94 protein-coding genes (2 of these 94 cut by a window edge) are annotated in these 115,343 nt (G+C 74.0%); 61 read left to right on the forward strand and 33 right to left on the reverse strand.

Annotated features, from left to right (window positions below; all coding sequences use genetic code 11):
* The 23 genes from ACFU9A_RS20985 to ACFU9A_RS21095 form a co-directional block, all read left to right on the forward strand.
* Nucleotides 1-320 carry the final stretch of a homoserine dehydrogenase gene (locus ACFU9A_RS20985; RefSeq protein ID WP_430577241.1) on the forward strand. The gene continues 1,036 nt to the left of window position 1, outside the view, so the window shows 320 of its 1,356 coding nt (coding positions 1,037-1,356); its start codon lies beyond the left edge, outside the window; the stop codon is at nt 318-320.
* Nucleotides 321-322: 2 nt separating this feature from the next.
* Nucleotides 323-1,417: a threonine synthase gene (thrC, locus tag ACFU9A_RS20990; protein WP_430577242.1), complete on the forward strand. Its 1,095-nt coding sequence runs from the start codon at nt 323-325 to the stop codon at nt 1,415-1,417.
* Nucleotides 1,418-1,464: 47 nt separating this feature from the next.
* The gene (gene thrB / locus ACFU9A_RS20995; RefSeq protein ID WP_430577243.1) at nt 1,465-2,466 is read left to right on the forward strand and encodes a homoserine kinase; all 1,002 of its coding nucleotides are present in this window, start codon (nt 1,465-1,467) and stop codon (nt 2,464-2,466) included.
* 263 nt (nt 2,467-2,729) lie between these two features.
* A complete protein-coding gene (rho, locus tag ACFU9A_RS21000; protein ID WP_430577244.1) occupies nt 2,730-4,754 on the forward strand; it encodes a transcription termination factor Rho in 2,025 nt (674 codons plus the stop codon).
* A 165-nt stretch (nt 4,755-4,919) separates the two neighbouring features.
* Nucleotides 4,920-5,129: a 50S ribosomal protein L31 gene (gene rpmE, locus ACFU9A_RS21005; RefSeq protein ID WP_430577245.1), complete on the forward strand. Its 210-nt coding sequence runs from the start codon at nt 4,920-4,922 to the stop codon at nt 5,127-5,129.
* A 176-nt stretch (nt 5,130-5,305) separates the two neighbouring features.
* Nucleotides 5,306-6,397, forward strand: coding sequence for a peptide chain release factor 1 (prfA, locus tag ACFU9A_RS21010; protein WP_430577246.1), 1,092 nt, complete (start codon nt 5,306-5,308; stop codon nt 6,395-6,397).
* Complete coding sequence (prmC, locus tag ACFU9A_RS21015) at nt 6,390-7,424, forward strand: peptide chain release factor N(5)-glutamine methyltransferase (RefSeq protein WP_430577247.1); 1,035 nt, start codon at nt 6,390-6,392, stop codon at nt 7,422-7,424. Before prfA ends, prmC begins: the two co-directional genes overlap by 8 nt.
* A gap of 5 nt (nt 7,425-7,429) precedes the next feature.
* Nucleotides 7,430-8,251 carry an L-threonylcarbamoyladenylate synthase gene (locus ACFU9A_RS21020; protein ID WP_430577248.1) on the forward strand — a complete coding sequence of 274 codons (822 nt, stop codon included), beginning with the start codon at nt 7,430-7,432 and terminating at the stop codon, nt 8,249-8,251.
* On the forward strand, nt 8,248-9,501 hold the full coding sequence (locus tag ACFU9A_RS21025; protein ID WP_430577249.1) for a glycosyltransferase family 4 protein: 1,254 nt from the start codon (nt 8,248-8,250) through the stop codon (nt 9,499-9,501). Before ACFU9A_RS21020 ends, ACFU9A_RS21025 begins: the two co-directional genes overlap by 4 nt.
* The gene (locus tag ACFU9A_RS21030) at nt 9,498-9,983 is read left to right on the forward strand and encodes a hypothetical protein (RefSeq protein WP_430577250.1); all 486 of its coding nucleotides are present in this window, start codon (nt 9,498-9,500) and stop codon (nt 9,981-9,983) included. The genes ACFU9A_RS21025 and ACFU9A_RS21030 overlap by 4 nt, the downstream gene beginning before the upstream one ends.
* 169 nt (nt 9,984-10,152) lie before the next feature.
* Nucleotides 10,153-11,022 (forward strand): F0F1 ATP synthase subunit A, encoded by an 870-nt coding sequence (atpB, locus tag ACFU9A_RS21035; RefSeq protein WP_430577251.1) that lies wholly within the window; start codon nt 10,153-10,155, stop codon nt 11,020-11,022.
* Nucleotides 11,023-11,125: 103 nt separating this feature from the next.
* Nucleotides 11,126-11,356 carry an ATP synthase F0 subunit C gene (locus tag ACFU9A_RS21040; RefSeq protein ID WP_079569652.1) on the forward strand — a complete coding sequence of 77 codons (231 nt, stop codon included), beginning with the start codon at nt 11,126-11,128 and terminating at the stop codon, nt 11,354-11,356.
* Nucleotides 11,357-11,358: 2 nt separating this feature from the next.
* On the forward strand, nt 11,359-11,940 hold the full coding sequence (locus ACFU9A_RS21045) for a F0F1 ATP synthase subunit B (RefSeq protein ID WP_430577252.1): 582 nt from the start codon (nt 11,359-11,361) through the stop codon (nt 11,938-11,940).
* Nucleotides 11,940-12,755, forward strand: coding sequence for a F0F1 ATP synthase subunit delta (locus ACFU9A_RS21050; RefSeq protein ID WP_430577253.1), 816 nt, complete (start codon nt 11,940-11,942; stop codon nt 12,753-12,755). The genes ACFU9A_RS21045 and ACFU9A_RS21050 overlap by 1 nt, the downstream gene beginning before the upstream one ends.
* 83 nt (nt 12,756-12,838) lie before the next feature.
* Entirely contained in the window at nt 12,839-14,467 is a 1,629-nt protein-coding gene (gene atpA / locus ACFU9A_RS21055; RefSeq protein WP_430577254.1) for a F0F1 ATP synthase subunit alpha, read from the forward strand.
* A gap of 2 nt (nt 14,468-14,469) precedes the next feature.
* Nucleotides 14,470-15,369 (forward strand): F0F1 ATP synthase subunit gamma, encoded by a 900-nt coding sequence (locus ACFU9A_RS21060; RefSeq protein WP_430577255.1) that lies wholly within the window; start codon nt 14,470-14,472, stop codon nt 15,367-15,369.
* Nucleotides 15,370-15,448: 79 nt separating this feature from the next.
* The gene (atpD, locus tag ACFU9A_RS21065; protein WP_430577256.1) at nt 15,449-16,930 is read left to right on the forward strand and encodes a F0F1 ATP synthase subunit beta; all 1,482 of its coding nucleotides are present in this window, start codon (nt 15,449-15,451) and stop codon (nt 16,928-16,930) included.
* Between the two features lie 100 nt (nt 16,931-17,030).
* Nucleotides 17,031-17,315, forward strand: coding sequence for a F0F1 ATP synthase subunit epsilon (locus ACFU9A_RS21070; RefSeq protein WP_429735122.1), 285 nt, complete (start codon nt 17,031-17,033; stop codon nt 17,313-17,315).
* A gap of 11 nt (nt 17,316-17,326) precedes the next feature.
* Nucleotides 17,327-17,746: a DUF2550 domain-containing protein gene (locus ACFU9A_RS21075; protein ID WP_430577257.1), complete on the forward strand. Its 420-nt coding sequence runs from the start codon at nt 17,327-17,329 to the stop codon at nt 17,744-17,746.
* 40 nt (nt 17,747-17,786) lie between these two features.
* Nucleotides 17,787-18,482 carry an endonuclease NucS gene (gene nucS, locus ACFU9A_RS21080; protein WP_430577258.1) on the forward strand — a complete coding sequence of 232 codons (696 nt, stop codon included), beginning with the start codon at nt 17,787-17,789 and terminating at the stop codon, nt 18,480-18,482.
* A 55-nt stretch (nt 18,483-18,537) separates the two neighbouring features.
* Entirely contained in the window at nt 18,538-19,821 is a 1,284-nt protein-coding gene (locus ACFU9A_RS21085) for an N-acetylglucosamine-6-phosphate deacetylase (protein ID WP_430577259.1), read from the forward strand.
* A 197-nt stretch (nt 19,822-20,018) separates the two neighbouring features.
* Nucleotides 20,019-22,541, forward strand: a complete 2,523-nt coding sequence (locus tag ACFU9A_RS21090) for a beta-glucosidase (protein ID WP_430577260.1) — start codon at nt 20,019-20,021, stop codon at nt 22,539-22,541.
* Complete coding sequence (locus tag ACFU9A_RS21095) at nt 22,538-23,185, forward strand: YesL family protein (RefSeq protein WP_430577261.1); 648 nt, start codon at nt 22,538-22,540, stop codon at nt 23,183-23,185. Before ACFU9A_RS21090 ends, ACFU9A_RS21095 begins: the two co-directional genes overlap by 4 nt.
* 106 nt (nt 23,186-23,291) lie before the next feature.
* Here the strand turns inward: ACFU9A_RS21095 and ACFU9A_RS21100 are convergent, their stop codons facing one another.
* From ACFU9A_RS21100 to ACFU9A_RS21120, 5 genes are all read right to left on the reverse strand, one after another.
* Complete coding sequence (locus tag ACFU9A_RS21100) at nt 23,292-25,049, reverse strand: ABC transporter substrate-binding protein (RefSeq protein ID WP_430577262.1); 1,758 nt, start codon at nt 25,047-25,049, stop codon at nt 23,292-23,294.
* 29 nt (nt 25,050-25,078) lie between these two features.
* Nucleotides 25,079-25,996, reverse strand: coding sequence for a carbohydrate ABC transporter permease (locus ACFU9A_RS21105; protein ID WP_430577263.1), 918 nt, complete (start codon nt 25,994-25,996; stop codon nt 25,079-25,081).
* A gap of 16 nt (nt 25,997-26,012) precedes the next feature.
* The gene (locus ACFU9A_RS21110; protein WP_430577264.1) at nt 26,013-27,035 is read right to left on the reverse strand and encodes an ABC transporter permease; all 1,023 of its coding nucleotides are present in this window, start codon (nt 27,033-27,035) and stop codon (nt 26,013-26,015) included.
* 174 nt (nt 27,036-27,209) lie between these two features.
* A complete protein-coding gene (locus ACFU9A_RS21115) occupies nt 27,210-28,208 on the reverse strand; it encodes a LacI family DNA-binding transcriptional regulator (protein ID WP_430577265.1) in 999 nt (332 codons plus the stop codon).
* Between the two features lie 2 nt (nt 28,209-28,210).
* Entirely contained in the window at nt 28,211-30,715 is a 2,505-nt protein-coding gene (locus ACFU9A_RS21120) for a glycoside hydrolase N-terminal domain-containing protein (protein ID WP_430577266.1), read from the reverse strand.
* Nucleotides 30,716-30,855: 140 nt separating this feature from the next.
* Between ACFU9A_RS21120 and ACFU9A_RS21125 the strand changes: the two genes are divergently transcribed.
* The 10 genes from ACFU9A_RS21125 (at nt 30,856) to nrdF (ending at nt 44,006) form a co-directional block, all read left to right on the forward strand.
* A complete protein-coding gene (locus ACFU9A_RS21125; protein ID WP_430577267.1) occupies nt 30,856-32,265 on the forward strand; it encodes an ABC transporter substrate-binding protein in 1,410 nt (469 codons plus the stop codon).
* Nucleotides 32,266-32,269: 4 nt separating this feature from the next.
* Nucleotides 32,270-33,229 carry a carbohydrate ABC transporter permease gene (locus tag ACFU9A_RS21130; RefSeq protein ID WP_430577268.1) on the forward strand — a complete coding sequence of 320 codons (960 nt, stop codon included), beginning with the start codon at nt 32,270-32,272 and terminating at the stop codon, nt 33,227-33,229.
* Nucleotides 33,229-34,128 carry a carbohydrate ABC transporter permease gene (locus ACFU9A_RS21135; protein WP_430577269.1) on the forward strand — a complete coding sequence of 300 codons (900 nt, stop codon included), beginning with the start codon at nt 33,229-33,231 and terminating at the stop codon, nt 34,126-34,128. The genes ACFU9A_RS21130 and ACFU9A_RS21135 overlap by 1 nt, the downstream gene beginning before the upstream one ends.
* A gap of 79 nt (nt 34,129-34,207) precedes the next feature.
* Nucleotides 34,208-36,511, forward strand: a complete 2,304-nt coding sequence (gene yicI / locus ACFU9A_RS21140) for an alpha-xylosidase (RefSeq protein WP_430577270.1) — start codon at nt 34,208-34,210, stop codon at nt 36,509-36,511.
* Nucleotides 36,508-37,938, forward strand: a complete 1,431-nt coding sequence (locus tag ACFU9A_RS21145) for a GH1 family beta-glucosidase (protein ID WP_430577271.1) — start codon at nt 36,508-36,510, stop codon at nt 37,936-37,938. Before yicI ends, ACFU9A_RS21145 begins: the two co-directional genes overlap by 4 nt.
* A gap of 32 nt (nt 37,939-37,970) precedes the next feature.
* On the forward strand, nt 37,971-39,416 hold the full coding sequence (locus ACFU9A_RS21150; protein WP_430577272.1) for a serine hydrolase domain-containing protein: 1,446 nt from the start codon (nt 37,971-37,973) through the stop codon (nt 39,414-39,416).
* 577 nt (nt 39,417-39,993) lie between these two features.
* On the forward strand, nt 39,994-40,236 hold the full coding sequence (gene nrdH, locus ACFU9A_RS21155) for a glutaredoxin-like protein NrdH (protein WP_380322479.1): 243 nt from the start codon (nt 39,994-39,996) through the stop codon (nt 40,234-40,236).
* A gap of 151 nt (nt 40,237-40,387) precedes the next feature.
* Nucleotides 40,388-40,819 (forward strand): class Ib ribonucleoside-diphosphate reductase assembly flavoprotein NrdI, encoded by a 432-nt coding sequence (gene nrdI, locus ACFU9A_RS21160; RefSeq protein ID WP_430577273.1) that lies wholly within the window; start codon nt 40,388-40,390, stop codon nt 40,817-40,819.
* A complete protein-coding gene (gene nrdE, locus ACFU9A_RS21165) occupies nt 40,789-42,984 on the forward strand; it encodes a class 1b ribonucleoside-diphosphate reductase subunit alpha (protein WP_430577274.1) in 2,196 nt (731 codons plus the stop codon). Before nrdI ends, nrdE begins: the two co-directional genes overlap by 31 nt.
* A 41-nt stretch (nt 42,985-43,025) precedes the next feature.
* Entirely contained in the window at nt 43,026-44,006 is a 981-nt protein-coding gene (gene nrdF, locus ACFU9A_RS21170) for a class 1b ribonucleoside-diphosphate reductase subunit beta (RefSeq protein WP_430577275.1), read from the forward strand.
* Nucleotides 44,007-44,084: 78 nt separating this feature from the next.
* On the opposite strand, the gene ACFU9A_RS21175 is transcribed toward nrdF, so the two are convergent.
* Nucleotides 44,085-44,663 (reverse strand): TetR/AcrR family transcriptional regulator, encoded by a 579-nt coding sequence (locus ACFU9A_RS21175; protein ID WP_430577276.1) that lies wholly within the window; start codon nt 44,661-44,663, stop codon nt 44,085-44,087.
* Nucleotides 44,664-44,730: 67 nt separating this feature from the next.
* Here ACFU9A_RS21175 and ACFU9A_RS21180 point away from each other — a divergent pair, with 67 nt between their 5' ends.
* Nucleotides 44,731-45,672: an alpha/beta fold hydrolase gene (locus tag ACFU9A_RS21180; RefSeq protein WP_430577277.1), complete on the forward strand. Its 942-nt coding sequence runs from the start codon at nt 44,731-44,733 to the stop codon at nt 45,670-45,672.
* 6 nt (nt 45,673-45,678) lie between these two features.
* Here ACFU9A_RS21180 and ACFU9A_RS21185 read toward each other — a convergent pair whose 3' ends face one another.
* Nucleotides 45,679-46,209 (reverse strand): phosphoribosyltransferase, encoded by a 531-nt coding sequence (locus ACFU9A_RS21185; protein WP_430577278.1) that lies wholly within the window; start codon nt 46,207-46,209, stop codon nt 45,679-45,681.
* Nucleotides 46,210-46,327: 118 nt separating this feature from the next.
* Complete coding sequence (locus tag ACFU9A_RS21190; protein ID WP_430577279.1) at nt 46,328-47,296, reverse strand: FKBP-type peptidyl-prolyl cis-trans isomerase; 969 nt, start codon at nt 47,294-47,296, stop codon at nt 46,328-46,330.
* Nucleotides 47,297-47,417: 121 nt separating this feature from the next.
* Here ACFU9A_RS21190 and ACFU9A_RS21195 point away from each other — a divergent pair, with 121 nt between their 5' ends.
* The 3 genes from ACFU9A_RS21195 to ACFU9A_RS21205 all read left to right on the forward strand — a co-directional run bounded on the left by ACFU9A_RS21195 (nt 47,418) and on the right by ACFU9A_RS21205 (nt 49,451).
* Nucleotides 47,418-47,717, forward strand: a complete 300-nt coding sequence (locus ACFU9A_RS21195; RefSeq protein ID WP_380315724.1) for a hypothetical protein — start codon at nt 47,418-47,420, stop codon at nt 47,715-47,717.
* A 63-nt stretch (nt 47,718-47,780) separates the two neighbouring features.
* Nucleotides 47,781-48,554 (forward strand): alpha/beta hydrolase, encoded by a 774-nt coding sequence (locus ACFU9A_RS21200; protein ID WP_430577280.1) that lies wholly within the window; start codon nt 47,781-47,783, stop codon nt 48,552-48,554.
* 51 nt (nt 48,555-48,605) lie between these two features.
* The gene (locus tag ACFU9A_RS21205) at nt 48,606-49,451 is read left to right on the forward strand and encodes an alpha/beta fold hydrolase (RefSeq protein ID WP_430577281.1); all 846 of its coding nucleotides are present in this window, start codon (nt 48,606-48,608) and stop codon (nt 49,449-49,451) included.
* Between the two features lie 85 nt (nt 49,452-49,536).
* Here the strand turns inward: ACFU9A_RS21205 and ACFU9A_RS21210 are convergent, their stop codons facing one another.
* A complete protein-coding gene (locus tag ACFU9A_RS21210; protein ID WP_430577282.1) occupies nt 49,537-51,039 on the reverse strand; it encodes a hypothetical protein in 1,503 nt (500 codons plus the stop codon).
* Between the two features lie 307 nt (nt 51,040-51,346).
* On the opposite strand from ACFU9A_RS21210, the gene ACFU9A_RS21215 reads away from it, so the two are divergent.
* The 3 genes from ACFU9A_RS21215 to ACFU9A_RS21225 are packed head-to-tail and all read left to right on the forward strand — an operon-like array spanning nt 51,347 to nt 54,711.
* Entirely contained in the window at nt 51,347-52,723 is a 1,377-nt protein-coding gene (locus ACFU9A_RS21215; protein WP_430577283.1) for a hypothetical protein, read from the forward strand.
* A complete protein-coding gene (locus tag ACFU9A_RS21220; RefSeq protein WP_430577284.1) occupies nt 52,720-53,736 on the forward strand; it encodes a hypothetical protein in 1,017 nt (338 codons plus the stop codon). Before ACFU9A_RS21215 ends, ACFU9A_RS21220 begins: the two co-directional genes overlap by 4 nt.
* A gap of 24 nt (nt 53,737-53,760) precedes the next feature.
* Entirely contained in the window at nt 53,761-54,711 is a 951-nt protein-coding gene (locus tag ACFU9A_RS21225) for a co-chaperone YbbN (protein ID WP_430577285.1), read from the forward strand.
* Between the two features lie 87 nt (nt 54,712-54,798).
* Here ACFU9A_RS21225 and glgB read toward each other — a convergent pair whose 3' ends face one another.
* Nucleotides 54,799-57,021 (reverse strand): 1,4-alpha-glucan branching protein GlgB, encoded by a 2,223-nt coding sequence (gene glgB, locus ACFU9A_RS21230; RefSeq protein WP_430577286.1) that lies wholly within the window; start codon nt 57,019-57,021, stop codon nt 54,799-54,801.
* 110 nt (nt 57,022-57,131) lie between these two features.
* On the opposite strand from glgB, the gene ACFU9A_RS21235 reads away from it, so the two are divergent.
* Entirely contained in the window at nt 57,132-58,154 is a 1,023-nt protein-coding gene (locus ACFU9A_RS21235) for a LacI family DNA-binding transcriptional regulator (protein ID WP_430577287.1), read from the forward strand.
* On the opposite strand, the gene ACFU9A_RS21240 is transcribed toward ACFU9A_RS21235, so the two are convergent.
* Both ACFU9A_RS21240 and ACFU9A_RS21245 read right to left on the reverse strand, forming a co-directional pair.
* Nucleotides 58,141-60,273, reverse strand: coding sequence for an alpha-galactosidase (locus ACFU9A_RS21240; RefSeq protein ID WP_430577288.1), 2,133 nt, complete (start codon nt 60,271-60,273; stop codon nt 58,141-58,143). The two genes, ACFU9A_RS21235 and ACFU9A_RS21240, sit on opposite strands and share 14 nt — an antisense overlap.
* A complete protein-coding gene (locus tag ACFU9A_RS21245; protein ID WP_430577289.1) occupies nt 60,270-61,538 on the reverse strand; it encodes an ROK family protein in 1,269 nt (422 codons plus the stop codon). The genes ACFU9A_RS21240 and ACFU9A_RS21245 overlap by 4 nt, the downstream gene beginning before the upstream one ends.
* Nucleotides 61,539-61,666: 128 nt before the next feature.
* On the opposite strand from ACFU9A_RS21245, the gene ACFU9A_RS21250 reads away from it, so the two are divergent.
* The 6 genes from ACFU9A_RS21250 to ACFU9A_RS21275 all read left to right on the forward strand — a co-directional run bounded on the left by ACFU9A_RS21250 (nt 61,667) and on the right by ACFU9A_RS21275 (nt 70,067).
* Complete coding sequence (locus tag ACFU9A_RS21250; RefSeq protein WP_430577290.1) at nt 61,667-63,361, forward strand: ABC transporter substrate-binding protein; 1,695 nt, start codon at nt 61,667-61,669, stop codon at nt 63,359-63,361.
* Nucleotides 63,362-63,400: 39 nt separating this feature from the next.
* Nucleotides 63,401-64,390: an ABC transporter permease gene (locus ACFU9A_RS21255; RefSeq protein ID WP_430577291.1), complete on the forward strand. Its 990-nt coding sequence runs from the start codon at nt 63,401-63,403 to the stop codon at nt 64,388-64,390.
* 13 nt (nt 64,391-64,403) lie between these two features.
* Nucleotides 64,404-65,471, forward strand: a complete 1,068-nt coding sequence (locus ACFU9A_RS21260; RefSeq protein WP_430577292.1) for an ABC transporter permease — start codon at nt 64,404-64,406, stop codon at nt 65,469-65,471.
* Nucleotides 65,468-66,400, forward strand: coding sequence for an ABC transporter ATP-binding protein (locus tag ACFU9A_RS21265; protein ID WP_430577293.1), 933 nt, complete (start codon nt 65,468-65,470; stop codon nt 66,398-66,400). The genes ACFU9A_RS21260 and ACFU9A_RS21265 overlap by 4 nt, the downstream gene beginning before the upstream one ends.
* The gene (locus ACFU9A_RS21270; protein WP_430577294.1) at nt 66,397-67,317 is read left to right on the forward strand and encodes an ABC transporter ATP-binding protein; all 921 of its coding nucleotides are present in this window, start codon (nt 66,397-66,399) and stop codon (nt 67,315-67,317) included. Before ACFU9A_RS21265 ends, ACFU9A_RS21270 begins: the two co-directional genes overlap by 4 nt.
* 200 nt (nt 67,318-67,517) lie before the next feature.
* Nucleotides 67,518-70,067: a glycoside hydrolase family 2 protein gene (locus ACFU9A_RS21275; RefSeq protein WP_430577295.1), complete on the forward strand. Its 2,550-nt coding sequence runs from the start codon at nt 67,518-67,520 to the stop codon at nt 70,065-70,067.
* 31 nt (nt 70,068-70,098) lie between these two features.
* Here ACFU9A_RS21275 and ACFU9A_RS21280 read toward each other — a convergent pair whose 3' ends face one another.
* Genes ACFU9A_RS21280 through ACFU9A_RS21290 form a run of 3 tightly spaced genes read right to left on the reverse strand, consistent with a single transcriptional unit; the run spans nt 70,099 to nt 75,393 of the window.
* On the reverse strand, nt 70,099-71,508 hold the full coding sequence (locus ACFU9A_RS21280; RefSeq protein WP_430577296.1) for an aminoglycoside phosphotransferase: 1,410 nt from the start codon (nt 71,506-71,508) through the stop codon (nt 70,099-70,101).
* Entirely contained in the window at nt 71,505-73,307 is a 1,803-nt protein-coding gene (gene treS, locus ACFU9A_RS21285) for a maltose alpha-D-glucosyltransferase (RefSeq protein WP_430577297.1), read from the reverse strand. Before treS ends, ACFU9A_RS21280 begins: the two co-directional genes overlap by 4 nt.
* A 10-nt stretch (nt 73,308-73,317) precedes the next feature.
* Entirely contained in the window at nt 73,318-75,393 is a 2,076-nt protein-coding gene (locus tag ACFU9A_RS21290) for an alpha-1,4-glucan--maltose-1-phosphate maltosyltransferase (RefSeq protein ID WP_430577298.1), read from the reverse strand.
* Between the two features lie 191 nt (nt 75,394-75,584).
* On the opposite strand from ACFU9A_RS21290, the gene ACFU9A_RS21295 reads away from it, so the two are divergent.
* On the forward strand, nt 75,585-76,592 hold the full coding sequence (locus ACFU9A_RS21295) for a hypothetical protein (RefSeq protein WP_430577299.1): 1,008 nt from the start codon (nt 75,585-75,587) through the stop codon (nt 76,590-76,592).
* Between the two features lie 88 nt (nt 76,593-76,680).
* Here ACFU9A_RS21295 and ACFU9A_RS21300 read toward each other — a convergent pair whose 3' ends face one another.
* The 4 genes from ACFU9A_RS21300 to ACFU9A_RS21315 are packed head-to-tail and all read right to left on the reverse strand — an operon-like array spanning nt 76,681 to nt 82,508.
* Nucleotides 76,681-78,396, reverse strand: a complete 1,716-nt coding sequence (locus ACFU9A_RS21300) for an FAD-binding dehydrogenase (protein ID WP_430577300.1) — start codon at nt 78,394-78,396, stop codon at nt 76,681-76,683.
* Between the two features lie 53 nt (nt 78,397-78,449).
* Nucleotides 78,450-80,768: a glycogen debranching protein GlgX gene (glgX, locus tag ACFU9A_RS21305; RefSeq protein ID WP_430577301.1), complete on the reverse strand. Its 2,319-nt coding sequence runs from the start codon at nt 80,766-80,768 to the stop codon at nt 78,450-78,452.
* A gap of 43 nt (nt 80,769-80,811) precedes the next feature.
* Nucleotides 80,812-81,558, reverse strand: coding sequence for a sugar isomerase domain-containing protein (locus ACFU9A_RS21310; protein ID WP_430577302.1), 747 nt, complete (start codon nt 81,556-81,558; stop codon nt 80,812-80,814).
* Nucleotides 81,555-82,508 carry a MurR/RpiR family transcriptional regulator gene (locus ACFU9A_RS21315; RefSeq protein ID WP_430577303.1) on the reverse strand — a complete coding sequence of 318 codons (954 nt, stop codon included), beginning with the start codon at nt 82,506-82,508 and terminating at the stop codon, nt 81,555-81,557. Before ACFU9A_RS21315 ends, ACFU9A_RS21310 begins: the two co-directional genes overlap by 4 nt.
* Nucleotides 82,509-82,603: 95 nt before the next feature.
* Here ACFU9A_RS21315 and ACFU9A_RS21320 point away from each other — a divergent pair, with 95 nt between their 5' ends.
* The 4 genes from ACFU9A_RS21320 (at nt 82,604) to ACFU9A_RS21335 (ending at nt 89,279) form a co-directional block, all read left to right on the forward strand.
* Complete coding sequence (locus ACFU9A_RS21320) at nt 82,604-83,590, forward strand: N-acetylglucosamine kinase (protein ID WP_430577304.1); 987 nt, start codon at nt 82,604-82,606, stop codon at nt 83,588-83,590.
* 151 nt (nt 83,591-83,741) lie between these two features.
* Nucleotides 83,742-87,320 carry a discoidin domain-containing protein gene (locus ACFU9A_RS21325; RefSeq protein WP_430577305.1) on the forward strand — a complete coding sequence of 1,193 codons (3,579 nt, stop codon included), beginning with the start codon at nt 83,742-83,744 and terminating at the stop codon, nt 87,318-87,320.
* Nucleotides 87,321-87,441: 121 nt separating this feature from the next.
* On the forward strand, nt 87,442-88,248 hold the full coding sequence (locus ACFU9A_RS21330) for an electron transfer flavoprotein subunit beta/FixA family protein (RefSeq protein WP_430577306.1): 807 nt from the start codon (nt 87,442-87,444) through the stop codon (nt 88,246-88,248).
* Between the two features lie 11 nt (nt 88,249-88,259).
* The gene (locus ACFU9A_RS21335; protein ID WP_430577307.1) at nt 88,260-89,279 is read left to right on the forward strand and encodes an electron transfer flavoprotein subunit alpha/FixB family protein; all 1,020 of its coding nucleotides are present in this window, start codon (nt 88,260-88,262) and stop codon (nt 89,277-89,279) included.
* Nucleotides 89,280-89,360: 81 nt separating this feature from the next.
* On the opposite strand, the gene ACFU9A_RS21340 is transcribed toward ACFU9A_RS21335, so the two are convergent.
* The 13 genes from ACFU9A_RS21340 to ACFU9A_RS21400 all read right to left on the reverse strand — a co-directional run bounded on the left by ACFU9A_RS21340 (nt 89,361) and on the right by ACFU9A_RS21400 (nt 103,078).
* Nucleotides 89,361-89,672, reverse strand: coding sequence for a MoaD/ThiS family protein (locus ACFU9A_RS21340; RefSeq protein ID WP_430577308.1), 312 nt, complete (start codon nt 89,670-89,672; stop codon nt 89,361-89,363).
* Between the two features lie 2 nt (nt 89,673-89,674).
* Nucleotides 89,675-90,796 carry a GTP 3',8-cyclase MoaA gene (gene moaA, locus ACFU9A_RS21345; RefSeq protein WP_430577309.1) on the reverse strand — a complete coding sequence of 374 codons (1,122 nt, stop codon included), beginning with the start codon at nt 90,794-90,796 and terminating at the stop codon, nt 89,675-89,677.
* 4 nt (nt 90,797-90,800) lie between these two features.
* A complete protein-coding gene (locus tag ACFU9A_RS21350) occupies nt 90,801-91,118 on the reverse strand; it encodes a DUF6457 domain-containing protein (protein WP_430577310.1) in 318 nt (105 codons plus the stop codon).
* Complete coding sequence (locus tag ACFU9A_RS21355) at nt 91,115-91,831, reverse strand: molybdenum cofactor guanylyltransferase (RefSeq protein ID WP_430577311.1); 717 nt, start codon at nt 91,829-91,831, stop codon at nt 91,115-91,117. The genes ACFU9A_RS21350 and ACFU9A_RS21355 overlap by 4 nt, the downstream gene beginning before the upstream one ends.
* Nucleotides 91,832-91,845: 14 nt before the next feature.
* Nucleotides 91,846-93,159, reverse strand: a complete 1,314-nt coding sequence (glp, locus tag ACFU9A_RS21360; protein ID WP_430577312.1) for a gephyrin-like molybdotransferase Glp — start codon at nt 93,157-93,159, stop codon at nt 91,846-91,848.
* A gap of 91 nt (nt 93,160-93,250) precedes the next feature.
* Nucleotides 93,251-94,480, reverse strand: a complete 1,230-nt coding sequence (locus tag ACFU9A_RS21365) for a nitrate/nitrite transporter (protein WP_430577313.1) — start codon at nt 94,478-94,480, stop codon at nt 93,251-93,253.
* Nucleotides 94,481-94,523: 43 nt separating this feature from the next.
* Nucleotides 94,524-95,285, reverse strand: coding sequence for a respiratory nitrate reductase subunit gamma (gene narI / locus ACFU9A_RS21370; RefSeq protein ID WP_430577314.1), 762 nt, complete (start codon nt 95,283-95,285; stop codon nt 94,524-94,526).
* Nucleotides 95,276-95,992 carry a nitrate reductase molybdenum cofactor assembly chaperone gene (gene narJ, locus ACFU9A_RS21375; protein ID WP_430577315.1) on the reverse strand — a complete coding sequence of 239 codons (717 nt, stop codon included), beginning with the start codon at nt 95,990-95,992 and terminating at the stop codon, nt 95,276-95,278. The genes narI and narJ overlap by 10 nt, the downstream gene beginning before the upstream one ends.
* The gene (narH, locus tag ACFU9A_RS21380; protein ID WP_430577316.1) at nt 95,989-97,680 is read right to left on the reverse strand and encodes a nitrate reductase subunit beta; all 1,692 of its coding nucleotides are present in this window, start codon (nt 97,678-97,680) and stop codon (nt 95,989-95,991) included. The genes narJ and narH overlap by 4 nt, the downstream gene beginning before the upstream one ends.
* The gene (locus ACFU9A_RS21385) at nt 97,677-101,537 is read right to left on the reverse strand and encodes a nitrate reductase subunit alpha (protein WP_430577317.1); all 3,861 of its coding nucleotides are present in this window, start codon (nt 101,535-101,537) and stop codon (nt 97,677-97,679) included. The genes narH and ACFU9A_RS21385 overlap by 4 nt, the downstream gene beginning before the upstream one ends.
* Nucleotides 101,538-101,637: 100 nt before the next feature.
* A complete protein-coding gene (locus ACFU9A_RS21390; RefSeq protein WP_430577318.1) occupies nt 101,638-102,093 on the reverse strand; it encodes a hypothetical protein in 456 nt (151 codons plus the stop codon).
* A gap of 9 nt (nt 102,094-102,102) precedes the next feature.
* Nucleotides 102,103-102,588, reverse strand: coding sequence for a hypothetical protein (locus ACFU9A_RS21395; protein WP_430577319.1), 486 nt, complete (start codon nt 102,586-102,588; stop codon nt 102,103-102,105).
* A 13-nt stretch (nt 102,589-102,601) separates the two neighbouring features.
* Nucleotides 102,602-103,078: a hypothetical protein gene (locus ACFU9A_RS21400; RefSeq protein ID WP_430577320.1), complete on the reverse strand. Its 477-nt coding sequence runs from the start codon at nt 103,076-103,078 to the stop codon at nt 102,602-102,604.
* Nucleotides 103,079-103,271: 193 nt separating this feature from the next.
* Between ACFU9A_RS21400 and ACFU9A_RS21405 the strand changes: the two genes are divergently transcribed.
* From ACFU9A_RS21405 to ACFU9A_RS21420, 4 genes are all read left to right on the forward strand, one after another.
* Complete coding sequence (locus ACFU9A_RS21405; protein WP_430577321.1) at nt 103,272-104,045, forward strand: BTAD domain-containing putative transcriptional regulator; 774 nt, start codon at nt 103,272-103,274, stop codon at nt 104,043-104,045.
* 203 nt (nt 104,046-104,248) lie between these two features.
* The gene (locus ACFU9A_RS21410) at nt 104,249-105,613 is read left to right on the forward strand and encodes an MFS transporter (RefSeq protein ID WP_430577322.1); all 1,365 of its coding nucleotides are present in this window, start codon (nt 104,249-104,251) and stop codon (nt 105,611-105,613) included.
* Nucleotides 105,610-107,784 carry a molybdopterin oxidoreductase family protein gene (locus tag ACFU9A_RS21415; protein ID WP_430577323.1) on the forward strand — a complete coding sequence of 725 codons (2,175 nt, stop codon included), beginning with the start codon at nt 105,610-105,612 and terminating at the stop codon, nt 107,782-107,784. The genes ACFU9A_RS21410 and ACFU9A_RS21415 overlap by 4 nt, the downstream gene beginning before the upstream one ends.
* The gene (locus ACFU9A_RS21420) at nt 107,781-109,439 is read left to right on the forward strand and encodes an FAD-dependent oxidoreductase (RefSeq protein WP_430577324.1); all 1,659 of its coding nucleotides are present in this window, start codon (nt 107,781-107,783) and stop codon (nt 109,437-109,439) included. The genes ACFU9A_RS21415 and ACFU9A_RS21420 overlap by 4 nt, the downstream gene beginning before the upstream one ends.
* Here the strand turns inward: ACFU9A_RS21420 and ACFU9A_RS21425 are convergent.
* Nucleotides 109,406-110,110, reverse strand: coding sequence for a class I SAM-dependent methyltransferase (locus tag ACFU9A_RS21425; RefSeq protein WP_430577325.1), 705 nt, complete (start codon nt 110,108-110,110; stop codon nt 109,406-109,408). The two genes, ACFU9A_RS21420 and ACFU9A_RS21425, sit on opposite strands and share 34 nt — an antisense overlap.
* Nucleotides 110,111-110,135: 25 nt before the next feature.
* Between ACFU9A_RS21425 and ACFU9A_RS21430 the strand changes: the two genes are divergently transcribed.
* The 5 genes from ACFU9A_RS21430 to ACFU9A_RS21450 all read left to right on the forward strand — a co-directional run.
* Entirely contained in the window at nt 110,136-110,621 is a 486-nt protein-coding gene (locus ACFU9A_RS21430) for an AAA family ATPase (RefSeq protein WP_430577326.1), read from the forward strand.
* A gap of 111 nt (nt 110,622-110,732) precedes the next feature.
* Nucleotides 110,733-113,417: a nitrite reductase large subunit NirB gene (gene nirB, locus ACFU9A_RS21435; protein ID WP_430577327.1), complete on the forward strand. Its 2,685-nt coding sequence runs from the start codon at nt 110,733-110,735 to the stop codon at nt 113,415-113,417.
* Nucleotides 113,414-113,836 (forward strand): nitrite reductase (NAD(P)H) small subunit, encoded by a 423-nt coding sequence (locus tag ACFU9A_RS21440; protein WP_430577328.1) that lies wholly within the window; start codon nt 113,414-113,416, stop codon nt 113,834-113,836. The genes nirB and ACFU9A_RS21440 overlap by 4 nt, the downstream gene beginning before the upstream one ends.
* Nucleotides 113,833-114,639, forward strand: coding sequence for a uroporphyrinogen-III C-methyltransferase (cobA, locus tag ACFU9A_RS21445; protein ID WP_430577329.1), 807 nt, complete (start codon nt 113,833-113,835; stop codon nt 114,637-114,639). Before ACFU9A_RS21440 ends, cobA begins: the two co-directional genes overlap by 4 nt.
* A 43-nt stretch (nt 114,640-114,682) precedes the next feature.
* A protein-coding gene (locus ACFU9A_RS21450; protein ID WP_430577388.1) for a uroporphyrinogen-III synthase crosses the window boundary here: on the forward strand, nt 114,683-115,343 show its 5' portion. Its footprint extends 440 nt past the window's final position; the window shows 661 of its 1,101 coding nt (coding positions 1-661); it begins with the start codon at nt 114,683-114,685; its stop codon lies off the right edge, out of view.

Consider the following 115,343-nt stretch of genomic DNA (forward strand, 5'->3'; position numbering starts at 1 on the left):
GCGAGTCCGCCTACGCCTCGCTCCCGGTGCTGCCCCACGACGCCGCGGTGACCCGCTACCAGGTGCGCCTCGTCGTGGCGGACCGCCCCGGCGTGCTCGCACAGGTGGCGCAGGTGCTGGCCGACCACGGGGTGTCGATCGACACCGTGCGCCAGGCCCCGGACGAGCCGTACGCCGTCGGCGTCGCCGAGGGCACCGCGGCGCTGCTGCTCACCACGCACGCCGCCCGCGAGGCGTCGCTGGCCGCCACCGTCGCGGCCGTGCGCGGCCTCGACGCGGTGCACGAGATCACGTCCGTCCTGCGAGTCGAGGGAGCCTGACCATGCCTGCCCACCAGTGGCGCGGTGTCATCACCGAGTACGCCGACCGGATGCCGGCCCACCTGCTCGAGCGCGTCGTGACGCTCGGGGAGGGCGGTACCCCGCTGGTGCCCGCCCCCGCGCTGTCGCAGCGCACCGGCGCGGACGTGTACGTCAAGGTCGAGGGCATGAACCCGACCGGGTCCTTCAAGGACCGGGGCATGACGGCGGCGATCTCGGCCGCGGCCGGCCGCGGCGCCAGGGCCGTGGTGTGCGCCTCGACGGGCAACACGTCCGCCTCGGCGGCCGCGTACGCCACCCGCGCCGGCATGACCTGCGCCGTCCTGGTGCCGGACGGCAAGATCGCGATGGGCAAGCTCAGCCAGGCGGTCGCGCACGGCGCGCGCCTGCTGCAGGTGGACGGCAACTTCGACGACTGCCTCGTGGCCGCGCGCAAGCTCGCCGAGGTGTACCCGGTCGAGCTCGTGAACTCCGTCAACCCGGACCGCATCGAGGGGCAGAAGACCGCCGCGTTCGAGATCGTCGACGCGCTCGGCGACGCCCCCGACATCCACTGCCTGCCGGTGGGCAACGCGGGCAACATCACCGCGTACTGGAAGGGCTTCCGCGAGTACGCGGGCCTCGACGCCGGGGCCGGGCTCGGCGCGGTCGCCACGCGCACCCCGCAGATGTGGGGCTTCCAGGCGGCCGGCGCCGCGCCGATCGTCAAGGGCCACCCCGTGGACGAGCCGGAGACGATCGCCACCGCCATCCGGATCGGCAACCCGGCGTCGTGGGAGCAGGCCGAGGCCGCCCGCGACACGTCGGGCGGCGTGATCGAGGCCGTCACCGACGAGGAGATCCTCGCCGCGCACCGCGTGCTGTCGGCCGAGGTGGGCGTCTTCGTCGAGCCGGCCTCCGCGTCGGGCGTGGCGGGCCTGCTCGCCCGCGCCGACCGCGGCCTGGTCCCGGCCGGCGCGCGCGTCGTCGTGACGGTCACGGGCCACGGCCTCAAGGACCCGCAGTGGGCGCTGCGCACGCCCGACGGCGGCGAGGTCGTGCCCACCCGCGTGAGTGCCGACGTCGTGTCCGTCGCCGGCGCGCTCGGCCTGGACTAGCCAGCTCTGCCTGACACCGCTTCGACCGGACCCCGGGGAGGGGAACGATGCAGCTCGGCGCCGACCATGTCCTCGTGCGTGTCCCGGCCACCAGCGCGAACCTCGGCCCGGGGTTCGACGCCATGGGACTCGCCCTCGCCCTGCACGACGACCTGGAGGTCGAGCTCCTCGCGAGCGACGACGTCTTGATCGAGGTCGAGGGGGAGGGCGCGGGGGAGGTGCCCGACGGCGAGGACCACCTCGTCGTGCGCGCGCTGCGGCACACGCTCGACCTGGCGGGGGCACCCCGCACCGGGCTCCGGCTGCGCTGCGTCAACCGGATCCCGCACGCTCGGGGGCTGGGATCGTCGTCGGCGGCCGTGGTCTCCGGCATCGTCGCGGCCCGGGCGCTGCTGGCCGACCCGCACGTCCTCGACGCGGACGCGGTGCTGCGGATCGCGACCGAGTTCGAGGGGCACCCGGACAACGCCGCGCCCGCGATCCGCGGCGGGGCGACCCTCGCCTGGCGGTCGGCGGACGGGCCCCGCGCCGTCGACCTCGACGTCGACGAGCGCATCGAGGCCACGGTGCTGGTGCCCGACCACCGCCTGGCCACCAGCCGCGCGCGCGGCGTGCTCCCGGCGGAGGTGCCGCACGGCGACGCCGCGTTCACGGCCGGCCGCGCGGGCCTGCTCGTCGAGGCGCTGGCGCGGCGCCCGGAGCTGCTGCTCGACGCCACCGAGGACCGTCTGCACCAGGACTACCGCGCCGCGGTGATGGCCGGGTCCGCCGAGCTGTTGCGCGCGCTGCGGGCGGAGGGGCTCGCGGCCACGATCTCGGGCGCGGGGCCCACCGTCCTCGTGCTCACGTCGGGGGAGGGCACGGCGCGGCTCGACGGCGTCCTGGCCGAGCTGATCGACGACGTGGCGGGCTGGCGGGTGCTGCGCCCGGGCGTCGACGCGGGCGGCGCGGTCGCGCGGCGGGTGACCGGGGGAGGGGGCGCCGGGCCGCGCCTCGCGGGGGGCGGCGTGTCGGCCTCCCGCCGGGCGCGAGGTGATATGATGCGGTGAGCCTTCGGGATCGACCGCGAGGGCACTCCCTCCCACCGCACGGCACGCTCGCGTGCCCGGTCGGAGCCTGGTGCCTCGGTGGTTGTGATGCGGTGCACGACCCGCCGCGGCAGTCCCGCGAGAAGGCGAAACACAACCCCGCCAGCCGACGTCGTCGTACCACTGATGCGAGGTTCCACGCGTCCCGACGCTCCCCGCGCCAGGACGGCAGCCACCCCGGCCCGTGACATCTGAGGGCCGCATACGAGGGGGAAGGGTCCTTCGTGACGAACACCACCGACAGCCGGAACGGCTCCGCCGTATCCGGGAACCTGAGCTCGATGCGTCTCGCCGAGCTCCAGGCGCTGGCCTCCGGCATGGGCGTGAAGGGTACGTCCCGGATGCGCAAGAGCGACCTGCAGGACGCGATCCGGTCCGCGCGCGGCCAGGGCGCGCGCACCGCGGGTGCCCCGGTCGCCGCGGCGACCGCCGTGGCCCCCACGGTCCGCAGCGACGCCCCGGCCCAGGCGCCGGCCGAGCAGCCCGCGTCGTCCGACGCCCGCGCGCCCCGTGCCGAGGGCTCCGAGGCTCCGCGCCGGTCGCGCCGCGCCACCCGTTCGGCGGGCACCGCCGAGGGTGACGCCGCGCCGCAGCAGCGCGCGGTGGCCGACACGGCCCCCGCCGCCCAGCCCGCGCGCGGCACCGAGCAGCGCGGCGAGCAGCGTTCCGACTCCGACCGCGAGGCGCGCCTGGCGCAGCTCGCCGACGCCGTGGCCGCTCCGCGCGAGCGGGGCGGGCGCCGCAACGGCGGCCAGAACAACGGCGGCCAGGGCGGCCAGACCGGCCGCGACCAGGGCGACGGCGACGGCCAGCGCTCCGGCCAGGGGCGCTCGAACGAGGGCGGCTCGGGCCAGCAGAACCAGCAGAACCAGCAGGGCCAGCAGAACCAGCAGGGCCAGCAGGGCGGCCAGCGCGACGACCGTCAGCGCCGCGCCGACCTCGAGGACGAGCGCGGCTCGCGCCGCCGTCGCGGCCGCGACCGTGGTCGTGACCGCAAGCGCAGCCGCAGCGGCCGGGGCAACGGCCCCGACGTCGCGGGCCTCGAGGACGTCGAGGTGCGCGAGGACGACGTGCTGCTGCCCGTCGCCGGCGTGCTCGACATCCTCGACAACTACGCGTTCGTGCGCACCAGCGGCTACCTGCCCGGCGAGGGCGACGTGTACGTCTCGCTCAACCAGGTCAAGAAGGCCGGCCTGCGCCGCGGCGACGCGATCGTCGGCGCCATCCGCCAGCCCCGTGAGGGCGAGGAGCCGCCGGCGGGCAAGAACGTCCGCAGCAAGTTCAACGCCCTGGTGCGGCTCGACTCGGTCAACGGCATGACGATCGACGAGGCCCGCCAGCGCCCGGAGTTCACCAAGCTGACGCCGCTGTACCCGCAGGACCGGCTCCGCCTGGAGAACCCGGAGGCCACGCGCCTCACGCCCCGCGTGATCGACATCGTCGCCCCGATCGGCAAGGGCCAGCGCGGCCTCATCGTCGCGCCGCCCAAGGCCGGCAAGACGATCATCATGCAGCAGATCGCCAACGCGATCACCGCGAACAACCCCGAGGTCCACCTCATGGTGGTGCTCGTGGACGAGCGGCCCGAAGAGGTCACCGACATGGAGCGGACGGTCAAGGGCGAGGTCATCGCCTCGACGTTCGACCGCCCCGCGTCGGACCACACGATCGTCGCCGAGCTCGCGATCGAGCGGGCCAAGCGCCTGGTCGAGCTGGGCCAGGACGTCGTCGTGCTGCTCGACTCGCTCACCCGCCTGTCGCGCGCCTACAACCTGGCGGCGCCGGCGTCGGGCCGCATCCTCTCCGGTGGTGTGGACGCCGCGGCGCTCTACCCGCCGAAGAAGTTCTTCGGGGCGGCCCGCAACATCGAGAACGGCGGCTCGCTGACCATCCTCGCCTCGGCGCTCGTGGAGACGGGCTCCAAGATGGACGAGGTGATCTTCGAGGAGTTCAAGGGCACGGGCAACATGGAGCTGCGCCTGTCCCGCAACCTCGCCGACAAGCGGATCTTCCCGGCCGTGGACGTCAACGCGTCCGGCACGCGCCGCGAGGAGATCCTCATGTCGAAGGACGAGCTCGGCATCACCTACAAGCTGCGCCGCGTGCTCGGTGCGCTCGACCAGCAGCAGGCGATCGAGCTGCTGCTCGGCCAGCTCAAGAAGACCAAGACCAACGTCGAGTTCCTGCTGCACGTGCAGAAGACGACGCCGGCCGGGCTCTCGGACGAGAACCCGGGCGAGACGATCTGACCCACCTCGGCCGACCGGGCCCGCCGGGACCCGCACCGGGTCGCGGCGGGCTCGACCCGAGATTTCTCCAGACGCTCAGCGTTCTGGCACAATAGTTCGTCGGCCTTCCGGTTCACGGCCCGCGGTCCTGCGGGGCGACCCGGCGGCATCTCACCAAGGAGCATCATGAAGTCCGGTATCCACCCCGAGTACGTCGTCACCCAGGTGTCCTGCACCTGCGGCAACACGTTCACGACCCACAGCACCGCGACCTCCGGCAAGATCAGCGTCGAGGTCTGCAGCGCCTGCCACCCGTTCTACACGGGCAAGCAGAAGATCCTCGACACCGGTGGCCGCGTCGCCCGCTTCCAGGCGCGCTACGGCAAGAAGGACTAGCTGCCTGACAGCGCCGGTGGTCCGCCCGACAACCTCTCCAGGGGCAGTCGGACGACGGACCACCGGCGCTTCTGCTTTGCCGAGGTAGTTCGCCACCCGTCGAGGTAGTCCGTGTCCCGGTGAGGTCGTCCAGAGCCCGGGTCGGCTCTCGCCTCGCGCCCGGACCGGGAGTACCGATGACCGACTCGTTCGCGGCCGCGCGGCCGCTGCTCGAGGAGCACACCGAGATCGAGCGCGAGCTCGCCGACCCGGCCGTGCACGCCGACGCCGGCCGTGCCCGGTCGCTCGGGCGGCGCTACGCCGAGCTGAACCAGGTCGCCGCCGCGTACCGCGCCTGGGAGCAGGCCCGCGACGACGCGGAGGCCGCCGCCGAGCTGGCCACGGAGGACGCGGCGTTCGCCGCTGAGCTGCCGGGCCTGCGTGCCGCTGCCGAGGAGGCCGCCGAGCGCCTGCGCCGCGTCCTCGTGCCCCGCGACCCCGACGACGCCCGCGACGTCATCCTCGAGATCAAGGCGGGGGAGGGCGGCGACGAGTCCGCGCTCTTCGCCGGCGACCTCCTGCGCATGTACCTGCGGTACGCCGAGCGGCGCGGGTGGGCCACGCAGGTCCTCGACGCGACGGAGACCGAGCTCGGCGGCTACAAGGACGTGCAGGTCGCCGTCAAGGCGCGCAGCCTGTCCGACCCGGCCGAGGGCGTGTGGGCCAGCCTCAAGTACGAGGGCGGCGTGCACCGCGTGCAGCGCGTCCCCGTCACCGAGTCGCAGGGCCGCATCCACACGTCGGCGGCCGGCGTCCTGGTGCTGCCCGAGGTCGACGACCCGGGCGAGGTCGAGATCGACCCGAACGACCTGCGCATCGACGTCTACCGGTCGTCGGGGCCGGGCGGTCAGTCGGTGAACACGACGGACTCCGCCGTCCGCATCACCCACGTGCCGACCGGGATCGTCGTCTCGATGCAGAACGAGAAGTCGCAGCTGCAGAACAAGGAGCAGGCGATGCGCGTGCTCCGTGCGCGGCTGCTCGCCGCGCAGCAGGAGGCCGCCGCCGCCGCTGCCGCGGACGTGCGCCGCTCGCAGGTGCGCACCGTCGACCGCAGCGAGCGCATCCGCACCTACAACTTCCCGGAGAACCGCATCGCGGACCACCGCACCGGGTACAAGGCGTACAACCTCGACCACGTGCTCGCGGGCGACCTCGACCCCGTGGTGCGCTCCGCCGTGGAGGCCGACGAGGCGGCGCGTCTGGCGGCGGCGGGCTCCGGTGACTGACCCGGCGCCTGCCGCGCCGGCGACGGCGGGCGCGGCCGTCCGCGAGGCGGCGGCGCGCCTGGCCGCGGCCGGCGTCCCGAGCCCGCGGGTGGACGCCGAGGTGCTGCTCGCGCACGGCCTCGGCGTCGACCGGGCCGAGGTGCGCCGCCTGGCGGTGCTCGACCGGGACCTGCCGGCGGACGTCGCGGCGCGGTTCGCCGCGGACGTCGACCGGCGGGCGGCCCGCGAGCCGTTGCAGCACCTCACGGGCGTCGCGCCGTTCCGCCACCTCGAGCTTGCGGTCGGGCCGGGCGTCTTCGTGCCGCGGCCGGAGACCGAGCAGGTGGCGCAGGTCGCGATCGACGAGGCGGCGCGGGTCGTGGCGCGCGACGGCGCGGCCGTCGTCGTCGACCTGTGCACCGGGTCGGGGGCCATCGCCCTGGCCGTCGCGACGGAGGTGCCCGGCGCCCGCGTGCACGCGGTGGAGCTCGACGGCGCGGCTCACGGCTGGGCGGCGCGCAACGTCGCGTCGGCGTCGCGCGCGGCCGCCCACGACGCCGCCCACGACGCCGCCCACGACGCCGCCCACGACGCCGCCCACGACGCCGCCCACGACGCCGCCCACGACGTCGTGCACCTGGTGCGCGGCGACGCCCGCACGGCGCTGCGCGACCTCGACGGCTCCGTGGACGTGGTCGTCTCCAACCCGCCCTACGTGCCGCCCGGCGCCGTCCCGCGCGACCCCGAGGTGGCCGAGCACGACCCGGCCGTGGCCCTGTACGGGCTCGGGGAGGACGGGCTCGAGGTCCCGCGCGGCGTGACGGCTGCCGCGGCCCGGCTGCTGCGGCCCGGCGGGCTCTACGTCATGGAGCACGCCGAGGTCCAGGCGGCCGACGCCCGCGCCATGGTGGCGGCCGCCGGCGGCTTCGGCCCCGCGGAGACCCTCGACGACCTCACCGGCCGCCCGCGGATGGTCGTGGCCCGGCGTTCCGGCGCCGGGACCGCGCCGGACGCGCGGCGGGCGGCCGGTCGAACCGTGACAGACTGATCCCCGTGAGCAGCGTGCACGACGTCACCGACCCGAACACCTGGGGCCCTGCGATCGACGAGGCGGTGAACACGGTCTCGCGAGGCGGCCTGCTGGTGCTTCCGACCGACACCGTCTACGGCATCGGCGCCGACGCCTTCGACGCGGAGGCCGTCGCGGCCCTCCTCGCGGCCAAGGGTCGCGGCAGGCAGATGCCGCCCCCGGTGCTCGTGCCCGACGTGCGCACCCTCGACGGCCTGGCCACCGAGGTCCCCGGCGACGCGCGCAAGCTGGTCGAGGCCTTCTGGCCCGGCGGCTTCACGATCATCCTGCAGGCGCAGCCGTCGCTGCAGTGGGACCTGGGGGAGACGCACGGCACCGTCGCGCTGCGCATGCCCGACCACCCCGCCGCGCTCGCCCTCCTGCGCCGCACCGGCCCGCTCGCGGTGTCCAGCGCCAACGCCTCCGGCAGCCCGGCCGCGCTCGACGTCGCCGACGCGCGCGCCCAGCTCGGCGACGCCGTGAGCACCTACCTCGACGGTGGCGACGCGCCCGGCGGCGTCGCGTCGACCATCGTGGACGCGACCGGCGCGCGGCTGCGCGTCGTGCGGCAGGGCGCCATCACGCTCGAGGCGCTCAACGAGGTCGCCCCCGTGCGGGGCGTCGACGAGGTCGACGAGCCCGAGGACGACGCGACGGACGGGACGGCGGACGACGCGGCGGAGGAGGCGGCCCCCGAGCCCGCCGTGGACGCCGTCGACGCGAGCGCCCCGGACGCCTCCGACGAGGCCGCCGCCCCGACCACCGACGAGCCCGCCGGCTCGCCCGCGGAGGAGCCGGCCGGGTGAGGGCCTATCTGCTCCTGATGCTCGTCTCGGCGGCGGTGACGTACCTCGCCACCCCGGGCGCACGGTGGGTCGCGCGCCGGACCGGCGCGATCTCCGCGGTCCGCGACCGCGACGTGCACCTGAGGCCCACGCCCCGCCTGGGCGGCCTGGCGATGCTGCTCGGCATCGTCGTCGCGGTCGTCCTGGCCTCGCAGATGCCGTTCCTCGCGGGGGTGTTCGCCACCGGGCCGCAGGCGTGGGGCATCGTGGGCGGCGCGACGATCGTGTGCCTGCTGGGCTGGGCCGACGACGTGTGGGACCTGGACTGGATGACCAAGCTCGCGGGGCAGGCCCTCGCGGCGGGCTTCATGGCGTGGCAGCAGGTGCAGCTCACGTCGCTGCCGACGCCGGACGGGCTGTTCATCACGTCGTCCCGGCTGTCGCTGTTCGCCACGATCCTCGTGGTCGTGGTGGCGATGAACGCCGTGAACTTCGTCGACGGGCTGGACGGCCTGGCCGCGGGGGTGATGGCCATCGGCGGCGCCGCCTTCCTGCTCTACACGTACGGGCTCACGCAGCAGGCCACCCCGGAGAACTACGCGAACCTCGCGACCCTGATGCTGGCCGTCCTGGTGGGCGCGTGCCTGGGCTTCCTGCCGCACAACTTCTTCCCGTCGCACATCTTCATGGGCGACTCCGGCTCGATGGTGCTGGGCCTCGTGTTCGCCGGCGCCGCGATCACGATCACCGGCAACGTCGACGCGGTCTCGACCGGCGACGCGCTCTCCGGCGCGCAGCGCGTGCCGCTGTTCATCCCCCTGCTGCTGCCGGTGGCGGTCGTGCTGCTGCCGCTGCTGGACATGGGGATGGCGGTGGTGCGCCGCCTCGCCGCGGGCAAGTCGCCGTTCCACCCGGACCGCATGCACCTGCACCACCGCATGCTGGCGCTGGGGCACTCCCACCGCCGCGCGGTGCTGATCCTGTACGTGTGGGCCGCCGTGTTCTCGTTCGGCGCGGCCGCGCTGGTGATGTGGGACTGGCGGGCCGTGCTCGTCGGGCTCGGCGTCGCCGTGGTCGTCGCGCTGCTGCTCACCCTCGGCCCGCTGCGCACGCGCGGCCGCTTCCTCGACGACGACGTGGCCACCGGCAGCCACCCGGCCGTCGCGCCGCCGGCCGCGCACCCCGCGGCCGCCCCGGCCACGGCCTCCTCGCCGACCCCCGCGACCCCGGTCGCGCCCACCCTGACGACGCACGAAGGACGCCCGCGATGACGACGCCCGACACCTCCGGCCCGACGCCCGACCCCGCCCAGGACGCCGCAGGAGCGGACGCCGCCGCGGGGGAGCACGCGACCACCGCGGAGCGCGCCGTGCTGCGGGTGGCGCTGCGGGACACGCTGCTGCTCGTCGGCGCCCTGGTGGTGCTGGGCGGTGGCATCGGCCTCCTGGTCGCGGGGCTGCCCGGGCTGTGGGGCGCGCTCGTCGGCGCGGGGATCGCCGCGTTCTTCTGCGCGACGACGATCTGGTCGATGATGCGCACCGTCGGCTCGAGCCCGGCGCGCATGGCGGCGTTCGTCATGGGGGCCTGGGTGGCCAAGATCGTGGTCCTCATCGTGCTGCTCGCGCTGCTCAAGGGTGCGACGTTCTACGACCCGTGGGTGCTCATCGCGGTGCTCGCCGTGGGAGCGATCGGCTCCGCGCTGCTGGACTATCGGGCCGTGAACGCCGGGCGGGTGCCCTACGTGCAGCCGTGACCGCGCTGCTCTGACCAGGGTGCTTGCGCCGGGCGACGATCCGTCGCCGAGGGCAACATCGTGCGCTTCTTCACAAGCCGCGTGATCTTGCCAGAAAATCTGCTCTGCGGTGTCGGAGCACCTGTGAACATCCGGTAGGCTGTTCGCGAATCCATGACGGCCAGGTCCGATGGCGTGCCCGCCCAGCGGTGGAGCGTCCGGACCGTACGACCTCCGGGAGAACCCCCTGTCTACGCCAGCGATCCCCCTGCTGCTCGCCGCCGAAGGTGACGGTGAGTTCCACGCGCCGACGATCGCGGACTTCTTCCCGCCGGCGATCTTCTTCGAGGGCACCCCCTTCGAGTTCAACCGGATCATGCTGGTCCGCGTCATCATGGCCACCGTCCTGCTGCTGGTCTTCTGCATCGCGGCGCGGCGCGCCCGCCTGGTGCCCGGCCGGTTCCAGAACGGCGTCGAGATGGTCCTCGACTTCGTGCGGAACTCGATCGCGATCGAGGTCCTCGGCCAGGAGAACGGTCGCAAGTACTTCAAGCTGCTCGCGACGATCTTCTGCACCGTCCTGGTCATGAACATCGCCGCCGTGATCCCGTTCCTCAACATCGCGGGAACCTCGGTCATCGGTCTGCCGATCGTGCTGGCGGCGTGGACGTACGTCATGTACCTGGGCGCGGGCGTCAAGGCCCACGGCGTGGGCGGGTTCCTCAAGAACTCGCTGCTGCCGCCGGGCGTGCCGAAGCCGCTCTACGTGCTGCTCGTGCCGATCGAGGCGCTCCAGGTCTTCGTCCTGCGCCCCGCGACGCTCGTCATCCGACTCCTGGCCAACATGGTCGCCGGGCACCTCATGCTCGCGATCTGCTTCGCCGCGACGTCGTTCTTCCTCTTCGACTCCGCCGGCGCGATGAAGCTGTTCGGCGCGGGCACGTTCGTGGCGGGCGCGGCGTTCTTCTTCTTCGAGGTCTTCGTGGCGGCCCTGCAGGCCTACGTCTTCGCGATCCTCACCGCCGTCTACCTCAACATGTCCGTCGAGGCGGAGCACTGACCGTCACGCGGTACCCGGCCTGAGCCGGACACCAGCTCACCACCTGCACCCACAAAGAGACGCCGGGCCACCCGAGGCCCGGCGCCCAACGGAAGGAAACCCAGTGGACGTCACCACCCTCGCCGAGGTCACCGGAAACATCGGCACCGTCGGTTACGGCCTCGCGGCGGTCGGCCCGGGCATCGGCCTCGGCATCCTCATCGGCAAGACGATCGAGGGCATGGCTCGCCAGCCCGAGGTCTCGGGCCAGCTCCGTACCACGATGTTCATCGGTATCGCCTTCGTCGAGGTGCTCGCGCTCCTCGGCCTGGTGGCCGGCTTCATCGTTCCGTGATGATGACCTCTTCCCTGAACACCCCCGCGCCGGCGGTTCTCGCCGCCGAGGGGACCGAGCAGAACATCCTGCTGCCGCACACGTACGACATCGTGTGGTCGCTGATCATCGTGATCATCGTCGGGATCGTGTTCTACCGGTACGTCCTGCCCAAGTTCCAGGCCGTGCTGGACGAGCGCACCGCGAAGATCGAGGGTGGCATCGCCAAGGCGGAGCAGGCTCAGGAAGAGGCCGCGGCCGCGCTGGCGGAGTACCACCAGCAGCTGGCCGACGCTCGTGCGGACGCCGCGAAGACCCGTGAGGAGGCGCGTGCCGAGGGCACCGCCATCGTCGCGGAGCTGCGCACCAAGGCGCACGACGAGGCCGCGCGCATCGTCGAGACGGCGCACCGCCAGATCGAGGCCGAGCGCCAGACGGCGGCGGTCTCGCTGCGCACCGAGGTCGGCGAGCTGGCCACGGAGCTGGCGTCGAAGATCGTCGGTGAGTCGCTGCAGGACTCCGCGCGCCAGTCGCGCGTCGTCGACCGCTTCCTCGACGAGCTCGAGGCTGCGGGCGAGCCGGCGCCGGTCGGCAAGGAGGGCTGATGCGGGGCACCAGCGGAGCATCCCTCGGCGCGGCACAGGAGCGGTTCGAGCCGGTCCTGCGGTCCGCGGGGGCCGACGCGCAGACGCTCGGCGAGCAGCTGTTCGTCGTCGTCGACGCCCTGGACTCCTCCGGGCCGCTGCGCCGGTCGCTCGCCGACCCGTCGCGCGACGCCGAGGACCGTGCGGCTCTCGCCGGCCGCGTGCTGGCCGGCGGCTTCGACGAGCGGGTCGTGGACCTCGTCACCGGTCTGGCGCGGTCGCGCTGGGCCGGCGACAAGGACCTCGTGGACGCCGTGGAGCGCCTCGGGCTCGACGCCCTGCTGGCGTCCGCCGAGGCGCGGGACGCGCTCGAGACCGTCGAGGACGAGCTGTTCCGGCTGACGCGGGCCCTGGTCGGCCAGCGCGAGGCGCGGCAGGTGCTCTCGGACAGCTCGACCGACCCCGGGCGTCGCGCGGCTCTCGTCGACACCCTGCTCACGGGCAAGGTGGACGTCGTGACGCTGGCGCTCGCCCGCCGGGCCACCACGACCCTCCGCGGCCGTCGCTTCGTGGCGACGCTGCTGTGGTACGGCGAGATCGCGGCCGAGCGCCGCCGTCGCCTCGTGGCCACGGTCACCAGCGGCAGCGTGCTCAGCCAGTCCCAGCAGGACCGGCTCGCCGGTCTGCTCGAGCGGGCCTACGGGCGTGCCGTGCAGCTCAACGTCACGGTCGACGCGACCGTGATCGGTGGCCTGCGCATCCAGGTCGGCGCGGACGTCGTCGACTCCACCGTGCTGTCCCGCCTGGCCGACGCCCGTCGCCGGCTGGCCGGCTAACCCTTCCAAGGCCCAGCGCCGGCCCCCGGTCGGCTACGCAGAACGTGAGGCCGCGCGAGTCGCGGCCACGACAGGAGAGAGCAATGGCTGAGCTGACGATCCGGCCGGAGGAGATCCGCGCCGCTCTGGACAGCTTCGTGAAGTCGTACGAGCCCGAGGGCGCGGTCAGCGAGGAGGTCGGCCGCGTCACCGTCGCCGCCGACGGCATCGCCTACGTCGAGGGCCTCCCCGGCGCGATGGCGAACGAGCTGCTGCGCTTCGAGGACGGCACGCTCGGCCTCGCCCTGAACCTGGACGTCCGGGAGATCGGCGTCGTCGTCCTCGGCGAGTTCACGGGCATCGAGGAGGGGCAGGAGGTCCGCCGTACCGGCGAGGTCCTGTCCGTCCCCGTGGGCGAGGGCTACCTCGGCCGCGTCGTGGACCCGCTGGGCAACCCGATCGACGGTCTGGGCGAGATCGAGAGCGAGGGCCGCCGCGCCCTCGAGCTCCAGGCTCCCGGCGTCATGCAGCGCAAGTCGGTGCACGAGCCGCTGCAGACCGGCATGAAGGCGATCGACTCGATGATCCCGATCGGCCGCGGTCAGCGCCAGCTGATCATCGGCGACCGGCAGACCGGCAAGACCGCGATCGCGATCGACACGATCATCAACCAGAAGGCCAACTGGGAGTCGGGCGACCCGGAGAAGCAGGTCCGCTGCATCTACGTCGCCGTCGGCCAGAAGGGCTCGACGATCGCCTCCGTGCGCGGCGCCCTCGAGGAGGCCGGCGCGCTCGAGTACACGACGATCGTCGCGGCTCCGGCGTCCGACCCCGCGGGCTTCAAGTACATCGCCCCGTACACCGGCTCGGCCATCGGCCAGCACTGGATGTACCAGGGCAAGCACGTGCTGGTCATCTTCGACGACCTGTCGAAGCAGGCCGAGGCCTACCGTGCCGTGTCGCTGCTGCTGCGCCGCCCGCCGGGCCGCGAGGCGTACCCCGGTGACGTCTTCTACCTGCACTCCCGCCTGCTCGAGCGTTGCGCGAAGCTCTCGGACGAGCTGGGCGCGGGCTCGATGACCGGTCTGCCGATCATCGAGACGAAGGCGAACGACGTGTCGGCGTACATCCCGACCAACGTCATCTCCATCACCGACGGCCAGATCTTCCTGCAGTCGGACCTCTTCAACGCCGACCAGCGCCCGGCGGTCGACGTCGGCATCTCCGTCTCCCGAGTCGGTGGTGACGCGCAGATCAAGGCGATGAAGAAGGTCTCCGGCACGCTGAAGCTCGAGCTGGCGCAGTACCGCTCGCTCGAGGCGTTCGCGATGTTCGCGTCCGACCTCGACGCGGCCTCCCGCGGTCAGCTCGCCCGTGGCGCGGTGCTCATGGAGCTGCTCAAGCAGCCCCAGTACACGCCGTACCCGGTCGAGGACCAGGTCGCGTCCGTCTGGGCCGGCACCAAGGGCAAGCTGGACGACGTCCCCGTCGAGGACGTCAAGCGGTTCGAGTCCGAGATGCTCGACCACCTGCGTCGGCACACCTCGGTGCTCTCCACGATCGCCGAGACCGGCAAGCTCGAGCAGGACACGGAGGACGCGCTGGCCGCGGCCGTCGAGGACGTCCGCAACGGCTTCCTCAAGGCCGACGGCACCCCGCTCGTCGGCGGCGACGCCGGCGACGAGTCCACCGACGTCGAGCAGGAGCAGCTCGTCGTGCAGAAGAAGGCCTGAGCATGGCCGGTGGATCCCAGCGCATCTACAAGCAGCGGATCAAGTCGACGCAGTCGCTGAAGAAGATGTTCCGCGCGCAGGAGCTGATCGCGGCCTCCCGCATCGGCAAGGCGCGCGCGCGGACCGCTGCGGCGGCACCGTACGAGCGGGCGATCACCCGCGCGGTGTCGGCCGTGGCGACGCACACGTCGACCAAGCACCCGCTCACCAGCGAGCGGCACGACACGAACCGCGTCGCGGTCCTCGTGATCGCGTCCGACCGCGGCATGGCCGGCGCCTACTCGGCGTCGATCATCCGCGAGGCGGAGCGGCTCGTGACGCAGCTGCAGGAGGACGGGAAGGTCGTCGACCTGTACGCGGCCGGCCGTCGCGCCGTGTCGTACTACCGCTACCGCGGGCGCGAGCTCGCGGGGCAGTGGTCGTACGGGTCGGACAGCCCGGACTCGGACGTCGCCGGCGAGATCGCCGACGGGCTGCTCGGGGCGTTCCTCGCCCCGGCGGCCGAGGGTGGCGTCGGCGAGCTGCACGTGGTGTACACGCAGTTCGTCAACATGGTCACGCAGCGGCCGCGCGTGGTGCGCATGCTCCCGCTCGAGGTCGTCGAGGGCGTGGCCGTGCCCGGTGAGCACGACGCGTTCCCGCTGTACGACTTCGAGCCGTCGCCGGAGAGCGTCCTCGACGCGCTCCTGCCGCGCTACGTCCGCAGCCGCATCTTCAGCTTCATGCTCGACGCCGCGGCGTCCGAGCTGGCCGCGCGCCAGCGGGCGATGCACACGGCGACGGACAACGCCGAGGACCTGATCCGCACCTACACGCGCCTGGCGAACCAGGCCCGCCAGGCGGACATCACCCAGGAGATCAGCGAGATCGTCTCGGGTGCCGACGCCCTCGCGGCGTCATGACGCCGGCCACGGCTTCAGCCGAGCCGGCTCTGACGACCGTACTGACATCCGCAACGTTCCTTTCGAAGCGAGGCAAGCAATGACCGCCACCACCGTGGAAGCCCCGGTCGAGCACCAGAGCGGACCCGGCGTGGGCCGTGTCGCGCGCGTGATCGGCCCCGTCGTCGACATCGAGTTCCCCGAGGACGCGATCCCCGACATCTACAACGCCCTGACGGTCGACATCGACCTGTCGAGCCAGGGCGAGGGCGAGAAGTCCTTCGCCCTCATGCTCGAGGTCGCCCAGCACCTCGGCGACGGCCTGGTCCGCGCCATCGCGCTCAAGCCGACGGACGGCCTCGTGCGCGGCGCCGTCGTCACCGACACCGGTTCGCCCATCAGCGTGCCGGTCGGCGACATCACCAAGGGCAAGGTCTTCAACGTGACCGGCGACGTCCTCAACCTCGCCGAGGGTGAGAAGCTCGAGGTCACCGAGCGCTGGCCGATCCACCGCAAGCCCCCGGCCTTCGACCAGCTCGAGTCGAAGACCGAGATGTTCGAGACCGGCATCAAGTCGATCGACCTCCTCACCCCGTACGTCCAGGGCGGGAAGATCGGTCTCTTCGGTGGTGCGGGCGTCGGCAAGACGGTCCTCATCCAGGAGATGATCCAGCGCGTCGCGCAGGACCACGGCGGTGTCTCCGTGTTCGCCGGCGTCGGCGAGCGCACCCGTGAGGGCAACGACCTCATCGCCGAGATGGAGGAGGCCGGCGTCTTCGACAAGACGGCCCTGGTCTTCGGCCAGATGGACGAGCCGCCGGGCACGCGTCTGCGCGTCGCCCTGTCGGCGCTCACGATGGCGGAGTACTTCCGCGACGTGCGCAAGCAGGACGTGCTGCTCTTCATCGACAACATCTTCCGGTTCACGCAGGCCGGCTCCGAGGTGTCGACGCTGCTGGGCCGCATGCCGTCCGCGGTGGGCTACCAGCCGAACCTCGCCGACGAGATGGGCCTCCTCCAGGAGCGCATCACCTCGACGCGCGGTCACTCGATCACCTCGCTGCAGGCGATCTACGTGCCGGCGGACGACTACACCGACCCGGCGCCGGCGACCACGTTCGCCCACCTGGACGCGACGACCGAGCTCTCCCGCGAGATCGCGTCGAAGGGTCTGTACCCGGCGATCGACCCGCTGACCTCGACGTCGCGCATCCTCGACCCGCGCTACGTGGGCCAGGAGCACTACGACGTGGCGACGCAGGTGAAGTCGATCCTGCAGCGCAACAAGGAGCTCCAGGACATCATCGCGATCCTCGGTGTGGACGAGCTCTCGGAGGAGGACAAGACGGTCGTCGCGCGTGCGCGCCGCATCCAGCAGTTCCTCTCCCAGAACACCTACATGGCGAAGAAGTTCACCGGCGTGGAAGGTTCCACCGTGCCGCTGAGCGAGACCATCGAGGCGTTCAAGAAGATCGCCGAGGGCGAGTTCGACCACATCGCCGAGCAGGCGTTCTACAACATCGGTGGCCTCGAGATGCTCGAGGAGAACTGGGCCCGGATCCAGAAGGAGTACGGGGCCTGACGGTCTCGTCCCGCCGCGTCGTCCCGCCGGGGGGCCCGCCCTCCCGGCGGGACGACGCGACTCATGACGAACCCCGCACGATCGGAAAGAGGACATGGAGATGGCAGAGCTGAACGTGGACCTCGTCGCGGCCGACCGCAAGGTCTGGTCCGGCGCGGCGCGCGAGGTCAGCGCCCCGTCCGTCGACGGCCAGGTCGGCATCCTCGCCGGCCACGCCCCGCTCCTCGCGGTGCTGCGGCCTGGCACGGTCAAGGTGTCGACGGCCCACGGGACGGCGGTCGAGGCGCACGTGACCGGCGGCTTCGTCTCCGTCGACGGAAACCTCGTCACGATCGTCGTGGACGAGGTCTCGGAGCTGTCCGGCCGCGAGCCGGCGCTCCGCTGAGGCAGGTGCCGGTGGCGTACGTCGTCTGGGTCGCGATCGGGATCGTCGTCGCGCTCGGACTGGTGCTCGCCGCCGGTGCCTCCCGCCTGCGGACCCTCTCCCGGAGGGTCGGCTCCTTCCCCTGCCACGCCCGGCCCGCGGACGACCCGCAGGCCGCGTGGATGGTGGGGATCGCCCACTACGCCGTGGGCCGTATCGACTGGTGGCGCGGCTGGTCCCTGGCCCCGCGCCCCGCGCGGGTCTGGCACCGTGACCGCCTGTCGATCACCGGCCGGGCCCCGCTCGACCAGGCCGGCCAGCCCGACCAGGTGCTGGTGCGCTGCCGTTACGACGGCACCGACTTCGAGCTGCTGATGTCGTCCGGCGCGTACGCCGGCCTGGCCTCCTGGCTCGAGTCCGCGCCTCCCGGGCGCCGCGACCTGGTCCTGTAGAGCACCGCCACAGCACCTGCCACGAACGAAGAGGGGGACCGTGCGTCTCGTCGTCGCCCGCTGCTCGGCCCGGTACACCGGCCGGCTCACCGCCCACCTGCCGCTCGCCACGCGGCTGCTCGTCGTCAAGGCGGACGGCAGCGTGCTGCTGCACTCCGACGGCGGCTCGTACAAGCCGCTGAACTGGATGAGCCCGCCGTGCGCGACCTCGGTCGCCGACCCGGACGACGAGGCGCGCGAGCGCGGCGTCACCCAGGTCTGGACGGTGCAGCACCAGAAGTCGGACGACCGCCTCGAGATCGAGCTGCACGAGGTGGAGCACGACTCCGCCCACGACCTCGGCATCGACCCCGGCCTGGTGAAGGACGGCGTCGAGGCGCACCTGCAGGAGCTCCTCGCCGCGCAGATCGACCGCCTGGGCACCGGGCACACCCTGGTGCGCCGCGAGTACATGACCGCGATCGGCCCGGTCGACATCCTCGCCCGCGACGGCGGCGGGGGAGCGGTGGCGGTCGAGATCAAGCGCCGCGGCGACATCGACGGCGTCGAGCAGCTGACCCGGTACCTCGAGCTGATGAACCGCGACCCCCTGCTGGCCCCGGTGCGCGGCGTGTTCGCCGCCCAGGAGATCAAGCCGCAGGCCCGCGTGCTCGCCACGGACCGTGGGATCGAGTGCCTGATCCTCGACTACGACGCGATGCGCGGCGTCGACGACGTCGACTCCCGCCTCTTCTGACCGGGTTTGTCAGGAAGGTTTCGCAACTCGGGAGGGGTGCGGCAGGATGTGGCGCATGAGTGATGCGACCTCCCCGGCCCCTGTCCCCGTGCCCGGCGAGCTGGTCGTGCTGCGCGGTCGGGTCGTGACCCCGCACGACGTCGTCGACGACGGTGCGGTCGTCGTGGCCGACGGCGTCGTCCGATGGGTCGGCCCCGCGGCGGCGGCCGAGCACGCCGACCCCGCGGTGGCCGCGGCCGTCGCGGCGGCGCCCGCCCCGGACCCGGAGACGGTGCTGCTGCCCGGGCTCGTGGACCTGCACGACCACGGCGGCGGAGGCGTCGGCTTCCCCGACGCGGCCAGCGCGCAGGAGGCGATGGTCGCGGTGCTGGAGCACCGGCGGCACGGCACCACCACGATGCTCGCCTCGCTGGTCACGGCCGGCCGGGACGCGCTCCTGGCGCAGGCGGCGATGCTCGCCGGGCTCGCCGAGGCGGGGGAGATCGCGGGCATCCACGCCGAGGGTCCGTTCCTGTCCCACGAGCGCCGCGGCGCCCAGAGCCCCGACGACCTCGTGCCCGGAGACACCGGGCTGGTCCGCGACCTCGTCGAGGCCGCGCGCGGGCACCTGCGGACGATGACGGTCGCCCCGGAGGTCGACGGGGTGACCGGCCCCGGAGGGGTGGCCGAGGCGCTGGTCGAGGCCGGCGTCGTGCCGTCGCTGGGCCACACGGACGCCACCACCGAGCAGGCCGAGGCGCTCGTCGCGCAGGTCGCCGCGGGCCTCGCCGCGCTGGCCGCCGCCGACGAGGCGCCCGAGCGGGAGATGACGGCGACCCACCTCTTCAACGGCATGCGCCCGCTGCACCACCGCGCGCCGGGCCCGATCGCCGCGTGCCTGGCGGCGGCCGCCCGCGGCGACCTGGTCGTCGAGCTCGTCGCGGACGGCGTGCACCTGGCGCCGGCCACCGTGCGCAGCGTGGTCGAGACGGTCGGCGCCGACCAGGTCGTGCTGGTCACCGACGCGATGGCGGCGGCCGGCATGGCGGACGGCTCGTACGAGCTGGGGCCGATGGCGGTCACCGTGAAGGACGGCGTCGCCCGGCTCGCCGACCCGGACTCGCCCGAGGGCGGCTCGATCGCGGGCGGCACCGCGCACCTGGTCGACGTCGTGCGCTCCACCGTCGCCGCGGGCGTCCCGCTGGTCGACGCCGTCCGCTCGGCGTCGTGGGTGCCCGCGCGCGTGCTCGGCCTCACGGACGTCGGCGGCCTCGTGGTCGGCCGCCGCGCCGACGTCGTCGAGACGGACGGCGACCTGCGCGTGCGCCGCGTGCTTCGCGGCGGCGCGCCGGTCGCCTGACGAGCGGCCCCCGCAGAACCCTTCGAGCACGCGATCCGTCGCGCCATCCACCGGGATGGCGCGACGGATCGCATGCTCGAAGGGTTCTTTGCTCTGCGGGGCCGGTGTCGCTAGCGTGGGTCGAAGCGCTTCGACATCCAGTCGACACCGAACGCGCCCGCCCGTGCCGCACCGCCGCGGCACCCCGAGGAGGACCCGTGGACGTGCCTGCCTTCCGTGACCACCGCCTGCCCGCGCCCGAGCGCGCCCGCGACCTGCTGTCCCGGCTCGAGCCGGACGAGCGGGTCGCGATGCTCCACCAGCACGCCCCCGCCGTGGAGCGGCTCGGCCTGGCCCCGTTCCACACCGGCTGCGAGGCGCTGCACGGGGTGGCGTGGCTCGGCCGCGCGACCGTCTTCCCGCAGCCCGTGGGCCTCGCGGCCACCTGGGACACCGGCCTGTTGCGTCGCGTCGGCGAGGCGGTGGCGGCCGAGGTGCGCGCGAAGCACCGGGCCGACCCGTCGGTGAGCCTCAACGTGTGGGCGCCGGTGGTGAACACGCTGCGGCACCCGGGCTGGGGTCGCAACGAGGAGGGGTTCTCGGAGGACCCGCACCTCACCGCGCACCTCGCGACGGCGTACGCCCAGGGCCTGCGCGGGGACCATCCCCGCGTCTGGGCGACCGTCCCGACCCTCAAGCACTTCCTCGCGTACAACAACGAGACGGACCGGTCGTCCACCAGCTCGAACCTCACCCCGCGCACCCTGCACGAGGAGGAGCTGCCCGCCTTCCGCGGCCCGGTCGAGGCGGGGGTCGCGGGCGCCGTGATGCCGTCGTACAACCAGGTCAACGGGGTGCCCGCGCACCTGCAGGCGGAGCTGTTCGACGAGCTGCGGTCGTGGGCGGCCGGGTCGGTCGCCCTCGTCTCGGACGCGGCGGCGCCCGCGTTCCTCGTGACGCTGCAGCAGGCGGCGGCGGACCGGGCGGCCGGCGACGCGGCGATGGTGCGGGCCGGCGTCGACTCGTTCACGGACGACGACGCCGACCGCGGCCCCACGGTGCGTCGCATCGAGGAGGCGCTCGCCCGCGGGCTGCTCACCATGGAGGACGTCGACCGGGCCGTGCTGCGCATGCTCGAGCTCCGGGTGCGCACCGGCGAGCTGGACGGGGAGCACGACCCGTACGCCGACCACGGCGAGATCGACCCGCCCGAGCACCGCCGGCTGGCCCGGGAGGCGGCGGGCCGCGCCGTCGTCGTGCTCCGCAACGACGCCGGCGTGCTGCCGCTGGCCGCGCCGGGCTCGGTCGCCGTCGTCGGGCCGCTCGCCGACGACGTCCTGACGGACTGGTACTCGGGCACGCCGCCGTACGCCGTCACCCCGGCCGGCGGCCTGCGCGACGCGCTCGGCGCGGACCGGGTGGAGGTGGCGACCGGGGCCGACGTGGTCGCGCTGCGCGTGGCGGGCACCGGTACCTACGTCGCGGTGTCCGAGGACGGGGCGAGGGTCGCGGCGTCCGCCGCGGAGGCGGGGAAGGGCACGCGCCTCGAGGTGACCGACTGGGGCGACGGCGTGCTGACGCTCCGCTCGGGGGCGTCGGGGCGGCTGCTCACCGGGGCCGCCTGGCCGCTGCGCGCGGACGCCGACCGGGTGGGCGGCTGGGAGGTGCAGGAGAGCTTCCGCCGGCTGGTGCACGCGGACGGCTCCTGGTCGCTGCTGCACCTGGGGTCCGGGCGCTGGGTGCGGGTGCAGCGCGGCACCGGCGTGCTGTGCGCCGAGGGCCGGACGCCCGAGGACGCGGCCCGCTTCGTGCCGCGGATGCTGGAGTCGGGGCTCGCGCGCGTCGCCGAGGTCGCGGCGCGCTGCGACGCCGTCGTCGTGGCGGTCGGCAACGACCCGCACCTGGGCGGCCGGGAGACGCAGGACCGCCCGCACCTGCTGCTCCCGGAGGCCGCGGTCGAGGTGTGGCGCGCGGCCTCCGGCGCCAACCCGCGCGCCGTCCTCGCGGTCGTGTCGAGCTACCCGTACGTGCTCGGGCCCGGGGCCGAGGACGCCGCCACGGTCGTGTGGAGCAGCCACGGCGGTCAGGAGCTCGGGCACGGGCTGGCCGACGTGCTGACCGGTGCGGTCGAACCGGCCGGCCGCCTCGCCCAGACCTGGCCCGCCCGGCCGGAGCAGGCGGGCGGCCTCTTCGACTACGACACCCGCCGCCAGCAGGTCACCTATCGCCACCTCCCGGCGGGCCGCGCCGGCACGCCCGCCTTCGCGTTCGGCCACGGCCTGACGTACGCGGAGGTCGAGTACGCCGGCCTGGACCTGTCGAGCACCGTGGTGCCCGCGCCGGCGCCGACCCGCGACCACGCGCCGCTCCAGCCGGCCGGCGCGGACGCGGGCGCGATCACCGCGCGCGTCACGGTGCGCAACGTGGGCGCGCGGCCGGCCGAGGAGCTGGTGCAGGTCTACTCGCTCGGCGGCCCGGCGGTGGAGGGGGAGGCGCCGGTCCGGCTGCTCCTCGGGTACCGGCGTGTGCGGCTCGCCCCCGGCGAGGAGGCGACGGTCGACGTCCCGTTCGACGTCGCGCGCCTGGCCCTGTGGACCCAGGGCGGGACCGAGGGGATGCTCGACGGGGACCTCCGGGTCCGGGCCGGGGAGTACCTCGTCGCGGCCGGTCCGTCGAGCGTCGACCTGCCGGCCCGGGCCCGCCTCGTCGTCGGGGCGACGGCCGGGGGGTCCGCGCGGTGAGGATCGACCCGGACGGCCGCGGGGTGCAGGGGCTGACCACGTTCATCCTGTTCGTGGTGCTCAACGTCCTGTACCTCGCGGCGTGCCTGCCGGTGGTGACCGTCGGGGCGGCCACGTCCGCGCTGCTCGAGGTGACGCTGCGGTACGCCGACGACGAGCGCGGCCACCTGGTGCGCGGGTTCGTCGTCGCCCTGCGCCGCAACGCCTGGCGTGGCACGGCGGTGCTGGTGGCGCTGGGGGTCCCGGCGGCGATGCTGGTGTTCAGCGGCGTCTTCTGGCTCTCGATGAGCAGCGTGCTCAGCGCGGTGGCCGGGTCGCTCGCCCTGCTCGGCGCCGGGTACCTGCTCGCGGCGCTGCTGTACGGCCTCGCGCTCGTGGCCTGGTTCGACGCGCCGCTGCGGGGCACGCTGCGCAACGCGCTGCTGCTGCCCCTGGCCGAGCCGGCGCGCACGCTGGGCCTGGTGCTGATCCCGGTGGGGGCGGCCTGCGTCGCGTACGTCCTGCCCCAGACGCTGTTCCTCGCCGGCACGATCGGCTTCTCGTTCGGGGCGTACGTCTGCGCCCTCGTGCTGCACGGCGTGTTCCGCCGCCGGCAGGCCCACCCGTCCGAGCTCGAGCCGGTGAGCCCGCACTCCGGGCAGTGACGACCCGCGCGGCGGGGACGACGAAGGGCTCGGGCGCTGCGCCCGAGCCCTTCGCCGTGCGGTGGGGGACCGTCACGGGTCACCCTCACCCGTCACCGGGTGGGCGTCACCCGAACTCCTTCGCGACGCCGACGCGGGCGTCGTTCTGCGCCTTCGCGTTCGCCATGTCGAACTCGAGGACCTTGGCGTAGCCGAGCCCGTCGACCGTCTTCTGCATCCCCGCCAGGAGGGAGTCGAACTCCGCCTGGTCCTTGGCGAAGACCATCTTCCAGGAGCCCTCGATGATGGCGGCCTTGGCCTGGCTGCGGATCGCCTCGATCTCCGAGCCGTCCGCGGGGGCGGTGAAGCTCGACCCCGGCGCCACGACGACCTGGTCGTTCTTCTGCAGGTACTCCATGGTCGACGTCGCGTCGCCCATCCGGGACGACCAGTCGTCGGTGAGCTTGTTGCTGGTCGTCTTCTGGTAGCTCGGCCAGTACTTGTAGCTGTACGGGAAGCCGGTGTCGGGGTTCTCGTCGATCGGCAGCACGGTGGAGACGTTGAGCGTCGAGACGCCGTCCTTGTACGCGCCGCCGCCCCACTCGGCGGGCACGTCGGCGCCGCCCTCGAGGATCGCCTTCGTGCCGAAGTCGGTGAGCACGGGGGCGCCGTCGTCGTCCTTCTCCCAGGTGAGGCCCTCGGGGCCGGCGGCGCCCTGCGTCTCCGACGCGCTGGCGAGGACGCCCTCGGGCGAGTACAGCCAGTCGACGAACGCGGCCAGGCGGGCCGGGTCCTCCGCCTTCGACCCGATGCCGATGATCTGCTTGCCGCCGTAGACCTCGGCGCCGTAGGAGAAGATCCGCTGGTCGGCCATCGGGACCAGCTCGAAGCCCTTGCCGTCCGCCATGTTCTGCTCGGTGTTGTAGGCGGACTGGCCCAGCCACGGCCACCACGAGAGGAGCACCTGGCCGTTCTGGTACTTCGAGAACATCGTGTCGTAGTTCTGCGTGGTCGACTCCGGGTCCACCAGGCCGAGCTGGTTGGCGTCGAAGTAGAACTTCAGGGCCCGGACGTACTGCGAGTCCGAGTCGACGATGCTCTGGTAGTCGGAGCCGTCCGCCTTCGCCAGGACGAAGCCCATCTCGTCGTACCCGTAGAGGGTCGCCGGCTGCTTCGCCGTGACCATCATGTTGCCGTCCCAGTCCTTGAAGAGCGAGATGGCGTGGACGGGCTTGCCGTCCTCGGTCTTGGGGTACGCGTCCTGCATCGTCTTCAGCACCGGCAGGAGGTCCTCGAGGGTGCCGATCTCCGGGTAGCCCGCGTCGCCGTACAGGTCCCAGCGCAGGTACGGGCCGAACGTCGGGTCGATGCCCTCGGACGACTCGGTCGGCTTGAGGGACGAGACCGACGTCGGGAAGCCGTAGACGCCGTCCTTCCCGTCGTTGAGGTGCTGGACCGCGGGGTCGTAGGTCGCGACGTTCTTCATCGACCCGTAGTAGTCGGAGGCGTCCAGCAGCAGGCCGCCCTCGACGAGCTCGTCCAGCTGCTTGCCCTTGTCGACGACGACGAGGTCGCCCAGCTCGCCGCCCGAGACGCGGGTGTTGTAGAGGGTGTCACCGCCGCCCGCGACGTTGGGGGCGATGATGTTGAGCTCCATGTTGAACTTGTCCTTGACGATCTTGCCGAACCAGCCGCCCTGGATCCCCATGTAGTTGGCCAGGCCGTCGTAGACGTCGACGGTGATCGGGTCCGCCTTCGACCAGTCCTGGTCGATGCTGACCGGGCCGGACGTGTCGTCGTCGGAGCCGGCGGCCGTGCAGGCCGCCAGCGACAGCGCCCCGAGGATCGGGACCACCACCATGGCGACGGATCTCCTGAGTTTCATGACACCCCTTCGTGCGCGATGAGACACGGTCAGCCCTTGACCGCGCCGAGCATGATTCCCTTGACGAAATACCGCTGGAACAGCGGGTAGATGAAGATGATCGGCAGCACCACGAGCACCGCGACCGTCATGCGGATCGACGTCGGCGTCTGCGTGGTGGCGGCCGACGCGATGGCCCCGAGGTTTCCTTGGGCGTTCTGCGCCGCCTGCGCCAGGCTGTTCGCCTGGTTCGTGTACGTGTAGAGCAGGTACTGCAGCGAGTAGAGCTTCTGGTCCGTGATGTACAGGAGCGTGTCCTGGAACGAGTTCCACTGCGCCACCGCCGTGAAGATCGCCACCGTGGCGAGGATCGGCGTCATGTTCGGCAGGATGATGCGGAAGAAGACCCGGATCGTGCCGGCGCCGTCGATCTCGGCCGCCTCCTGCAGCGAGCGGGGCATCGACTCCACGTACGTCTTGACGAGGATGATGTTGAACGGCTGCACGACGACCGGGAGGATGTAGACCCAGAACGAGTTGGTGAGCCCCAGCGTCTTCATCGTGATGTACATCGGGATGAGTCCCGCGCTGAAGTACATGGTGAAGATGACGAGGCGGTACCAGAGGGAGCGCTTCCACATCCGTTCCTGAGTGAACATGAAGCCGAGGAACGCCGAGGCCAGCACCGTGCACGCCGTGCCGATCACGGTCCGCGCGACCGACACGATCGTGGCCGCGGTGAGGCCGTTCAGCTGCAGGATCTGGGTGTAGTTCGACAGGTGCAGCCCCTCGGGCCACAGCCGGACGTCGCCGAGGGCGCTGACGTCGTTGGCGCTGATCGAGTTGATGATGAGGAAGTAGAACGGGTAGGCGCACAGGAGCGCGAAGAGCAGGAACCCGGCGTAGTTCACGACGGCGAAGGGGACGTCCCCCCGCGTGCGCCGCAGGGCGGGGCTGGTGATCGACATGTCCGGTCCTCCCCGGTCAGATGATCGACGTGCCGCGGGCACGCTTGGCGATCGCGTTGGCCGTGACGAGCAGCAGGACGGAGATGACGCTCTTCAGCATGCCGAGCGCCGTGGCCATCGACAGGCTGTTGCCGGTGATGCCGATGTTGTAGACGTACAGGTCCAGCACCTGGATGTGCTCCTTGTTGAAGGCGTTCTGGAACACGTAGTACTGCTCCATCCCGTTGTTGAGCATGTTCGCGATGGACAGCACGAGCAGGACCACATAGGTGGGCATCAGCTGCGGGAAGGTGATGTACCGCATGAGCTGGAACCGGCCGGCGCCGTCGATGCGGGCCGACTCGTACAGCGCCGGGTCGATCGACGTGATGGCGGCGAGATACATGATCGCGCCCCACCCGAGGCCCTTCCACAGGCTCCAGAGCAGCATCGTGAGCCAGACGTGCTCGCCCGTGTCGAGGAACTTGATCGGGGTGGTGATGAGGCCCCAGTCGTTCAGCACCGAGTTCACGAGGCCCGAGGTGGAGAACAGGGAGAACGCGATCATGTAGACGAGCACCCACGAGATGAAGTTCGGGAGCGTCGTGAGGGTCTGCACCGCGTTCTTGAACCAGGGGGCCCGGATCTCGTTGAGGAGCATCGCGAAGAAGACCGGCAGCAGCGAGGTCGCGATCCCGAGGAAGCTCATGGCGAGCGTGTTCGCCATGACCTGCCCGATCTGCTGGAGCTGCGTGGGGGAGGAGACGAGCATCCGGAACCACTGCAGGCCGACGAACTCGCTGCCCGACAGGCCGAGCGCGGGCCGGTAGTCGAAGAACGCCGTGGCCCAGCCGGCCAGCGGCAGGTACGAGAACACCAGCACGAGCAGCAGGAACGGCAGGATGACGAGGAACATCCTCCGCGACGGCTTCTTGCCCGCCCGGCGGGGGGCGCTCGGGCGCCGCGGCCCCTCCTCGTCGTCGGCCGCCCGGGGCCGATCGCGTGCCGGTGCTGCGCTGGCGGCGCCGTCGAGCAGCGGCGCTCCCTGGGTGAGGCTCACCTGTCACTCCCTCGTGATGGGTCTCGCGCTCGGCGGCCGCCAGGTGGCTACCGCGTCGAAGCGCTTCGAATTGATACCACCCTCACGAGGGGTGACGCAATGGTGTCCGGCGATCCGGACGGGTCGGACAGGACTTCCGCCGGCCGGGGAGCGGCGGGGTCGCGACGCCTCCGGCTAGCGGCGGGCGGTGCTCCCGCGGGTGGTCAGCACGGGGGACAGCAGGCGCGTCTCGGCGCCCAGGCCGTCGTCGAGCCGGGCCATGACGATGTCCACGGCGAGGCTGCCGATCGTCGACGCCGGCAGGTCGATGGCGGTCATCGGCACCCGCTGCGCGAGCGCGACGTCCTCGGGGCACAGCGCGATCACCGAGACGTCGTCGGGGACGGACCGGCCGGCGTCGCCCAGGCGGCTGAGGACGTGCGGCAGCGCCCGCTCGTTGTGCACGAACAGGCCCGTCGTGCCGGGCGCCTCGGCGAGGAGCTCGTCGACGACCCGCGCGACCTCGGCCGGGGCGCCGGGGCAGGCGACGACCTTCGCGTCCAGGCCGCGTTCGGGCGCCGCCTCGGCGAACCCGCGCATCACGCGGTCGACGTACGACGTGTGCCGGTCCACGACCTCCGGCGGTGCGCCGAGCATCGCCACCTGGCGGTGCCCGAGCTCGGCGAGGTGCTGCGCGGCGAGGCGGCCGGCGGCCTCGAAGTCGAGGTCCACGCACGACAGCCCCGACGCGTCCCGCGGCAGCCCCACCAGCACGGACGGCTGCCGGGAGCGGGTGAGGATGGGGATGCGCGCGTCGTCGGCCTCGACGTCCATCACCACGAGGGCGTCGACCATGGAGCCGTTCGTCGCGCGCTCCAGGCCCTCGAGGTCGTCCTGCGTCAGCAGCAGCACGTCGTGGGCGTGCTCGCGGGCCCGGGTCACGACGCCCCCCGCGAACTGCATGATCACCGGCACGTCGATGCCCGTGCGCAACGGGATCATGAGCCCGATGACCTCCGTCCGCGCGGAGGCGAGCGCGCGCGCCCCGGCGTGCGGGCGGTAGCCCAGCGTGGCGATCGCCTGCTCGACCCGCCGGCGCGTGGGGGCGGAGATGGACCGCTTGCCCGAGAGGACGTACGAGACGGTCGACGCCGAGACTCCCGCCGCCTTGGCGACGTCCTCGATGGTGGCCACGGCTAGCTCCTGGGTGCGTGCGAGACGGAAGGACCCGCGACCGGCAGGTCGCGGGTCAGGTCGAGGATCACGGTAGCGCCCGCGGCGAGCGCGACGACGGCGGCGGGGGTGTCGTCGGCCACCGTGTCGCCGGCCGCGGGCGCCCCCTGGCGCACGACCACCTCCACGGCGCGGTCCGCGGGCGCCCGGAGCACGACGGCCGAGGCCGCGCCGTCGCGCCAGGCGACGTCGACCTCCGCGCCGCCGCGGGCGCGCAGGCCGGTCACCTCGCCGTCGGGCCAGGCCGCCGGCAGCGCGGGCAGCAGGTCCAGGCGGACGCGCCCGTCGGCGCGCCGGTGCGACTGCAGCAGCATCTCGGCGACGCCCGCCGTGAGGCCCAGGTTCCCGTCGATCTGGAACGGTGGGTGGGCGCTGAACAGGTTGGGGTACAGGCCGCCGCGGTGCCGGCCGTCGGAGTCGTCGGCCGGGCGCAGGGACAGGAGCACCTGGTCGTGGGCGCGGTCGCCCGCCCCCAGCCGGGCCCAGAGCGCGATGCGCCAGGCGAGCGACCAGCCGGTCGACTCGCGGCCGCGCAGCTCCAGGCTGCGGGCCGCGGCGCGCGCCAGGTCGGGGGTGGTGGTCGGGTCGAGGGAGTCCAGGGGGTACAGGCCGACGAGGTGGGAGAGGTGCCGGTGCTCGGGCTCCGCCTCCGCCAGCTCCCGGCCCCACTCGAGGAGCTCGCCGCGGGACCCGACGGCGGGGTCGGGGAGGGCCGCGACGACCTGCTCGAGGCGCGCGAGCCACGGCTCGTCGGCGTCGTCGGCGCCGAGGGCGACGGCCGCCTCCCGGCACCCGTCGGCCAGGGCGCGCAGGAGCGCCACGTCCATCGCCGCGTTGGTCGTCACGGCCGCCGGGTCGCCGTCGGGCGCGACGTACCGGTTCTCCGGTGAGGTCGACGGGCTGGTCCAGGCGCGCGCGAGGTCGCCGTCGCCGGCCGTCTGCACCCAGTCGAGCGCGAACTCGCCCGCCCCGCGCAGCGCCGGCCACGCGGCGCGCAGGGCGGCGTCGTCGCCGGTGAACCGGTGGTGCTCCACGACGTGCTGCGCGAGCCACGTGCCGCCGAGCGCCCACGCGGACCACTGCGCGTCGCCCCGCCCGTGGCCCACCGACGCGGCGTGCCCCCAGGCGTCGGAGTTGTGGTGCGCCACCCACCCCGCGGCGCCGTAGAGCTCCCGCGCCACGTCGGCCCCCGGCCCCGCGGCCAGGCGGCGCACGAAGTCGAGCAGCGGCTCGTGGCACTCCGCCAGGCCGGTGGTGCCGGCGGCCCAGTACGCCATCTGCAGGTTGATGTTGAGGGTGTAGGCGCTGCTCCACGGGCCGGGCAGCCACGGGTTCCAGATGCCCTGGAGGGTGGCCGGGAGGCCGCCCGGGCGCGACGACGACAGCAGCAGGTAGCGCCCGTGGTGGAACGCGAGCGCGGCGAGCCCCGGGTCCGGGCGGTCCGCGGCGGCGCGGATCCGGCGGGCGGTCGGCAGGTCGGCCGCCCCGGCGGGAGTCGGCAGGTCCAGGTGCACCCGCCCGTAGACGCGCGCGTGCTCGGCGACGTGCGCGGCGCGCAGGCGCTCGCGGAGGGCGTCGGCGTCGTCCTGCGCGGGCGGAGCCGCGGCGAGCTGTGCCGCGAGCCGCTCGGCGGCCGGCGCGGCCCCGGGCTCGCCGGGCGGGTCCGTGGTCGCCGTCGCGACGAGGAGCACGTGGGTGCGCGCGGCGCCGGTGCGCAGCGCGCCGTCGGCGACGGCGGCGCCCGGGTCCGCGGGGGCGACGACGGCGACCAGGCCGGTGCGGCCGCGGTCGGCGTCGTAGCGGAGCTCGCCCTCGGGGTGGTGGGACGGCGGGACGTCGACCGGCAGGTCGACGGCGCGGACCAGGGCGGCGGGCCCCGCGGGCTCGGGGGCGTGGTCCGGCGCCGCGGCGCGGAGCAGGCTCTCGACGCGGACGGTGAGGCGCACGGGTCGCTCGGCGCGCACGGCGTGCACCAGCGCGCCGCCGCCGGCGTCGGCCCAGCTCTCGTGGACGACGACGCCGGCGACCGGGTGCCGCCACGTGTGGGTGGCCACGCCGGTGCGCAGGTCCAGCTCGCGCCGTGCGACGCCACGGACGCGCGGGGGCGTGGTCCCGGCGTCGTCGGCCGGCGCGACCTCGACGTCGATCTCGGCGAGGGGCAGGTACGCCTGCGCCCAGGGCGTCTGGGTCTCGGCGAGCAGCGCCTCCGCGGCGCGGACGTCCCCGGCGGCGACCGCCGCGCGGACGCGGTCGAGGTGCGCGGGGCCGCGCGCGCGGGCCCCGGCGAGCGGGTCCGTCGGGGGCGGTCCCGACCAGGCCGTCCCGTCGTTGACCCACAGGTGCTCGACCCCCGCCCGGCCGGCGCACACGGCGCCGCGGTGGCCGTTGCCCACGGGGTACGCCTCGACCCACCGGGTGGCGCTGCGGTCGTCGTGCAGGACGTGCGTCGTCGCGGGGAGGTCGCCCATGGGGGAGAGCGTAGTGCGCGCGGGACGAATCGCTTCGACGGCGTCCTGCCCCGCGAGGGGCGCCCGCGGCCGCCGGTCCCGTCCCGGCCGCCTTGACGCCTGTCGGACCCGGGGGCAATACTCGCCGTCGAAGCGCTTCGATGATCCATCGACGGATCGTCGGCGCCTCCCGCGGCGGGGACGACCACGGCCGCCGCGGCGCTGGACTCGACGAGGAGGACCCCATGCTGGACCGCGCGCGCACCGCCCGGGCGATCGCCCTGATCGCCGCGTCGACCTTGACGCTGACCGCCTGCGTCGGCGGCGGCGGAGGCGGGGGCGGGGCCTCCGGCGGTGGCGACACCGACGACACGACCCTGACCATCTGGCACTACGAGAACGACGACTCGGCCATGGGCCAGGCCTGGGCCAAGGCCATCGAGATCTTCGAGGACGAGCACCCCGACGTCACGGTGGACGTCGAGAAGCAGACGTTCGAGCAGATCCAGAAGAACGCCAAGATCGTGCTCACCGGCGACGACGTGCCCGACGTCATGGAGTACAACAAGGGCAACGCGACCGCGGGGCAGCTCGCCGCCCAGGGGCTGATCGCGCCGCTCACCGACGCCGCGGAGAAGAACGGCTGGGCCGACAAGCTGTCCGGCTCGCTGCAGACCACCGCGCGCTACGACGAGAACGGGCTCATGGGGTCCGGCGACTGGTACGGGGTGCCCAACTACGGCGAGTTCGTGGGCGTCTACTACAACAAGCAGATGTTCGAGAAGGCCGGCCTCGAGGTGCCGACCACCCTCGACGAGCTCGAGCAGGTCATGAAGGCGTTCAAGGACGACGGCGTCACGCCGCTCGCCGAGGCCGGGGCCGAGTACCCGATGGGCCAGCTCTGGTACGAGCTCGTGCTCGCGAACGCGGACCGCGACCTCGTCGACCGGTACCAGCTCTTCGACGGCGACGTGGACTTCCACGGCCCGGAGCTGACGGCCGCCACCGAGAAGCTCGACCGGTGGATCAAGGACGGCTACGTCGCCTCCGACTCCGCGGGCCTCACGGCCGAGGACATGGGCGTCGCCTTCATGAAGGGCGACTACCCGATGATGGTCTCCGGCTCCTGGTGGTTCGGCCGCGTCACGGCCGAGATGAAGGACGACTGGGGCCAGTTCAACTTCCCCGGCAACACGCTGCAGGTCGGCTCGTCCGGCAACCTGTGGGTGGTGCCGACCAACGCGGACTCGCCGTCGCTCGCCGAGGAGTTCATCGACACCACGCTGCGGCCGGAGGTGCAGGACGTGCTGGCGCAGACCGGCGGCCTGCCGGTCGCGGGCGACGCGTCGACCATCACGGACGAGAAGACGCGCGAGCTCACCCAGAACTTCCAGGACATCCTCGACGACGACGGCCTGGCGTTCTACCCCGACTGGCCGGTGCCGGGCTACTACGACACCATCGTCAGCCAGCTGCAGTCGCTGGTGAACCAGTCCAAGACGCCGGACCAGGTGCTGGACGGGCTCGGCTCGGCCTACACGGACGGCAAGGCCGACCTGCTGGGCGAGTGACGACATGACCGCCACCACCACGGCCGCCGCCGCGGCGCCCGGCCGCACGCGGGCGCGCGGCCGCCGCCGCGGCTCCCTGCCCTACCTGGTCTACCTGCTGCCGGGCGCGGTGCTCTTCGTGCTCGTCATCGGGTACCCCCTGGTGACCAACGTCTACATCAGCCTGTTCTCCTGGCGCGGCGGGCTCGCCCCGCTCACCTGGGTCGGGTTCGACAACTACGCCGAGCTCTGGCACGACGCCGCCTTCTGGACGTCGTTCGAGAACTCGATCGCGATGATCGTCGCGATGGTGCTGGTGCCCACGGCGCTCGGGCTGGTCCTCGCGGCGGTGCTGTTCGACTACCTCGGCCGCCGCTTCGGCGGCCTGGTCGCCGCCGTCCTGCGGGCGACGTACTACCTGCCGCAGATCCTGCCGGTCGCGGTCGCGGGCGTGCTGTGGAACTGGATCCTCAACGCCCAGACGGGCGCGCTGAACGAGATCCTGCGCGCGTGGGGCGTCGCGAGCCCGCCCAACTGGCTGGGCGACCCGAGCACGGCCCTGCCCAGCGTCATGCTCGTCCTCGTCTGGGTGCAGATCGGCTACCCCGTGGTGATCTTCATGGCGGCGCTGCAGCGGGTGGACCCCGAGCTGTACGAGGCGGCCGAGCTGGACGGCGCCGGCTGGTGGCGGCGGTTCCGCGCGATCACGATCCCGCAGATCCGCCCGGAGACGTTCGTCGTCACGCTCACCTGCACGGTGGCGGCGCTCAAGGTGTTCGGCCCGATCTACGTCCTCACGCGGGGCGGCCCGGAGAGCTCCACGCTCGTGCCGAGCTACTACTCGTACCTCAACTTCTTCGACAAGTCGCGGGTGGGCTACGGCGCCGCCGTCGCGACCGTGCTCACGGTGGTGATCGTGGTGGTGGCCGTCGTCATCCTCGCGCTGCAGGCGCGGGCCGAGCGGGCCGAGGAGGTGGGGCGCTGATGGCCGCCACCGTCGAGACCCCGCGGGCCGCCCGTCCGCGGACCGACGCGCCGCGCCGGCCGGAGGGCGGGCGCCACCGGCGTGGCGCGGCGCGCTGGTTCGTGCTGGCGGGGGCGGTCGTCGTCGCGCTGCTCGTGCTCGCGCCGCTGCTCGTCATGCTGCTCAACGCGTTCAAGTCGCCCGAGGACTACACGCAGCACGGCCCGCTCAGCCTCCCGAGCGGCCTCTACCTCGACGGCCTCGTGAACTTCTGGCAGCGCACGGAGTTCCCCGTGAAGCTGTGGAACTCGTTCTTCATCTCCGCCGTGGTGGCGGTGGCCGGGTGCGTGCTCTCGCTGCTCAACGCGTACGCGATCGGCGTCGGCCGCATCCGGGGCCGGATGGGGATCGTGCTGCTCTTCCTGCTCGCGAACATGCTGCCGCAGGAGGCGCTGATCTACCCCCTGTTCGACATGGCGCGGCAGGTGGGGCTGTCCAACTCGCAGTGGTCGGTGATCATCATCTTCACGGTGATCCAGTCGGCCTTCGGCACCTACCTGCTCGCCTCGGTGCTCGGCACCTTCCCGCCCGCGCTGCTCGAGGCCGCCGCGCTCGACGGCGCCGGGCGCTGGCGCATCCTGTGGCAGGTGGTGTTCCCGATCGTGCGGCCCACCCTCATGGTGCTGATGATCTTCTTCTTCATCTGGACCTGGAACGAGTTCTTCATTCCCCTGGTCATGCTCACGACGCACGACACCCAGACGATCCCGATCGCGCTGGCGTCGCTGCAGGGCGACCGGATGATGGACGCCCCCACGACCAACGCCGGGGCCCTCGTGTCCCTGGTCCCGGCGCTCGTCTTCTTCCTGCTCTTCCAGCGCACCCTCACCCGCGGCGTCACCGCCGGGGCGGTGAAGTGAGCGCACCGCCCCTCGCGCGGCGAGCCTGCGGGCCGTCCGCCATCATCGAATCCGACAGCACGGAGTAGGTGCACCCCTGATGAAGTTCACCGACGGCTACTGGAAGACCCGCCGCGGCATCGAGCCGCTGTACGCGGTCGAGGTCGACGACGTCCGCGTCGACGAGGCCACCGGCAGCATGACCGTCTACGCGCCCACCGCGCACGTCGCCCGGCGGGGGGACACCCTCAACCGGCCGATGCTGACCGTCACCTACACCTCGCCCGCGCCCGGCGTCGTCAAGGTCCGCGTGGAGCACTTCGCCGGGGCCGCGCACCGCGGGCCGGAGTTCGCGGTCACGCCCGAGCCGGGGTTCCGGCCCGTGGTGAAGGTCGACGAGACGACCGGCGTGCTCGAGACCGGCGGGCTGTCGGTCCGCGTGCACCGCGGCGACGGCTGGCACGTCGACTTCGAGCACGACGGCCGGGTGCTCACGTCGAGCCTGCCCAAGTCGGTGGGCGCGATGACCGCGACGGCGGGGCCCGAGGCCGGCGCCTGGGTGCACGAGCAGCTCACCCTCGACCCGGGCGAGCACGTCTACGGGCTGGGGGAGCGGTTCGGTCCATTCGTCAAGAACGGTCAGTCGGTCGACGTCTGGAACGAGGACGGCGGCACCTCCAGCGAGCAGGCGTACAAGAACGTGCCGCTCTACGTGACCAGCAAGGGGTACGGCGTCTTCGTCGCCCACCCCGAGCGGGTGTCGCTCGAGGTCGCGTCGGAGGTGAACACCCGCGTCCAGCTCTCCGTGGAGGGCCAGGCGCTGGAGTACTACGTCATCGCCGGCCCGACGCCCAAGGACGTGCTGCGCCGGTACACCGGGCTCACCGGCCGGCCCGCGCGCGTGCCGGCCTGGTCGTTCGGCACCTGGCTGTCGACGTCGTTCACCACCGACTACGACGAGGCCACGGTCACGAGCTTCGTCGACGGGATGGCCGAGCGGGGCCTGCCGCTGAGCGTCTTCCACTTCGACTGCTTCTGGATGCGCGAGTACCAGTGGTGCGACTTCGAGTGGGACCCGCGCGTCTTCCCCGACCCGGAGGGCATGCTCGCGCGCCTGCACGAGCGCGGCCTCAGGGTGAGCGTCTGGATCAACCCGTACATCGGCCAGCGGTCGCCGCTGTTCGAGGAGGGGCGCGCCCGCGGCTACCTGCTGCGCACCGCGGACGGCGGCGTCTGGCAGTGGGACCTGTGGCAGGCCGGCATGGCGCTGGTCGACTTCACCAACCCCGAGGCGACGGCCTGGTACCTGGGCCACCTGGAGCGGCTCCTCGACCAGGGCGTGGACTGCTTCAAGACCGACTTCGGCGAGCGCATCCCGACTGACGGCGTGGTCTGGCACGACGGCTCGGACCCGCGCAAGATGCACAACTACTACGCGGAGCTCTACAACGAGGCGGTCTTCCGCCTGCTCGAGCGGCGCCGCGGGCGCGGCGACGCCGTCGTCTTCGCGCGCTCCGCCACCGCGGGCGGCCAGCAGTTCCCCGTGCACTGGGGCGGGGACTGCGACTCCACCTACGCGTCCATGGCCGAGTCCCTGCGCGGCGGGCTCTCCCTCGCGCTGTCGGGCTTCGGGTACTGGAGCCACGACATCGGCGGCTTCGAGGGCACGCCCGACGCCTCGGTGTTCAAGCGGTGGCTCGCCTTCGGCCTGCTGTCCAGCCACTCGCGGTTCCACGGCTCGTCGTCGTACCGCGTGCCGTGGGCCTTCGACGAGGAGGCCGTGGACGTCGCGCGCCGGTTCACGCACCTCAAGATGTCGCTCATGCCGTACCTCGCCCGCGCGGGGGAGCAGGCGCACGCCGCCGGCACGCCGATCATGCGGCCGATGGTGCTGGAGTTCCCGGCCGACCGCGGCACCTACGGCGTGGACATGCAGTACATGCTGGGCGACGCGCTGCTCGTGGCCCCCGTGTTCACCGCGGACGGCACCGTGGAGTACTACGTGCCCGAGGGCACGTGGACCCGGCTGGTCGACGGCGCGGACGGCGGGCACGCCGAGACGGTGACCGGGCCGCGCTGGGTCACCGAGACCCACGGCCTCGACTCGCTGCCCGTCCTGGTGCGGCCCGGCACCGTGCTGCCGGTCGGCGCGCGCACCGACCGGCCCGACTACGCGTGGGCGGAGGGCGTCGAGCTGCGGCTCGTCGCGCTGCCCGACGGCTACGACGCCGTGACCCCCGTCCCGACCGGCGGGCCCGACGGCGAGGCGGCGCGGTTCCGCGTCCGGCGCGCCGGCGACGAGGTCGTCGTGACCACCGACGACGCCCCCGGCGACTGGAGCGTCCGGGCCGACGGGCGCGTCGCCACCACCACCGGACCCGGAGAGCTGAGGATCACCCTGTGACCACGCGTTCCTTCCCCGCCGACTTCCTGTGGGGCACCGCCACCGCGGCCTACCAGATCGAGGGCGCTGCCGCCGAGGGCGGCCGCGGCCCGTCGATCTGGGACACCTACTCCCACACCCCGGGCCGCACCCTGGGCGGCGACACCGGCGACGTCGCGTGCGACCACTACCACCGCTGGGCCGAGGACGTGGACCACCTCGACCGGCTCGGCGTCGGCGCCTACCGCCTGTCGATCTCCTGGCCCCGCGTGCAGCCGGGCGGCACCGGCCCCCTCAACCCCGAGGGCGTCGCCTTCTACCGCCGTCTCCTGGAGGCCCTGCGCGAGCGGGGGATCCGCCCCTTCGTCACCCTCTACCACTGGGACCTGCCGCAGGAGCTCGAGGACGCGGGCGGCTGGGCGAACCGGGAGACGTCGGCGGCGTTCGCCGCGTACGCCCGGCACATGGCGACCGAGCTCGGCGACCTCGTCGAGGCCTGGACCACGCTCAACGAGCCGTGGTGCTCGGCCTACCTCGGCTACGGCTCGGGCGTGCACGCCCCCGGCCGCACCGAGCCGGAGGCGGCGCTCGCGGCCGTCCACCACCTCAACCTCGCCCACGGCCTGGCGGCCCGCGCGATCCGCGAGGTGCTGCCCGGCGCGCAGGTCTCGATCACGCTGAACCTGCACGCGATCCGCCCGGCCGACCCGGCCTCGGCCGCCGACGCCGGCGCGGTCCGCACGATCGACGCGCTCGCCAACCGCGCGTTCCTCGGCCCCCTGCTCGACGGCGCGTACCCGGCCGACCTCCTCGCCGACACCGCCGACGTGTCCGACTGGTCGTTCGTGCTCGACGGCGACCTCGAGCAGATCCGGCAGCCCCTCGACGTGCTGGGCGTCAACTACTACTCCACCGTCACCGTGCGGCGCTTCGCCGGCGACGGCGAGCGCGTGGAGAACGACGGGCACGGCGCGTCGTCGCACAGCCCGTGGATCGGCGTCACGGACGTCGAGTTCGTCCAGCAGCCCGGCCCGTACACGGCGATGGGCTGGAACATCGAGCCGTCGGGGCTGACCGACCTGCTGGTCGGGCTGCACCGCACCTATCCCGACGTGCCGCTCGCGGTCACCGAGAACGGCGCGGCCTTCGACGACGAGCTCGTGGACGACGGCGGGGCGCGGCGCGTGCACGACGACCGCCGCGTGGCCTACCTCCACGACCACGTCGAGGCCCTCGGCGCCGCGCGCGACGCGGGCGCTGACGTGCGCGGGTACTTCGCCTGGTCGCTCATGGACAACTTCGAGTGGGGCTACGGCTACTCCCGGCGCTTCGGCATCCTGCACGTGGACTACCCGACCGGGGAGCGCACGTGGAAGGACTCGGCGCACTGGTACCGCCGGCTGGCCACCACCGGCGAGCTGCCCCCGGTCGACGCCGTCGCCCCCTGACGCACGCCCGGCGGGGGCACTAGCGTGCGGGCATGACCGCTGCCGTGCCGCTCCCGCCCGACCTTCCCGCCCGGTTCGACGACGCGCTGCGCTCCAGGTGCCGCGAGCGGCGGGTGCCGGCGCTGTCCGCCGCGGTGGGCCGCGGCGGGGAGGTCGTGTGGACCGGCACCGCGGGGTGGGCGGCCGCCGACGCGGGCACGGCGTTCCGCATCGGGTCGATCAGCAAGCCGATGACGGCGGTGGCGGTGCTGCGCCTGGTCGCGGAGGGTCGGCTGGGCCTCCACGACACGGTGGGCCGGCACCTGCCGGACGCCCCGGCCCCCGACGCCACCGTCGCCCACCTGCTCACGCACACCGCGGGCCTGCCGGCGGAGCCGCCCGGGCCGTGGTGGGAGCGGCACGGCGCCGGCACGTGGGACGAGCTGGTCGCCTCCGGGGTCGAGCCGCAGCGCGACCCGGGCGAGCGGTTCCACTACTCCAACGTGGGCTACGCCGTGCTCGGGCGGCTGCTCGAGCAGGCCCACGGAAGGCCGTGGGACGACGTGCTCCGCGACGAGGTCTGGGCGCCCCTCGGCCTGACCGGCACCGGTCGGACGCCGGTCGGCGCGGCGGCGGTCGGCTACGCGGTGCACCCGCACGCCGACGCCGTCCTGCGCGAGCCCGTGGCCTCCTACGGCGTGCTCGGCCCGGCCGGCGAGGTGTGGTCCACGCCGTCGGACCTGGTGCGGTTCGGGTCGTGGCTGGTGGGTGCGGGGACGGACGACGCGGCGGCCGCCGGGGTCCTGTCGCGCGAGTGGCGGCGCCGGATGACGACGCCGCGCGCGGTGGTCGACGACGACGGGCAGCCGTTCACCGCCGCCTGGGGGCTCGGCGTCTCGGTGCACCACGCGGGTGCGGGGGCGGGCCGCCGGACCGTCGGCCACGGCGGCTCGGTGCCGGGGTTCACGGCCACGCTGCGGGCCGACCCCACCACGGGGGAGGCCTGGGCCGTGTGCGGCAGCTCGACCGCGGGGTTCGGCGACGCGTCCTTCCTCGAGGAGCTGCTGGCCGACGCGCCGCCGCTCCCGCCCGCGAAGGGCGTGGGGGACGCCGCGGACCGGGGCGTGCTCGCGCTGACCGGCACCTGGTACTGGGGCCCGATGGCGTACACGCTCGCCGCGCGCGGTGACGGTCGCCTGGAGCTGAGCTCCGACGGCGGCCGCAGCACGGTGTTCGGCCGCACGGACGACGGCGGCTGGGTGGGCGTCGAGGGCGGCTACTGGCTGGGGGAGCGGGTGCGTGCCGTGGCGCCCGGCGCGTCCGCCGAGGCGCTCGACGTCGGCACGTTCCACCTCACCCGCGCGCCCTACGACCCCGCCACCGCGGTGCCGGGCGGCCTCGACCCGCGCGGCTGGCAGCCGGTCGTCGACGCGACCAGCGACGCGACCGGCGACGTGACCGGCGACGCGACCGGAGGCGAGGCCCCCGGGCTCGGGTGACCCCTCCCGTCGCCTGTGCGACACACCACCGGGCACGACACGCCGATGATCTCGACGAGTTTTCCTCGCGTTCGGGGGCGTCGAATGTCCGTTCTGTCCGGAGGGTGGCCGGCGGTCGACCGGGCGGGCGGGGTGCCCGGGCCCGGGCGCGGGGTCGATCCCGGTCGCGCACATGCTGTGGACACCCGTCGCCCACCGCCTGTGGACATCCGGACGCGAACCGCACGGTCCTGCGGGCGGACGCCTCCGGGTGGTGGGGACGGAGCCCCGGGGAGCCTGTGGACGGACCGTGTCAGAGGCCCGTGGGAGGCTGTTGTCAGGGTCGGCAGGCGAAGGGCGTTCGATGAATGACACGGATGTCAACCACTAGATGTCGGTCCCGCGCGCGCCCCGACCACTAGGTGTAGTGTTTGAAGCACGCGGGGCCCACGGCTCTTCGAACAAAGCACACCGGCGTAGTTCCACGGGCGTCATCCCTGGTCCGGCCCCTCTCGGGCCCACCTGGGACCGGCTCGCAGGGCCACCGCGCGGGTCGGACCAAGCCCCCCGGGAGGGGAGCGCAGAGAGGGAGAGACACATGAGCATCACGGTCTACAGCAAGCCGGCCTGCGTGCAGTGCGACGCGACCTACCGCGCCCTCGACCGCAAGGGCGTCGAGTACTCGGTGGTCGACATCACCCAGGACGCCGAGGCGCTCGAGATGGTGCGCGGGCTCGGCTACCTGCAGGCCCCGGTCGTCGTCGCCGGCGACACCCACTGGTCGGGCTTCCGCCCCGACCAGATCGCCGCGGTCGCGGCGCAGCAGGCCGTCACGGCCTGACGCCGAGATCGGCACGGGCGGGTCGCGCGGGTCGCGACCGCCCACCCCACACACGGCCGGCGCCCCGGGCTTCGAACCCGACCCGGGGCGCCGTGCGTCTTCGGTGACGCAGCGCGTCGGTCTGGTAGCAGCATCCGGGGGGAGGCTGAGCATGAGTTCTCTCGTCTATTTCTCCAGCGTGTCGGAGAACACCCACCGGTTCGTCCAGCGCCTCGCGCTCGAGGAGCTCGGCATGTCCGTGCACCGGATCCCGGTGCGCAAGCAGGACGGCTTTCTCACGGTGACCGAGCCGTACGTGCTCATGGTCCCGACCTACGGCGGGGGCAACGAGGGCGGCGCCGTGCCACGGCGCGTGCGCGAGTTCCTCAACGACCCGCACAACCGGTCGCTCGTCCGCGGCGTCATCGCCGCGGGGAACACCAACTTCGGCGCTGCCTACTGCATCGCCGGCGACATCATCTCCGCGAAGTGCCAGGTGCCCTACCTGTACGCCTTCGAACTCCTGGGGACGGCTGAGGACGCCGCGCGCGTCCGTGACGGATTGGGACGATTTTGGCAACGACAGTCACTGATCTCGGCGTGAGCTCGACGACGACCCCCGAGGTCGCGGGGGCCACCCCGGTGCCGCTGCAGGGCGTGCAGCTGGACTACCACGCGCTCAACGCGATGCTGAACCTGTACGGCGCGGACGGCCAGATCCAGTTCGAGAAGGACCGCGAGGCCACCACCGCCTACTTCGAGCAGCACGTGCTGCCGAACACGATCCAGTTCGAGACGCTCGACGCGAAGCTCGACTACCTGATCGAGAACAAGTACTACGACCCGGCGGTCCTCGAGAAGTACTCGCGCACCTTCGTCAAGGAGCTGTTCCGGCTCGCGTACTCGAAGGACTTCCAGTTCGAGTCGTTCCTCGGCGCGTTCAAGTACTACACGTCGTACACGCTGAAGACGTTCGACGGGAAGAAGTACCTCGAGCGCTTCGAGGACCGCGTCTCGATGGTCGCCCTCGGGCTGGCCGACGGCGACGAGCAGGTCGCGCGCGACGTCGTCGAGGAGGTCGTGTCGGGCCGCTTCCAGCCCGCGACGCCGACGTTCCTCAACGTGGGCAAGGCGCAGCGCGGCGAGCCCGTGTCCTGCTTCCTGCTGCGCATCGAGGACAACATGGAGTCCATCGCGCGCGGCATCAACTCCGCCCTGCAGCTGTCCAAGCGCGGCGGCGGCGTGGCCCTGCTGCTGAGCAACATCCGCGAGCACGGCGCGCCGATCAAGCACATCCAGAACCAGTCGTCCGGCGTCATCCCCGTGATGAAGCTGCTCGAGGACTCGTTCTCGTACGCCAACCAGCTGGGCGCGCGCCAGGGCGCCGGCGCCGTGTACCTGCACGCGCACCACCCGGACATCATGCGGTTCCTCGACACCAAGCGGGAGAACGCGGACGAGAAGATCCGCATCAAGACCCTCTCGCTGGGCGTCGTCATCCCGGACATCACGTTCGAGCTGGCGAAGACGAACGCGGACATGCACCTGTTCAGCCCGTACGACGTCGAGCGCGTCTACGGCAAGCCCTTCGCGGACGTCTCCATCTCGGAGAAGTACGACGAGCTCGTCGCCGACGACCGCATCACGAAGACCACGATCAAGGCCCGCGACTTCTTCCAGACGATCGCGGAGCTGCAGTTCGAGTCCGGGTACCCGTACGTGATGTTCGAGGACACGGTGAACAAGGCGAACCCGATCAAGGGCCGCATCACCCACTCGAACCTCTGCTCGGAGATCCTGCAGGTCTCGACGCCGTCGACGTTCCACGAGGACCTGTCCTACGACCACGTCGGCCGCGACATCTCCTGCAACCTCGGCTCGCTGAACATCGCGAAGACGATGGACTCGCCGGACTTCGCCAAGACGATCGACACCGCGATCCGCGCGCTGACCGCCGTCTCCGACCAGACGAGCATCGACTCGGTCCCGTCGATCCGCCGCGCGAACGACCTCGGGCACGCCATCGGCCTCGGCCAGATGAACCTGCACGGCTACCTCGCCCGCGAGCGGATCTACTACGGCTCCGACGAGGGCGTCGACTTCACGAACCTGTACTTCTACACGGTCGCCTACCACGCGATCGCGGCGTCCAACCGCCTCGCGATCGAGCGCGGCAAGGCGTTCGGCGGGTTCGAGGACTCCAAGTACGCCACCGGCGAGTACTTCGACAAGTACACCGACGGCGAGTGGAAGCCCGCGACCGAGCGCGTCGCGCAGCTCTTCGCGGAGGCCGGCGTCGCGATCCCGACGCAGGACGACTGGCGCGCGCTCAAGGCCTCGGTCATGGCGCACGGCATCTACAACCAGAACCTGCAGGCCGTGCCGCCCACCGGGTCGATCAGCTACATCAACAACTCGACGTCGTCGATCCACCCCGTGCCCGCCAAGATCGAGATCCGCAAGGAGGGCAAGCTCGGTCGCGTGTACTACCCGGCGCCGTACATGACGAACGACAACCTGGACTACTACCAGGACGCGTACGAGATCGGCTACGAGAAGATCATCGACACCTACGCCGCGGCCACGCAGCACGTGGACCAGGGCCTGTCGCTGACGCTGTTCTTCCCCGACACGGTGACCACGCGCGACGTCAACCGGGCGCAGATCTACGCCTGGCGCAAGGGGATCAAGACGCTGTACTACATCCGTCTCCGTCAGATGGCCCTCGAGGGCACGGAGATCGAGGGCTGCGTCAGCTGCATGCTGTGACCGCGTCGAGCAACTATCGGGAATTCGGGGAAGAGACAAAGATGGCGCCCACGGGGAAGCTCAAGCTCATCGATCGCGTGACCGCGATCAACTGGAACCGGCTGCAGGACGAGAAGGACCTCGAGGTCTGGGACCGCCTGGTCGGCAACTTCTGGCTGCCGGAGAAGGTGCCGGTGTCCAACGACATCCAGTCGTGGCACACGCTCACCGACGCGGAGCGGCTCATGACGACCCGCGTGTTCACCGGCCTCACGCTGCTGGACACGATCCAGGGCACCGTCGGCGCCGTGTCGCTGATCCCGGACGCGCTGACCCCGCACGAGGAGGCGGTGTACACCAACATCGCGTTCATGGAGTCGGTGCACGCCAAGAGCTACTCGTCGATCTTCTCGACGCTGATCTCCACGCGGGAGATCGACGACGCCTTCGCCTGGTCGGAGGAGAACGCGAACCTCCAGCGCAAGGCGGAGATCGTCCTCGACTACTACCGCGGAGACGACCCGCTGAAGCGCAAGGTCGCCTCGACGATGCTCGAGTCGTTCCTGTTCTACTCCGGCTTCTACGCGCCGATGTACTGGTCCAGCCGCGCCAAGCTGACGAACACGGCCGACCTCATCCGCCTCATCATCCGCGACGAGGCCGTGCACGGGTACTACATCGGCTACAAGTACCAGAAGGGCCTGGCGCAGGTCAGCCAGACCCGGCAGGACGAGCTCAAGGCGTACACGTTCGAGCTGCTCTTCGAGCTGTACGAGAACGAGGTCGAGTACACCGACGCCCTGTACGGCGAGCTCGGCCTCACCGAGGACGTCAAGGCGTTCCTGCGCTACAACGCCAACAAGGCCCTCATGAACCTGGGCTACGAGGCGCTGTTCCCCAAGGAGGACACGGCCGTGAACCCGGCCATCCTCGCCGCGCTGTCCCCGAACGCGGACGAGAACCACGACTTCTTCTCCGGGTCGGGCTCGTCGTACGTCATCGGCAAGGCCGTGGCCACCGAGGACGACGACTGGGACTTCTGACCGGTCCTGACGTCGTCGGAGCACAGCCGAGGTAGACCGAAGGGGCGGGCCGCAGCCATCGCGGCCCGCCCCTTCGCGCTACCTCGGAGAGGCCCGGACCGCCTCGGGCCCCAGCGTCGCGTCGACGACGAGCGCGAGCGCCGGGCGCGGGTCCGTCGGGTCGTGGCGGGCGATCGCGTGCAGCAGCAGCCCTTCGTAGGTGCCGGCGACGGCGATCATCGCCGCACGAGCGTCGGTCGCGCCGAGCCGGGCGGCCGTCCGCTCGCCCCAGTCGATGAGCGCCTCCCGCCCCCGGTCGACGCGCCCGCGCAGGTCGGGGTCGTGGCTCGCCTCGAGGAAGAGGACGAGGCGGGCGGTCGTGGCTGCGCGGTCCGGACCGGTCGCCTGCGCGAAGCCGGCGCACAGCATGTCGACGAAGGCGGCCGCCGACCGGGGCTCCGGCGCGCCGGACAGGCCGGCCAGGTCGCGGGCGGCGAGGTCGTCGGAGACTCCGGCCAGCAGGGCTGCGCGGGTGCGGAAGTAGTTCGACGTCGAGCCACGGGGGAGGCCGGCGCGCTCGTCGACCCGCCCGTGAGTCAGGGCGCGCAGCCCCTCGGTGCCGAGCAGGTCCACGGCCGCGTCGAGCGCGCGACGTCGGGGCGGGAGGGCGGTGGTCACGACGGCACCCTACTCCCATCACTACGGATGTAGTGACACCGCACTACGAACGTAGTAGCGTCGAGGGATGGACGAGAACGTGGTGGGCGAAGGGCGGGCCGCCTCGACGCGGGCCGCGACGTCGGCCGGGGTGCCGATGCCCGAGCTCGCCGGCGTCACCCATCGGTGGGTGGACGTCGACGGGCTCGTGATGCACGTCGTCGAGCAGGGCGCCGGTGACCCGGTGCTGCTGCTCCACGGCTTCCCGGAGCACTGGTGGGAGTGGCGCGGCGTCGTCGGACCGCTCGCCGTCGACCATCGGGTCGTGTGCCCCGACCTGCGGGGGTTCGGCTGGACCGACGCGCCCCCGGACGGCTACACCGGCGACCGGCTCCTGGCCGACGTCGTCGGCCTGCTCGACGCGCTGGGCATCGAGCGGGCGCACGTCGTGGCGCACGACTGGGGCGCGCTGGTGGGCTTCCGTCTCTGCCTCGAGCACCCCGACCGGGCCGCGACGCTGCTGAGCATGGGCGTGCCCCACCTGTGGCTGCGGTTCGACCCGCGGCTGCTGCTCATGCTGCGGCACACCTGGTTCCAGGTGGTCATCGCCTCGCGGCTGACCGGGCCGCGCGCCCTGGCGCGGGGCCGCCAGCGGCTGCCGCGGCACCTGCTCCAGGAGTACGGCAGCGACTCGCCCGTGATGACGGACGCCGACGTCGAGGCCTACCTCGCGCCGCTGCGGCAGCCCGCACGCGCGCGGGCCGGGTCAGCGCTCTGCCGTGACTTCGTCCGGCGCGAGCTGTGGGCCGTGCTGCGCGGCGCCTATCGCGACCGGCACCTGACCACGCCGACCGACGCCCTGCTCGGCGAGAACGACATCCTCGGCGACCCGGCGCTGCTGGGCGGGCACGAGGAGCACGCCGACGACCTGGTCGTCGACGTGCTCCCCGGGGTGTCGCACTTCATGGTCGACGAGCGACCGGACCTCGTGGTCGACCGGGCGCGGGCGCTGTTCGCGCGCGCGGCGTGAGGTGGCTCAGACGTCGGCCGAGTGCGCGCCGGTGACGGGCGGGTCGGCGGACCACGGGAACGTGATCCACAGGTCGGTGTCGCGCCACGAGTAGTCCGGCTGGATGATCGTGCGCGGCTTGGTGTACAGCACCACGGACCGGGCCTCGGCGCCCTGCTTCGCGAGCATGTCCATGACCAGCGCGAGGGTGCGGCCGGAGTCGGCGACGTCGTCCACGACGAGCACCTTGGAGCCGGGCAGCTCGGAGGTGTCCATGAGGGGCGGCAGCACGCGCGGGTCGTCGAGGGTCTTGCCGATGTCGGTGTAGAACTCGACGTTCAGCGTGCCCACCCCCTTGGTGCCCAGCGCGTACGCCATCGCGCCGCCGGGCACGAGGCCGCCGCGCGCGACCGCGACGACGACGTCGGGCCGGAACCCGCTCGCGACGACACGCTCGGCCAGCTCGCGGATGGCGACGGGCAGCAGGGTCCAGGTGAGCACCTCGCGCTCGGGCGCCGGCGCGGCGCCGGCGGGCGGCTCGGGGGACGGTGAGGTCATGGCAACCGAGGGTACGCGCGACGGCGGGCCCCCGTGACCGGGGACCCGCCGTCCTGGTGCTGCTGACCTGCGCCGACGTGGTCGCGACGTGCGAGACGTCACGCTCCGCGCTCGGGCGTCACTGCGCCGCGAGGATGTCCACGACGAAGACCAGCGGCGAGTCGGCCTTGATGTTGCTGCCCTGCGGCGGGTTGGCGCCGTAGGCCTGCTCGGCGGGGATCACCAGCAGCACCTGGCTGCCGACGGTCTGCCCGGCGAGGCCGTCGGTCCAGCCCTTGATGACCTGCTGCAGCGAGAACGAGGTGGGGGCGCCGCGGTCCCACGACGAGTCGAACTGCTCGCCGTCCAGCGTCCAGCCCGTGTAGTGCGCCGTGACGGTCTGGGTCTTCTTGACCTTCGCGCCGTCGCCCTTGATGAGGGTCTGCGCCACGAGGTCCTTCGGGGCCTTGTAGCCGTCGGGGATCTTCACGGACGGCTTGCCGGAGTCGTCGAGCGTCACGGTCGGCAGGCCGGCGGCCGGCTTCACGGCCTCGCCCTCGGCGCGGGTCGGGATCTTCTTCGCGTCGGTGATCTCGACGAGGTTGACGGCGGTGACGGCGTTGCCCTGCTGGTCCTGCGTCGGGAACGCGACGAGGACGCGCGCGCCGACCTTCTGGCCGGTGAGCGGCTCGGTGAGCACGCCGTAGCTCTGGTCGCCGAGGATGAAGGTGGCCGGCTGCTTCTGCTGCCAGGTCGAGCCCTGGCTCGTGCCGTCGGAGCCGAGGTAGCCCACGAAGTCGATCGTGACCTGCGTGCCCTCGGTCACCTCGGCGCCCTTGCCCTCGTCGATGACGCGGGTGGTCGGCACGGAGACCTCGAGCGGGGACTTGAAGGTGACCTTCGGCTCCTTGCCGGCGTCGCCCTCGACCTTCACGGCCTCGAGGGCGGCGACGTCCTCCTTGGTGGGCGTCGGCGCCTCGGTCGCAGGCGACGACGACGCGGACGCGGACGGCGAGGCGGAGTCGCCGGAGTCGTCGGCGCAGGCGGTCAGCGTCAGGGCCGTGGCCAGCGCCAGCGCGGCTGCGGCGGCGGACGTGCGGAGCTTCACGGAGTGTCCTTCGGTCGGCGGGGACGAACCGGGCCACTGTAACGGCCTCACCTGACCGCCCCGTCCAGGCTCCCGCGGGGCACCGCCCGGCCGGCGCGCCGCCCGGGCGACAATGGGTGGCATGCCGTCCAGCCGCCCGTCCCGCAAGCGCCCGTGGGGCGCCACGCCCCCGCCGCTCGACCTCGACCGTGCGCTCGGCGGCGTGCGGCGGGAGAGCGCGGCGGACGGCGAGTGGACCGTGCGGCGGCTGCGCGGGGGCGACAAGGCGTACCGCTGCCCCGCGTGCCGGCAGGAGATCCCGGCGGGCACGCCGCACGTGGTGGCGTGGCAGCGTGACGTCGTCGGCGGCGAGAGCGCCGGCCTGGAGGACCGCCGGCACTGGCACTCGTCGTGCTGGGAGCGTCGCGCGCGGCTGCGCTGAGCGCGGGGCCCGCGTCCCCCGCGGACCGGCCGGGAACGCCCGGCGGAACTACGCTGGGCCGTGATGAACGACATGCCCGCCGGCCCGCCCACCGGCCACCAGATCCGCTCGCTGACGATGCTCCCGGCACGGCGCGAGGACGTCGACCTGCACACCGCGGACGGGCTGACGCTCGTCGGCGAGCTGGCCCTCCCGGCCGACCGTGACCCGGTCGCGAGCCTGCTGACCTTCCACCCCCTGCCCACGCACGGCGGGTACATGGACTCGCACGTCTACCGCAAGGCGGCCTGGCGCCTCCCGGCCCTCGCCGACCTCGCGGTGCTGCGGTTCAACACGCGCGGGACGTCGTCGCCCCGCGGCACGTCCGAGGGCGCGTTCGACGGCGGTGACGCGGAGCGGTTCGACGTCGCCGCGGCGATCGAGCTCGCCGAGTTCCGCGAGCTGCCGCGGCCCTGGCTCGTCGGCTGGTCGTTCGGCACCGAGCTGGTGCTCAGGCACGGCACGGACCCGAGCGTCGAGGGCGCGATCCTCCTGTCCCCGCCGCTGCACCGGGCCACGGACGACGACCTGGACCGCTGGGCCGCCTTCGGGCGCCCGCTGGTGGTCCTCGTCCCGGAGCACGACGACTACCTGCAGCCGGAGGAGGCGCGGCGCCGGTTCGCGCGCGTGCCGCAGGCCGAGGTGATCGGCGTCGACGGCGCGAAGCACCTGTGGGTCGGGGAGCCGGCGGTGCGCCGGGTGCTCGACGAGATCGTCGGGCAGGTGCTGCCCGGCCATGCGCCGCTGCCCACGCACTACGACGGCGAGGTGCGGCAGGCGGAGACGGTGCCGCGCTGACGGCACCCGCACGAGGTTCCCGGATGACATGGCGATGACGAGGAGTCGACGATGACCACCACCTCCGCGCTCCTGGCGACGTACGCGCTCCGCGACGGGGCAGGCACGCCGCTCCTGCTGCTGCACGGCTTCCCGCTCGACCACCGGATGTGGGCGGCGACGGCCGAGGCCCTGCCCGAAGGGGTGCGCGCCATCGGCGTGGACCTACCCGGCCAGGGGCACTCCGACCTCGGGGGCATCCCCCCGCGGCTCGAGGAGGTCGCCGACGCCGTGCACCGCACGATGCGGGAGCAGGGCGAGGGGAACGCGGTCGTCGTCGGCCTGTCGATGGGCGGCTACGTCGCGCTGGCCCTGGCCGAGCGGCACCCCGGCTTCGTGGTGGGGCTCGGCCTCGTCGACACCAAGTCGACGGCCGACCTCGACGCCGCGCGGGCCAACCGCCTGCGGATCGCCGCCGCCGTGACCGAGGGCCAGACGCTCGACCCGGTGCTCAGCATGCCCGGCTCGCTGCTGGGGTCGACGAGCACGGAGAAGCGCCGCCACCTCTTCCCGCTGCTGGAGTCGTGGATCCGGTCGCAGTCGCCGTCCGGCGTCGCCTGGGCGCAGCGGGCGATGGCGGCCCGCCCCGACCGCACCGACGTGCTGCGCACCTTCGACGGTCCCGTCTCAGTGGTGGTCGGCGCCGAGGACCAGGTGACCCCGCTCGTCGAGGCCGAGCACATGGTGCACGCGGCGCGCGACGGCGCGCTCACCGTGGTGCCCGCCACCGGCCACATGAGCGCGGTCGAGGACCCGGCCACGGTCGCGGCCGCGCTGGACCTGCTGCACCGTCGCGTGTCGGAGCGCACCAACCCACCCCGCTGGCCCTGGCAGTACCGGCCCGCGCCGGGCGCCTGAGCGGCGCCCGCGCACGGCGCGGGCGGGCACGACGAGGGCCGGCCACCCGGGTGGGTGACCGGCCCTCGTCGTGCGTGCGGGGGCGTCAGGCCTTCGAGGCGGCCGCGGCCTCCGGCTCGGCGTCCGCGTCGTCGGCGGCCGGCTCCTCGGTCGTCGAGGCCTTGGCCTTGGCGGCCTTGGTCCGGGGTGCCTTGCCCCCGGTCGACCCGGCCTCGGCGGTGCTGCTCCCGGCGGTCTCGGCCGCCGGCTCCTGCGGGGCCGTGGCCTGCTCCTCGGCGACCGGCTCCGGGGCGGAGACGGTGGCGACGGGGGCCGGCGGCACGTCGACCGGGGCCTGCGTCGTCGCCGGGGACTGGCCCTTGTCGGACTTCTTCTCCGCGCCCAGCAGCCCGCGCAGCTCCTCGAGGTAGGAGTTGATCGAGTCGTGCCGGCGGGTGAGGTCCTCGAGCTGCCGGGACGCGGTGGCGCGGTGCGTCTCCGACTCGACGCGGGCGTCGTTCACCATCGTCTCGGAGAACTCGCGCGCCTCGGCGACGATGCCGTCCGCGGTGCGGCGGCCGTCCGCGACGAGCGCCTTGACGTAGGCGTCGGACTCGGCGCGGACCTTCTCCGCCTGCTGCAGCGCGAGGGCGACGCGCTGCTCGGCCTCGGCGGCGTGCTCCTCGGCCGCGCGGACGAGGAGGTCGGTCTCCTGGCGCGCGGTCTCGTGCCGGGCGGCGGCCTCGTGCTCGACCTGCTCGCGGCGCTGCGCGATCTCCAGCTCGGCGTCGGCGAGCGCGGCACGGGCCTGCTCGCGCAGCTGCTCGAGCTCGGTGGTGACGGCGTCGGACGCCTCGGTGGCCTGGTGCTTCGCCTCGGCGATGATGCGCGCGGCCTCGCGGCGGGTGCGCTCGAGCAGGTCGGACGACTCGCGGTCGGCCTCCTCGCGCTGGGCGGCGGCCTCGGCCGCGGCCGAGGCGCGCTGCTGCGCGGTGTCGCGCTCGGCGGAGACGCGCAGCTCGGTGGTCTCGCGCTCGGCGGTGGACCGCTGGACGCCGATCTCACGCTCGAGCGAGGCGCGGCGTTCGCTCTCCTCCGCGGAGAGCGTGCTGGTGATGAGGGCGGCCTCGCGCTCGGCGGAGCCGACCAGCTCCTCCGCGCGCCGCTGGGCGGCGAGCAGCGTGCCCTCGGCCTCGGCGGCGGTGGTGGACCGGATCTCCTCGGCCTCCCGGCGGGCGCTGCCGAGCAGCTCCGACGCCTCGGACTCGGCGCGCGAGCGCACCTGGCCCGCGGACAGCTTGGCGCGGGCCATGATGTCGGCGGCCTGCTGGTTGGCCTGGGTGAGGACCTCGGTCGACTGCTCCTCGGCGGACCGCAGGAGGCGCTCGACGCGGGAACCGAGCCCGGCGTAGGACGGCTTCTCGTTCTCCCGGAGCTGGCGCTGCGCGAGCGCGAGCTCCGAGGAGATCTGCATGGCGCGCGCGTCGGTGCTCTCGACGTTCCGGCGAGCCTCCTCCAGCGCCTGCTCGAGTCGGGCGATGTGACCGTCCACCTGGGCGCGGTCGTAGCCGCGCATGGTGATCGGAAAGAGCGTGCGCTCGTCGGACACGTGCAGACCTCCGTAAGTGGTGGGGTGTCCCGGCCACGTCAGGATAGTGGTGCGACCGTGGCGCCGATACTCGGGACATACTTGCCCAACGGGACGAGCCAGGCATCCTCTCACACGGCGATCTCGCCGTGGGGAGGCCAGGTTCGGGCCTGCCGCCTCGGGTCGTGGGGGCGACCGGGAGCCGGGGCGCGGCCGAGGTACGCGAGTCGTGAAGGGTTCGTGAACCGCCCTCCGCGAGGGGGCCGACATGGACGGACCCGTTCTCGCCGTCCCTATGCTGGACTGTCCACGTCGAAGGGAAAGCTCGGTGCTGCAACGCATTCTGGGCGGCGTCCTGGTCCTCATCGGACTGGCCGCTGCCGCGCTCGGTGTCGCCTCCGCCACGGTCTGGCGCGACACCGACACGGTGGCCGCCACGGCCAAGCCGTCCGGCGACGGCACGTTCGTCGTCACCGACCCCGGGGTCCTCGGGCTGGTCGGGGACGACGTCACCATCAGTGCTTCCGTCCCCGAGGGGCAGAAGGTCACCCTGGCGATCGGCCGGGACGTCGACGTCGCGGGCTGGGTCGGCAACGACCCGTACTCGCGCGTGACCGGCCTGAGCGACTGGGAGAACCTGTCCGTCGCCGCGGGCGAGCCCGCCGACGCGGACGCGAAGACCAACGAGGCGCCGACGACGGGTCCCGACCCGGCCGGCTCCGACATGTGGGTCGCCGAGGCCTCCGACGACAACAGCGTCACGCTCCGCTGGAGCGACCGCCCGGGCCGCTGGACCCTGCTCGCGGCGGGCGTCGGCGAGGGCGCGCAGGCGCCCACGCTGGAGCTCACGTGGCCGCGCGCGGTCGCCACGCCGTTCCTGTGGCCGGGCGTCATCGCGGGCGCCGTGCTCGTGCTGGTCGGCGCGCTCCTCCTCGTGCTCGGCGGACGCCGCGTCCGTGCGCAGCGCGCGGACCGTGACGAGATCGGCTCGGCGCACGAGGCGAGCGAGGGTTCGCACGACGACGGCCCGTTCGCCGGCCCCTCGGCCGGCCCGTTCGCCCCGGTGAGCCCTGGCGCCCTCGGCGCCGCGGGGCCGACCCCGGCGCCCGAGGCGCCCGCCGCGGAGGACGCGGACGGTGCGGACCGTGCGGACGGGGCCGAGGACGGCACGACGAGCGAGGCCGCGGGCACCGCCGAGGTGCCCCTCGCCGGCCGGCTGCTCCGCCGCTCCCGTCGCCGGCAGCGCGACGACCTCACCGAGTCCGCGCCCGCGACGGAGGACGCCGCCCCCGCCGCGCCGTCGTCCGGCGAGGCGCGTCCCGTGCCCGTCCCGGTCGCCGCCGAGCCGACGGCCCACGCGCCCGTCCCGGCGCAGCCGATGCCCCACGAGCCGGTCCCGGCCGAGCCCACGACCGCCACCGGGGCCCTCCGCATGACCCGCCGCGAGCTGCGCGCGCAGGAGGAGGCCCGCCGGGCCGCCGAGCAGGGCGGCGGCATGACCCGCATGCTGCGCGCCATCACCGGCTCGATCCCCGCCGTGCGCCCGCAGCAGCCGGCACCGGCCGAGGCCGAGGCCGAGCCCCGGCCCGACCTGTCCACGCCCACCGGCCGTGCCGCGGCCTGGCGCGCCACCTGGGGCTTCGGCGCCGGGCAGGCCTCCGACGCCGACGCGCGCCCGACCGACACCGACGGGGAGAACCGATGAACCGCCGTACCACCCGCCGTGGCCTCGCCGTCGCGAGCGCCCTCCTCGTGTCCTCGGCGCTGCTCGCCGGCTGCGCCCAGGACGTCCCGCAGCCCGCGCCGGACGCGGCCGACACCCGCCCGGTGCTGACGAAGGACCAGGACACCCACGTCGTCACGTCCGTCGCCGCGACGATCGGCAAGGCCGACAAGGCGCTCAGCAGCAAGGCGCTCAAGGCACGCGTGACCGGCCCGGCGTACGAGGTGCGCTCGAGCCAGCTCGCCGTGGCGAAGACGCGGGACAACGCCGAGTTCGTCACGGACATCCCGGACAGCTCGCAGCAGATGATCATCCCGACCACCGAGGGCTGGCCGCGCACGAGCTTCTCGATCACCAAGGCGACCGAGAAGCTCGAGACGCCGCGACTGGTCGCCTTCGAGCAGGCCGGCGCCCGGCAGAACTACAAGATGTGGGCCTGGGTGCAGCTCATCCCCGGCCAGGAGATGCCGTACTTCGCCGACTCCGCCATCGGCTCGGACGCCGTCGCGGCGAAGGACGACTCGCTGGCCGCGTCCCCGGCCGACGCGCTCGCGCAGTACGCCGACATCGTCACCCTCGGTGCGAAGAAGTCGTCGTTCGCGAAGGGCTTCGAGCTGCCCGACGCCGACCTGGTCGCCGCGGTCGCCGCGGACGAGAAGGCCTGGAAGTCCGTCGACGGCTTCGAGGAGTCGGGCACGAAGTACTCGAAGAAGTTCGCGGCCCGCAAGGACGACGTGCGCGCGGTCCGCACCGTCGACGGCGGCGCGCTCGTCATGGGCGTGCTCGACGGCAAGACCACGGTCGAGGCGGAGAAGGACGCCAAGGTGCCCGCGCTCTCGGAGACCCAGAAGGCGCTGCTCGGCGACGCCGACCCGACCAACGAGCTGAAGACCGAGTACACCGACATGGTCGCCCTGTACGTGCCGCCGAAGGACTCGGACGAGAAGATCCGTCCGCTCGGCTACTCGCACGTCGCCACGGCGGCCTCGAACTGACGGACCGCTCGTAGGATGGCGCCCATGACCAACGCCACGCCCGACCCGACCTTCGCCGTGCGCGGTGCCGTCGACCTGTCGGCGCTGAACCGCCCGCAGTCGCCGCCCCCGGGGGAGCCCGGCGGCGCGCCGTCCGCCGGCGGCTACGTGCTGGACGTCACGGACGCGAACTTCCAGCAGGTGGTGCAGGACTCGACGACCTACCCGGTCGTCATGCTCCTGTGGATCCCGACCGACAAGGCGAACGCCGAGCTCGGCGAGCTGCTGGGCCGGCTGGCCGAGGAGTACGCGGGCAAGTTCCTGCTCGGCCGCCTCGACGCCCAGGCGTACCCGCAGGTCGCGGCGGCGTTCCAGGTGCAGGGCGTGCCCACCGTGGTCGCGGTGCTGCAGGGCCAGCCGCTGCCCCTCTTCCAGGGCGCGGCCCCCGAGGAGCAGGTGCGCGGCGTGCTCGACCAGGTGCTGGCCGCGGCGGAGCAGAACGGCGTCACCGGTCGTGCCCCCGCCCAGGGCGGCGAGGGGGAGCCCCCCGCCGAGGTCGAGGCGGAGCCGGCCGAGGAGCCGCTGCCGCCGCTGCACCAGGAGGCGTACGACGCGATCGAGCGCGACGACCTCGACACCGCGGTCGCCGCCTACGAGAAGGCGATCAAGCAGGACCCGAAGGACGCGCTGGCCGTGGCCGGGCTCGCGCAGGTGCGGCTGCTGCAGCGCACCCGCGACGTGGACCTGCAGGCCGCCCGCACCGCCGCGGCCGACGCCCCCGCCGACGTCGACGCGCAGCTCGGGGTCGCGGACATGGACATGCTCGGCGGCAAGGTGGAGGACGCCCTCGCCCGCCTGCTCGAGCTGCTGCCCGGCGCCGACGCGGACGCCAAGGAGAAGCTCCGCGTGCGCCTGGTGGAGTACTTCGAGATCGTCGGCCCGACCGACCCGCGCGTGGTCAAGGCGCGCCAGCGCCTGGCGATCAGCCTGTACTGACGCCCCGGGGCCGCCGTCGAGCGTGCTGGCTTGATCCTCGAACGGGCCGTTTGAGGATCAAGCCAGCACGCTCGATGCGTTCCCGGGTCAGCCGGCGGGGCGCAGGACCAGGGCGCCCAGGGGCGGCACGCGCAGGGTGACGGAGTGCCGTCGGCCCTTCCAGGGGACCTCCTGCGCGTGCACCTGCCCGAGGTTGCCGACGCCGGAGCCGCCGTAGTCGGTGGCGTCCGTGTTGAGGGCCTCGTCCCAGGCGCCGCCGTCCGGCAGCGCGAGGCGATACCCCTCGTGCGGCACCCCGGCGAAGTTCACCACCACGACCACGGGGTCTCCGGCGGCGTCGCGGCGCACCCACGAGAGCGTGTCGTGGTCGGCGTCGTCGGCGTCGAGCCACTCGAACCCGGCGGCGTCGAAGTCCCGCTCCCACAGGGCGGGCGTGGTGCGGTAGAGGGCGTTGAGGTCGCGCACCAGGCGCTGCACGCCGGCGTGGCCGGGGGACTCCAGGTGCCACCAGTCGAGGCCGGAGCCCTCGTCCCACTCCGCGTCCTGGGCGAACTCCTGGCCCATGAAGAGCAGCTGCTTGCCCGGGTGCGTCCACTGGTAGGCGAGGAAGGCGCGCACGCCGGCGAGCTGCTTCCACCGGTCGCCCGGCATGCGGCGGAGCAGCGAGCCCTTGCCGTGCACCACCTCGTCGTGGCTGACCGGCAGCACGTACTGCTCCGAGAACGCGTAGACCAGCGAGAACGTCAGCTCGTGGTGGTGGTAGCGCCGGTACATCGGGTCGTGCGCCACGTAGCGCAGCCCGTCGTTCATCCAGCCCATGTTCCACTTCAGCCCGAAGCCGAGGCCGCCCGCGTCGGTGGGGCGCGTGACCCCCGGGAAGGCGGTGGACTCCTCGGCGATCATCATGACGCCGGGGGAGCGGCGGTACGCGGTGGCGTTCGCCTCCTGCAGGAACGCGATCGCCTCGAGGTTCTCCCGGCCGCCGCGGGAGTTCGGGACCCACTCGCCGGGCTGGCGCGAGTAGTCGAGGTAGAGCATCGAGGCGACGGCGTCGACGCGCAGGCCGTCGGCGTGGAACTCCTCGAACCAGTAGGTCGCGTTGGCGACGAGAAAGTTGCGCACCTCGCGCCGGCCGAAGTCGAAGACGTACGTGCCCCAGTCGGGCTGCTCGCCGCGGCGCGGGTCGGGGTGCTCGTACAGGGGGGCGCCGTCGAACCGCGCGAGGGCGAACTCGTCGCGGGGGAAGTGGCCCGGCACCCAGTCGAGGATGACGCCGACGCCCGCCTGGTGCAGCCGGTCCACCAGGTACCGGAAGTCGTCCGGGTGCCCGAACCGCGCCGTCGGCGCGTAGTAGCCGGTCACCTGGTAGCCCCACGACCCGCCGAACGGGTGCTCCGCCACGGGCAGCAGCTCGACGTGCGTGAAGCCCTGCTCGACCACGTACGAGGTGAGCTCCTCGGCGAGCTCCCGGTAGCCCAGCCCGGGCCGCCACGAGCCCAGGTGCACCTCGTAGGCGCTCACCGGGCCGGAGTGCGGGTCGCTCGCCGCGCGCCGCTCCAGCCACGCCCCGTCGCCCCACTCGTACACGGAGTCGACGACGACGGACGCCGTCGCGGGCGGCACCTCCGTGCCCTTCGCGAGGGGGTCGGCCTTGGCCCGCCAGACGCGGTCGGCGCCGAGCACCTCGTACTTGTACCGGGTGCCCGCGCCCACGCCGGGCACGAAGAGCTCCCAGACGCCGCTCACGCCGAGCGACCGCATGGGGTGCACCGTGGTCCACCGGTTGTGGTCGCCGACGAGCCGCACGCCGCGCGCGTTCGGCGCCCAGACGGCGAACGCGGTGCCCTCGACGTCGCCCAGCGCGCTCGGGTAGTGGTGCCGGTTGGCGCCGAGCACCCGCCACAGCTCCTCGTGCCGGCCCTCGGCGATCAGGTGCAGGTCCACCTCGCCGAGCGTGGGCAGGAAGCGGTACGGGTCGTCGACGGTCTGCACGTCGTCGTCGTACCGGGTGCGCACCCGGTAGTCCGGGGCGTGCCGCCCGCCGTCCTCGTCGGCGCCCGCCGGGACGACGGCCTGCCACACGCCCGCGGCGACGTGCCGCGCGGGGTGCTCGTCCTCCCCGAGCACCACCGTGACCTCGTCCGCCAGCGGCCGCAGCACGCGCACGACCGCCCACGCGCCGGGGCCGGCAGGGCCGGAGGGCGGGGCGTCGAGCAGGTGCGGGCCGAGGACGGCGTGCGGGTCGTGCAGAGTGCCCTGCGCGACCGCGGTCAGCACCTCGGGGTCGACGGGCGGTGGCGACGGCGTCATGCGCCCACGATTCCACGGACGAATGTCGGGCGCGTTGCGACGCGCGGCCCCGCCCGGGCGCGGGGGGAGGCCCGGCGAGGCATACCATCCTGCTCGGGAAGGGAGCGCGGATGCCTCGGATCACCATCGCGGACATCGCCCGGCGGGCCGGAGTGTCCACGGGTGCGGTGTCCTACGCCCTCAACGACAGACCGGGCGTCTCCGACGAGACCAGGGCGCGGATCCTCGGGGTCGCGGCGGAGCTCGGCTGGGTGCCGAGCCAGGCGGCCCGGGCCCTGTCCGGCGCGCGGGTGGAGACGATCGGCCTCGTGCTCGCCCGCGCCCCGGAGACCCTGGGGTTCGAGTCGTTCTACATGCAGTTCATCGCCGGCATCGAGCAGGTCCTCACGGAGCGGTCGTACGGGCTGCTGCTGCAGGTCGTGCCCGACATCGACGCCGAGACCCAGGCGCACCGGCGCTGGCACGCCGCGCGCCGCGTCGACGGCGTGATCGTGGTCGACCCCCGCAAGGACGACCCCCGGCTCGCGGCGCTGTCGGAGCGCGACGCCCTGCCCGCCGTCGTCGTGGGCGATCCCGAGTTCGCGGGGAACCTGCCCGCGGTGTACACCGACGACGCCACGGCCCTGCGCGAGTGCGTGCGCTACCTCGCCAGGCTGGGGCACCGCAGGATCGGCCGCGTGTCCGGCACCGAGGGGTTCGGCCACACCACGATCCGCGACCTCGCCTTCGAGAGCGAGGCGGCGAGCGTGGGGGTGGTCGCGCAGGTCGCGCGTGCCGACTTCTCGCCCGACGCCGGTGCCGCCGCCACCCGGTCGCTGCTGGAGGCCGACGACCCCGTGACCGCGGTGGTCTACGACAACGACGTGATGGCCTTCGCGGGCCTGGGCGCGGCGCACGAGCTCGGGGTGCGTGTCCCCGAGGACGTCTCGCTGGTGGCCTGGGACGACTCGCCCCTGTGCCAGGCGGCGTACCCCCAGCTCACCGCCCTCAGCCACGACGTGACGAGCTACGGGGCGCACGTGGCCCGGCGGCTGTTCGAGCGGATGGCCGGGGCCGAGGCGCGGCCGTACCGCGACTCGACCCCCACCCTGACGGTGCGCGGGAGCACCGGCCCCCCGCCTACGCCACGGTGAGGTGCAGCACGAACGCCTGGACCGGCCACAGCGTCGGCAGCTGCAGCCCGACCTCGGCGAGCACCCGGCCGGGGAGGGCGACCGGCCCGTCGCCGAGCCAGCCGGGCGTGACCCAGCCCCAGCGTGACTCCCCGATCTCGTCCCGCAGCCGCACCGTGTAGCGGCGCTCCGGGTCGAGGCCGTCGATCCGGAGCCGCTCCGAGAGTGCGTCCTCGGGGGACGCGACGGTCGCCACGGTGACGACGGCCTCGGACCGGTCCGGCGCGACCACGGTGCGCACCCGGAGGGCGGGGTCGGTCGTGTCGGGGTGTCGCACCGTGCCCGAGTGGAGGAGCCCGCGCAGCTCCTTGTAGAGCGCCGCGAACGCGGTGATCCGGGCGGTCTCCTCCGGCGTGCAGCCGAGGATGTCCCACTCGAAGCCCGCCGAGCCCTGCAGCGACGTGGCGATGCGGTACGACAGGTCGGTGGCGCGCCCGGACGAGTGCGCCGGCGACGGCCCGACGTGCGCGCCGACCAGCTCCGGGGGGAGCACCAGCTCGGTCCAGCGCTGGATGTCCTGCCGCTCCACGGGGTCGTTGGAGTCGGAGGCCCAGACCCGGTCGGTGCGGGCGAGGATGCCGAGGTCGGTGCGCGCCCCGCCGGAGGAGCACGACTCGATCTCCAGCGCGGGATGGTCCTCCCGCAGCCGGTCCAGGAGCCGGTACGTGGCCAGCGTCTGGGCGTGCGTGCCGGGCGCACCGCCGTGGACGGGTTCGACCAGGTCGCGGTTGTGGTCCCACTTGATGAAGTCGATGCCGAGGTCCGCGACGAGGGCGGAGACCTGCCCCCGGACGTGCTCCCACGCGTCGGGGTCGGCCAGGTCGAGCATGTACTGGGTGCGGAACGACAGGCCGTCGGGGGACGGCACGGAGGCCGGGTGGGCCAGGATCCACTCGGGGTGGGTGCGTGCGAGGTCCGAGTCGAGGTTGACCATCTCCGGCTCGAACCACAGACCGAGCTGCATCCCCAGCCCGTGCACCAGCTCGGCGAGGGGCTCCAGGCCGTCGGGCCAGACGTCGCGGTCGACCACCCAGTCGCCGAGGCCCTTGGTGTCGTCCCGGCGTGCGGGGAACCAGCCGTCGTCGAGGACGAAGCGCTCGACCCCGATCTCCGCCGCCCGCCGCGCGAGCGCGAACAGGCGCTCCGGGTCGTGGTCGAAGTACACCGCCTCCCAGGTGTTGAGCACCAGCGGACGAGGAGCCCGCGGGTGCTGCGGGCGCGCGCGGAGCCAGGTGTGGAAGCGCGCCGCGACGCCGTCGAGGCCGCCGTCCGACCAGGCGAAGTAGGCGGTCGGCGCACGGTAGGACGCGCCGGGCGCCAGGACGATCTCGCCGGGCCGGAGGAGCTCTCCCGCCCCGAGCAGCGAGACGTGCTCGGTGACCCGGTCGACGCGGTGACGCACGTCGGCGCTCCAGCCCAGGTGCGCGGCCCACACCCGGCCCTCGCCGGCCCGGGGTGCGCCCTCCGAGGCGAGCGTCACCCACGGGGCGTCGTGGCCGCCGCGGCCCCGACGTGACTCGCGCACCGTGGTCCCGCGCGGCATCGGGGTGGTGAGCGGTGACTTCTCGCGCGTCCACCGGCCGCCGAAGGTGGTGAGGTGGTCGGCCGTCTTCGGCACCGGAAGGGTCGCCTCGAGCCAGGCGACCTCGAGCGGCTCGACGCCGTCGTTGACGAGCTCGTGGTCGAGGACGACGAGCCCGCCGGGGCCGATCTCCGCGCGGGTGCGCAGGGTGAGCCCGCCGGTCGTGTCGGTGGCGGTGACGACGGCGGTCGCCTCGTCCGGACGGTCCACGGAAGACTCCCAGCGCGGGTACACCGGCACGCCGCCGCGCGTGGCGAGGAGGCCGGGGCGGCCCGACCAGCCGTCGGACTCCTGCGGCACGAGCGGGAGGCGCCACGCGGCGTCGAGGGTGCCGGGCGGTGTCTGGCGGCTGGTCGCCCGGAGGAGGGCGTCGGCGTCGGCCGCGTCGAGCGGCCCCGGGTCCGCGCCCCAGTGCACGACGGCCGGGAGGCCGTGCGCGGGCAGGTGGAGGACGAGGGCGGTCCCGTCGCGGTGCAGGACGACGTTGTCGGTGGTCACAGGGCTCCGATCGTTGCGGGCGGTTCGAGGGTGCGGTCGGCGGAGGGTGGCGCGCCCGTGCTGCGCAGCGGCAGGGTGGCGTCGGGCGCGCCCCGCAGCACGGTGAGGGCGCCGCCGACGGCCGCGACGGTCGCGACCTGACCGGACAGCGCGACCCGGGGCGGGCTGAGGGTACGGCTGAGCGCGTGCTCGGACAGCGCGGCGCCCACGACCCGGCGATACAGGGGCCCCGCCGTCGCGAACGCCGGCCCGGCCAGCAGCACGGTGTCCACGTCGAAGAGGTTGACGAGCACGGTGGCCGCCTGGCCGACCCGGCGGGCCGAGCGGGTGAGCAGGTCGGCGGCGTCCGCGTCGCCGTCGCGCGCGGCGCGGGCCACGCGCTCGAAGTCGGCGAGCGTGTCCTCGGCGGGTCCCCGCACGCCCCAGCGTGCGGCGACGTCCCGGCGGGCCACGGCCTGGGCGACGACGGCCCCGGGGCCGGCCTCCGCCTGCGTGCACCCGCGGCTGCCGCAGACGCAGGCGGCGCGCGCGTCCGGGAGCGGCACGTGGCCGATCTCGACCGCGTTCGAGGCGCGCCCGCGGTAGGCGACGCCGTCCACGACGACGGCGCCGCCGATCCCCGACGCCATGTAGACGAGCCCGAAGGTCTCGGTGTCGAGGTCCCGCGTCCACAGCTCGCCCACGGCGGCCGCGGTGGCGTCGTTCTCGAGCAGCACGGGCAGCCCCAGCCCGGCGGCCAGCCGCGCCGTCAGCGGGTACCTCTCCCAGGCGGGCGTGGGCTGCGCCGTGAGGAGCATCCCGCGCTCGCGGTCCTGCGGGCCGTGGGTCACGAGGCCGACGCCGAGCACGCGGTCGCGGGGGACGCCGGCGCCGGCGAGCAGCTCGCCCACGTGGTCGACGAGCGTCCCGACGGTCCGGTCGGGCGACCGCCGTCCGGAGCCGCGGAGCCCGGCGCTCGCGACGGTCGTGCCGGCGAAGTCGACCACCACGGTCGTCGTGGTGGTCAGGTCGACCTGGATGCCGACGGCGTACCCGGCGTCCGCGGTGACGCTCAGCAGGCGGCGTGGCTGGCCCCGCCCCCGCTGCTGGAGCCCGGTCTCGTGCACCAGCCCGAGGTCCAGCAGCCCGCGGACGACGTGCGTGACGGTCGGTGAGGTGAGCCCGGAGAGCCGGGCCAGCTCGACACGGCTGATCGCCCGGCGGGTCCGCACGAGGTCGAGCAGACGTCGCGACGAGACGACCTGCGCGACGCCGTCCAGCAGCATGTATCGCCTCCAGTACGAGTGACCTACGGCACTTGACCGCTTAAGTTAACCATGGCAAGAATACCCACGAGCGCCGACGACGGCGCCGCTGGAGCCGGCACTGGTGCCGGCACGAGAAAGGACCGCAGATGTTCCTCAGGACAGGAATCCGTCGGCGCGGCGCGGTGCTCGCCGGTGTCGCGGCCCTCGGTCTCGCCCTCGCGGCGTGCTCCGGGGGCGGCTCGGAGGGCGGCTCGGGCGGCTCGGGCGGTGGCGCGGAGAGCACGCTCGTCGCCTACACGGGCCAGGCCGGCGACTACCAGATCAACTTCAACCCGTTCTCGCCCTCGAAGATCGGCGGGCTCGGGACCATCTACGAGCCCCTCTTCTTCTACAACAAGGCGCAGGTCGCCGACCCGGTGCCCCTGCTCGGCACCGAGCAGTCGTGGAACGAGGACGGCACCGTCCTGTCGGTGACGCTTCGCGAGGGCGTCACCTGGAGCGACGGCGAGCCGTTCACCGCCGAGGACGTCGCCTTCACGTTCACGATGCTCAAGGACACCCAGGCGATCAACAACATCGGCTTCGAGGGGACCGCCGAGGCGGTGGACGACACCCACGTGACCTTCACCTTCAAGGACCCCGCCTTCGTCAAGGGCCCCGACGTGCTCAGCACCCCGATCGTCCCCGAGCACCTCTGGAAGGACATCAACCCGACGGAGGACGTCATCGAGAAGCCCGTCGGGACGGGTGCCTACCTGCTCGACAACTTCAAGCCGCAGGCGTTCACCCTCAAGGCCAACCCCGACTACTGGGGCGGCGAGCCCGCCGTGACCAACGTCCGCTTCCTCTCGCTGTCCGGCAACCAGGCCGGCGCCGACGCGATCGCGGCCGGCACGGTCGACTGGCAGACCGGCCCGATCCCCGACATCCAGAACACGCACAAGAACTTCCCGAGCTACGACGCCTACACCCAGTGGCAGAACCAGATGGTGCTGGCCACGTGCTCGAGCGCGGAGATGGGTTGCCAGGGCCCGCAGACCGACCCCGCCGTCCGCCACGCGCTGTACGAGGCGATCGACCGCACCCAGCTCGACAAGCTCGCGTTCATGGAGACGGCGAACGAGGTGTCGCCCGCCTTCACCCTCACGCCCAGCCAGGACGACTTCGTCTCCGCCGCCGTCGACGAGAAGGTCGCGCCGATGACCGCCGACCCCGACGGGGCCGCGAAGACCCTCGAGGACGCCGGCTGGGCCAAGGGCAGCGACGGGATCTACGCCAAGGACGGCGAGCGGCTCTCGCTCACGGTCGAGGTCGTCACCGGCTGGACCGACTACATCACGGCGATCGACACGATGACGTCGCAGGCGAAGGCCGCCGGCATCGAGCTCAAGGCCGCCCAGTCGTCGTGGAACGAGTGGACGGAGAAGAAGGGCTCGGGCAACTTCCAGCTCGTCATCGACTCGCTCTGGCAGGGCCCGGCGCCCGACCCGTACTACCTCTACAACTACTTCTTCAGCTCGAGCTCGGGCGCGAAGGTCGGCAAGTCGGCCGGCAACAACTTCTCCCGGTACGCGAACCCCGACGTGGACGCGGCGCTCGACAAGCTCTCCACCCTGCCGCTCGACGACGCCGCCGCGCGCCAGCCGTACTTCGACACCGTCCAGAAGGCGATCGTCGACGACATGCCGTACGTCCCCGTCCTCACGGGCGGCACGACGAGCATCTGGAACACGGCGAAGTTCACCGGCTGGCCGTCGGACGACGACCTGTACGCGTTCCCCGCGGTCTGGTCGGCCCTCGACGCCGCCGAGATCTTCAAGCACCTCGAGCCGAAGGGCTGACGTGGACCGGGCCGTCGACCCCGAGGAGAGGGCGCACTCGTGAACTACTTCCTGCGCAAGATGGGCTTCTACGTCGTGGCCCTGTGGGCTGCGCTGACCCTGAACTTCGCGATCCCGCGGCTGCTGCCGGGTGACCCGGTGGACATCCTGCTGGCGAAGCTGCAGCAGCGGGGCGGGACGGTGACGCCGGAGACCAGGGAGGCGTACGCGCTCCTCCTCGGGGGCGACAGCTCGGAACCGCTGTGGACCCAGTACGTCGACTACATCAAGAACCTGTTCCACGGCGACCTCGGCGTGTCGGTCAGCTACTACCCGGCACAGGTCACCGACGTCATCGCGCAGTCGCTGCCGTGGACCGTGGTGCTCGTCGGCATCGCGACCGTCATGGCCGCCGTCCTGGGCGTCGGGCTGGGCGCGTTCGTCGGGTGGAAGCCGGGCACCTGGCTCGACTCGCTCATCCCGGCGACGACGCTGCTGGCCGCCGTGCCCTACTTCTGGCTGGCGCTGATCCTGGCGTACTTCCTCGCCCGGGTGCTCGGCTGGTTCCCGTTGCAGGGCGGCTACGACGTCGTCCTCGACCCCGGCTGGAACGCGGAGTTCATCGCCTCCGCGATCCACTACGGCGCCCTGCCGGCGCTGACGATCGTGCTGGCCTCGGTCGGCGGCTGGCTGCTCGGGATGCGCAACATGATGGTCTCCACGCTGTCCGAGGACTACGTCCTCACCGCCGAGGCCAAGGGGCTGTCCCCGCGCAAGGTGCTGCGCTCGTACGCCTCGCGCAACGCCGTGCTGCCGTCGGTCGCGGGCTTCGCGATCTCGCTCGGCTTCGTCGTCTCGGGCTCCGTGATCACCGAGCAGGTGTTCTCCTACCCCGGCATCGGCGGACGGCTGCTGGGCGCGGTGACCAACAACGACTACGCGCTCATGCAGGGGCTGTTCCTCGTCATCACGCTCGCCGTGCTCGGCGCGAACCTGGTGGTCGACCTGCTGTACGGCCTGATCGACCCCCGCACCCGAGCCCGGTCCTGAAGGAGGCGACGACATGACGAACCTCAGCCCTGCGAACGAACCGTCCCTCGTGGACGAGGTGGAGGCCGCGGAGGTGGCACGCGACCGGGCGGGCGCCGCGCCGCGCTCCGGCTGGCGCATGCTCCTGCCGACGATGACGCCCTGGCTGGCCGTCGGCCTGGTGCTGGTCGGTGCCATCGCGCTCTTCGGCATCCTCGGCCCGTACCTGGTGGGCGACCCGACCCAGATCCGCGACATCGGCCTCACCCCGCCGTCGGCGGACTTCCTGCTCGGCACCACGCAGACCGGTCAGGACGTGCTCGCCCAGCTCGCGTACGCGACCCGCGGCTCCCTGCAGATCGGCCTGCTGGTCGGCGTCCTGGCCACCGTCCTGTCCGCGTTCTTCGGCATCTACGGCGCCTATCGCGGCGGGTTCGCCGACGAGGCGTTCTCCCTGCTGTCGAACGTCTTCCTGGTAATCCCGGGCCTGCCGCTCGTGATCGTCATCTCCGGCTTCGTGCCCCGCGAGAGCCGCGGCCTGTGGACCATCGCCGTCGTGCTGGCGGTCACGAGCTGGGCCGCGTCGGCACGGGTGCTGCGCGCCCAGACCCTCTCGGTGCGCAACCGCGACTACGTGGCGGCCTCCAAGGTCTCGGGCGAGCGGCCGTGGCGCGTCATCGTGGTGGAGATCCTGCCGAACCTCCTGCCGGTCATCGCCTCCCAGTTCGTGTTCGCGGTCATCGCCGCCATCCTCGGTGAGGCGGGGCTGTCGTTCATCGGTCTCGGGGCGTCCAACTCCGCGACGCTCGGCACGATGCTCTTCTACGCGCAGAACGGCTTCGCGCTCTCGCTCGGCGCGTGGTGGTGGTTCGTGCCGCCGGGACTGATGATCGCGCTGTTCGGCACGGGGCTGTCCCTCATCAACTTCTCGATCGACGAGATCATCAACCCGAAGCTCAAGAACCTGCGCCAGCACCGCAAGCGTGCCCGCAAGGCCGCCCGGCTGGAGCGCGAGCTCGCTCGCGCGTCCCGACGGTCGCGCCCGGAGGGGCCGGACGAGGTCCACGCACACGACGGCGTGAAGGAGGTGTCCGCACGATGACCACGACCCTGCTGCGCGACGAGGAGGCGGCCGCTCCCGGCGGTCGGTCGGAACCGGTCCTCACCGTCTCCGACCTCACGGTGGTCTACGAGGTGGAGCAGCCGGTCACGGCCGTGAAGAGCGCGAGCCTCACGCTGCACCGCGGCGAGGTCCTCGGCCTGGCCGGCGAGTCCGGGTGCGGCAAGACGACGCTCGCGTACGCGGTCAACCGGCTGCACCGGCCGCCGGCGCGGATCGCCGGCGGGAGCATCACGTTCCACGACCGCGACGGCTCCGACGTCGACGTGCTCGCCCTCGGGGACTCCGCGCTGCGCGCGTTCCGCTGGGACAAGCTGTCGATGGTCTTCCAGGGGGCGATGAACGCCCTGAACCCGGTGACCACCGTGCGGGCACAGCTGCGCGACACGCTGCTCGCGCACCGGCCGGGCACGTCCCGCCGCGAGGTGCGGCGCCGGTCCGAGGAGGTGCTGACCCGCGTCGGGGTGGACCCCCGCCGCCTCGGCTCGTACGCCCACGAGCTGTCGGGGGGCATGCGCCAGCGCGTCATGATCGCGATGGCGATGCTCCTCGAGCCGCAGATCATGATCATGGACGAGCCCACGACCGCGCTGGACGTCGTCGTGCAGCGCGACATCCTGCGCGAGATCGTGCGCCTGCGCGACGAGCTCGACTTCGCCGTCGTGTTCATCACCCACGACCTGCCCCTGCTCCTGGAGATCAGCGACCGGATCGCCGTGATGCTGGAGGGCGAGATCGTCGAGCTCGACACCGCCCAGCGCCTCTACCGCGAGGCACGCCACCCCTACACCCGCACGCTGCTGAGCTCGTTCCCGAGCCTGTCCGGCGAGCGGGGCGGCTTCATCCGCAGCGGCGTCGACGACTTCGCCGAGCCCGCCGGCCCCGGCACCCCCGAGGAGGACCGAGCATGACCCGCGTCCACGTGTCCGACCTGGTCAAGGACTACTCGATCCGTTCCGGGCTGCGCCGGTCGCGGCTGCGCGCCGTCGACCACGTGAGCCTCGACCTGGTCCCCGGCCGCACCGTCGCGCTGGTGGGCGAGTCGGGCTCCGGCAAGTCGACGATCGCGAAGATCCTCACCCGCATGGAGAAGCCGACCTCGGGCACGGTCGACGTCCGCCTCGACGACGACACCCCGGTGCAGGGATCGCTGTACCGACGCCAGGTGCAGATGGTCTTCCAGGACCCGTTCGCGTCGCTCAACCCGTTCCACTCGATCGAGCACCACATCGCCCGCCCGCTGCGGATCCACCAGCGCACCCGCACGGCGCAGGAGACGCACGAACGGGTCGTCGAGATGCTCGAGCGGGTCAACCTCACGCCCGCCGAGGACCTCGCCGCGCGCCGGCCCCACGAGCTGTCCGGGGGCCAGCGCCAGCGCGTCGCCATCGCCCGCGCGCTCGCCCCGGGCGCCCAGGTGCTCATCGCCGACGAACCCGTGTCGATGCTCGACGTGTCGATCCGGCTCGGCGTCCTCAACCTGCTCGGCCGGCTGCAGCGCGAGGACCGCCTGGCGGTCCTCTACATCACGCACGACCTGGCGACGGCCCGGCACTTCTCCGACGAGATCGTCGTGCTGTACCGGGGCCGCGTCGTCGAGCGCGGCCCGGCCGACGCCGTCATCCTCGACCCGCACCACGACTACACCCAGCTGCTGGCGACGGCGGCGCCCGACCCGGAGCGGGTCGACCGGGTGACCCTCACCCGGGAGGGGACCGACCGCGGCGCGATCGACAACAGCGTGTGCTACGACCACTTCGCGGGCGAGTGGCAGGAGGCCGGCGTGCCCGCGGCGCGGGGCGCGGCGGGCGCCCGGAGCGCGTCGTGACGGGCGCGCCCGTCACGACGGCGTGCCCCGACGGACGGCCCGTCCGGCGGCGGCGACCTCGACCCCGAGCGGCGGCCGCCGGTGGCGTGCGTGCGCTGCGCGAGGCGCGCCGTCCCCCGTCAGACTGAGCTCCTCGCGGCCCGACCGGTCCGCCCGCTGCGACCCCTGCGAACTCCCTGCGAACTGTGAAGGACTCCTCCATGACGTACCTCCCCACGACCTTCCGCGCCCTGCACCAGGGGTGGAGCCTGACCGCCGCCGAGCTCGCGAGCGACGCGCCCGACGCCGTCGCCCCGGCGCTCGCGACGGGGATCCCGGCGGTCGTGCCCGGCGAGGCGCACCTCGACCTGCACCGCGAGGGGCTGATCGACGAGCCGTTCGACGGCGACAACGAGGCGGCGCAGCAGTGGATCGGCGACACGTCGTGGCGGTACGCGACGACGTTCGACTGGCAGCCGGGGGGCGCCGCGCGGCACGACCTCGTCGCCCTCGGCCTCGACACGGTGGCGACCGTGAAGCTCAACGGCGTCGAGCTGGGCGACACGCAGAACATGCACCGCTCGTACCGCTGGGACGCCCGGGCGGCCCTGCGGGAGGGCAGCAACTCCCTCGTCGTCACGTTCGCCGCCCCGGTGCCCGAGGCCCTGGCCCGTGCGGAGCGTGACGGCACCCTGCCCTCGACCAACCACCACGAGTACAACCAGCTGCGCAAGATGGCGTGCTCCTTCGGGTGGGACTGGGGCATCGACGTCGCGGGCGCCGGGGTCTGGAAGCCGATCGGCCTCGACTCCTGGTCGGGGGTGCGCATCGCCTCGGTGCGGCCGCTGGTCGACGTGGTCGCGGGGGAGCCGGGCCGCCACAACGGCGTCCTCGCCGCGCACGTCGAGATCGAGCGCGAGGGCGCCGACGGCGACGTGCCCGTGCGCGTCCGCGTCGCCGGGCCGGACGGGGCGGAGCACGAGGCGTCCGGCACCGTGCCGGCCGGGCAGGTCCGCGCCGTCGTGACGGTCCGGGTGCCGGACGTGCGTCGCTGGTGGCCCGTCGGGCACGGGGACCAGCCCCTGTACGACGTCGACGTGGTCGCCGCGGGCACCGGCGGCGACGCGCGCTGGTCGGGGCGGGTCGGGTTCCGCACGGTCGGGCTCGACACCGCGGCCGACGAGTCGGGCGCCCCGTTCACGCTGTCCGTCAACGGGGAGACCGTCCTGGTGCGCGGGGCGAACTGGATCCCCGACCACGCGTTCCTCACGCTGGTGGACCGGGACCGGTACGCCCGCCGCGTGGACGACGCGCTGGAGGCGAACGTCAACCTGCTGCGGGTGTGGGGCGGGGGCATCTACGAGTCGGACGACCTGTACGACCTCGCCGACGAGCGCGGCCTGCTCGTGTGGCAGGACTTCCCCTTCGCCTGCGCCGCGTACAGCGAGGACGCGCCCATGCGCGCCGAGGTGGAGGCCGAGGCCCGGGAGAACGTCGCCCGCCTCAGCCCGCACCCCTCGCTGGTGATCTGGAACGGCAACAACGAGAACACCTGGGGCTCGGTCGACTGGGGCTGGGCGGGCCGGCTGGGCGGCCGACCCTGGGGGGACCTGTACTACCGCGAGCTGCTCCCGGGCGTGCTCGCGGAGCTGGACCCGACCCGCCCCTACTCCCCGGCGAGCCCCTACTCGTTCGGCGACTACCGGCACCCCAACGACGAGCGCTTCGGCACCATGCACATCTGGGACGTGTGGAACCGGGAGGACTACAGCGTCTACGCGCGCTACCGGCCGCGGTTCCTCTCGGAGTTCGGCTTCCAGGGGCCGCCGGCGTGGTCGACGCTCACGCGCGTGGTGCACGACGAGCCGCTCGACCCGTTCGGGCACCAGATGCTCGTGCACCAGAAGGCGCACCTGGGCAACGCCAAGCTCGAGCGCGGCTGGCAGGGGCACCTGCCCGACCCGGCGACGATCGAGGACTGGCACTGGACGACGCAGCTCAACCAGGCGCACGCCGTGCGCTTCGGGATCGAGCACGTGCGGTCGCTCACCCCGCACAACACCGGCGCCATCATGTGGCAGCTCAACGACAACTGGCCCGTGGTGTCATGGGCCGCGGTGGACCACGACGAGCACCGCAAGCCGCTGTGGCACGCCCTGCGCGCCGCGTACGCGCCGCGGCTGGCGACGTTCCAGCCGCGCGTGTCCGAGGCGGCGCGGGCCGCCGCGTGGGAGGGCCTGGAGCCCGAGCCCGACGCCCTCGCCCTCGTGGTCGTCAACGACACCGGGGACCGCCTCGCCGGGACCTGGTCCGTCACCCGTGAGGGGCTGGACGGGTCGGTCCTGGCCAAGGCGACCCTCGAGGTCGACGCGCCGGCGCGCGGTGCGGCCACCGTGACGGTCCCCGCCGACGTCGCCACGTTCACCGACCCGGCCGTCGAGGTGCTGGTGGCCGCGGCGGACGCCCCCGACACCGGCGTCGCCCCGGCCCTGCGGCACGGCGCGGAGGTGGTGGGCCAGCGCCTCGACCCGCGGCCGCTGCAGATCGGGACGACGGCCGTCGACGGCGGCTGCGAGCTGCGGGTCACCGCCACGTCGCTCGCGCGCGACGTGTTCTGCCACGCCGACGTGGTGGACCCCGCGGCGCGCGTGGACGCCGGCATGGTCACGCTCCGCGCCGGGCAGAGCACCACGTTCCGGGTCACCTCGCCCGCCGGTGGCGAGCCCGCCGCTTTCGCCGCGGCGGTGCGCTGCGCGAACGACCTGCTCTGACAGACCGGACGGTCGGGCGTGCCCGCCCCGCTCAGCGGGCGTGGCGGGCACGCCCGAGCACCCGGTCCACGGCGGACAGCGGGATGTGCACCCACCGCGGCCGCTGCCGCGTCTCGTAGACCACCTCGTAGAGCGCCTTGTCGAGCACGAGAGCGGCGAGCACGGCGTCGGTCGTGGGCGGGTCGAGCTCCGGGGGACGGCGCGAGGCCAGGCCGCTCACCGCCGCCGACGCGTCGGCGGACGCCCGGTAGCGGGCGAGGAACGCGTGCACGGCCTCCGCCTCCCAGTACGGGTCGGGGGCCCCGCCCACCGCCGCGGCGTACGCGAACGAGCGGACCATGCCCGCGACGTCGCGCAGCGGGAGGTCGGGCGCGGTGCGCTCCGCGGCGGGCCGCTGCGGCTCGCCCTCGAAGTCGAGCAGCTTCCACCCGGTGGCGCCGTGCAGGGCCTGGCCCAGGTGCAGGTCGCCGTGCACGGTCTGCAGGCGCAGCCGGGGCAGGCGGCCCTGCAGGTCGTCGAGGAGGGCGTCGATCTCCCGCTCCCGCGCGGCCAGCGAGGGGGCCTCGGCCACGGCGAGCGCCGCCCGCCGGCGCAGGCCGCCGACGAACGTCTCCGGGTCGAGCAGGGGGCCCGGCGGCATCGCCTGGCGCAGCACCACGTGCAGCTCGGCCACGGTGCGCCCGAGGTCGGCCGCGAGGTGGGCGAACGACTCGCCGTGCCCGGCGTGCTCGCAGGCCAGCTCGAACCCGTCCTGGGCCTGCGGCACCAGCTCGCTGAGGACGGCGAGGGCGGTGGTCACGCCCGGCCCCGTGGTCACCTGCAGGGCCCCGAGGAAGCGCGGCACGCCGTCCCACCCGGCGCGCGTGAGGGCGCGCGGCACCACGACGTCGGGGTGCGGGCCCGGGGTCACCGTCCGCAGGATCTTGAGCATCCCGCCCGACGAGCCGGGCGACGGCACGCCCGGCAGCACCACGCTGGTGTTCGACTGCTCGCCGGCCACGACGTGCCCACCGGCCACCAGGTCGGCGTCGGGCACCCCGTCGCCGGCGCCCGTCGCGCGCAGCAGCGCGAGCCACGCGGCGGGGTGGGCCCCGCCGTCGTGCACCGCGACCGACCCGGCGGCGGTGTGCACCTCCGCGATGAACCCGGGCCCTCGGTCGGCCGGGTCGGTGAGCACCAGCGGCACCTGCGCCACCGAGGAGCCGCCGGGCACCCCGGCGCCGCGCAGCTCCGTGAGCACGACGACGACGTCGCCCCCGGGGCCGCTCGCCCCGGCCGCGCCGCGCTCGTCGTCGAACGTCACCGCGAGCCACGGCTCCACGCGCACGTCGGCACCGCTCGCGCCGCCCGCGGGGAACCATCGCCGGCCCGGCAGCCAGGCCGCGAGCAGGTCCCCGACGCTCGGGTCGGGGACGTCCGCGGCCGGCCGCACGGCGGTCATGCCCGCTCGCCCCCCGGGGCCGACCCGGCCGGCGGCGTGAGGAGCAGCCAGTAGAAGTCGCGGGAGCCCCACGTCATCGTGACCTCGCCGTCCGGCCCGACGTCGGGGAACCGGGCGCCGCCGAACAGGTCGGTCAGCGACCAGCCCGCGTGACCGGGCAGCCGCACCCGCGACGACCGCGCCGTCGCGGACAGGTTCGCCGCCACGAGCAGCGTCTCGCCCGGCGCCGCGCGCGTGAACGCGATCACCGCCTCGTCGTCCGCGTCGACGGCCGTGAGGTCGCCGGTGCCGAACGCCGGGTGCAGGCGCCGCACCGCGAGCATCCCGTGCACCCAGTGCAGCAGCGACGACGGCTGCGCGAGCTGGGCCTCGACGTTCGTGTGCTGGTAGTGGTGCACCAGGGACTGCACGAGCGGCAGGTACAGCTTGCCCGGGTCGGCGGTGGAGAAGCCGGCGTTGCGGTCCGGCGTCCATTGCATGGGGGTGCGCACGGCGTCCCGGTCCGGCAGCCAGATGTTGTCGCCCATGCCGATCTCGTCGCCGTAGTACAGGCAGGGGCTGCCGGGCAGGCTGAGCAGCAGCGCGTGCGCCAGCTCCACCTCCTTGCGCGAGTTGTCGAGCAGCGGGGACAGGCGGCGGCGGATGCCGATGTTCGCGCGCATGCGCGGGTCGGGCGCGAACCAGCCGTACATGGCCGCGCGCTCCTCGGTGGAGACCATCTCCAGCGTCAGCTCGTCGTGGTTGCGCAGGAACGTGGACCACTGGCCGCCTGGCGCGGGGATGTCCGGGGTGTCCGCCAGGATGTCCAGCAGAGGCCGGGCGCGCTGGTCGCGCATCGCGTAGTACACCCGCGGCATCACGGGGAAGTGGAAGCACATGTGGCACTCGGGCTCCTGCGCCGTGCCGAAGTAGTCCACCACCTCCTGCGGCCACTGGTTGGCCTCGGCCAGCATGATCCGGCCCGGGTACTCCTCGTCGATCATGCGGCGCACCCGGCGCAGGAACGCGTGCGTCTCCGGCAGGTTCTCGCAGTTGGTGCCCTCGGCCTCGAACAGGTACGGGACGGCGTCCAGCCGGAACCCGTCCACGCCGATCGACAGCCAGAACCGGGCCACGTCGAGCATCGCGTCCACCACGCGCGGGTTCTCGAAGTTGAGGTCCGGCTGGTGGCTGAAGAAGCGGTGCCAGAAGAACTGCCGGCGCTCCGGGTCGAACGTCCAGTTGGACGTCTCGGTGTCCACGAAGATGATGCGCGCGTCCGGGTAGCGGGTGTCGTCGTCGGACCACACGTAGAAGTCACCGTACGGGCCCTCCGGGTCCGCGCGCGAGGACTGGAACCACGGGTGCTGGTCGCTGGTGTGGTTCATCACCAGGTCCACCACCACGCGGATGCCGCGGGCGTGGGCCGCCTCGATCAGCTCCGTGAAGTCCCCGACCGTGCCGTACTGGCTCGCGATCGACGTGTAGTCCGCGACGTCGTACCCGCCGTCGCGCAGGGGCGACGGGTAGAACGGGGGCAGCCAGAGGCAGTCCACGCCCAGCCACTGCAGGTAGTCGAGCCGCTCCGTCACGCCCCGCAGGTCGCCCGTGCCCGCGCCGGCCGTGTCCGAGAACGCCCGCACGATCACCTCGTAGAACACGGCCGTGCGGTACCACTCCGGGTCGTCGGACAGTCCCGGCTTGTCCAGCGGCGGCGGGGACGGCTGCGCGCGCGTGGGCAGCGCCTGCACCGGCACCTGGCGGGTGATCGGGCGGGGCACCGGTGCGCCGCGGGCCGTGGCCGGCAGGTCGGGAGTCATCGCCGGCCCGTCATGCCAGCCCCACCGTGAGCACGTGCGCCACCTGCTCGCGCGGGTCGAGACGCACGTACGGGTGCGCGCCCCACGGGTACGTGGCGCCGGACAGCTCGTCGTGGGCAACGAAGAACGCCTGGTCCTCCACGCCGTCGGGCCGCGTCAGGCCGAGCGCCCCGAGGTCGAGCAGCACCGTGGACTCCTGCGTGCCCCACGGGTCCAGGTTGAGCACGACCAGCACGACGTCGTCCTGCGTGGCGCCCGGCCGGCCCGCCGCCGGCAGGTGCTCCGCCCGCACCCGGCGCGAGAACGCGACGACCTGGTCGTTGGTGGTCGGGTGCACGGTGAGGTCGCGCAGCTGCTGCAGCGCGGGGTGCGCGCGCCGGACCTCGTTGAGGCGGCGCAGCAGCGTGGAGATCCCGATGACGTCGGCCTGCGACCAGTCGCGGGGCTTGAGCTCGTACTTCTCGTTGTCGATCTGCTCCTCGACGCCCGGGCGCGGCACGTTCTCCGCCAGCTCGTAGCCGGAGTAGACGCCCCACGTGGGGCTGCCGAGCGCCGCGAGGACCGCGCGCACCGCGAAGCCGGCCACGCCGCCGTGCTGGAGGTACGGGGGCAGGATGTCGTGCGTCGTCGGCCAGAACGACGGGCGCAGCACCGAGCCCTGCGGCCCCGAGACCTCTGCCAGGTACTCCTCGACCTCGTCCTTGGTGTTGCGCCAGGTGAAGTACGTGTACGACTGGTGGAAGCCGATGCGCGCCAGCGTCTGCATCATCGCGGGCCTCGTGAACGCCTCCGACAGGAACAGCACCTCCGGGTGCGCCGCGTGCACGCGGGCCAGGAGCCACTCCCAGAAGTCCAGCGGCTTGGTGTGCGGGTTGTCGACGCGGAACGCCGTGACGCCGCGGTCGATCCACAGCTCCACGATGCGCAGGATCTCCGCCGACAGCCCCGCAGGGTCGCGGTCGAAGTTCAGCGGATAGATGTCCTGGTACTTCTTGGGCGGGTTCTCGGCGTAGGCGATGGTGCCGTCCGCGCGGACCGTGAACCACTCCGGGTGCTCGGTCACCCACGGGTGGTCGGGGGAGCACTGCAGCGCCAGGTCGAGCGCCACCTCCAGCCCCTCGGCCCGGGCCGCCGCGACGAACCCGCGGAAGTCCTTCTCCGTGCCCAGGCCCGGGTCGATCGCGTCGTGCCCGCCGTCCCGGGAGCCGATCGCGTACGGGCTGCCCGGGTCGCCCGGCTGCGGGTCCAGCGTGTTGTTGCGGCCCTTGCGGAACGTGGTGCCGATCGGGTGCACGGGGGTGAGGTAGACGACGTCGAACCCCATCTCCGCGATGGCCGGCAGCCGCTTCGCCGCCGTCGCGAACGTGCCCGAGCGCCACGTCCCGTCCTTGCGTCGCGTCGCGCCCTCGGAGCGCGGGAACATCTCGTACCAGGAGCCCGCCAGGGCCAGCGGGCGGCTCACGCGCAGCGGGTACGCGGCGCTCGCCGTCACGAGGTCGCGCAGCGGCGAGCGTCGCAGCGCGTCCTTCACGGCCGCCGTCATCGCCATCGCGAGCCGCGCCTCCGGCGGGCGGGTCGCGTCGGCGAGCTCGTGCGCCGCCGCCTCCAGCGTCGCCGCGTCCGCCGCCGACCGGGTCGCCTGCAGCGCCGGGTCGACGATGCGCTCGAACAGCAGCCGGCCCTCCGCGAGCACCAGGTCGACGTCCTGCCCGACGTCGAACTTGATCACCGCGTCGTGCGCCCACGTGGCGTACGGGTCCGACCAGCCCTCGACGCGGAAGGCCCAGTCGGCCGCGCCGTCCGAGGGCGCGTCCGGCTGCAGGAAGCCGCGGAACCGGTCGAGCCCCGGCGCGACGTCGGTCATGGGGGCCGTGGAGTGCACCGAGCCGTCCGGCGCCAGCAGCACGGCGGTGGCCGCCACGGCGTCGTGCCCCTCGCGGAAGACCGTGGCCTCGACCGGCACCACCTCGCCGACGGCGGCCTTGGCCGGCCAGCGTCCTCCCTCGACGACGGGGGAGAGGTCCAGGACGGGGATCCGTCCGATGGGCACGTGCGGCGTGGGCTGCGGAGACGTCACGGCCTCCACGCTAGCCAGCCGTCGTCGCGGGCGCTCGCGGGCAGGCCGTCGAGGCGTGCACGCGCGAGGTCGAGCCATCGGTGCCGAGGCCGAGTGCCGCGGGCTCGACCGCGGCACCCAAGGCTCGACCCCGCGGGGTGGGGGACAGCTTGTCCACAGGCTGGCCGGGTTCGTTCCCCGGCGTCTGCCACCCTCTCGTCATGGCAGACGACACCCGCGGCCCTCCGGCTGAGCGTCCGCGTGACCGCCGCGGCAGCCGCCGCCCCGGGGACACGGCCCTCCCCGCCCCACGCCGCCTGCCGGAGGTGATCCGGTCCGGCCCGTGGCGGCGGTCGGTGATCGAGCGGCAGGTCAGGCGGGGCGACCTGCGCCCTGTGCGGCGGGGCGTCTACGTCCCGTCCGTGACGGAGGACGGCGGCCCCGCGTTGCGGCGCGAACGTCGTGTGCTCGCACTGGCCGCGGCCGTCGCGGCGGGGCTGAAGACCGACGTCGTCCTCAGCCACGAGACGGCCGCCCTCGTGCACGGCCTCAACCTCTACGGGCTCGCCGAGGAGGTGCACGTCTGCCAGGACTCCAAGCCGGCGGGCCGCCGCACGCCGGACCCGCACCTGCGCCGGCACCCGATCGTCGTCCCCGACCGGGACCGGACCGACGTCAGCGGTCGTCCCGTCACCACGATCGAACGCACGATGGTGGACTGCGCCCGGTGGCTGCCGGGGGCTCGCGCCCTCGTCGTCGCCGACTCCGCGCTGCGGGCGGGGGCGGACCCGGACGTCGTCGCGCTCCTGCTCGACGAGGCCTCGGGCAGGCCGGGCGTGCGGCAGGCGCGACGGATCGTCGAGGTCGCCGACGCACGGGCGGAGTCGGTCGGCGAGTCCCTGGTGCGCTGGTTCGTGCTCGAGGCGGACCTCGGCCCCGTCGAGCTCGCGGTCGAGGCGCCGACGCGGCGGGGCAGGTACTGGGTCGACCTGGGGTGGCCGACGCTCGAGGTCGGGATCGAGTTCGACGGGCTGGTGAAGTACTCGGGCGGGGAGTTCGGGGACCCGCGCCAGCGTCTCCTCGCGGAGAAGCGCCGCCACGACGCGCTCACCGAGGCGGGCTGGACCCTCGTCCACGTCACGTGGGAGGACCTCCGGGATCCGGCCGCCCTGATCGCCAGGATCCGAGCGGCGCTCGCCGCGGCGTACCGCCGTCGGGCGGCGAGGTAGAGCCTTCGGCGCCCGGGTCGAGCACACGGGGCTCGACCGCACGACCGGAGGCTCGACCTCGCGGGACGACGGCGGTCGCGTACAGGCGTCAGGCGTCGGCGGCGAGCGCGCGGCCCGTGGTGCGGCCGGTGTGCAGGCACCCGCCCAGGAAGGTGCCCTCCAGGGCGCGGTGGCCGTGCACGCCGCCGCCGCCGAAGCCGGCGGCCTCGCCCACGGCCCACAGGCCGTCGAGCACGGAACCGTCGGCGCGCAGGACGCGGCCGGACGGGTCGCACCACAGGCCGCCGAGGGTCTTGCGGGTCAGCACCGAGAGCCGGACGGCGAGCAGTGGGCCGTCCTTCGGCGTGGTCAGCGGGCGCGGCTTGGCCACGCGGATGAGCTTGTCCACGCGGTAGTCGCGGGCGGCGCGCGTCGCGACGACCTGCGGGTCCTTGCCCAGGCCGGAGGAGACCTGCGCGTCGCGGGCGGCGACGACGGCGGCGAGCGCCTCGGGGTCCACGTGACCCTTCGACCCCGGGGTGGCGTCCACGAGGGCGTTCATCTTCGCGGCGAGCTCGCCGGGGGTGTCGGCCCAGAGGAACTCGGGAGACTCGTTCGCGAACCTCTCCACCGGCCCGACGGCGCGCGGCAGCACCCGCTGCGCGAGGAGCCTGACGTCCTTCCCGGTGAGGTCGGGGTTCTGCTCCGACCCGGACAGGGCGAACTCGGACTCCATGATCGCCTTGTTGAGCACGAACCAGGAGTGGTCGTCGCCGCGCCGCGTCACGTGCTGCAGGGCCCCGAGCGCGTCGAAGCCGGGGAACAGCGGGGCGGGCAGCCGACCGCCGTCGGCGTCGAGCCACAGCGACGACGGCCCGGGCAGGATGCGGATGCCGTGGTTCGTCCAGACCGGCGAGTGGTTGGCGATGCCCTCCGGGTAGTGCCACATGCGGTCCTCGTGCACGAGGGCGCCGCCGGCGTCGGCGGCGATGCCGAGCATGAGCCCGTCGGTGGAGTCCGGGACGCCGGAGAGCATCCGCTCGGGCAGCGTGCCGGCCTCGGGGTCCCAGTGCGCGCGGGCGAGGTCGTGGTTGGCGCCGATGCCACCGGTCGCGACGACGACGGCGCCCGCGGCGATCTCCTCCGAGCCCACCACGTCGCGGTTCGACGGCGCGCCGCGGCCGCCGAACGGCAGGCCTGCCACCGGCTGGTCGGCGAGCACGTCGGCCCGCACCCCGGTCACCCGGCCGTCGGTGGTGACCAGGCCGGTGACGCGGCGGCGGAACCGCAGGTCGAGCAGCCCGGCGTCGCGCGCCGCGAGCGCCGCGGCGACGAACGGCGCGATGATGCCCGGGCCGGTGCCCCAGGTGACGTGGAAGCGGGGCACGGAGTTGCCGTGCTCGGTCCGGCCGTCGTCGTGGCCCACCGTGTACCCGCCGCGCTCGGCCCACTGCACCAGCGGGAACCAGCCCACGCCCTTGGCGCGCAGCCAGGACCGCAGGTCGCCGGCCGCGAACTCGACGAAGCGCCTCGCCCAGGCGTACCCGTGCCGGTCGGGGCCCTCGCCGCGCTCGGCTCCGGGCGCGAACTGGGCGGAACCCAGCCAGTCGGACCACGCCAGGTCGGCGGAGTCGTGCACGCCCATCGCGCGCTGCTCGGGCGACCCGACGAGGAACAGGCCGCCGAACGACCACCAGGCCTGGCCGCCGAACGACGCCTCCGGCTCCTGGTCCAGCAGCACGACCCGGCGGCCCGCGGCCGTGAGCTCCGTGGCCGTGACGAGCCCCGACAGGCCCCCACCGATGACGACGACGTCCGCATCCATGCGCGCAGTCTGGCAGAGGACGGGCGTCGTGCCCACGGCCCGACGGGGTGGTTCTACCTGCCGAGGAAGACCTCCACGCTGAGCGCCTCCAGCGTCGTCGTCGTTCCGGCGTCCTCGTCCGAGGGGTCGTCCTCCGGCAGGTCCTCGGGCGGCTCGGGGCGGTCCCAGGACGAGCTCCACACCCGCTCCCACGGGGCGTCGCCGGGCGTCGGCGGCAGGGTGACCGCGGCGTCGTCGAGCGCGCCGTTGAGGACGAGCAGCACGTGCGCGTCGCCCTCGGACGGCCCGGGCCGCAGCATCTGCACGACGCGGCGCCCGCCGACGGCCCACGCCTCGCGGTCCATCGTCGCGCCGTCGGCCGCGAACCACAGCAGGTCGGTCTCGTCCTCGCCGGGGCGAGGGGACCCGAGGAAGAACGAGTCCGCGCGCAGGGCGGGGTGCTCGGCGCGGAGGGCGAGCAGGAACCGGGTGGCGTCGAGCAGGTCGCGGGCGGCGTCCTCGAGGTCCCACGAGACCCACGAGATCGCGTTGTCCTGCGCGTACGCGTTGTTGTTGCCGCGCTGGGTGCGGCCCAGCTCGTCGCCCGCGGTGAGCATCGGGGTGCCCGCGGCCAGGAGGAGCGTCGCGAGCAGGTTGCGCTGCGAGCGACGGCGCAGGGGGACGACGGCGGACCACGGCTCGGTGGCGGTGTCGCCGCCGCCCTCGCCGTCGTCGGCGCCGGGCGCGTGCCCCTCGACGCCGTGGTTCCAGGACAGGTTGTGGTCCGAGCCGTCGCGGTTGTCCTCGCCGTTGGCCTCGTTGTGCTTGTGGTCGTAGGCCACGAGGTCCGCCAGGGTGAACCCGTCGTGGGCGGTGACGTAGTTGACGGACGCGACGGGCCCGCGCATCAGCGGCGGGTCCGAGTGCCCGAACAGGTCGGCGGAACCGGCCAGCCGGGTGGTGAGCTCCCGCATGCCGTGCATGGGACGGCCGTGGGAGCCCTCGCGCGGGGCGTCGAGCCAGAAGCCGCGCGCGGCGTCGCGGAACCGGTCGTTCCACTCCGCCATGGGGGGCGGGAAGTTGCCGGTCTGCCAGCCGCCCGGGCCGACGTCCCACGGCTCGGCGACGAGCTTGAGCCCGCCCAGGACCGGGTCGGTCTGCAGCGCCACGAGGAACGGGTGGTCGGGGGAGAAGCCGTGGTGGGTGCGGCCCAGGGTCACCGCGAGGTCGAACCGGAAGCCGTCCACGCCCACGACCTCCGCCCAGTACCGCAGCGAGTCCAGCGCGAGCTGCACCACGCGCGGCCGGCGGAAGTCGAGCGAGTTTCCCGTGCCGGTGACGTCGGCCAGCGCGGCCGGGGAGGCGCCGTCGTGCAGGTAGTAGCCGGCGTTGTCGAGGCCGCGCCAGCTCACGTGCAGCGCGTCGTCGCCGCCCTCGCACGTGTGGTTGTAGACGACGTCGAGCAGCACCTCGATGCCCGCCTCGTGCAGCAGGTGCACCATGCCGCGCACCTCGTCCAGGACGGCGGCGGGCCCGGCCTCGCGCGCCGCGCGGGTGGCGTACGCGGCGTGCGGCGCGAAGAAGCCGAGGGTCTGGTAGCCCCAGTAGTTCGTGAGCCCCTGGGCCACCAGGTGCGGCTCGCTGGCGAACGCGTGGATCGGCAGCAGCTCCAGGGTGGTGACGCCCAGGCTGGTCAGGTGCGCGATCGTGGCCGGGTGCGCGGCCCCGGCGTACGTGCCGCGCAGCTCGGGCGGCACGTCCGGGTGCGTGGCCGTCAGCCCCCGCACGTGCGCCTCGTAGACGACGGTGTCCGCCCACGGCACGCGCGGGCGGCTCAGCGGCGGCGGTCCCGCGTGCGCGGCGACGACCACGGAGTGCGGCACGAAGGCCAGGGAGTCGCGGTCGTCCGGGGCGCCGTACCGCTCGGCCACCCACCAGCGCCCGTCGGGGGAGTCGGGCTCTCCCGGGTCGCGGGGCGCGCTCACCGCACCGAGCGTCTCCGGCCCGTAGGTGAGGTCGCCCGCCAGGCCGCGGGCGTACGGGTCGACGAGCAGCTTGGCCGGGTTGTGCCGCTGGCCCGCCTCCGGGTCCCAGGCGCCGTGCACCCGGAAGCCGTACCGCTGCCCGGGCCGCACGTGCGGCACGTGCGCGTGCCAGACGCCGTACACCGGCCCGTCGAGCGGGACGCGGCGCTCCGCGTACCGGGCGGGGTCGTGGGGGTCGCGGTGCGGTTCGACGACGTCGATCAGGCACAGCTCGACGCCGTCCGCGTGCGACGCCGCGACCGCCACGTCCACCCCGCCGTCCGGCGTCGGGTGCACGCCCAGCGGCGGGACGTGGCTGCGCCGCGCCAGCGGGCGGGTCAGCGGCGTGACCTTGGGGCGGGACTCCATGGGGACATGCTGCCCGGGGTTGCCGCCGGCCGCGCGCCCCGCGTCACGCGAGGTGCTTGATGCGCGCCCCGTAACGCTCCTCGAGGGCCTTGTTGTGCTCGTCGCCCTCCGGGATGTTCGCCGAGATGTACACCGGCGGGACCGTGCCGGCCGCCTGGAGACGCTCGGCGGCGCCGATCGTGAGCAGCTGCGCGATGAACGCCGCCGTGATCGACGAGACGGCCCCGACCTCGATGCCGTCGCCGAGGTCGAGCGTGGTGTCCCCGTACGGGGCCCGGTTGTCGAGGACGACGTCGGCCACGTCGCTCAGGCGCTTGCCGCTGGGGTGCTTCGGCTCGACGGCGCGGGTGTGCTCCAGGCTCGTCACCGCGATCACGGGGTGCCCCTCGGCCTTGGCGCGCAGCGCGAGACCGACGATCGACCCGTTCACCCCCGAGTTGGAGGCGATGAGGAAGACGTCCGCGGGGTGGATCTCGTAGAGGTCGTAGAGGTCGTCCGAGATGCTGCTGTCCCGCTCGAGGTCGGCGCCCTCCAGCGCGGAGGGCTCGCGGACGCCCCGGAGGACGAGGTCGCGCAAGGAGAGAGCGTGGCTCGGGACGAAGCCGCCGGCGCGCCCGGCGACCTCCATCGCGAACGCCTGCGAGTGGCCGGTGCCGAACGCCTGGAGGATGCCCCCGCCCTCGAGGGCGGTGACGATCAGGTCGATCGCCGGGTCGAGGCCGCCCGCGCGCGCGTCCTCGTCGATCGGGTGCAGGCGGTCGAGGACCTGGGTCAGGTAGTCGGTAGTCATCCTGTGGTCGTTCCTTTCGAGGGGGAGGGGTCCGGACGGCGGGACGTCGTGCGCGGGGCGCGACGGTGGGACGCGATGGCGGCGGTCGACGCCGCGAGCATCGTCGTCGTACGACGGAAGTCCTGGCGCGCCACCATGAGGTAGAGCAGGTCGAGGACGAAGAGCCTGGCGTACCGGGCGGAGAGGTCGTCGGGCTGGAGGTACTCGCCCGGCGCGTAGCCGGTGATGTGCACGTCCGCCACCGCCGCGAGCGGCGAGTGCGGGTCGCTCGTCACCGCCGCCGCGAGCGCCCCCGACGACTTGGCCAGGGACAGCATGTCGATCGTCTCCTTGGTGCGGCCGGAGTGGGAGATGCCGATGGCGACGGTCGACCCGCGCAGGAGCGCCGCGCTGGTCAGGCCGAGGTGGACCTCGCCCCATGCGTGCGCGTTCACGCCGATGCCGTACAGGCGGAGCTGGAGCTCGCGGGCCATGGTGGCGCTGCCGCCGATGCCGTAGATGTCGAGCTGGTCGCTCGCGGCGACGGCGGCCGCGACGCGCTCCACCAGCGCCGTGTCGACGAGGTCGGCGGTGGACTGCAGCGCGGCGACGTGTGCGCCCAGCAGGGTGCGGATCACGTCGGCAGGGCTGTCCGCCGGGTCGAGGGCTCGCCGGACGTCCGGTTCGGCGGCCTCGTGGGTGCTGGACCGCGCGACGTCGGCCGCGGCACCGACCCGCAGCGGGACGTAGCCCTCGTAGCCGATGAGCCGGCAGAAGCGGGTGACGGTCGCGGCGGACGTGCCGGCGCGCCGGGCGAGCTCGGTGCTGGACAGCTCGAGCGGCAGCGCCGGGTCGTCCAGCAGGAGCTGGGCGATCTTCGTCATCGACGCCGACAGGTGCGGGAGGCTCGCCCGGATCCGGCTCCGGAACCCGGACCCGCCTGCCGGCAGGTGGAGTGCGGTCACGTCCATGTGAATATCTGTACCATCTCCGAACGAGGTCGGATGAAAACTAGTTGCAACGTCGTCTCGGGAGCAATGGTGCACGAGTGGCAGGTGGGTCACGGATGACGGTGCTGCTCGCCCTCGACGCCGGAGGGACCTCCACCCGCTGCGTCGTCGTGACCCCCGCCGGAGAGTGCGTCGGGTACGGCCGCGACGGGAGCGGGAACCCGGTCTCGGTGGGCGTCGACGCCGCCGGGAGGTCCGCGGCGGCGAGCGCCGCCGCGGCGCTCGACGCCGCCGGGGTCGACCCGGCCGACGTCGAGGGGGTGACGCTCGCTGCGGCGGGGGTGAGCGCCCAGACGCCGCTGGAGGAGCTCTGCCGGCCGCTCCGCGACCTGGGCATCACCGCGTCGCCCGCCTTCCGGTCGGACCTCCTCGCCACCTTCTTCGCCGGCACCTACCGCGACACCGGCTACGCGCTCGTCGCGGGCACGGGAGCGGCGGCGATCCGGGTGGAGGGCGGGGAGGTCACGGCGACGGCGGACGGGCTCGGCTGGCTGCTCGGCGACGACGGCTCCGGGTTCTGGATCGGGCGCCGCGTCGTGCGGGCGGCCCTTGCCGACCTCGACCGCCGAGGCGCTCCGACCGCCCTCACGGCGATGCTCCTGCGCGAGCTCGGGCTCGACGGGCCGGCCCCGAGGTCCCGCGACGGCCGGGCGGAAGCGCTGTGGCGTTCCGTCGACGCCCTGTACGCGATGCGACCGGTCGAGCTGGCCCGCTTCGCCCGGCTCGCCTTCGAGGCGGGCGGCGACGAGGAGGCGGACGCGATCGTCGCCGCCGCGGAGGACGCCCTCGTGCACACCCTCGGGGCCGTCGCCCTCCCGGGCGTGCGCGGTCCCGTGGTGCTGGGCGGCGGCACGGTCGCCCTGCACCGCACCCTGCCCGTCAGGATCGGCGCCGTCCGGGGCGGCGACGGCGAGCCGCCGGAGGTGCGCGCGGTGACCGACGGGGTGGTCGGCGCGGTCGTGCTGGCGCTGCGCGACGCCGGCACGGTCGTCGACGCGGCCGTGTTCGAGACGGTCACGGGCACTCTCGCGACGCTGCGCTGAGCGGCGTCCGGCGCGCGTCCGGCGCGGCCGGCTCCCGACGAGTTGGTGAAAATCTCTTTCACCTCGGCGTCGTTATCGTGTACAACAGAACCACTGCAACCCCCGGCGTGGCCTGAGACGTGCACCGACGACCGCTCGACGAGGAGTAGCCGTGACCGCTCGACGTTTGCCCCGCCCGGCCAGGACCGTGGCCGTGCTGCTGGCGCTGTCCCTGTCGGTCCTCGGCGTGCCGGCCGTCGCGGGCGCCGCGGAGGAGGCCACGGCGGACCCCGCCGACATCGGCTCCTACGCCCCGGTCGGCACCGAGAACCTGACCGGCGGGGCCGTCGTCACCGCGTCGTCGTCCTACGAGATGGCGGGCGAAGGGTGGAGCCGCGCCAAGCTCGTGGACGGCGTGCTGGCGGCCCCGGGCGCGCCCAACGGGTGGACCACGAACCCCTACGACCAGGTCCTCGACCCCGCCACGCCCGCCTGGGTGGAGGCGTCCCTGCGGTCGGCCTCCCAGGTCGAGCGCGTCGTGCTGTTCCCCCGGAGCGACGTCGGCTCGGAGCCCTACGGGGCGTACTTCCCGGTCGAGTACGCCGTCACGCTGCTCGACGCGACCGGCGAGGCGGTGCACACCGTGCACCTGACCCAGGCGCAGCGACCGGCCGCGCCCGTCGTCCTCGACCTGGACCAGCCGGTCACCGCGTCGGGAGTGCGCGTGGACGTCTCGCAGCGGTACAGCCAGGACGCGCCCGGCGGCGGGACCGGCAACGACGGCAAGCTCGTGCAGCTCTCCGAGGTCGCCGTCTTCGGCGTGCCGGCCGAGGGCACGCTGGAGATCGGCAAGCCGGCGCTGCTGCTCGAGCCGGGCGCGGTCGAGGAGCTGACGTACGAGGCGTCGTTCGGGGACGCCGCACCGGAGCTCGTGTGGTCGTCGTCGGACGAGGCGGTCGCGACCGTCGACCGGACGGGCCGGGTGACCGCCGTCGGGCAGGGCGACGCGACCGTCACGCTGGCGGCTCCCGCCGCCGGCCGCTCGGCGACCATCGCCGTCGAGGTCGCCGACGACGTCGAGCGCGCCGGCGACGACTTCATGATCACGGTGTTCTGGCCGCCCACGAAGGACTACGTCGACGAGACCCAGTACGGCTACCTGGCCGACGCGGGCATCGACTTCGTCCAGAACGTGCACACCGGCGACCTCACCGACAAGGCGACCAATCTCGAGATGGCCCGGCTGGCGCACGAGCACGGGATGCAGGTCGGCGTGGCCGACCACCGCTTCGGGCCGGGCCTGCTGAACCTCACCGACGCCGAGATCGAGGACCTCGTGCGCGAGTACACCAACGTGCCCGGCGTCGGTGGCTACTACGTCCTGGACGAGCCGTACGACCCGACGCCGTACGCCCGCGTCTTCAACGCCATGAAGGACGCCGCGCCCGAGTACTACCACCACCTGAACTTCCTGCCCGGCTTCGCGTACCCCTCGATGGCCGAGTACGAGGAGTACATGCAGCGGTGGGTCGACCAGACCGGCGCGCGGGACTATCTCATGTACGACCGGTACCCGTTCGGGTGGGCGCCCGGCAGCCTCGACTACACGAGCATGCTCGCGAACATGGAGTCGGTGCGGCGCGTCGGGCTCGCGAACGGTGTCAAGACCGGCCTCTACCTGCAGTCCGTGGGCGTCGTGAACAACTTCCGCCGCACCAACGAGGCCGAGCTGCGGTACGAGGCCAACATGTCGCTGGCCTACGGGTACAAGCAGCTCTCGTACTTCACCTGGTGGACGCCGACGAACCGCGGCGAGGACTTCACCGAGGCGATCATGACCGCCACCGGGAAGAAGACCGACCTGTACGAGCCCGTGCAGCGGCTCAACGCCGAGATCCACGCGCTCGGCCCGACGCTCATGCGGCTCGACGCCAAGGAGGTCTACCTCCACGGCCGGACCTGGGGACAGGAGCCCGTCCCGGCGACGTTCCCGGTGCAGTCGCTCACCGACGACGACCTGACGTTCTCCTACCTGCGCGACCGCGAGAGCGGGCGCAACTACGTGATGGTGGTCAACAACAGCTTCACCGAGGCCAAGGACGTCCGGCTGCGGTTCGACGCCGCGATCTCGTCCCTGCAGGAGGTCAGCCGTCGGTCCGGTGACCTGGTCGACGTCGGCCTGTCGGACGGCGTCCTCGAGCGCCGGCTCGACAAGGGCGAGGGCGTGCTTCTCGCGCTCCCCGTGAGCTACGACCACGAGGCGACGCCGACCCCGGCGAACACCAACCTGGCGCGCGGCGCGACGGTCCGGGCGAGCGACTCGGTGGGCTCCGGCGGCTGGTTCGCCCGCGCCACCACGGACGGCGCGCGCTTCTCCGACGGCGGCACCTTCGGCTGGAGCACGACGACGTCGGACGCCTCGCGCACCGCGCGGGCCACCGTCGACCTGGGCCGGGCGCAGACCGTCGACCGCGTCGACCTCTACCCGGCCGGCAACCTCCTGGACCGCGGCGCGACCTTCCCCCGCGACTACACCGTGGACGTCTCGACGGACGGCGAGACGTGGCGGACCGTCGCGTCAGCGAGCGGCCAGGAACCGCCGTCGTCGGGGGTGACGCACGCCTTCGACGCCGCGCAGGCGCGGTACGTGCGCGTGTCCGTGGCGGCGATGAACGCCACCGACGACGGCTACGCCGCGGCCCTCGCGGAGATCGAGGTCTTCCACGACGACGGCGGCACGCCGCCGGTCGAGCAGCCTCCGGCGGTCCCGCGGCCCGCCCCGTACGTCGAGGGGCAGAACGTCGCGCGGGGCAAGACCGTCGTGGTGTCGTCGTCGACCCCGGACGCCAGCCACGAGCAGTGGGGCTGGTCGTCGAAGTTCCTCGCCGACGGCCGGACGGACAACGGCTGGTCCAGCGGCCTGGGGCGCAACGCGCGCCCCGAGGCGGTCGAGTGGGCGGCGGTCGCGCTCGGAGCCACGCACGACGTCAGCAAGGTCGTGCTGCACCCGAAGGGCACGTTCGCGGTCGACTACCGGGTGCAGGTGTCGCTCGACGGCCGGCGCTGGACGACGGTCGCGGACGTGACGGGCGACGACGGCAGCACCGCGCCGCGGACGTTCGCGCTCGACGAACCCACGCCCGGCGCCTACGTCCGCGTCGTCAGCAGCAGGCTGCGCTCGGGCGGTCGCGACGGCTACCTCATGCAGGTCGCGGACGTCGAGGTGTACGGCACGCCGGCGAGCGACCGCACCGCGCTGCGGGCGCTGCTCGACGACGTCGCCTCCCTGGCCGAGGCGGACCACACGCCCGAGAGTTGGGCGCTGCTCGCCGAGCCGCTGGAACAGGCGCGTCGGGTCGAGGCGCTGGCGTACCCGTACCAGTTCCAGGTCGACGAGGCCGAGGAGGCGCTCGCCGAGGTGCGGGACGGCCTGGTCCGCGTACCCGTCTGGAGCCGCTCGGCGACGTACACGGGCGGCGAGTACGTGACGTACGACGGTCGCGTGTACCGCGCCTCGTGGTGGACGCAGGGCGTCGCGCCCGGGTCGTCGCCCTGGGGCGCCTGGGCGGAGCTCGGCACCCCCGTGGACACCGCGCAGGGGCGGGTCCGGACGTGGACGAGCTCGTGGATCTATGACGACGGCGACCGCGTCGTCCACGGCGGCCGGGTCTGGGAGGCGCGGTGGTGGAGCCGCAACCAGGTGCCGGGGACGGACGGGGGCCCATGGCGCGCCGTCGGGGCCGGGGCATGACTCCTCGGTGCGTGCCCGGGTGGTGCGGGCTGAAAGGACGACGGACCCACGGGTAGGCTCGGCACCGTCGGCCGCGGCGCCTGCGGCCGGTCGTCACCACCGTGAGCTGGAGGTCGCGCCCGTGCGCATCGTCGTCGCCGTGAAGTACGTGCCGGACATCAACGCGGAACGGCGGTTCGTCGACTGTCGCGTCGACCGCGACCCGGGCGTCGGCACCCTCAACGAGCTCGACGAGAACGCGCTCGAGGCGGCCCTGCGGATCCTCGACGCCCTCCCCGAGGACGAGCGCGCGGCCAGCGAGGTCGTCGCCCTCACCGTCGCTCCCGCCGAGGGCGACGTGGCGCTGCGCAAGTCGTTCCAGATGGGCGTGGACCGCGCCGTGCGCGTCACGGACGACACGCTGGCCGGCTCCGACTACTTCGGCACCGCCGCGGCGCTCGCGGCCGGCGTGCGCCGGCTGGAGGCGGACGGCGCCCCCGTCGACCTGGTGATCACCGGCATGGCCGCCCTCGACGGGCTCGGCTCCGTGGTGCCGGCGCTCGTCGCGGCCGAGCTCGGCCGCCCGGCGATCACGCTCGCGAAGAAGATCGACGTCGCCGGCGGCACCCTCACCGCGAAGCGCGAGACCGACGAGGCCACCGAGACGCTCACCGCGCCGCTGCCCGCCGTCCTGTCCGTCGCGGACACCGCGAACACCCCGCGGATGCCGAACTTCAAGCTGATCATGGCGGCCCGCGCCAAGCAGGTCGAGGAGTGGTCGGCCGCCGACCTGGGTCTCGACCCGGCCGCCGTCGGCACCGCGGGCGCCCGCACGGAGGCCGTGGCCGCCGCGCCCCGCCCGGCGCGCCCCGAGGTCGAGCTGGTGGTCGACAAGGGGGAGGGCGGCGCCGCCCTCGCCGAGTACCTCATCCGCAACGAGCTGGTCTGAGAGGACGCGAGATGACCGAGCCCACCCGCGTGCCCACCCGCAACCGCACCGTCCTCGTCCTGCTGGACCCGGCCACCGAGGTCCGCTCCAGCGCCCTGGAGCTGCTGACCATCGGCCGCGGCCTCGGCCGCGTCGAGGCCGTCACCCTCGAGGCGCCCACGGTCGAGGTGCTCGCCCAGCTCGGCGCGTACGGCGTCGAGACCGTGCACCAGGCCGAGGTGCCGACCGACGCCCTCCGGGCCGCCGGCGGCGACGCCGCCCGGCACCTGCCGTCCGTCGTCGCCGCGACGCTCGCCTCGGCGGTGCGCCGCACCGACGCCGACGTCGTCCTCGCGCCCGCCACGTTCGGCGCCAAGGAGGCCGCCGCGCTCGCCGCGCACGCGCTCGGCGCGGGCCTGGTCATCGACGCCGCCGTCGTCGGCGAGGACGAGGACGGCCGCGTCGTGGCCGGCAAGCGCGTCTTCGCCGGCGCCTGGGACACCCGCTGCGTGGTCTCCGCCGACGTGGCCGTGCTCACCGTCCGCGCCAACGCCGTCGTGCCGGAGCCCGCCGCCGCCCCCGTCGCCACCGACGTCGAGGCCCTGCCCGTCGTGCTGCCCGCCGGCACGTCCGGGGTGGTCGTCACGTCCCGCGAGGTCAAGGAGCGCACCCCGGGCCGCCCGTCGCTGGAGGAGGCGGCCGTCGTCGTCGCCGGCGGGCGCGGCACCAGCGGTGACTTCGGCCCCGTCGTGGAGTTCGCCGACGCCGTCGGCGCCGCGGTCGGTGCCTCCCGCGACGCGGTCTTCGAGGGCTGGTTCGACCGCTACATCGGCCAGACCGGCGTGACCATCGCGCCCCGCCTCTACGTGGGCGCGGGCATCTCCGGCGCCCCGCACCACCGCGGCGGCATGCAGGCGTCGCAGGTCATCGTGGCCGTGAACTCCGATCCCGAGGCGCCGATCTTCGAGATCTGCGACTTCGCCGTCGTGGGCGACCTCGCCGACGTGCTGCCGCAGGCCGCCGCCGCGATCCGCGCCCACCGCGAGGGCTGACGCCTCGGCATCGAGCGTGCTGACATGATCCTCGGACGAGCCGTTCGAGGATCATGTCAGCACGCTCGATGCGTGGGCGGGTCAGCCGCCCGCGAAGGGCGGCAGCAGGTCGAGGCTCGCGCCGTCCGGCACGACGTCGGACGGCGCGGCCCGGCGGCCGTCGAGCAGCACGCTGCACCGGGCGAGCACGGGCTCGGCCGCGGGATCGGCAGCGGCGAGGCGGGCGACGACGTCGGCGACGGTCGCGCCGGGCGGGACGGCGAGCGTCTCCTCCGCGCGGCCCAGGGCGGCCCGGGCGGCGGCGAAGTAGCGCAGCGTCACCGTCCGCTCGACGGCGGGCGCCGCCGGGTCGGTCGGCCGGTCGGTCAGCTCGTCCGTCAGCTGGTCCGTCATCGTCATCCTCCGATGGCGCTCATGGTGCGCTCGGGCTGCGTGAAGCCCGAGCTGTCGAGGTCGGTGCCGGAGCCCGTGTCGCTCATGCCGTGACCGGCCTGCTTGCGCCACATGGCTCCGCGCCACAGGTCGGCCAGGACCGCGTCGCCGGCCCCCGCGCGCAGCGGGCCCAGCAGGTCGGTCTCGGTGTGCGCGAACAGGCAGTCGCGCACGCCGCCCTCGGCCGTGAGGCGGGTGCGGCGGCAGTCGTCGCAGAACGGCTCGGTCACCGACGCGATGATGCCGACCCGGCCCAGGCGGGCGGACCCGTCCGCGCCGTCCAGGCCTCGCACGACGAACCGCTCCGCCGGGGCGCCGTCGCGCGGCTCCTCGTCGGGCTCGAGGGCGAAGCGGGTGCCGAGCTGCTCGCGCACCTCGGCGGCGGTGACCATCGCGTCGCGGTCCCACGCGTGGTCGGCGTCGAGCGGCATCTGCTCGATGAACCGCAGCTCGAAGCCGCGCTCCAGGCACCAGGCGAGGAGCTCGGCGGCGTGGTCGAGGTTGACGCCGCGCACCAGCACCGCGTTGATCTTCACGAGGTCGAACTCGCGGGCCGCCGCGTCGATCCCCGCGAGCGTGCGGGCGAGGAACGGGCGGCGGGCGAGCGTGGCGAAGGTGTCCGGGTCGAGGGTGTCGAGCGAGACGTTGACGCGGTCCAGGCCCGCCTCCCGCAGCGCGGCGGCGCGGGAGTCGAGGCCGACGGCGTTGGTCGTGAGGCTCAGCTCGGGGCGCTGCGGCAGGGCGGCGCACTCGCGCACGATCTCGACGAGGTCGCCGCGCAGCAGCGGCTCGCCGCCGGTGAAGCGCACCTGCCGGACGCCCAGGTCGCGCGTCGCGATCCCGACGAGCCGCACGATCTCCTCGCGCGTCATCACCGAGTCCTTCGGCAGCGTGGGCAGGCCCTCGGCCGGCATGCAGTACGTGCAGCGCAGGTTGCAGCGGTCGGTGAGGGAGACCCGCAGGTCGGTGGCGACGCGGCCGAACCGGTCCACGAGCCCGCCCGTGGCGGGCCGGTCCGCGGGCAGGCGGACGTCCGGCACCCCCGCGCCCGGCAGCCGCGGCATCCCCAGCGAGACGGTCGTCATCCGATCAGCTCCCCGAGCCCGCGTCGGCCCGTGCGCCGCTCGGGCCCGGGTCCTGCCAGGACAGGGCGGCCGCCGTCGCGCGCTCCAGGGCGTCGGAGCCGTCGCCCCGCGCGGCGGCGAGGCCGGCCGCGTACCCGACGGCGTAGGCGGTGACGGGGGCGGCGGGCCGCGCGACCTGGTGCGCGGCGTCCCGGGCGAGGTCGAGGACCGCGCCGACGTCGACGCTGCGGGGCGGCAGCCCCAGCTCGGCCTCGAGGGCGTCCACCCAGCGGTCCAGGGTGCTGGAGCCCGGCTCGGCGGCGCGGGGCGTCTGGTCGGTCATCGGTGTCCTCCCCAGCGGTGGGTGTCGGCGGTGACGGCGGAGACGTCGTGGAGTCCTACCGTAAGGCGTCGCACGTCGTCCCAGGTGTCGACGTCCGCGCTGACGCCGTCCACGTCCGGGACCTCGCGGCACGCCAGCCCGGCCACCAGGCGCCGCACCGGCAGCCCGGTCAGGCCTTCGGCCCCCGAGAGGGCGTCGAGCGCGCGGCGCAGCGCGTCGCGGCGGTACGCCCCCACCAGCCACTGCGCGTGGCCGGCGCGCACCAGGAAGGCCCCGTCGACGGCAGGCTCGGCGGCAGGCTCGGCGGCCGGCGCGACGGCGGCGCGCAGCAGCGGCACGGCCTCCGTGGCGCGCGGCACGTCCACGGCGAGCACCAGCACCCACGTCGGGGCGGCGTGGGGAGAGCGCGCGCGGTCGTGCGCGCGGTCGAGCGCGCGCAGGCCGGCGTCCAGCCCTGCGACCGGCCCGCCGAACGGCGGGTCCTCGCGCGCGACGAGCACGTCCCGCCCGGCGGGTACCGCCGCGTCGGGCCCGACGACGACGGTGCGGGCGGCGTCGCGCGTGGCGGCCAGAGCGCGGTCCAGCAGCGTGGCGCCGTCGAGCACGACCGTCGGCTTGGGCACGCCGCCCAGGCGCGTCGCGCGCCCGCCGGCGAGGACGACGGCGTCGAAGCCGTCCTGCGGCTCGGGTGCGGGCCCGGGGGTGGTCGTCATGCCGGTCGCCCCGCTCAGCGCAGGCCGAACGGCAGGTCGAGGGGCAGCACGTCGACGAGGTCGCCGGCCTCGACCTTCTCGACGTCGGGCGGCACGAGGGCGAGGCCGTCCGCGCCGAGCAGGGCGGACGAGGCGTGCCCGCCCGCGCCGTCGCGTCCCGCCCCCGGCGCCGCGGCGCGCTCGACCGCCCCGGAGGGCAGGGTCCGCACCGGCACGACGTGCGTGCGCCCCGGCGGGCTCGCCCACGCCTCGGCGGCGGGCCGGGACACCGGGCGGGCGGGCTCCCGGCCCGCGAGCGCCGCGACCGCCGGCCGCACGAACAGCGCGAACGACACGAACGCGCTCACGGGGTTGCCGGGCAGGGCCACCCACGGCACGCCCCGCCAGCGGGCCAGCGCCTGCGGGCGGCCCGGGCGCAGCGCGACGGCGGCGACGTCCACGTCGGCCAGCCGGGGGTCGTCGGCGGCGAGCACCGCGCGCACCACGTCCGACGCCCCCGCGGACACCCCGCCCGTCGTGACGACCAGGTCGACCGCGCCCGGCCCACCGAGGTCCCCGCGGTCCACGACCTCGTCGAGGGCGGCGGGCAGGGCGTCGGCGTCGTCGGGGACGGCGCCCACGCGGACGACGTCCGCCCCCGCGGCCCGGGCGAGGGCGGCGAGCAGCAGCGAGTTGGAGTCGGGGATGCGGCCCGCGCCCACCGCGGCGCCGGCCGCGACGAGCTCCGAGCCGGTGGACAGGACCGCGACGCGGGGTCGCCGCCGCACGGGCAGCGCCGACAGCCCGGCGGAGGCCGCGACCGCGACCAGCGCGGGCGTCACGGCGGCGCCGGTCACGCCGAGCAGGTCGCCGGGGCGCACGTCCTCGCCGCGGTGCCGCACGTGCGCGCGGTCCTGGCGGGCGAGCGTCACCACGCGCTCCGTCGTCGGGCCGCCCGCGACGAACCGGCCCGTCGACGTGCGCTCCACGGGCACGACGGCGTCCGCCCACCCGGGCACCGGCGCGCCCGTCATGATGCGCACCGCCCCGTCCGGACCGCGCTCACGACGACCCGGGGGCGAGCCGGGGCGGAGGTCGCCGACGACGGGCAGCGTCACGGGGGAGCCGTCGGCGGGCAGGTCGGCCAGCCGCACGGCGTAGCCGTCCATGGCGGCGGCGTCGAACGGCGGCACGAGCGCGACGGCGCGGACCTCCGCGCCGAGGGTGCGGCCGGGCGGCTCGACGGCGAGGTCCGCCAGCCCGACGTCCTGCACCGGCAGCGGCGCGACGCGGGCCAGCACGGCGGCGACGTGCTCGGCCAGGCTCCGCGGCCTGCTCGGGGTGCTCATGAGGCCACGCTAGGCCGGGGACGTGTCGTGCGGGCGACCGGCGCCTCACCGGCGGGCGGCCGGCGCTGTGCGGGGGCGGGAGGGCGTCCCGTCATCCGGCGTTCGCCTGCACGCGCTTGCGCACCGGGCCGAACGTGAACAGCAGCGTGAGCAGGGCGGTCAGCGCGAGGAGGCCGAACCCGATCCCGTAGTTGCCGTTCGCGCCGTACACCGCGCCCATGATCAGCGGAGGGATGAACCCGCCGAGACCGCCGGCCGCGCCGACGACGCCGGTCACGGCGCCCACCGTCCCGGGCGGCGCCATCTTCGCCACGAGGGCGAACGTCGCTCCCGAGGACCCGCCGAGCGCGGCCGCCATCGCGAGGAACGCGATCGTCGCGCCGGGGACGAGGGCCGGCTGGAAGAGGATGACGGCGGCGCCGACGGTGACGACGGCGTAGCACACGAGGTTCACCGCCACCCCGCCCACCTTGTCCGACAGGGTGCCGCCGAGCGGCCGGCAGATCACCGCGAGCACCACGAACCCGGCGGTGCGGAACGACGCGTCGCTGGCGCTGAGGTCGTACGCGTTCTGCAGGAAGGTCGGCAGGTAGACGGAGAAGGCGACGAAGCCGCCGAAGCCGATGGCGTAGAGCCAGGACAGCTGCAGGGTGGCGGGGATCTTCAGCGTGGCCCAGGTGCGCGCCCACATGCCCCCGCCGGAGCCGGGGGTCCAGGCGGGGGAGTCCCGCAGCAGCGCGCGCGACAGGAGGGCGAACGCGGCGAGGAACACCGAGACGATGACGAACGGCGCGCCGTCGCCCCACGCGTCGCGGATCGGCACGGTGGAGAACGACGCGATCGCCGTGCCGCCCATGCCGGCGCCGAAGATGCCGATGGCGGTGCCGCGCCGGGCCGGCGGGTACCAGTTGTTGACGAACGGGACGCCGATCGCGAAGGTCGTGCCGCCGAGGCCGAGGAAGAACCCGCCGATCAGCAGCCAGACCAGGCTGTTCGCGACGAACCCGATGAACAGCACGGGCACGATCGTCAGCGCGCTGCACAGCGGGAACATCACCTTGGCGCCGAACCGGTCGGTGAGGGCGCCGATCGGGATCCGGCCCAGCGAGCCGACGATCACCGGGACCGCGACCAGCACCGACACCTCGAAGTCGGACAGGTGGTACAGCTGCCCGTAGCTGTTGCCCAGGGGGCCGAGCAGGGCCCACGCCCAGAAGCAGATCGCGAAGCCGGCCGTCGCGAGGGCGAGCTGGGTCGTGTTGCCCTGCACGGCCGTGGTGCTCGACGCCGAGGTCGGGCCGGGGGTTGCTGCCGAGGTCATGGGTCCTCCTTCGAGGCGGACGGATCGGTCGGTGCGTGCGGGGTCAGCGGGGCGGGGTGCCGGGCTGGTCCCAGCCGCGGCGCGGCGCTCGCGACGACACGGACGCCTCGCGCGAGCGGTAGACCACGTACGGACGGAAGGGGTACTGCACGGGGGCGGAGAACGCGTGCACGAGCCGCGTGAACGGCCACAGGGCGAACAGCAGCATCGCCAGCGTGATGTGGACCTGGAACGCGGCGGGCACGCCCGCCATGAGCGCCGGCTCGGGCTGCAGGTACCAGAGCGACCGGAACCAGGGCGAGATGGTCTCCCGGTAGTCGTAGCCGTGCCCGGGGGACAGCAGCTGGGTCTGCACGGTCGCCCACGCGCCCGACAGGAGGGAGCCCGCGAGGAACACGTACATGGTCTTGTCCATGCGGGTGGTCGCGAGGAAGACGGGGCCGGTGGAGCGCCGGCGGTAGATGAGGATGAGCAGCCCGGCGACGGCGACGAGCGCCGCGAGCGAGCCCATCGACGTCGCCACGAAGTGGTACTGGGCCTCGGAGACGCCCACGGCCTCGGTCCACGTCTTCGGGATCACGAGGCCGAGGAAGTGCCCGAGGATCACGAACAGCAGCCCGAAGTGGAAGAGCGGGGAGCCGTACCGCAGCAGCCGCTTCTCGTACAGCTCGCTGGAGCGGGTGGTCCAGCCGAACTTGTCGTAGCGGTAGCGCCAGACCGACCCGACCACCAGCACGGCGAAGGTCACGTAGGGCACCACGACCCACAGGATGATCTGGTCGGCGGAAGCCTCCGTCAGGCCCATGGCAGGTCCCTTCCCTCGTCCCCGTGCCCGCTGTCCCCGTAGCCGCTCAGCCCGACCAGCTCGGCCGGCGGGCCCGCCGCCACGAGGTCGGCGACCCGCTCGGCGGTCGCGGCGTCGACGGGCGGCAGGGTGAGGCAGACGGCCTCGACCGCGGCCGTCCAGGGCGAGTGCTGGGCGGCGAGCGCGGAGCGCAGCACCTCGATGCCGTCCCGGTGGGCGGCCAGCAGCGCGCCGGCGATCCGGGCGCCGTCCGGGCCGCCGCGGGCGGACAGCTCGAGCACGGTGGGCAGGTAGTCCGGCAGCTCCTCGCCGGTGGTCTCGAACCCGGCCGCGCGGTACGCCTCGACGAAGCGGACCAGCGCGAGGCCGCGCCTCCGCGTGTCGCCGGCCGCGTAGTACGACAGGTACATCGCGCACCGGCGCTTGAGGTCGAACGTGGCGACGTAGTCGGCCTGCAGGGTGTCGGGGTCGCCGTCGAGCAGGGTCGTGGCCAGGCCCGCGAGCCGGTCGCGGACCGGCGCGGGCAGCCCCGCGACGGCGTCGCGGACGGTGCCGGCGGCCTCCCGGGTCGCGGCGTCCGGGTAGGCCAGCAGGAGCGAGGCGGCCATGTGCGCGACGGCGCGGTCGGCGTCGCGCAGCGGCACCGGGGCGAGCGGGTCGAGCCGCTTGGCGCGCACCCCCGGCCGGGGCAGGAAGGCGAGGATCATCGCTGGTCCCCCTGCTGGTCCCCTCGCCGGCCGTCGGGCCGGCCCGGTTCGTCCCCGGGCGGGAACAGCCCCGACGGGCGGCCGTTGCCGTCCCAGTTGAGGAGGTTGACGCGCCCGGGGGTCGACGGCCCGTAGGGGGAGTCCGCCGTCTGGCGGGCGGCCAGGGCGTGGAAGTTCTCCACGGCCACGGGCACGGACTGGCCCGACGACGAGCCGAACGGCCCGGCTCCGCCCATGCCGGGCCCGCCCTCGAAGTCGAGCGAGCAGGCCATCTCCTCCAGCTCGCGCGCCACCTCGGTGTGCGCGGTGGGGATGACGTACCGCTCCTCGTACTTCGCGATGGCCAGCAGCCGGTACATCTCCTGCACCTGGCTGCCGGTCATGCCGACGGCGGCGGCGTTCTCCTCGGGGAACTCCCGGCCCAGGTTGACCTCGCGCATGCCGGAGCGCATGGCGGCGAGCTTGCGCAGCACCCGTTCGACGGGCCCGGTGTCGCCCGCGGTGAACAGCCCCGCGAGGTACTCCAGCGGGATCCGCAGCTGGGAGATCGCGGCGAACAGGGTGCGTCCGTCCTCGCCGTCGTTGCCGGAGCTGGCGACCACGTCGACCACGGGCGACAGCGGCGGGATGTACCAGACCATCGGCAGCGTCCGGTACTCCGGGTGCAGGGGCAGCGCCACCTCGTAGTCGTGGATGAGCTTCCAGATGGGGGAGCGCTGCGCGGCGTCGATCCAGTCGTCCGGGATGCCCTCGCGCCGCGCCGCGGCGATCACCTCGGGGTCGTCCGGGTCGAGGAAGACGGAGCGCTGGGCGGCCAGGAGGTCGTGCTCGTCCTCGATGGCGGCGGCCGCGCCGACCTTGTCCGCGTCGTACAGCACGAGGCCGAGGTAGCGCAGGCGGCCCACGCAGGTCTCGGAGCAGACGGTGGGCAGCCCGACCTCGATGCGCGGGTAGCACAGCGTGCACTTCTCGGCCTTGCCGGTCTTGTGGTTGAAGTAGACCTTCTTGTACGGGCAGCCGGTGACGCACATGCGCCAGCCGCGGCACTGGTCCTGGTCCACCAGCACGATGCCGTCCTCCACCCGCTTGTACATCGCGCCCGACGGGCAGGAGGCGACGCACGACGGGTTGAGGCAGTGCTCGCAGATGCGCGGCAGGTAGAACATGAACGTCTGCTCGAGCTCCTCGGCGACGTGCTCGCTCATGTGCTTGAGGATCGGGTCGTCCTGCATGGTCGCCGTGGAGCCGCCGAGGTCGTCGTCCCAGTTGGCCGACCACTGGATGCTCATGTCGTCGCCGGTGAGCAGCGACTTCGGCTTCGCCACCGGGGTGTTCGGGCCCTGCGGCGCGTTGAGCAGCATGTCGTACTCGTAGGTCCACGGCTCGTAGTAGTCGTGGATCGACGGCAGCTTCGGGTTGTGGAAGATCGACGCGAGCTTCTTGGCCCGGCCGCCCGCGCGGAGCTTGAGCTTGCCTCGCTTGGTGCGCACCCAGCCGCCCTGCCAGGTCTCCTGGTCCTCGTAGGTGCGGGGGTAGCCGAGGCCCGGGCGGGTCTCGACGTTGTTGAACCAGACGTACTCGGTGCCGGTGCGGTTCGTCCACGCCTGCTTGCAGGTGACCGAGCAGGTGTGGCAGCCGATGCACTTGTCGAGGTTCATCACCATCGACATCTGCGCCATGACCTTCACGAGTAACGCACCTCCTGGGAACGGCGCCGGATGACGGTCACCTCGTCGCGCTGGTTGCCGGTGGGGCCGAGGTAGTTGAACGCGAAGGTGAACTGCCCGTACCCGCCGGCCAGGTGGGTGGGCTTGAGCAGGATCCGCGTCAGGGAGTTGTGGATGCCGCCGCGCAGCCCGGACGTCTCGGAGAGCGGCACGTCGACGGTGCGGTCGGTGGCGTGGTGCATGTACACGGTGCCCTCGGGCATGCGGTGGGAGACGACGGCGCGGGCGACCACGACGCCGTTGCGGTTCACGGCCTCGATCCACTCGTTGTCCTTGACGCCGATCTTCTCGGCGTCCTGCGGGCTCATCCACACGTTGGGGCCGCCGCGCGAGAGCGACAGCATGAACAGGTTGTCCTGGTACTCCGAGTGGATCGACCACTTGGAATGCGGCGTCAGGTACCGCACGGCGACCGCGACCTGGTCGGCGCTGCCGCCCGTGCTGGTGCCGTCCGCGGTGCTGCCCGGCACGGGGGAGTCGCCGTACAGGCGGTGCAGGTCCAGCGGCGGCCGGTAGACGGGCAGCTGCTCGCCGAGCTCGATCATCCAGTCGTGGTCGAGGTAGAAGTGCTGGCGCCCGGTGAGGGTGTGCCAGGGCTTGAGCCGCTCCACGTTGATCGCGAAGGCCGTGTACCGGCGCCCGCCGTGCTCCGACCCGGACCACTCCGGCGACGTCACGACCGGCGTCGGGCGCGACTGCACGTCGGGGAACGTGACGCGCTTGGCCTGCTCGTCCATCGCGAGGTCGGCGAGCCGCTGCCCGGTGCGCTTCTCCAGGTCCTGGAAGCCCTGCACGGCCAGGCGGCCGTTGGTGGTGCCCGACAGCGCGAGGATCGTCTCGCACGCGTGCGTGTCCTGGTCCAGGCGCGGGCGGCCCGCGGTGGGGCCGTCCGGCACGAGGCCGTTGCGCTCCCCGAGGCGCCGCACCTCCTCGTCCGGCCGGAAGGTCACCCCCTTGGTGACCATGCCCTTGGTCTCCGCGAGCGGGCCGAGGGCGGCCATCCGCGCGGCGAACGCGGGGTAGTCGCGCCGCACCACCTGCAGCCGAGGCATGGTCACGCCGGGCACGAGCTCGCGCTCGGTGACGGGCGACCCCGCGTCGGTGAGGGTGCCGTGGGGCACCGCCAGCTCGTCGGGGGTGTCGTGCAGCAGCGGCGTCGCGACCAGGTCCTCGCGCACCCCGAGGTGGGTCCCGGCCAGCTCGGACACCCGGCGCGCCAGCGTGTGGAAGGTGTCGAAGTCGGTGCGCGTCTGCCACGGCGGGGCGATCGCCGGGTTGAACGAGTGCACGAACGGGTGCATGTCCGTGCTCGACAGGTCGTGCTTCTCGTACCAGGTGGCCGCCGGCAGCACGACGTCGGAGTACAGGGTGGTGCTGGTCATGCGGAAGTCCATCGTGACCAGCAGGTCGAGCTTGCCGCGGGGCGCCTCGTCGCGCCACGTCATCGAGCGCGGGCGGCGGTCGGGCCCGCTCTCCTCCGCGAACACCGCGGAGTCCGTGCCCAGCAGGTGCTTGAGGAAGTACTCGTTGCCCTTGCCGGAGGAGCCGAGGATGTTGGCCCGCCACACCGTGAGCACGCGCGGGAAGTTCGCCGGGTCGTCCGGGTCCTCGCAGGCGAACCGCAGCCGGCCCGACCGGAGCTCGTCCACGACGTGCGCCTCGGGCTCCTTGCCCGCCGCGCGCGCCTCGTCGACCAGGTCCAGCGGGTTGCGGTCGAAGGTCGGGTAGCTCGGCATCCAGCCGCGCTGCGCCGACTCGACCAGCGAGTCCGCGGTCGTGCGGCCCTTGAGCCGTCCGGGGGCCAGGGGCGAGGAGAGCGCGTCGGCCGGCATCCCGTCGTACCGCCACTGGTCCGTGGCGAGGTAGAACCAGCCCGTGCCGATCATCTGGCGCGGCGGGCGCACCCAGTCCAGGCCGCCCGCGTACTGCGCCCACCCCGTGATCGGCCGGCACTTCTCCTGGCCCACGTAGTGCGCCCACCCGCCGCCGTTGACCCCTTGGCAGCCCGTGATCGTCGTGAGGGTGAGGAACGCGCGGTAGATCGTGTCGGAGTGGAACCAGTGGTTCGCGCCGGCGCCCATGATGATCATCGAGCGGCCGTCGGAGTCCTCCGCGTTCTGCGCGAACTCCCGCCCGATCTGCGCGGCGTCCGCGGCCCGCACGCCCGTGATCTCCTCCTGCCACGCCGGGGTGCCGGGGCCGGCGGCGTCGTCGTAACCCGTGGGCCACTCGCCCGGCAGCCCCAGGTCCCGCCGCTCGACGCCGTACTGCGCCAGCAGCAGGTCGAAGACGGTCGTCACCAGGTGCCCGCCCACGCGGCGCGTCGGCACCCCGCGGGTCAGCACGCCCGCGCCGCCGAGGTGGGCGGCGTGCGCCGCCGCGTCGCTCGCCGGGTCGCCGGAGGCGTCGGGGACGACGTCGAACCGGGGCAGCAGCACCGCCGCGGTGCCCCGCTCGTCGGGGCCGCCGCCCTGGTCCGCCCAGCCGGGCGCGTCCGCCACCGACAGCAGCGGGTCGACGTCCCCCAGGTCGAGGTTCCACCTCCCCTCGCCCGCCTCGCCGTACCGGTCGGCGAGCGTGCCGTTCGGTGCGACGAGGGCGCCGTCGGCGTCGAGCAGCAGGGTGCGGAAGTGCGCGTTCGCCGCCGTCGACGCGCCCGGCAGGGTCGCGTCGTCCACGTCGGCCGCGGTGAGGAACTTGCCGGGCACGTACGCGCCGTCGCGCTCCTCCAGGCGCACCAGGAAGGGCGCGTCGGCGTACCGCTTGAGGTAGTCCGCGAACCGCGGGGTGCGCCGGTCCACGAGGAACTCGCGCATGATGACGTGCCCCATCGCCAGGGCCAGCGCGCCGTCCGTGCCCGGCTGCGGGGCCAGCCACTGGTCGGCGAACTTCGTGTTGTCCGCGTAGTCGGGGGAGACCGACACGACCTTGGTGCCGCGGTAGCGCGACTCTGCCATGAAGTGCGCGTCCGGGGTGCGGGTCACCGGGATGTTCGAGCCCCACATGATGAGGTAGGACGAGTTCCACCAGTCCGCCGACTCCGGCACGTCCGTCTGGTCGCCGAAGACCTGCGGGGACGCGACCGGCAGGTCCGCGTACCAGTCGTAGAACGACAGCATCGTGCCGCCCAGCATCTGCACGAACCGCGCCCCGACGCCGTGCGACACCATCGACATCGCCGGGATGGGGGAGAAGCCCGCGATCCGGTCGGGGCCGTGCGCCTTGATCGTGTGGACGTGCGCCGCCGCGACGATCTCCGCCGCCTCGTCCCACGTGGCCCGCACCAGGCCGCCCTTGCCGCGCGCCGACTTGTACGCCCGCGCGGTCGCCGGGTCGGAGGTCAGCCGCTCCCAGGCGAGCACCGGGTCCCCGCCGACGGCCGCCTTCGCGTCGCGGTACGCCTGCAGCAGCACGCCGCGCACGTACGGGTACCGCACCCGCGTGGGCGAGTAGGTGTACCAGGAGAACGCCGCGCCGCGGGGGCAGCCCCGCGGCTCGTACTCCGGGGAGTCGGGCCCGACGGACGGGTAGTCCGTCTGCTGCGTCTCCCAGGTGATGATGCCGTCCTTGACGTACACCTTCCACGAGCAGGAGCCCGTGCAGTTCACGCCGTGCGTCGAGCGCACCACCTTGTCGTGCGACCAGCGGTCCCGGTAGAAGACGTCGCCCTCACGCCCGCCCTTGAGGAACAGCTGGCGCAGGTCGTCCGACACCTCCCCCTTGCGCAGGTGCTTGCCGAGCCGCAGCAGCGCGTCGGCCGCCCCGGTCGGTGGTGCCGACCCGACGTCGACGTTGACGGGCGGGCGGGTGGTCGACATGCGCACTCCTGGGGCTGGGGTACCGAAGAGTCACTGCTTCGCATCATGGGCCCGGACCTGGGGCAGCGCATGTCGAGGCACCCGCCGGAGCACCCGCCGGTCAGGACTTGCCGGGCACCCGCTTCTTCTCGGTGCACACCGCCCCGGACCCGTCGGACGTGCACGTCTGGATGTACACGGTCTGCCCCTCGTCGTACGACAGGTTCACCTCGCGATAGGTGTTGTCGCCCTTCGAGTAGAAGACGGCGGGCCCGCTGCCGCCGACCCAGAGCCTGACGACCGACCTGCGGTCGTTGTCGTGGTAGTCCCAGATCGACAGGACCTCGCCGTAGGCGCGGAACCGGCCGTGGACGTACTCGTCGCTGGTGGTCTTGTACGCCATCTCGGCCACGGAGACGCCGCCGGCGTCCTCGGGGTCGTTCCAGGCGTAGTAGTCGTAGCCCCAGCCGGACTGCGCGGCCGCCTCGGCGGGTGCGGCCCCGGCCGCGCCGCCCACCATCCCCACGGCGGCGACGGAGAGCGCCGCGGCCGCTGCTGTCATCGTGCGAAGTCGCATGGTTCCTCCTCAGGAGACGCCCTTCTCCCGCTGGGGAGTGCAGACGGCGTTCACGGACGTCGACGTGCAGGCCTGCAGGTACACCCGCTGGCCCTCGTCGTAGGACAGGTTGAACTCCTTCTTCGTGCCGTCGCCCGAGGCGTAGAAGACGGCAGGACCGCTGCCGCCGACCCAGAGCTTGACGATCGCCTTGCGGCCGTTGGGGTGGTGGTCCCAGACCGTCAGGTGCTCGCCCTTGGCCTCGAACATGCCCATGACGTACTGGGACGTCCCGTTCTTGATGGCCTGCTCGTAGACGCTGACGCCGCCGACGTCGCCGTCGTTCCCCCAGGCGTCCGTGTCCATGGACCAGCCGGCGGCCGCGGTGGAGCGTTCCGTCGTGGCCTGCCCGGCCGGGTCCGGCGCGGGTGCGGCGGTGGCGGCGGGGGCGAGCAGGGCCGCTCCGGCCGTGACGAGCGCGGCGGCCGTGGCCGCCGTCGTGGTGCGGAGTCGCATGATCATCCCTTCCTCAGGACCGGCCCCGGTGGGTGCCGGACGAGCACTGGGCGTTCGGCGACGTCGACGTGCAGACCTGGATCTTCACGGTCTGGCCCTCGTCGTAGGAGAGGTTGAACCTCGTCTCCGTGTCGTCGCCCCTGGCGTAGAAGACCGCCGGGCCGCTCGTGCCGACCCAGAGCTTGACGATCGCCTTGCGGTCGTTGTCGTGGTGGTCCCAGATCGTGAGGTGCTCCCCGTTCGCGATGAACTGCGCCATCACGTCCTCGCCGGTGGAGGACTTGGACGTCTTCTCGTAGACCGAGATGCCGCCCTTGTCGTTCGGGTCGTTCCAGGAGGCGCCCGAGTCGTGCCAGGTGGCGGCCGCGGCCCTCGGGGACGTGACCGGCGTCGTGGCGGGAGCGGCCGCAGCCGCCGTCGTGCTCAGCAGGCCGAGGCCCGCCGCGCCGACCGCCGCGGCGGCCAGCGTCGTTCTCGTGCGGTGTCTCATGGTTCCCCTCCGTGGTGTGGTGGTCGCCGCCGTGCGACGGCCGACGCCCCACCGTGCCGACCGCCGCTTTCCTCGTTCTTCCCTCGCGCTTCCCTCCGGCTTTCTCGCCGGCGCCGCGTACTTTTCGTCGCCCCGATCACCTCTTGAGGGGAGTGGGCGCCCCGGGGCGGCCCGCCGGGAGGAGGGGGAGACGATGCGCTTCGAGGTGCTGGGACCGGTGCGCGTGACGCGCGAGGACGACGTCGCGCCCGTCTCCGGAGCCGTGCGCCTCGGCCTCCTGGGGCTGCTGCTCGCGCACGCCAACGCCCCGGTGCCGGCGGAGACGCTGCTCGACGCGCTGTGGGACACGGCGGACGCTCCCGACCCGCAGCGGCTGCACCTGACCGTGCACCGCCTGCGCCGCGCCCTGGGCGAGCCCGGGCGGCTGGTGCTGGGCCCCGGCGGCTACGTGCTGCGGGTGGCGCCGGACGAGCTGGACGCACAGCTCTTCGACGACGCCCTGGAGCAGGCCGAGCGCACCCAGGACCCGTGCCGGCGGGCGCCCCTCCTGCGCGGCGCGCTGCGGCTGTGGCGCGGCGAGGCCTACCAGGGGTTGGACCTGTGCCCCCTGGCCGGGGACGCCGAGCGGCTCACGGAGCGCCGGGACGCGGCGTGCGAACAGCTCTACGCCGCCGAGCTCGACTGCGGCCGGCACGAGACCGCCGTCGCGGACCTCGCGGCCCTGGTGCGCCGGCACCCCCTGCGCGAGCACCTGCACGCCCTGCTCATGACGGCGCTCTGCCGCAGCGGGCGGCAGGCGGACGCGCTCGCGGTCTACCGGACGGTCCGGCGCACGCTGGTCGACGAGCTCGGCGTGGAACCCGGGCCCGAGCTGCGCGACCTCGAGCGACGCATCCTCGCGGGCGGGGACGACCTGGTGCCGCGCGTCCACGCGGCCGGCTCCCGGCCGGTCACCCCGGTGCACTGAGGCTCACAGGCCGTCCGCGCGGCCTGTGCGTTCGTGCTCACGCGCATTTCACGCCTCGACGCCCGGCCGCGAAACACCCCGTGCCTAGCGTCGGGTGCACCGGCGCGACGACGAGCCGGCGGCTCGTCCCGTCCGCCCGGCACCCGCCCGGCGGGCTCGACCGCCCGGCGTCGGCGTCGGGCCCGCGCACAGGAGGACACGCGATGGTGGCTCCGACGACGGCTGCACCGACCCCGACCGGCGCGCCCCCGGCGCCCGCCCCGGGCGCCCACTCCCGCCCGGGCCGCTGGATCGACGACTGGCGCCCGGAGGACCCGGCGTTCTGGGCCGGCGGCGGCCGGCGCGTCGCGCGGCGCAACCTCGTGCTGTCCGTGTTCGCGGAGCTCCTCGGCTTCTGCGTGTGGGCGCTCTGGTCGATCGTCGTGCCGCAGCTGCCCGCCGCCGGCTTCGACCTCACCACCGACCAGATGTTCTGGCTCATCGCCGTGCCGGCCCTGGTGGGCGCGACGCTGCGCATCCCGTACACGCTCGCCGTGCCGGTGTTCGGCGGCCGCACCTGGACGGTCGTCTCGGCGTCGCTGCTGCTGATCCCCACCCTGTCGCTCGCGTTCGTCGTGCAGCGGCCGGAGACGTCGTTCGGCACGCTCGTGGCCGTCGCGGCGCTCGCGGGCCTCGGCGGCGGCAACTTCGCGTCGTCGATGGCGAACATCTCGTTCTTCTTCCCCGAGCGGGAGAAGGGCGCGGCGCTGGGCTGGAACGCCGCGGGCGGCAACCTCGGCACCGCGGTGGTGCAGCTCGTGGTCCCGCTCGTCGTCGTCACGGGCGCGGGGATCGCGCTCGAGCGTGCCGGCCTGGTCTTCGTGCCGTTCGTCGTGCTGGCGGCATTCCTCGCCTGGCGGTTCATGGACAACCTGTCGGCGGCGAAGGCCGACCCCCGCTCCTTCGTGGTGGCCGTGCGCGAGCCGCACACCTGGGTGATCGCGTTCCTGTACATCGGGACGTTCGGGTCGTTCATCGGGTTCTCCGGCGCCTTCCCGACGCTGCTGGCCGGCCAGTTCCCGGAGGTGAGCGTGTCGCTGGCGTTCCTCGGCGCGCTCGTCGGGTCCGTGGCCCGGCCGCTCGGCGGCATCCTCGCGGACCGCGTGGGCGGGGCCCTCGTGACGGTCGGCTGCTACGTCGTGATGATCGCCGGCGCCGTGGGCGCCATCACCGCGCTCGGCAGCCACCGGTTCGGCCTCTTCTTCGCGTCGTTCCTCGTGCTGTTCGTCGCGACCGGGGTGGGCAACGGGTCCGTGTACCGGATGATCCCGGCCGCCTTCCGTGTCGCCGGCGCCGGCCGCGACGCCACCGCCAGGGCGCGCGCCGCCGCCGGCTGCATCGGGATCGCCGGGGCCGTGGGGGCGTTCGGCGGGTTCCTCGTGCCCCGCGGCTTCGCCGTCTCGACGTCGATGACCGGGTCCCTGGTCGCGGCGCTGTGGGTGTTCGTCGGGGCGTACGCGGTGATGGCGGTCGTGACCTGGGCCGTGTACGCGCGGCGGGGGACGGCCATGCGGGCGGCGCGGGTATGACGGCGGTCGCGACGCACTGCCCGTACTGCGCGCTGCAGTGCGGCACGGACCTCGCGCCCACCCCGACGGGCTCGGCGTCTCCCGTCGCCGTGACGCCGCGCCGGTTCCCGACCAACGGCGGCGGGCTGTGCCAGAAGGGCTGGACCGCCGCCGCCGTGCTGCGCGCGCCGGACCGGCTCACGACGCCCCTGGTGCGCGGGGCGGACGGCGCGCTCGCCCCCGCGTCGTGGGACGACGCGCTCGACCTCGTCGCCGGGCGGCTCGCGGCGCTGGCGGCCGACGACGGGCCGGGGGCGGTCGCGGTCTTCGGCGGCGGGGGCCTGACCAACGAGAAGGCGTACACGCTCGGCAAGTTCGCGCGCGCCGTGCTGCGTACCCCGCACATCGACTACAACGGCCGCTTCTGCATGTCGTCGGCGGCGGCCGCCGGGAACCGGGCGTTCGGCCTCGACCGCGGCCTGCCGTTCCCCGTGACCGACCTCGCCGGGGCCGACGCGATCCTGCTGCTCGGCTCCAACGTGGCCGAGACGATGCCGCCGTTCGTGCAGCACCTCGCGGGGGCGCGCGCGGCGGGCGGCCTGGTGGTCGTCGACCCGCGGCGCTCGGCCACCGCGCGGCTCGCCGAGCCGGGCGAGGGGGTGCACCTGCAGCCCGTGCCCGGCACGGACCTGGTGGTGCTGCTGGCCCTGCTGCACGTCCTGCTCGCCGAGCGCCTCGTGGACCGGGGCTACCTCGACGAGCGCACGACCGGGGCCGACGACGTCGCCCGGTCGGTCGCGGCGTGGTGGCCGGAGCGGGCGGAGACGGTCTGCGGCGTGCCGGCCGAGGAGCTGCGTCGCGTGGCGCGCCTGCTGGCCGCGGCGTCGCCGGCGCGCGGCGGGCGGGGCGCCTACGTGCTCACGGGGCGCGGCGTCGAGCAGTCCGCGCAGGGCACGGCCACCGTGACCGCGGCGATCAACCTCGCCCTCGCCCTCGGCCTCGTCGGGCGGCCGGGATCGGGGTACGGCTGCCTCACCGGGCAGGGCAACGGGCAGGGCGGGCGCGAGCACGGGCAGAAGTGCGACCAGCTGCCCGGCTACCGCAGGATCGACGACCCGGCGGCCCGCGCGCACGTCGCGGGCGTGTGGGGCGTCGACCCCGGCACGCTGCCCGGGCCCGGCCGTCCCGCCGTCGCGCTGCTCGCGTCGCTCGGCACCCCGGGCGGTCCGCGCGCCCTGCTCGTGCACGGGTCGAACGTCGTCGTGTCCGCGCCCGACGTCGACCGGGTCCGCGAGCGGCTGGCCGCCCTCGACCTGCTGGTGGTGTGCGACGTCGTGCCGTCCGAGACGGCGCTGCTGGCCGACGTCGTGCTGCCCACCACCCAGTGGGCCGAGGAGGAGGGCACGATGACGAACCTCGAGGGCCGCGTCATCCGCCGCCGGCGCGCCGTCGACCCGCCGGGCGAGGCCCGCTCCGAGCTGTGGATCCTGGCCGAGCTGGCCCGCCGGCTCGGCTCGGGAGTGGCGTTCCCCACCGCGCCCGACGCGGTCTTCGACGAGCTGGCGCGCGCGTCCGCGGGCGGCGTCGCCGACTACTCCGGCCTCAGCCACGCCCGCCTCGACGCGCACGAGGCCGCCGGCGGCGCCGGGCTGTACTGGCCCTGCCCCGCCGCCCCCGTCGCCGGCGCGCGGGGGGAGCACCCCGGGACGCCGCGCGTGTTCCTCGACGCGTTCGCGACGCCGGACGGGCGGGCACGGATGGTGGCGGTGGACCACGCCGGCCCCGTCGACGACGTCCGCCCGGACGCGCCGACCTACCTCGTCACCGGGCGCGTGCTGCAGCACTACCAGTCCGGCGCGCAGACCCACCGCGTGCCCGAGCTGGAGCGGCTGGTGCCCGAGCCGTACGCCGAGCTGCACCCGCTGCTCGCCACGCGGGTCGGCGTCGGGGACGGAGCGCTGGTGCGGCTCGCGTCGTCGCGCGGCACCGTCGAACTCATCGCGCGCTGGACCGACGCCGTCCGCCCCGACACCGTCTTCGTGCCGTTCCACTGGGGCGGCGCCCACAGCGTCAACCGCCTCACGACCGACGCCGTCGACCCGGTCTCCGCCATGCCCGAGTTCAAGGTCTGTGCGGTGTCCGTGACGGCGGTCGACGCCCGAGACGTCGCCGGGGTGGTGGTGCCCGCATGAGCCAGGAACCCTTGCGCGTGCCGCGCCGCGTGGTCGTCGTGGGGCACGGGATGGTCGGCGCGCGCCTGGCCGACGAGCTCGCCCGGCGCGACGCGGACGGCGCCCTCGACGTCACCGTCCTCGGCGCGGAGCCCTACGAGCCGTACAACCGGGTGCTGTTGTCCGACGTGGTCGCGGGCCGCACGGACGTGGCCGCGATCGCCCTGCCGGCGGCCGACGACGGGCGCGCGCTCGTCCGGCGCGGCACGGCGGCCGTCGCCGTCGACCGGGACGCGCGCGTGGTGCTCGCCGACGACGGCGGCCGCCACCCCTACGACGACCTGGTGCTCGCCACGGGCGCCGCCGCCCGCCTGCCCGACGTGCCCGGGCTGGGCACCGACCCCGGCGCGCTGCCCGCCGGCGTGCACGCCCTGCGCACGCTCGACGACGCCCGCGAGATCGTCGCCGCCACGGTGAACGCGCCGCGCGCGGTGGTGGTGGGCGGCGGGGTGCTGGGCGTGGAGGTGGCCCTCGGGCTGGCCGGCCGCGGCCTGTCGACCACGCTCGTGCACGGTGCGGGCGCCCCGATGGACCGACAGCTCGACGACGAGGCCGGCGCCGTGCTGCGGGCCGCGCTCGAGGCGGCGGGGGTGGTGGTGCGCACCGGCGTGCGGCCCCGCGAGGTGCTGGTCGTGGGCGGGCGCGCCGTCGGGGTGCGGCTGGCCGGTGCGGTCCGGGATGCGGTCCGGGACCCGGGGGAGACGCTCGGCGCCGGGCTGGTGGTCCTCGCGTGCGGCACAGCGCCGGAGACGACGCTCGCGCGGCGGGCCGGTCTCGCCGTCGACCGGGGCGTCGTCGTCGGGCCGGACCTGGCGAGCGTCACCGACCCGCGCGTGTTCGCGGTCGGCGACTGCGCGCAGCCGCCCGAGGGCTCCCGCGGGCTCGTCGCCGAGGGCTGGGACCAGGCCCGCCGGTTGGCCGAGGCGCTGGTGGCCGCCGCGGCCGAGCCGCGCCCCGCCCCCGCGGCGGCCGAGGCGCGGGAGCACCTGCGCCTGCCGTCGGACGGCGCGGGGCCGTCGATGGCGGTGCGGCTGGGCACGCTGCTGTCCTCCCGCGCGCCGGGTGCGGTGGCAGGCCCGGCCGCCGTCGACACGCGCGGCACCGACGTCGTCAAGGTGAAGGCGGGCCCGCTGAGCGTGGTCGCGATGGGCCGCTGCGGCTCCGGGCGGGCCACCGCGCCGGGGGAGCGGGTGGTGCGGCTCGGCGACCCGGCCGCGGGGCGCTACGTCGAGGCCGTCGTGGCCGGCGGGTTGCTCGTCGGCGCCACGTGCGTCGGCGACGCGCGCGTGGCCGCCGACCTCACCGCCGCCTACACCCGCCGCACGCCGGTGCCCGCGGACCCCGCGTTCCTGCTGCTCACGCCCGTCGCGCCCGCCGTGGCGCCGGCGTCCAGCCCCGAGCACATGCCCGACGACGCGACCGTCTGCCGGTGCAACGGCGTCACCAAGCACGACGTCGCGGCGTGCGTCGCGGAGGGCGCCGCGACCGCGGACGACGTCGTGCGCGCGACCCGCGCGACGACCGGGTGCGGCAGCTGTCGCGACGCCGTGTGCGGGCTGGTGGACTGGCTGGTCGCCGCGCGTCAGGTGGCGGAGGAGGTCCACTCCAGCGTGTAGCGGAAGAACAGGCGCCGCCGGAACCGCGCGCCGGGCAGCACGCGCCGGGCGGTCTCGCGGACCTCGCCGTACGTCTCGCGCGCGTCGCGCACGGGCACGACCGGCCGGCCGTCGGTGCCGGGCGTGACGTCGGCCCGCCGCGGGTGCCTGACCATGCCGACCACGGGGTTGGCGAACGACGAGACCAGGTCGACGGCGAGGTCGCGCGGCGCGCCGATCCGCGCCAGCCCGACCACCAGCAGCCGCCCGCCCGGTGCGAGGACCCCGGCGGCGTGCCGCAGCGCGGGCTCGAGGTCCATGTGGTGCAGGGAAGCGACCATCGTCACGACGTCGAACGAGCCGTCGGCGGGGACGTCCTCGAACCGGGCGTGGCGGGTCGTGACCCCCGGGTCGCCGGCGAACCGGGCGGCGGTGGCCGCGGCCATCGCGGCGTCGGCGTCGAGGCCGACCACCGTGGTGCCGGCGCGCCGCAGGCGGTGCACGAGGGTGCCGGTGCCGCACCCGACGTCCAGCGCGCGCCGCCGCCGGCGCGGCAGCCGCCGCAGGACCCAGCCGTGGAAGTGGTCGTTGTGGTTCCACGGGTGCCGCGCGTTGACGCGGCCGAGCCAGCGGCCGCCGGCACGGACCAGGGAGCTCGTCGTCGTGCGGGGATCGAACGGTGACCGGGGCATGGGCAGCGAGGGTAGCGTCACGGCCATGCCGGACCGCGGGAACGCCCACCTCATGCTGCTGTGCGGGCCCGCCGGGGCGGGCAAATCGACGCACGCGCGGCGGTACGGCGCGGCCGGGTACGCGGTGGCGTCCGTCGACGAGCTCGCGTGGGCGGCAGGGCACCCGGCCGTGCACCCTCTGCCCGACGACGCGGCCCGGCGGGTGGCGGACGCGCTGCGCTCCCGCGTCGAGGGGCTGCTCGCGCGGGGCCGCGACGTCGTCGTGGACTCGTCGTTCTGGTCGCGCGCGTCGCGGGACGACTACCGGGCCCTCGGCGCCGCGCACGGTGCCGACGTCCTGGTCGTCTACGTCGACACCCCGCGCGACGTGGCGCTCGCGCGGGTGGCCGCCCGCGCCGCCGCACATCCGCACGACGTCGTCCTGACGCCGGAGGTCGCCGCCGCCTTCCACGACGGCTTCGAGGTCCCGACCCCGGACGAGGGCCCGCTCCAGGTCGTCCCCGGCGCCTGACCCCCGGGCGGACGGTCCTCTCGCCGGGCGTGTGTCGTGCGTGAGGCAGATGTTCCCGTGAGGTAACCGGGGGCTGACGGCGGCGACACGCCGCCTTTCTACCGTCGGGTCATGAGCAGCGAGCCCCCCACCCCAGGCAGCACCCGGCGGCACGTCGTCGTCGTCGGCGGCGGCATGGTCGCCCAGCGCTTCGTCGAGGCGCTGCGGGCCCGGGACGCCGCCGGCGCCTGGCGGGTGACGGTCTTCGCCGAGGAGCCGCGCACGCCGTACGACCGCGTGGGCCTGACCCGCTACTTCGAGGTGCGCGACGCCGAGGAGCTCACCCTCGGCGACCCGGCGCTGTGGGACGACCCCCTGGTCGACCTGCGCCGCGACTGCGCGGTCACGTCGATCGACCGCGCGGCGCGCACCGTCACCGACCGGCTGGGCCGGGTGCACGCCTACGACGAGCTCGTGCTCGCCACGGGATCCAGCGCCGCGATGCCGCCGATCGACGGCAACGACCTGCCCGGCGTGTTCGTGTACCGCACCATCGACGACGTCGCCGCCCTGCGCGGATGGGTCGAGGCCAAGCGGGAGGCCGGCCGCGTCGAGACGCGCGGCGGGGTGGTCGAGCGCCCGGTGCGCGGCGCGGTGGTCGGCGGCGGCCTGCTGGGCCTGGAGGCCGCGGGCGCGCTCAGGGCGCTCGGCGCGCAGGCCACGGTGATCCAGTTCGGCACGCACCTCATGGACGTGCAGATCGACCTGGGCGGCGGCCACGCGCTCAAGCGGCTCATCAACGACAAGGGCATCTCCGTCCGCACGGACACCGCGACGACGGCGATCCGCCCGCACCGGCGCACCGGGCACGTGGGCCGGATGGAGTTCGCGGACGGCGGCCGCCTCGACGTCGACGTGCTCGTCATGGCCACGGGCGTGCGGCCGCGCGACGAGCTCGCCCGCGCCGCCGGGCTGGAGGTCGGGCCGCGCGGCGGCGCCGTCGTCGACCTGGCCTGCCGCACGGCGGACGAGCACGTGTGGGCGATCGGCGAGGTCGCGTGCATCGAGGGCCGCTGCCTCGGCCTGGTGGCGCCCGGCAACACGATGGCGGAGGTCGTGGCGGACCGGCTGCTGGGCGGCGAGGCCACGTTCCCCGGCGCGGACACGGCCACGAAGCTCAAGCTCTCGGGCGTCGACGTCGCGAGCTTCGGCGACGCGCACGGCCGCACCGAGAAGTCCGTGGAGATCGTCTGGGCCGACCCGCTGCGGGGCGTCTACAGCAAGCTCGTCATGGCCGACGACGCGCGCACCCTGCTGGGCGGCGTCTTCGTCGGCGACGCCACGCCCTACGCCTCGCTGCGGCCGATGCTGGGCGCCGAGCTCCCCGGCGACCCGAGCGCGTTCCTGCTGCCCGAGGGCGGCGGGGCCCCCGCCCTCGAGCTTCCCGACGACGCGAACGTCTGCTCCTGCAACAGCGTCTCCGCGGGCACGATCCGCGGCGCGGTCACCGACCACGCGTGCACCGACGTTGCGGGCGTCAAGGCGTGCACCCGGGCCGGCACGACGTGCGGGGCCTGCCTGCCCCTGGTCACCAAGCTCACCAGGACCGAGCTCGCGAAGGCCGGCGTCGCGGTCAGCAACGCGCTGTGCGAGCACTTCGACCTCTCCCGCGCCCAGCTCTTCGACGCCGTGCGCGTGGCCGACCTGCACACGTTCAGCGAGGTCGTCGCCCGCTTCGGCCGCGTGCCCGACGGCGCGACGGACGCCGGCCGCGGCTGCGACATCTGCCGGCCCACCGTCGCGTCGGTCCTCGCGAGCCTCGGCAACGGGCACATCCTCGCGGGCGAGCAGGCCGCCCTGCAGGACACCAACGACCACCTGCTCGCGAACCTCCAGAAGGACGGGAGCTACTCCGTGGTCCCGCGGATGCCGGGCGGCGAGGTGACCCCCGAGGGGCTCATCGTCGTCGGGCAGGTGGCGAAGGACTTCGGCCTCTACACGAAGATCACCGGCGGCCAGCGGATCGACATGTTCGGCGCCCGCGCGGACCAGCTCCCGGAGATCTGGCGGCGGCTCGTGGACGCAGGGTTCGAGTCCGGGCACGCGTACGGCAAGTCGCTGCGCACGGTGAAGTCCTGCGTCGGGTCCACGTGGTGCCGGTACGGCGTGCAGGACTCGGTGGGCATGGCCGTCGAGCTGGAGCTGCGCTACCGCGGCCTGCGCTCGCCGCACAAGCTCAAGCTGGGCGTCTCCGGCTGCGCCCGCGAGTGCGCCGAGGCGCGGGGCAAGGACGTCGGCGTCATCGCCACCGAGAAGGGGTGGAACGTCTACGTGGGCGGCAACGGCGGGCAGACGCCGCGGCACGCGCAGCTCCTCGCCGAGGACCTGACCTCCGACGAGCTCGTCCGCACGATCGACCGCTTCCTCATGCTGTACGTCCGCACGGCCGACCGGCTGCAGCGCACCGCCCCCTGGGTGGAGGAGTACGAGGGCGGCCTCGAGGCGATCCGGCGGGTCGTGGTGGAGGACTCCCTCGGCATCGGGGCGGACCTCGACGCCGCGATGGCGCGGCACGTCGAGGGGTACGAGGACGAGTGGCGGGCCGTGCTGGACGACCCGGAGAAGCTGGCGCGCTTCGGCTCGTTCGTCAACGCGCCGACGACGCCGGACCCGGCGCTCGCGTACGTGCCCGAGCGCGGGCAGAAGCGGCCCGCCACCGCGGACGAGGTCCGCTCCGGACTCGCCGACCCCGGCCTCGTCCCCGCCCTCAGCAGCCCCGTCCTCGTCGCCGGCCCCACCCTGGAGGTGCGCGCATGACCGCCCTGACCCCCGTCCCGGCCGTGGTTCCCGGCCCGCCGTCCGTCGTCGACGGCCCCGGCTGGACCGCCGTCTGCCCGCTGGCCGCGCTGGCCCCCGAGCGGGGGGCCGCCGCCCTGGTCACCGGCTCCGACGGCGAGGAGCTGCAGGTCGCGCTGTTCCGCCTGCTCGACGGCACGGTGTGCGCCGTGCAGCAGCTCGACCCGTACTCGGGCGCGCACGTCATGGCGCGCGGCATCGTCGGCACGCGCGGCGGCACGCCCACGGTGGCGTCGCCGGTGTACAAGCAGGTCTTCGAACTGCACACCGGGCGCTGCCTCGACGCGGCGGGCAAGGAGCCGCGGGCCGGGCTGGCGGCCGACCTCGCGTCGTACCCGGTGGTCGTCACCGGCGGCGTCGTGCACGTGGGGATCGGATGACGACGGACCGCCCCGCCACCGGGCGCGTCACCCTCGTCGGTGCCGGTCCGGGCGCCGCGGACCTGCTCACCTACCGCGCGTGGCGCGCGCTGGCCACGGCCGACGTCGTGGTCACCGACCGGCTGGTGCCGCGCGAGGTGCTCGACGACCTGGACCCGCGGGTCGAGGTCGTCGACGTCGGCAAGACCCCCGGCCGGCACACGCTGCCGCAGTCGGAGATCGACGCGCTCCTCCTCGCGCGGGCGCTCGCGGGGCAGCGCGTGGTGCGGCTCAAGGGCGGCGACCCGTTCGTCTTCGGGCGGGGCGGCGAGGAGGTCGCGGCCTGCCGGGCCGCCGGGGTGCCGGTCGAGGTGGTGCCCGGGGTGTCGTCCGCGCTCGCGGCGCCCGCCCTGGCCGGGGTGCCGCTCACGCACCGGGGCACGACGACGGCGTTCCACGTCGTCACCGGTCACACGCGCGACGGAGCCCTGGCCGGCGAGGCGGTGCTCGACGACGTGTCGGTGGCCTGCGTGACGTCCCGCGCGGCGACGCTCGTCGTCCTGATGGGGGTGGCCGCGCTGCCCGCGATCGTCGCCCGGCTGCTGGACGCGGGTGCCGCGCCGGGCACGCCCGTCGCTATCGTGGAGCGAGGTTCGCTGCCCGACCAGCGGGTCACGCGGGCCGCCCTCGACCTCGCCGCCAAGCGCGCCGAGGAGGTCGGGGTCCGCGCCCCGGCCGTGGTCGTGATCGGCGACGTGGCGGACGAGCAGCTGCTGGAGGTCATGGGTGACGCAGGAGAGGCCGCAGGACGGGCAGGTGGCTGAGGCCGCCGCGCCGCATCAGCCCAGGCCCGCGCTGGGCCAGGTGATGGCCGGCTGCACCGTGCTGGTCACCGCCGACCGCCGGTCGGGGGAGCTGGCCGCCGCGCTGGAGCGCCGCGGGGCCGCCGTCCGGCACGCGCCCGCGCTGAGCATGATCCCGCACGTGGACGACGACGCGCTGATCGCCGCCACCCGCGCGCTCGTCGCCGACCCGCCCGACGTCGTGGTCGCGACCACCGGCGTCGGCTTCCGCGCCTGGATCGAGGCGGCCGACGCCCACGGGCTGGCCGACGACCTGCTCGTCGTCCTCGGCCGCTCGCGGCTCGTCGCGCGCGGGCCGAAGGCGCGGGGCGCCATCCAGGCGGCGGGCCTGCAGGCCGACTGGGTCGCGGAGTCCGAGACGTCGGCCGAGGTCGCCGAGGTACTGCTCAGCGAGGGCGTGGGCGGCCTGCACGTCGCGATCCAGCACCACGGCGCGGGCGCCGACGGGCTGGACGTCGTGTTCGAGAAGGCGGGTGCGCGGGTGTCCGCGCTGGTCGTGTACCGCTGGGGCCCGCCGCCCGACCTGGCCGCCGTCGAGGCGTCGGTGCGCGCCGCGGCGGCGGGGGAGATCGACGCGGTCGCGTTCACGTCCGCGCCCGGCGCCGAGGCGTGGCTGCGCGCGGTCGAGGCGCAGGACCTGCGCGACGACGTCGTGGCCCGCTTCG

It is taken from the genome of Isoptericola sp. NPDC057653, from assembly GCF_042799955.1.
Lineage (GTDB): Bacteria > Actinomycetota > Actinomycetes > Actinomycetales > Cellulomonadaceae > Isoptericola.

Bases quoted from the DNA above. Each gene is read 5' to 3' on its own strand.
- ACFU9A_RS21225 (WP_430577285.1), top strand. From the start codon at position 53,761: ATGACCAACGCCACGCCCGACCCGACCTTCGCCGTGCGCGGTGCCGTC.
- ACFU9A_RS21045 (WP_430577252.1), top strand. From the start codon at position 11,359: ATGACCTCTTCCCTGAACACCCCCGCGCCGGCGGTTCTCGCCGCCGAG.
- ACFU9A_RS21355 (WP_430577311.1), bottom strand. From the start codon at position 91,831: ATGACGACCACCCCCGGGCCCGCACCCGAGCCGCAGGACGGCTTCGAC.
- ACFU9A_RS21260 (WP_430577292.1), top strand. From the start codon at position 64,404: ATGACGAACCTCAGCCCTGCGAACGAACCGTCCCTCGTGGACGAGGTG.
- ACFU9A_RS21185 (WP_430577278.1), bottom strand. From the start codon at position 46,209: ATGACCTCACCGTCCCCCGAGCCGCCCGCCGGCGCCGCGCCGGCGCCC.
- ACFU9A_RS21200 (WP_430577280.1), top strand. From the start codon at position 47,781: ATGAACGACATGCCCGCCGGCCCGCCCACCGGCCACCAGATCCGCTCG.
- ACFU9A_RS21120 (WP_430577266.1), bottom strand. From the start codon at position 30,715: ATGGGCGACCTCCCCGCGACGACGCACGTCCTGCACGACGACCGCAGC.
- ACFU9A_RS21310 (WP_430577302.1), bottom strand. From the start codon at position 81,558: ATGACTACCGACTACCTGACCCAGGTCCTCGACCGCCTGCACCCGATC.
- nrdI (WP_430577273.1), top strand. From the start codon at position 40,388: ATGAGTTCTCTCGTCTATTTCTCCAGCGTGTCGGAGAACACCCACCGG.
- ACFU9A_RS21050 (WP_430577253.1), top strand. From the start codon at position 11,940: ATGCGGGGCACCAGCGGAGCATCCCTCGGCGCGGCACAGGAGCGGTTC.
- ACFU9A_RS21415 (WP_430577323.1), top strand. From the start codon at position 105,610: ATGACGGCGGTCGCGACGCACTGCCCGTACTGCGCGCTGCAGTGCGGC.
- treS (WP_430577297.1), bottom strand. From the start codon at position 73,307: ATGACTCCCGACCTGCCGGCCACGGCCCGCGGCGCACCGGTGCCCCGC.
- narI (WP_430577314.1), bottom strand. From the start codon at position 95,285: ATGGGCCTGACGGAGGCTTCCGCCGACCAGATCATCCTGTGGGTCGTG.
- ACFU9A_RS21390 (WP_430577318.1), bottom strand. From the start codon at position 102,093: ATGCGACTTCGCACGATGACAGCAGCGGCCGCGGCGCTCTCCGTCGCC.
- prfA (WP_430577246.1), top strand. From the start codon at position 5,306: ATGACCGACTCGTTCGCGGCCGCGCGGCCGCTGCTCGAGGAGCACACC.
- ACFU9A_RS21275 (WP_430577295.1), top strand. From the start codon at position 67,518: ATGACGTACCTCCCCACGACCTTCCGCGCCCTGCACCAGGGGTGGAGC.
- ACFU9A_RS21135 (WP_430577269.1), top strand. From the start codon at position 33,229: ATGGCCGCCACCGTCGAGACCCCGCGGGCCGCCCGTCCGCGGACCGAC.
- ACFU9A_RS21385 (WP_430577317.1), bottom strand. From the start codon at position 101,537: ATGTCGACCACCCGCCCGCCCGTCAACGTCGACGTCGGGTCGGCACCA.
- ACFU9A_RS21395 (WP_430577319.1), bottom strand. From the start codon at position 102,588: ATGCGACTCCGCACCACGACGGCGGCCACGGCCGCCGCGCTCGTCACG.
- ACFU9A_RS21300 (WP_430577300.1), bottom strand. From the start codon at position 78,396: ATGGATGCGGACGTCGTCGTCATCGGTGGGGGCCTGTCGGGGCTCGTC.
- ACFU9A_RS21220 (WP_430577284.1), top strand. From the start codon at position 52,720: ATGAACCGCCGTACCACCCGCCGTGGCCTCGCCGTCGCGAGCGCCCTC.
- ACFU9A_RS21420 (WP_430577324.1), top strand. From the start codon at position 107,781: ATGAGCCAGGAACCCTTGCGCGTGCCGCGCCGCGTGGTCGTCGTGGGG.
- atpB (WP_430577251.1), top strand. From the start codon at position 10,153: ATGGCGTGCCCGCCCAGCGGTGGAGCGTCCGGACCGTACGACCTCCGG.
- thrB (WP_430577243.1), top strand. From the start codon at position 1,465: ATGCAGCTCGGCGCCGACCATGTCCTCGTGCGTGTCCCGGCCACCAGC.
- ACFU9A_RS21250 (WP_430577290.1), top strand. From the start codon at position 61,667: ATGTTCCTCAGGACAGGAATCCGTCGGCGCGGCGCGGTGCTCGCCGGT.
- nrdH (WP_380322479.1), top strand. From the start codon at position 39,994: ATGAGCATCACGGTCTACAGCAAGCCGGCCTGCGTGCAGTGCGACGCG.
- nrdF (WP_430577275.1), top strand. From the start codon at position 43,026: ATGGCGCCCACGGGGAAGCTCAAGCTCATCGATCGCGTGACCGCGATC.
- ACFU9A_RS21430 (WP_430577326.1), top strand. From the start codon at position 110,136: ATGCCGGACCGCGGGAACGCCCACCTCATGCTGCTGTGCGGGCCCGCC.
- ACFU9A_RS21150 (WP_430577272.1), top strand. From the start codon at position 37,971: ATGACCGCTGCCGTGCCGCTCCCGCCCGACCTTCCCGCCCGGTTCGAC.
- ACFU9A_RS21105 (WP_430577263.1), bottom strand. From the start codon at position 25,996: ATGTCGATCACCAGCCCCGCCCTGCGGCGCACGCGGGGGGACGTCCCC.
- ACFU9A_RS21335 (WP_430577307.1), top strand. From the start codon at position 88,260: ATGACCGAGCCCACCCGCGTGCCCACCCGCAACCGCACCGTCCTCGTC.
- ACFU9A_RS21085 (WP_430577259.1), top strand. From the start codon at position 18,538: ATGAGTGATGCGACCTCCCCGGCCCCTGTCCCCGTGCCCGGCGAGCTG.
- ACFU9A_RS21245 (WP_430577289.1), bottom strand. From the start codon at position 61,538: ATGCTGCTGGACGGCGTCGCGCAGGTCGTCTCGTCGCGACGTCTGCTC.
- atpA (WP_430577254.1), top strand. From the start codon at position 12,839: ATGGCTGAGCTGACGATCCGGCCGGAGGAGATCCGCGCCGCTCTGGAC.
- ACFU9A_RS21340 (WP_430577308.1), bottom strand. From the start codon at position 89,672: ATGACGGACCAGCTGACGGACGAGCTGACCGACCGGCCGACCGACCCG.
- yicI (WP_430577270.1), top strand. From the start codon at position 34,208: ATGAAGTTCACCGACGGCTACTGGAAGACCCGCCGCGGCATCGAGCCG.
- ACFU9A_RS21030 (WP_430577250.1), top strand. From the start codon at position 9,498: ATGACGACGCCCGACACCTCCGGCCCGACGCCCGACCCCGCCCAGGAC.
- ACFU9A_RS21280 (WP_430577296.1), bottom strand. From the start codon at position 71,508: ATGACCGCCGTGCGGCCGGCCGCGGACGTCCCCGACCCGAGCGTCGGG.
- ACFU9A_RS21400 (WP_430577320.1), bottom strand. From the start codon at position 103,078: ATGAGACACCGCACGAGAACGACGCTGGCCGCCGCGGCGGTCGGCGCG.
- atpD (WP_430577256.1), top strand. From the start codon at position 15,449: ATGACCGCCACCACCGTGGAAGCCCCGGTCGAGCACCAGAGCGGACCC.
- glgX (WP_430577301.1), bottom strand. From the start codon at position 80,768: ATGGAGTCCCGCCCCAAGGTCACGCCGCTGACCCGCCCGCTGGCGCGG.
- ACFU9A_RS21295 (WP_430577299.1), top strand. From the start codon at position 75,585: ATGGCAGACGACACCCGCGGCCCTCCGGCTGAGCGTCCGCGTGACCGC.
- ACFU9A_RS21405 (WP_430577321.1), top strand. From the start codon at position 103,272: ATGCGCTTCGAGGTGCTGGGACCGGTGCGCGTGACGCGCGAGGACGAC.
- ACFU9A_RS21205 (WP_430577281.1), top strand. From the start codon at position 48,606: ATGACCACCACCTCCGCGCTCCTGGCGACGTACGCGCTCCGCGACGGG.
- ACFU9A_RS21270 (WP_430577294.1), top strand. From the start codon at position 66,397: ATGACCCGCGTCCACGTGTCCGACCTGGTCAAGGACTACTCGATCCGT.
- ACFU9A_RS21180 (WP_430577277.1), top strand. From the start codon at position 44,731: ATGGACGAGAACGTGGTGGGCGAAGGGCGGGCCGCCTCGACGCGGGCC.
- narJ (WP_430577315.1), bottom strand. From the start codon at position 95,992: ATGATCCTCGCCTTCCTGCCCCGGCCGGGGGTGCGCGCCAAGCGGCTC.
- nirB (WP_430577327.1), top strand. From the start codon at position 110,733: ATGAGCAGCGAGCCCCCCACCCCAGGCAGCACCCGGCGGCACGTCGTC.
- ACFU9A_RS21350 (WP_430577310.1), bottom strand. From the start codon at position 91,118: ATGACCGACCAGACGCCCCGCGCCGCCGAGCCGGGCTCCAGCACCCTG.
- glgB (WP_430577286.1), bottom strand. From the start codon at position 57,021: ATGACGCCGTCGCCACCGCCCGTCGACCCCGAGGTGCTGACCGCGGTC.
- ACFU9A_RS21440 (WP_430577328.1), top strand. From the start codon at position 113,414: ATGACCGCCCTGACCCCCGTCCCGGCCGTGGTTCCCGGCCCGCCGTCC.
- ACFU9A_RS21425 (WP_430577325.1), bottom strand. From the start codon at position 110,110: ATGCCCCGGTCACCGTTCGATCCCCGCACGACGACGAGCTCCCTGGTC.
- ACFU9A_RS21100 (WP_430577262.1), bottom strand. From the start codon at position 25,049: ATGAAACTCAGGAGATCCGTCGCCATGGTGGTGGTCCCGATCCTCGGG.
- ACFU9A_RS21130 (WP_430577268.1), top strand. From the start codon at position 32,270: ATGACCGCCACCACCACGGCCGCCGCCGCGGCGCCCGGCCGCACGCGG.
- ACFU9A_RS21060 (WP_430577255.1), top strand. From the start codon at position 14,470: ATGGCCGGTGGATCCCAGCGCATCTACAAGCAGCGGATCAAGTCGACG.
- moaA (WP_430577309.1), bottom strand. From the start codon at position 90,796: ATGACGACCGTCTCGCTGGGGATGCCGCGGCTGCCGGGCGCGGGGGTG.
- ACFU9A_RS21410 (WP_430577322.1), top strand. From the start codon at position 104,249: ATGGTGGCTCCGACGACGGCTGCACCGACCCCGACCGGCGCGCCCCCG.
- cobA (WP_430577329.1), top strand. From the start codon at position 113,833: ATGACGACGGACCGCCCCGCCACCGGGCGCGTCACCCTCGTCGGTGCC.
- ACFU9A_RS21195 (WP_380315724.1), top strand. From the start codon at position 47,418: ATGCCGTCCAGCCGCCCGTCCCGCAAGCGCCCGTGGGGCGCCACGCCC.
- ACFU9A_RS21320 (WP_430577304.1), top strand. From the start codon at position 82,604: ATGACGGTGCTGCTCGCCCTCGACGCCGGAGGGACCTCCACCCGCTGC.
- ACFU9A_RS21365 (WP_430577313.1), bottom strand. From the start codon at position 94,480: ATGACCTCGGCAGCAACCCCCGGCCCGACCTCGGCGTCGAGCACCACG.
- ACFU9A_RS21235 (WP_430577287.1), top strand. From the start codon at position 57,132: ATGCCTCGGATCACCATCGCGGACATCGCCCGGCGGGCCGGAGTGTCC.
- ACFU9A_RS21265 (WP_430577293.1), top strand. From the start codon at position 65,468: ATGACCACGACCCTGCTGCGCGACGAGGAGGCGGCCGCTCCCGGCGGT.
- thrC (WP_430577242.1), top strand. From the start codon at position 323: ATGCCTGCCCACCAGTGGCGCGGTGTCATCACCGAGTACGCCGACCGG.
- ACFU9A_RS21070 (WP_429735122.1), top strand. From the start codon at position 17,031: ATGGCAGAGCTGAACGTGGACCTCGTCGCGGCCGACCGCAAGGTCTGG.
- ACFU9A_RS21315 (WP_430577303.1), bottom strand. From the start codon at position 82,508: ATGGACGTGACCGCACTCCACCTGCCGGCAGGCGGGTCCGGGTTCCGG.
- ACFU9A_RS21125 (WP_430577267.1), top strand. From the start codon at position 30,856: ATGATCCATCGACGGATCGTCGGCGCCTCCCGCGGCGGGGACGACCAC.
- glp (WP_430577312.1), bottom strand. From the start codon at position 93,159: ATGAGCACCCCGAGCAGGCCGCGGAGCCTGGCCGAGCACGTCGCCGCC.
- rpmE (WP_430577245.1), top strand. From the start codon at position 4,920: ATGAAGTCCGGTATCCACCCCGAGTACGTCGTCACCCAGGTGTCCTGC.